We start from the raw sequence: 115,343 nt of genomic DNA, 5'->3' as shown, positions 1-115,343 counted from the left end.
TTGTTAAAGACTCTTTTTGCAACGCCGAACCCGATGAAAACATTGCAGAACAGACATCTTTTATATTAGAAGAAAACGGGCAAGATGCCCACACCACAAATACTAACTCCCCAAATACAGAAATTATTCCCGCACCTTTCATTCAAATTCCTTTGGGTGTCACCGAAGACCGACTCTTAGGTTCTGTCGATGTCGAACAATCAGTAAAATTTGGCAAAACCGTATTTCAACCGGGACTTTTAGCCCAAGCAAATCGAGGCGTACTTTACGTAGACGAAATCAACCTGCTCGATGACAACATTTCCAACCAATTGCTAACAGTATTAACCGAAGGTCGCAACCAAATAGAACGCGAAGGCATCAGCTTCCAACACCCCTGCAAACCTCTATTCATTGCCACCTACAATCCCGAAGAAGGGTCGCTCAGAGAACATTTGCTCGATCGCATCGCGATCGTACTTTCCGCCGACGCAGCACTCGAACTAGAAGAAAGAGTATACGCAGTAGAACAAGCCCTATCCTACTCCAGTTCCCCCCAAGAATTTCTCAACCAATACACCGAAGACACCGACAACCTCAAAACCCAAATCATCCTCGCCAGAGAATGGCTCAAAGATGTTACCATCAGCCGCGAACAAATTGCCTACTTAGTAGAAGAAGCCCTGCGCGGCGGAGTCCAAGGACACCGCGCCGAAATCTTCGCCTGTCGCGTCGCCAAAGCCGCCGCCGCCATCGAAGGACGCACAGAAGTTAACGCCGAAGATTTGCGCCGCGCCGTAGAACTCGTCATCGTACCCCGCGCCACCATCGTCCAAACTCCCCCAGACGAAAACCCACCGCCACCGCCACCGCCACCGCCACCCCAAGAACAATCGGAACAAGAACAAGAAGAAGAAGAGGAAGAAGAAGACAAAGAAGACCAACCTCCCGAAGAACAAGAAGAAACCAACATTCCCGAAGAATTTCTCTTTGACCCCGAAGGCGTAATTCTCGACCCCGACGTGCTGTTCTTCGCGCAGAACGCCAACCGCCAAGGCAAATCCGGCAGCAGAAGCACCATTTTCTCGGAAGATAGAGGTCGTTACGTCAAGCCAGTATTGCCCAAAGGCCCCGTCCGCCGCATCGCTGTAGATGCTACCCTCAGAGCCGCCGCACCCTACCAAAAAGCCCGCCGCGACAGGAATTATGACCAGGAACCCACCGCCGGCGAGAGTCCAAATCGAGAGAAGCGCGTATTTGTGGAACAGGGAGACATTCGGGCAAAGCGCTTGGCCAGAAAAGCAGGGGCTCTAGTGGTATTTGTCGTGGATGCTTCGGGTTCGATGGCCCTCAACCGGATGCAGTCCGCCAAAGGTGCTGTCATGCAGCTACTCACCGAAGCTTATCAAAGCCGCGACCAAGTGGCGCTGATTCCGTTTCGCGGAGAACAAGCAGAAGTATTGCTGCCGCCTACTCGCTCGATAGCCTTGGCCCGCAAGCGTTTGGAACGGCTGCCCTGCGGCGGTGGTTCGCCGCTGGCCCACGGTTTGACGCAGGCGGTGCGCGTGGGAGTCAATGCGCGGCAGTCGGGAGATATCGGTCAAGTGGCGATTGTCGCGATTACTGACGGGCGCGGTAATATTCCTTTGGCCCGTTCTTTGGGCGAACCGATTTTAGATGGAGAAAAGCCTGATATTAAGCAGGAATTGTTAGAAATTGCTGCCAAAATTCGCGGCCTGGGAATGCAGTTGCTGGTGATTGACACTGAGAGCAAATTCATTTCGACCGGCTTTGCGAAGGAGTTGGCCAAGACTTCTGGCGGGAAATACTATCATTTGCCGAAAGCTACTGAACAGTCGATCGCAGCTATGACTAAAAATGCTTTGAGGGATGCGATCGGCTAAAATCCTTAAACAGGGCTGGTTGAAAAAGTCTTTTCGTTAAGGCTAGAAGTCAGGAGTCAGGAGTCAGAAGTCAGAATTAAGCTGTCGGAGATTTAAATCCTATGTTCAGGGCGGGCTCTCCTGCCCAACCCCTACTCCCCACAAGAAGGGGATTTTTTTTGACATTCAATTTAAATGCAAAACAGCTTACTCTTGCACGAATACCTGAAAAGGCTATAGCGGTTCTCAAGCTTGGTGAGGTGGGTTCATTCCAATCCTGCCCATGCCCCATCCCTCCGCTTCGCTCCGCCCTGCGCGGGCCACGGAGCCCCATGCCCACTCCTAGCACCTCATATTACTGACTCCCAATCTAAAATCGTCCGACTCTCGCTCTCCGGCGAGTCACCGCCAGCGAACCCGCCACTAAACCCAACCCTACCACCGTCGAAGGTTCGGGAATTTTCACAGGCCCGGGTGCCCGGTTTACCTTTACCGGGTTCGGGCTCGGAGAAGTTGTACCTTGGGGGGGTTGACCAACCTGAGCCAGCAGCCAATATTCAGAACCCTGCGATGCAGCAGCGACAGAAACGTCTCCGACATTACCTGCAAAAGCAGCTTGGCCAACGGAAATCACCGCAGTAGCAGCCAAAAGAATTCCGGCTGCGGGTGACAATAATTTACGAGCAAAAAAGGTGAGCATTAGACATTACCTGTTGAGAATTTGGTCGGTACGAACTAAATTTATTCATTAATTTTCTTGAAATTCCCTGTCTGAGCTACCAGGTGCAACTAACCGAACCGATTTCAGGTTTGAGATTTTAAATTGTGGAGATTCTCTCTCCCTAGTTTCAACTCTTGCCGGCCATCAAAAACCTCAAATCAACTGTGCCCCCTCCCTTTAGCATAAAGCTTTCAATCGCAAATCGCAAATCTAAAATCCCAAATTTATTCACCTGTGCCATCTGCGATTCGATCGACCTTGACATCAACCTGTTAATTAAGTTAAAGAATATCTCTGTGGCGTCAGACAATCCTATTAGACTGTGCTAATTCCGGCGCGGCAGCCAGACTGCACACCATGTACGCAGTCGATTATAAACAATGGTTTCCTACTTGGGAGTGATTTCACCCCGGTTCTTTATCAAATCTTTAAACTCGGCTTGGTTTTGCAAACACAGGGTAAAGCTGTCAGAATAGAAATACAAGACTTGCGCGCCGCGTGAGAAACTGGCTTTTTCACCATAACTACAGGTTCAAACCCGCGTATTTTCGTGCATACCCGGTTTCTTTTGCCGCGCGCAAGTCCCAAAATATCAACTCTCAGCCAACATTAGGTAAATCCTCGTGAGTAACACCAGCAATTTCCGCGAAGCCGTGCGCGAGGCCAAAAACCACGCACTGGTAGGCCCCAACGTCATCTCCAACGCCCTCCCCTTCGTCGGTGGCGGACTTGTCTTAACCGCTGTCGGCACCTACGGCGGCCTCGGAGTCATTCGCAACTATCCGGGAATCTTTTTTCCCACATTCATCGCCGCGATCGTCCTAGAATTAGTTTTATTCTTTGTCGCTCGCGGTGTCGCCGAAAAAGGCAACAATAGTACCGCCTTACCCCTCCTGGCAACCTACAGCCTGCTTTCCGGCTACACCCTCAGTGGATTGGTGTTTACAGCCCTCAGATCCGAAGGTGTGGGCATCGGCGGCATCGGTTTTGCAGCCCTAGGCTGCGGCATTACCTTTATCGCCGCCCGCCAAATTGGTTCCAACTTGTCGGAAGAAGACGGCATGGCCATCACCAAAACCATCAGTTTAGGTGTGATTGCTTTGTTAGTCGTCGTTGGCGGTCAATTTCTACTCTCTCTATTTGGAGTCTACACCCCAACCTGGTTAGAAATTGGCATTTCCGGCATCGGCGTGTTTATCTTTGCTGGCGCTGCGATCGTCGATTTTTACATACTACCCCGCAGCTACCGCGACGACCAGTATTTGCCTGCAGCTTTGTCGATGTACTTGACCTACATCAACTTGTTCATCTTCATTCTGCGCCTGCTGATTGCTATCAACGGCCGCGATTAATCAACGCCAGTTTAGCTTAAAAACAACCGCAGCTCGATCGACATCCGGCTGCGGTTTTTGATTAAGATTTACAACCAAGAGAGCGATCGGTCGATTTGAGATTTTATAGTTGAGATTGATTCGACTAATTCTGTCGATCGCGATTTCAAAATTAATCACAACTCAATTTAATAACAGTTATGTACTTAAAATATGAAGATATCAGGATAGTCAGCGTAGAAATTACTTCCCGGTGCAATGCCGCTTGTCCCCAATGTCCCCGCACCGACAACCCGATTTTGCCGGGGGCGGAATTAAAGATGGAGGATATTGAGAGAATTTTCCCACAAGAGTTTTGCTCTCAGTTGGATTTGATCTATATGTGTGGCAACTACGGCGATGCTATGACTAGCAATACTACAATTGGGGCGATCGAATATTTGCATCGGATGGGAGTTCCTAAAATCTGCCTGTACACCAACGGTAGCGGGCGCAACCCCCACTGGTGGCAAGCCCTGGCGCAGGCGATGACAGGAGAAAACGATCGCGTAATTTTTAGCATCGACGGATTGGCTGATACTAACAGCATTTACCGCCAAAATACCAACTGGGACAGGATAATGCAATCTGTTAAAGCCTTTATCCAAGCGGGCGGAAAAGCTGTCTGGCACTACTTGATATTTGAACACAACCAGCACCAAGTAGAAGCAGCCAGGGATTTAGCCCAAGAATTAGGATTTGTCGAGTTTGTACCGAAAGCTACCTCTCGTTTTGTAGCAAAAGAAATTTATGACAAAGAGTCCGCAAATCAACAGCTTCAGCAGGGAAAAAACTCTCAGGTAGATGCTAAGAGCGATCGCCCCAACCAACCAGCAACAACTAATGCGTCAGCCCCTCAAAATCAAACACAGACGGCTGTTGGGCTGCACCGACAAGGGGAGGACTGTTTGAAACAAGGACAGCTCTCAGAGGCGATCGCAGCCTGCCAACAAGCCCTAAAAATTCAACCTAACTTTGCAGCAGCCTGTAAAACTTTAGGCAATGCTTTCCAAGCTATGGGGAAGATGCAAGCAGCAGCCGACTGCTATACAAACGCACTGAAAATTCAGCCTAATTTTCCCGAAGTTTATGCTAATGTCGGCAGTCTTTACGCTCAACAGCAACAGTGGCAGCCAGCTAGTGCTTATTACCAAAAGGCGATCGAGCTTAAACCCAATTTTGCCGGAGCTTATCGCAATTTAGCTAGAGTTTTGACGCAGTTGGGGCAACCAGAAAAAGCAAATTATGCTTGGTATCAAGCTATAGCTATCGAAACCTCTCAAGCACCAGCTCAAACTCAGCCTATCCCATCACAGCCAGCCAGCGAAGAACTCCAACCCCCATCATTGGAACAATATAAAAATCCACAGGGAGACCAATTTATCAAAGCTGTAGAAACATTTGGTAGCCTAAATAATTACTACCGCAATGTAGAAATTAGCTGCCAAACTCAAGCCACCAAAGAGATTTTTATTTCTTTTGAAGCGGAACTTTGGCCTTGCTGTTGGGTCAGCCATACTAAATACGCTGTTTATAACGACACTTACAGACCCCAAATGCTGGCTTTAATTGAAAAGTACGGCAATGGATTTAATTCTCTCAGAACTAAATCAGTGAAAGAGGCGATCGCCTGTGATTGGTTTCGCGAAGACCTCACAAAAAATTTTTCATGTTCCAAAAGGTTGGACGTATGCGCTCACGAATGCGGTAAAGCCTTCAATTCCACAGGTTCGCAGTATATTTAAGAAGTCATTAGTCATCAGTCATTAGTCATTAGTCATTAGTTACAAGAAAGAAGGAAGAATGCGGTGAAGCGATCGAATTTCATGTCACGATTCAGGCAGGTTATCGGGATCGATACCTTGCGATCGCAAATACTCAGCTAGGCGTTCGGCCCGCTGCTGTTGAACCTCAGCTCGCTGTCGTTCTACCCTCAACTCCTCGCGCATCTGCCCTGCCGCTGCATCCGGCAAGGGATAGACATTTCCTGACTCGTCGTACCAAACCAGAATTTCTTGCTCGATGCCCCCAATAACTTGCCCAGAGCGCCCTATGCCCAGTCTCACTTCTGGCATCCAATAGGGTTCGCCAATCTGCTGCCTGTATTGCCCGTCAATCAGCTTGTACACTTCAAACGGTTGATGCCGATCGCGCCGCCAAAATTCGGGGTTGTAAATAATGTAGTACAAAACCCCTAACCCGGCATAAATCGACATCTTATCGTCGTACTCCCCACCCGGTTTGTGAGACACCATTTCCAACGCTAAAATCGGCACAACCTCGTTTTCTTCCCAGACAGCATAGCTGCGGCGAGATTTGCCTCCTTTTCGGCGCTCCACCCCCAAACTGAGAAATCCGTCCGGGACGACAGGCACTTTGGGACTGATTCCTGTAGTGTGATACACCGCCATATCTACCCCAAAGTACCAATCCATGCGATCGGACCAAATACCGATCAAGACAAACAACAGTAGGTTCGGCAGCAAATTCTGGTCTTCGTTATCCACAGGGGTATCGTCCGAACAGGGCAGGTCTTCGGTGGACGGCAAGCTCAATTTAAGTTCTGGGGAAATCATGGCAGTTAACTTCCATCGAGATCGTTAACCTGATTTTAGATTATAGCAACTTTTTTTTGAATCTTGAATTTTTAATGCGGTAAAGTTTTTAATTCAACAGGTTCGCACTATATCTAATCAGGAAGAAGTCATAACATTTTGTTGAAAGAGCGCAATTTCAGCTAAACTCAAAAATACACCCCACAACTAGGAAAACTCACAGTGGAAGTTCTAGACATCAAGCACGATATCGAAACATTGTCCGATCGACTGGGTACCACCCAGGACTATCTTTGACATCCCCGCACTCACAGCCAAAATCCAAGACTTAGAGCAAATCTGTGCCCAACCAGCATTTTGGGACGACCAGGATAGAGCTCAAGAAACCCTCCAAGAACTCAACAACTTCAAATCTCATTTAGACCAATACCGCGGCTGGCAGACTAGCCTAGAAGACGCTAGAGCTATTTTAGAACTGCTGGAGTTAGAAGCCGACGAGTCTTTGTTCCAAGAAGCCTCATCGAGTCTTGCTCAATTAACCCGCGAACTCGACCTGTGGGAACTGCAACAATTACTATCGGGCCCCTACGACGAAGGCGGCGCAGTCTTGACAATTAACGCCGGGGCGGGCGGCACGGATGCTCAAGATTGGGCCGAAATGCTGCTGCGGATGTACACCCGCTGGGGGGAAAGTCAAGGTTACAAAGTACATTTAATGGAAATTTCCGAGGGAGAGGAAGCAGGTGTTAAATCAGCTTCTTTGGAAATTGTCGGCCGCTACGCTTACGGTTATATGCGATCGGAAAAAGGCACTCACCGTTTGGTCAGAATTTCGCCTTTTAACGCGAATGACAAGCGTCAAACCAGTTTTGCGGGCGTCGAAGTGATGCCGGTGCTCGATCGATCCGTACAATTGGATATCCCAGAAAAAGACTTAGAAATCACAACTTCCCGCGCAGGCGGCAAGGGCGGACAAAACGTTAACAAGGTAGAAACGGCCGTCCGCATCGTTCACCTTCCCACTGGTTTGGCCGTCCGCTGTACCGAAGAACGCAGTCAGTTGCAAAATAAGGAAAAAGCTTTGGCATTACTCAAGGCTAGGCTGTTGGTGATTGCTAAGGAACAGCGGGCTTCGGAAATTGCCGAGATTCGCGGCGACATGGTAGAGGCAGCTTGGGGCAACCAAATTCGCAACTACGTTTTTCACCCCTATCAAATGGTCAAGGATTTGCGGACTGGGGTGGAAACAACCGCCATCCTAGATGTGATGAATGGCGAATTAGAACCGTTCATTCAAGCTTATCTGCGGCAGGAAAATCAGGTGGTCAATAGTCAGTAGTCAGTTGTCAGTAGTCAATAGTCAGTAGTCAATAGTCAGTAGTCAGTAGTCAGTAGTCAGTAGTCAATAGTCAGTAGTCAATAGTCAGTAGTCAGTAGTCAGTAGTCAGTAGTCAGTAGTCAATAGTCAGTAGTCAGTAGTCAATAGTCAGTAGTCAATAGTCAGTAGTCAGAAGGAACAGGGAACAGGGAACAGGGAACAGGGAACAGGGAAAAATACTCTCCCCCTCTCTCCCCCTCTCCCCCTCTCCCCCTCTCTCTCCCTCTCTCCCCCTCTCTCCCCCTCTCTCCCCCTCTCCCCCTCTCTCCCCCTCTCCCCCTCTCCCCAACTATCTAGAAGCGCAACAACTTAGCAGCAGATTTGGTATAATTTTAAGGTTTTTGGCCGATCGCCCGACATCCAACAGATCGCGCAGCCAGAAACCTTGATATGATAAAACTTGATCTAACGAACCACAGGAGAAATAATGACCCAAGTTGTAATCGGCGAAAATGAAGGGATTGAGTCAGCCCTACGACGGTTTAAGCGACAAGTTTCCAAAGCGGGAATTTTCCCCGACATGAGAAAACACCGCCACTTTGAAACCCCCCTCGAAAAGCAGAAGCGCAAAGCTATTGCCAGACGCACTAAGAGACGCTTCCACCGCAACAACAAACCCTAGAAATAGCACTAAATTGATTCGGCAGATATAATGCCTTGCGATTCTAGTACCGCAGCGACTCGGAGAATCACCGCTTCGCTGTAGGGAGCATCGATAATTTGTACCCCCAAGGGCAAAGCGTCGGGCCGCTGTAGGGACACCCAAAGAACGGGCAAGCCTATAAATGATAGGGTTGGGTGAACAGTCCCAGATTAGGACACACTAATATTTCTTGTCCGGCGACGACCGTTTTCTCGACACCAATTTCAGGAGGCGCGATCGGGGTTGCGGGTGCGAGAATCATATTTGTATGTTGGAATATTTCGCAATTCGAGTTCGATACCACTGTCTGAATCTCTGCGCTTGCACGTACCAAGTGGCAGGGATCGGGGTTCCCGCTAAAAAATGATCGCGCGTGGCAGAATCGAAGTCTTGAGGGCGCGATCGCAAATTGTCCAAATGCAAGTTTCCCCCCTCGCAAGCGGTAATGATAAATGCCGCAGCCCTGGCGCGATCGGATTCCGGTATGGTGACAGTTGCAAGCCCCCCTATTTTTGGGGGGTTTGTTGTTTTTTCTGTGCTTATACCACAATTTAAAACATTTGTCAAGGCTTTAGCAACTATTTCTACAGCCTCCATTGCTTCCGGTTCGGCCCCTGTGGCGAAATACCCGTCAGCAACAGCAATTCGCAATCCTTCGATGCCTTGATTTAACTGCGGCGAACAAAGTTCTGGCGGGCGTTGAGTGCAAACTGGGTCGCGAGAATCAGGGCCTTGCAGGACATCGTACAGCAGCGCGATGTCTCCGATCGATCGCCCAAACGGCCCCACACAATCCAAACTACTCGAAAATAAACAAGCCCCAGCCCTCGACAAACGACCGTAAGTAGGCTTAAACCCAAAGACACCGCACAAAGCAGCCGGTACGCGGATGGAACCGTTAGTATCGGAACCGAGAGTGATGGGTACAAAACCGGCGGCGACTGCTGCTGCGGAACCGCCACTGGAACCGCCGGCGATGCGCGCAGTATCGCGGGGATTGCGAGTCGGCCCGTAGTGGCTGTTTTCGGTGACGAAACCGTAGGCGTACTCGTCCATGTTGAGCGTACCCACGAGCACGGCCCCGGCTTGTTTGAGTCTGGCGACCACAGCCGCGTCCTGGGTAGCCGGAGGATTGTCAGCGTTGATTTTTGACCCTGCTAGAGTAGTAATTCCGCCGATGTCGTACAGGTTTTTGACAGCGAAGGGAACGCCTGCTAAAGGGCCTGGGTTTTCGTTATTTGCGATCGAATTATCTATATTTTCGGCTGCTGCGAGTGCGCTTGAGGCGGTGATTGCAGTAAAGCAATTGAGGACGTTATCTCGATCGGCAATTCGTTCTAATGCCGCAGTCACAACCGCTGTCGCTGTAATTTTACCACTTTTAACCGCTGATGCTGTGGCGACTGCATCCGCTTGTGCTAAAAATTTACGTTCATCTGCGTTCATCTGCGGTTAAAAATCAGGGTTCAAACACTGGCGCAGCTTCGATTTCGTGGGGCAGGGGGAATTCAGTAACGAGTTGGGCGATCGCAGCTATTCTCTCGAAGTTTACCACAACACCGGGGCGGTGTTCCGGGTCTAAGGGTAAGTTTATCAGTTCGGCGGTGCGATCGACATATTCTTCTATATTTACCATATTTTATTTTTCCTGAGAAGTGTAGCGGTGTGCGATCGATTCTTGTATTGTAATCGCGATCGGCTTGTCAGTTATTATTGCTCAGTTTTTTGTATTCCTCGGATTGTCTGATATCATCTAAAGGAGATTTTGGCTCTAGTGGTTCATCAGGACAAAACTTTATAGATGTCTGAGTTTTTCCAGACTGAAAACTTGTATTAACTTCAATTTTAAGCTTTCCTTTTTGCCAACCTTTTGCACCAATCTTGAGAATTTTACAATCGATTCCTTCTTGAGGGGAACTCCAGTTTATATCCCCTGCACGAATTGTTGTTTCTTCATTAATCGACAGAGATTGCATCCAATAAGATATCGATTTATTGCGAGATTCCTTTTCTACTGCCTCGATATAATTTAGTATATAATCAAACTTCTTAACGACTAGCTCTTTAAACCTCCGCACCGTAAAAGTAGCTTTATCCAATAACAAAACATCATCATCGCCATCTAGTATCTCATAGCTTCTGTTGATTTCATTTTTTTCGTTCATTTTATTTCACCAAATTCTTCTGATTCCTATTTGATACCATTTCAAGCTATCTGAGTCAAGCTGGTAAAGAAATAAATTGACTATCGCACTTTTCCAACTCAAACACTGACAGTTTCCCGCAACTTATCAACGGCAACCTCCAACGGAGGCAAAGTAAAATCCTCAGCATCCATCAATTCCTTAACCTTCTCAAAAATCTCCACCTCCGCCTCTTCCTGATCCGTCAGCTTATCATAAAAATAAGGGTCAGTAAACCACTGCTCAAAAGCTATCATTAACAATCCATTGGGCGCAAGTTCAAACCGCCAATACTTAGAAATTCTGCTGTCAACCACTTCAAACATCGGCGCCGGATTATGGATGGGATAATAGCTATAATTATCATTGCAGATGTAGTACCAAATAGTCCCTTTCCATTCTCGGATAGCATAAACAACATATTCCTTGCCTATAGTTAGCGGTAACTCAACCTTTCTAGTGTAACCGCGTGGCGGATCTATATATTCTTCAGGAAGAAATTCACCTGTCTTAGCAATACAACGAATTTTCATAACTTGATTACCTACAGATTTTTAGGGGCTGTTTTGGGATACTGTCGCTTGAACTTAAACTCCACATTTTGAAGAGTCTGACTGTTCCGAAACCAATGAACTTGTACGGAAGCTCCATTAATTTAAAAAGCCTCAATGCTTGTCATTTTATCCCAGTATTCAGCATTTCCGCCATAAACAGCAATCAGTCTCGGCGCATCTCCCAATAATCTATCTGTACCGCAATGAATCACTATGCAATTACCAGCCTTAGCATCTTGCAGCAGCAGTTGTTCTACCAAATTTCTCGGAGTTTCATCGGGAATAGCACCTTGAGTCATAATTTAACAGTTTCTAATGTAATTTGTCAAATATCATAAAAACAAATTTTAGCTGATACTGTTTCCGCCAGCAACTTTCCCGAAATTACATACCGAACCCCCACACGCATCCTGATGGCATAGTATAAAAAAGCAGATTTTTCCACATTAATTTCGTAGATTTCCTCGGAAATTTATAAAAGTTTACTAGTATAAAATTTACTATGCTTAAACAAGATTTTAGTTCATACATTTCCGTTATTTTAAAATTATTAACCATCCTGTGAGCGATATCCAATATATTAGCATTTGCCAAAGTGTACCACGGATATTGCGCGCCGTGGCATCCCAAACTTGCGTCAAAGTCATGTTGCTACAACTCCTTAACCTGCCTCAGTGTCGGCGCTTAGAATCGGTGATATTACGACATTGTAAAGTGACATTAATCAAAAGATTAACCATAAAAAATATCGCAATATTTGCAAAATTTGTATCAAATTCAAAGCACAAAGATTATCCTAATAACTAAAGTTATGCTAATTTACAAACAGAGGAACAACTAAATTGCTTTGAATGTTAATTTCGCGTTAACTAAGTTCCGAGATGAGGGGCCACAGTCCAGCCTTGTATCAGATAAAATCGGTCGATTACCGTCACAAAAAAGGTTGGTAGTGCGGACGACCGTGCGCGACAAGAGAACGGACGGTCGTCCGCACTGCGAAACAATCAGAATTCCGGCAATATACCGGACACGATATCATCATCGATCGCAATATTACCATTTGGCGATCGCCCGCACCAAACAAACGACATTGGCGCATAACTCTGTTGTACTTTTATTCAAAAATAGCCTATTTACCTACTGGTTCCTAGTAAGTACGACCGTCATTTATTAAATCCAATATGTGAGTTTATTCAGACAATCTCAAACTCCAGATTGTAATGCTTCACAAAATCAAAACTGAAATGGTCAACCACATTAGTATCTCTCAACTCAAGATTGTAAAAATCCACAAAATCCGCCTCAACATAAGGCCCAGCGTGCCAAGTTCCCACCTCTAACTTAATAAAACAACTGCCAGGAATCCGAAAAGCAACAATATCCTCCAAACTCGGTTTATCGCTATTTCCAGGAGGCGCAACAGCCATCAACCAACTCTTCCCATCCAGAGAACCCAAACACTGAGTACATTCAACGTGCCGAGTAATTTTACCAAACTTGCGATCGTTCTCGTACAACCGCATAATGTAAAATTTAGGAATACCGTTTTGCAAACTTAATTGAGCATCCTCAGCATCAAAAGACTTACCATCAACACTCGCAAAAATAACTTGACCGTAACTCCGAAAATTTTCCGGTGTCACCCATTGCGCCAATAACCGCCTAGTCGAAATCGATACACTCATAAATCCCAACAGCCCCTCCCAGCATTCATCAAAAACATTCTAATACAGCAACCCTCTCTCTTCTCAGTGCCCTCAGCGTCCTCTGCGGTTAATAAAATAAAAAAAATCTAATTAGCTTTCTCGATCGTCTAAAATACCATTACAATAACGCATCAGCAGAATGCTCTCCCCTCTTCCTTAGCGCCCTTAGCGTCTTCGCGGTTCGTCAAAAAAAATATTAATTAAGTCCGATCACCCAAAACACCCTTACAATCAAACTCAGCACACTGCTGCAAAAAACGAGCCGGAATATCAGGGCGAGCACCCCAATGCAAATGCAAATAAGAAGCGTGCACCTGACAAACCCCCCAACCTTCAGCAACCGCCTCAACTTCCCCCCGCTTCCCATACCTCCAACTGTGATAAACTGGATTAGTCGGTTCAACAGTTAAATGCGATCGATGAAACTCATGACCCCAAACCGCATCAAAAGCATTTAACACCAAACTATCCCTCACCGCCACAGCCTCCCGGTATCCCAGCGTCAAACGCTTTCCCATCTCAGCAGCAGTTTTCAAAACACCCACCCCTTGCCAAGAATTGCCATCGAAGCCTACAATAGAATCGCACAAGTACATCAAACCGCCGCACTCCGCATAAGTCGGCATTCCCGAAAAAATCGCACTTCTGACAGCATCCCGAATTAAAACATTACCGCTCAATTTTTGAGCAAACACTTCGGGAAAACCACCACCAAAATATAACCCTTGCACATTGTCAGGAAAAACCGAGTCATCAAGCGGGCTCCAAAATACCAACTCCGCACCCAACTCTTCCAACAAATCAAGATTGTCCTGATAGTAAAAATTAAAAGCCCGATCGCGCGCAACTGCAATCCTCACCCCAAATTGTTTTCCCAAAGAGTTGACAACATCATCTTTTTGAGTTATAATTCCCGAAGGGAGACTGTGCCTACACGAAAGTTGCTCAGACCCCTCACCCCCACCATTTCGAGTCGCAGCCAACAAAGGTAAAAGTTGCTCCCAGTCAAAACTAACAGCAGCCAAATCAGCCAACTTATCGATCGCAGCATGAAGATTCGGCAACTCCTCAGCAGGAATCAGCCCCAAATGTCGATCGGGAATAGTAACAGCCTCATCCCTACGCAAAACGCCCAAAATAGGTAATTTGAGCGGTTTTAGAGCATCTTGAAGCAGTTCCAAATGTCGATCGCTCGCCACCCGATTCAGCACCAAACCAGCGAATTTAAGGTCAGGGTTAAAAGAACGAAAACCGTGGGCGATCGCAGCCACAGAACCAGAGAGCCTGCTGCAATCTATCACAAACAATACCGGCAAATTCAGCAAATGAGCAACATGAGCCGTAGAAGCAAAGGAAATAGAATAGTGTTGTTTTCCTTCTGGCTTCCTTAAATCCGTTAAATCATTTACATCATTTACATCTCGTACAATCGTTGCCGAACTTCTATCCGTTACATCCGTTACGAAATCCGTTGCCGAACTTTCTTCTTCTTTCTTCCGAGAAACCCCATCAAATAGCCCCATCACCCCTTCAACTAAGGCATAATCGACATCTTCAATATGACGAGAAAAACACTTTTTTACATAAGATTCAGACGTTAACACCGGGTCTAAATTTCGACAGGGGCGACCAGTAACAAAAGCATGAAACATCGGGTCAATGTAATCGGGTCCCACCTTAAAAGATTGAACATTCAAGCCGCGACGGATTAAATAAGCTAAAAGGGCGATCGTCACAGTCGTCTTTCCCGCCCCGCTGCGTTCGCCAGCAATTACTAAAGTCATAGTTCTAGATTAGTTACAAAAAATACTGAAAATAGATCGGTTATAAAGTTATGAGTATTGCTCTCGAACTTTTCAAATAATACATACATATTTAACGAACCGCGAAGACGCGAAGACCGCGAAGGAAGAATGAGAAGAAGAATATAGGTAATTTCGTTGCTTTTTAGAAGTAATTTATAGTTTTGAGTCAAAGAAAATTATTAATTCAAAACTCATAAATTCTAACTCATAACTCCTAAAAAAGTAGGGCAGACATTGCCTGCCCCACTGAATATTAACTCAATCCTTATTCCTTCTTCCTTATTCCGACGGACATCGAACTGACATCCGTTACATCCGTTACATCCGTTACACAATCCGTTGCCGAACTTCTCTTTACCGCTTAGCCAACTTCAGCATCCCGGCCGTCACTGCCAAACTTTCTTCGTAAAGCACATCTCGGCCCCAACTCTGCAAGTGCTGGCCCAGCAAATGTTCCGTCACTTGGTCAAACAGAGGACTCACCTGGTTAAACCGATCGGTTTGAGCGCCTCCCTTCGTTTCCATCCGCATACAGCCGCCCACTTCCGAACACAGAACCGTACCGCAGTCAGCCTTTTCGTTTGTAGAATTCAAACGCAGAGCAATCAAATCGCCCGCGACATCGCCCGAATCAGCAGTAGGAATAGCAGCTAATTCGGCTTCGATAACCCGTTCGTCCGGCCCCGCAAATTTAATTCGCTTGATGTGGTAATCGCCCTCTTCCTGTTTGAAAGCAACCGGACGCCACTGAAGCCGACTCGCCAGCCAGCCCAAATACATCAGCGCTTGAGTAGAATTGTCCTGTTCGTAATCGATCGTCACCCGATCGATTTCCCGAATCGCCGCGCGACGTTCCGGCGCGTCAAAAGCCTCAGCAGCCAACTCCTGCCACGCCGCCAGCCGACGCCAATTCAGATCCGCGATCGGAATTCCTTCCTCGATCAGACTTTGCATCAACAGCAATTCAGCTTCACACTCGGCAAAGCTGCTAGAGTCAACAATCACAGAACTGCTAATTGTCGCCAGCCGCTGGAACAAACCTCGATCGGCATCAGGATTCGCCTTCCACCACAGCAGCGTCGGCAAATCCGGGATCGTCAACGCCGTCACGATGCCGCTCACCCGTTCCAAAGCAGCTTCCGTACCCCGCAGCGTAATGTACTCGCAGCAGATCAGATTGCCAGTGGTGCGCTTGTGCACCGGACAGTAAGCAGCCACTTGAGCCTGCACGCCCGTATCTTCCCCCGCCGTCGGGCACAGAGCAATAATCCGGCAGGGATTGGCAGCTACAATCGCGTCAGCCACGCCCGAACCCCCGGAACCCAAACCACTCGATCCCATCTCCTCACCATTGGAATTTTTGCGAGCCACTTCTTCCCGCAAAGTTGCCAGCAATTCAGCGTTAGGTTTGCCAGTTCTCGGCAGCCCATAAGCTTTTTGAGCCGCCCTGATGCTAGATGCCGTCATGGGCCCAGTAATACCGTCCACTGGCCCGTCGTAAAACCCCAGATCCGCTAATAACCGCTGAGTTTCTTCCGGTTCGTAGACTACAAAAGTAAAAGTTGTTGCCCTACTAGCGATCGGAACATCGCCCTTCGACCCTGATTCTCTGTAACTTTCCCAAATTTGACTCAATTCTGCTTCTATTTGGTCGATCGACACATCTTTAGGACTTTGTAGCGAAACCAGAGGCGGAGCTTTCATCGGTGTCATCGTCATAAATCTTCTCTCCTTTGTTATTAGTTATTAGTCATTAGTCATTGGTCATTGGTTCTTAGTCATTGGTTCTTAGTCATTAGTTAGCCCTTCTTAGTTAGCCGTTCTTAGCTAATCACTAATACTAATGCTGACCTATAACTAATGACTAATGACTGCTGACTAATTACTCTTAAAGTCTGCGCCACTTGCGGCCATCTCTGTTAATTAGCAGTTCTGCTTCTGCAGGTTCCCAAGTACCCGCTTCGTATTTAGGAACCAAATCTTGGTCGTTGGACGATTCCCAAGCCATCAACGCCGGCGTTACCACCCGCCAAGCTTCTTCCACTTCATCAGAACGGGTAAACAAAGTTTGGTCGCCCAGCATACAATCAATTAACAGGCGATCGTAAGCATCCGAAGATGTCACCCCAAAGGAAGAACCGTAACTGAAATCCATATCCACCGTCCGCGTCCGCAAATCCGGTCCCGGCATTTTCGCCTCAAACCTCAGCGAAATTCCTTCATTCGGATGCACCCGCATCGTCAAAACGTTAGGAGTAGTTTGTTGGGCCGCAGACTGAAAAATTAACAGCGGCACTTCGCGGAACTGAATAGCAATTTCGCTAACTTTTTTCGGCAACCGCTTGCCGGTTCGCAGGTAAAAAGGCACTCCCTGCCAGCGCCAGTTGTCAATCATAAACTTCATCGCCACAAAAGTCGGCGTTGTCGAGTTGGCTGCAACCCCCGGTTCATCGTGATACCCCGGCACCTGTTTGCCCTTCATCCAACCTGCGGAATATTGACCCCGAATCGCTGAGAAGTCCAAATTATTCAAATCTGCCAAGCGAGTTGCTTGCAGAACTTTCATCTTTTCGGTGCGGATGCTGTCAGCGTCCAATGAATTCGGTGGTTCCATCGCCGTCAGACAGAAAATCTGCATCAAGTGGTTTTGCAGCATATCCCGCAACGCCCCAGAGGATTCGTAGTAACCTGCCCTGTCTTCTACGCCTACTGTTTCTGCAACTGTAATTTGTACGTGATCGACAAATTGCCGATTCCATAGCGGTTCAAAAATCGCGTTAGCAAACCGGAACACCATTAAATTCTGAACAGTTTCTTTACCCAAATAGTGGTCGATCCGGTAAACTTGCTGTTCTTGGCAAACCTTCTGCACGACTCGGTTGAGAGCTTTTGCCGAACTCAAGTCGCGGCCGAAGGGTTTTTCAATTACCAAGCGGTGTTTTACTGGATCGGTCAGCATTTGAGCCGCGCCCAGTTGCCTAATTGCTTCTGGGAAAAAGTTCGGGGAAACCGAGAGATAAAATATGTGATTGCCGCGAGTTCTCCTTTCTTCGTCGAGTTCCGCTAAGAAAGCTTTGAGTTTTTGATAGCTTTCGGGGTTGTCAATGTCACCCGGACAGTAGTACAAACCTTGAGCGAAATCTTGCCAAAATTCTTCATTGCCAATGCCGCCGCCAAATTCTTCAATGCCTTCGCGCATTTGCTCTCGGAAGTAATCGTGACTCCAAGGGCGGCGGGCTACTCCCACCACGGTAGTTTCCGGTGGCAAGCGTCGATCGCGCTTCATCTGATAAATTGCAGGTACCAGTTTGCGCTGGGTGAGATCCCCAGAAGCTCCGAAGATTACCAGAATTTGTGGTTCCGGCACCCGTTCTTTTCGCAAACCGACCCGCAGTGGATTTTCAAGTAGCGTTACCATTATTTATTTTCCTTGTTCTAGTGATGTTAACCCTGCCAAGACACCATGATAGTTTGCGGTCATTTCTGCTAGTTAGTGGGTGAGAGAGTTAATCGGTTCTTAATACTGCTAGAGGAGGCAGATGATTTTGCTCTCTAGGAACTCTGAGAGCCATTAATCTGAAAATCCCTAGAGAGGATTTAAGACTCAGCATTTAAGAACCCAAATAATTATCTATTCCGATTCCTAAATGCTTCTGCCTTTCAGGATACAGATATCTGCCTAAGCGACGGGTGACAACTTCTGGACTTTCTCTTGCAAGGAATCCATCAGGGATTGGAACGGGGTGACGAATTTATCAATCCCGTCGAGGAGCAAGTCTGCCATCACTTGGTCCAAGTTGATGTCGATGTCGGGATCTTTGAGACTTTCGATCAGGGTGTAAGCTTCTTCAACGTTGTTCTCAATCCGGGGTGCGACATCGCAGTGATCGAAACAAGCTTCAACGGTGTTCGGCGGCAAAGTGTTAACGGTGTCGGGGCCGATTAGTTCATCGACATACATGACATCGCTGTAGTTGGGGTTTTTGGTGCTGGTGGAAGCCCACAGCAATCGCTGCACTTTCGCTCCCTTGGCTGCTAAAGCTTGCCAGCGATCGCTCGCTACGATCTCTTTATACTTCTGGTAAGCTACCTTCGCATTGGCGATCGCAATTTTCCCCTTCACTGCTTCCAGTTTAGCTTTTGTGGAAATATCTGTGACATTTTTGAGTTTCTCGTCAATCTTGCCATCGACATTGATGTCGATCCGGCTCAAGAAGAAACTGGCAACAGAAGCAGTATTGCTAATATCCAAACCTTTAGCCGCCCGCGCTTCCAAACCGCGAATGTAAGCCCAGAAGGTTTCGACGTAGCTGTCAACCGAGAACAGCAAAGTCACGTTAACGTTAATGCCTTCGCTGATGACTCGTTCGACTGCGGGCAAACCTTCAGCGGTTCCCGGAATCTTAATCATCACGTTTTCTTTGCCGAGGGCTTGGTAATAGCGTATGGCTTCGCTAATCGTGCTTTCTGTGTCGTTGGCGATCGTCGGTGGCACTTCAATGCTAATGTAGCCGTCCAAACCCTTCGACTCTGCGTAAACTGGGGCGAAGATGTCGCAAGCGTTGCGGATATCTTCAAATACCAGAGATTCGTAAATCTCCATAACAGATTTGCCCGCCCGGATGCCCGCTTCGATATCCGCATCGTAAATCACATTACCCGCGATCGCTTTCTCAAAAATAGCCGGATTAGATGTAATCCCGCGCAGTCCCCGACTTTCAATCATCTTTTTGAGTTCGCCGGACTCGATCAGATCGCGAGTCAAATTGTCCATCCAGATACTTTGGCCAATTTCTTTGATTTCTAACAGGTGATTCGTTGGTGTTGCTGTCATTACTGTAACTCCTACAATTTGATAGCTGTTAATTGGGACTTGGAAATTGGAAATTGAAAATTGAAAATTGGTAATTGAAAATTGGCAATGGGGAATTGGTAATTGGGAGTCGAAAGTTATAAGTTAAAACCCTCTTCCTTCTTCCAGACATCCGTTACATCCCGTACATTGCTCGTTGCCGAACTTCCTTCACTCTTGGACAGTTCTAGGATTGCGCGATCGATCTTGAATAAAAGACTCGACCATCGCTACATTTTCTTTACTGCCGATAATCAAGGGCGATCGCTCGTGCAGTTTGGTCGGCACAACGTCTAAAATGTCTTGAATGCCCGTACTGGCGCGCCCGCCGGCTTGCTCCATCAAAAACGCCAAAGGAGCCGATTCGTAGAGCAAACGCAATTTGCCTTCCGGGTTTTTCACCGTTCCGGGGTACAAAAACACGCCTCCCTGGAACAAAATCCGGTGGAAATCTCCCACCAAAGCCCCACCGTAACGGGCGGTGTAGCCTTCGCTGCGGTGTACGTAGCGAATGTAGTCTCTCAAAGATTCCTCCCACTGCCAGAAGTTGCCTTCATTAACGCTGTAAATCGGGCCGCGATCGGGAACCTTAATGTTTTCGTTAGCTAGAATAAACTCGCCCAAACTGGGGTCGAGGGTAAAGGAATGAACACCCTGACCGATCGAATAAACCAGTATGGTACTGGGGCCGTAGAGTACGTAGCCTGCGCCGATTTGTTTGTGTCCGTGTTGCAGCAAGTCGGAGGCAGAACCATCTGCATCGTCCCCCTCTTGCTTGCGGATGCTGAATATTGAGCCGACATCGAGATTGATGTCAAGATTGGAAGAACCATCTATGGGGTCGTAGAGCAGACTGTAGCGTCCGATCGGACAGTTTTCAGGAATGTAATAGGGTTTTTCCATTTCCTCCGAAGCCAAGCGACAGACAAGTCCGCTTTGCTGGAATACCGAGATAAACACTTCATTAGCATAGACATCCATCTTTTTGACGGATTCTCCCTGCACGTTCACAGCCCCTGTAAACCCTAAAGCATCTGCCATTAACCCGGCTCTGCTAAGTCGGCGCGCGATCAGCTTAGCAGCCAACCCGATGCGATTCATCAAAGCGCTGAGATCCTGAGCATCTGCACTAAAGCTGTGGAGTTGCTGGAGTACGTGACGGGATAAAGTCGTGCAATCGCGGTCTAAGGCTTGTACCTGTTCGGTCTGGCCGAGACGGGTTTCCCCTGTTGGCGCGTTTACCATGATTTGGATGTTCTCCCTGTCTTGCGGCTGGTTAGTTGGGGATTTTCAGGTGCTTGCCGTTTGCCCCGCTAATCGGCTTTGAGGTCGATCGTCCCTATCTTCTATCTTAGGAAGGGTTTTGCTAAAGGGGATGGAACTTTAGGCTAACTTTAGATCCTCATTGGGCCATTCTCAACTTTTACTATCGGTTATTACGATTTTTTTTTTAACAATTAAGTTTTATTTTATACATTCATGTGAAAAAATATACTTCTGTGGCGGCTTTGGAGACAGGCGATGAAGAACTATGATAATTATCAAAAACTTCCTGTGTGGCAAGCATCCTGACTGCTTGTGAAACAGGCGGTTCACCTTGATGTTTATTAAATTTGTCAGGGTGTATCGGGAGTTACTTCAATCTCCCATGCGTTGTTTCATCATCTGCCCGTGCTACTGTAGCTCATGGGGTTAAGTAACCTTCGGAAAATTAATTACAGAAAGACTCTTTACGCTGTAGGGCTTTCAGGCGATATTACGTGTAATTAATTCGGAACTACTACTTAAAAACCGCACTCAGGCGATCTAAACCGGGATTTTCAACAAAAAATCTAGGCTAAAGGTAAAAGCAGTCGCAAGAAACCCAGTTTCTAACCTTGGTGCAAGATGTGAGATTTAGAAAAATTTCATTTCTGGGCAAAAAACCACCGTAATGATACTGATTTTCCTTAAAATATGAGCAAGATTAACTAAGGTGCAGGAATAACAAACTTTGCCATACGATACCGAGCCAATCATGAGATTTGAAGAAGCACTGCAACTGGTAGAAGCAATCCTACAAGCCAAAACAGGTAAACAACTGACTTCCTTAGAAAAAGAAATCCTCAAAGCTGCCTGGGACAACGAAACCTATCATAGCGTTGCCGAAAGCTTATATCTCACCATCGGTCATATTAAAGATTTAGCCTCCCTGTTATGGAAACACCTTTCAGACACCTGCGGGCAAAAAATTACCAAAAATAACTTTCGACGGGTAGTAAGAGCCCTTGGCGGCGCACCCAATTGCCATGAAGAAACAATAACAGAAAACGACACGGAGGAAAATTCCGACCCCAAAGGCAATATCTTAATTGTTGACGACTTGATCGAAAACCTGCATTTTTTAACAAAAGTATTGAACAAACAGGGTTATAAAGTTCGCAGCGTCACTAACGGTAAGATGGCATTAAGAACAATCCACCATAATACTCCCGATGTCATTTTACTCGATATTAAAATGCCAGAAATGGATGGATATGAAGTCTGTGAAGCTCTAAAAGCTGATGAAAATACCTCAGAAGTTCCGGTAATTTTTTTAAGTGCGCTAGATGAAGTTTTAGATAAAGTAAAAGCTTTTAAAGTAGGCGGAGTCGATTATATTACCAAACCCTTTCAAGCAGAAGAAGTCATCGCTCGGATTCAAACTCAACTAACTATCCAAAAACAAAAAAAACAGTTGAGGAAGCAAATCGAAGAACATCAAGAAACCGCAGAAATTCTCTACCAATCTCGCATTTTACTTGCAAATTTATTAAATACTTCCAAAGATGGAATTGCCGCTGTGCAAGCGGTGAGAGATCCGATAACCGAAGAAATTCACGATTTTCGGTGTTTGGTGGTCAACCCCGTCTTTGCCAAATTATTTGGTCAAAAGCGAGAAAACCTCATGGGTAAAACCATCCTGAAAAAAATGTTCAATCAACTTACTCCGACACTGTTTGATTCACTTGTAGAAGTAGTTGAGAGAGGAGAAGCGATCGAACAAGAATTTTATTGGGAAAAAGATGACTGTCAAATATTGTATTATTTGAGTACAGTAAAATTTGGAGATGGTTGTTCGATCACTGTCCGCGATATCACCATGTTTAAACTACTTGAATTTAAGGTAAAGATGAAAGCACATTTAGAATAATCTCATACCTCCGGTTTCTTTGAGAGACTGGGGTTATGTAATCATTCTTTTACAAAGCGTTGGATATCCAAAATCTTCTCAAACTCAAACTTATTAACCCAATTCCTAAGAATCTTGGTTCTACCGTATTGACCATACAAAATTAATGAGTACAATGCTAATTCAACAAACTTATTAGCTGAAAGTTGTGAAAAGTTATAAATGTATACCCCGAGCGTTTAATGAGTTTTAATTTGTTATTAATTCCTTCGACTACTCAAGAAAGTTGTTCTGGTTTCAAAATAGTTGCTAATCTCTCCAAACCACTTTTTTATAGTTTGAAAGCTTTTGGGAAAAGATTCCTGAGCTTCCACCAGCTAATCCACTAAACTCAAAGTTCCCATTGCCCAATTTTCCGAGCCTTCAAATACTTCTATCAGTTCCTCTTTGAGTTGAGGCATTCTTCCTAATTTTGGTAAAGTTTATCGAATTGTTGTCAATTGATCAACTTACTCTTTTTTGAGATATTTTTAATTTTTTAGTAACAATACTTCGGACAGTTTCATAGCCCACGCGATAGGTAGCTAGAAACCCGGTTTCTACGAGTTTTGAGTCACGATAAATTTACGCAGAAACCGGGTTTCTGAGGCCACGCATAGGTAGCTAGAAACCCGGTTTCTACGAGTTTTGAGTCACGATAAATTTATGCAGAAACCGGATTTCTGAGACTTTCATCATGTGCTCTTTGTCAATGCAGGTGCTTTGCCAAAACCCTCAACCGAGAGCCTCTTTCTCATAACGGGCTAGAAGATGCCAGAGAAAAATATCCGGGTCGTCATGATCTATCATCTCTTTAAACATGGAAACAAAAGGCTCATAGTCCAAAAACTGCATCTCCAAACTGAGTTGTTTTAATCCCGCTTCTTTAAAGATGCGATTTAACCGCAAGGGAGTGTAATAAATCTGGATACTTTGCCACTCAGCATCCCAAACTTTATTGCCGTAGACATCGATAAATCCCTCTGTAACACAGTGAGCGTGTTTGCGACTGAAATAGGCAATTTCTAAGAAGCATAAGGTAGTTGGAAAATATCCGTATATCTTGCCACCTGGCTTGAGAACTTTTCCAAATTCCCGAATCATCTCGCGGTTGGTTTTATCCTCACTGGAAACCACGGAATTTGCGAGTAGGACGTAATCAAATTTCTCGTTCCACTCCGGTTTTTGTTCGGTGATTCGCGTGGAGTCTATTTCCTCAAACACGATTTGCCGATCGTTGAGTCGGGAATCTCCATCTGCTGTTTTCCAGTCTGCTTGTGCTTTTTCAATGGCTGTTTTGGAAAAATCGGTACAGTAGATTTGTCCAATTTGGGGACAAAATTCTAGTAAGGTTTTCTGAAGATAAATTTCCGAGCCACAACCGGGAATTAGGACTTTGATATCAGGCGAGTTGGGAATATCATAGCCGGGAGAACGCTCTGGACGGATTAGGGTTTTGCAGATTTTGGGGTCTTGGGTGATGCTGAAAGAGGTGTTGGTATAATCTTCGTGGTTTTTATCCCAGATATCTTTCTCTTCTTCAAGAGATTTCGAGCCAAGGTTTTGAGAAGAGGGAATTAGCCATTTGTAATCATTTGTGCCGGTCATAATTTTTAACTCCAAAATATTCTGTACAGGTCAAATCTGTGTGTCAACCGCTAACAACCAAGCTGCCGTTTTCCAGCACGTACATGACATCCGCACGCAAGGCATGGGCCATGCGGTGAGTGATCAAAATCACCGTGCGTTCTTTGGTGATGCGCTCGATAGTGGCGAGGATTTCGGCTTCTGTGGCGGGGTCGAGGGCGGATGTGGCTTCATCCAGAATTAGAATGGCTGGATTTCTCACCAAGGCTTTAGCTAAAGCGATTCTTTGCCGTTGTCCCCCGGATAACTGTCCGCCCCTGTCACCAACAGGTGTGTCGTAGCCTTGGGGTAAGGACAAAATAAATTTGTGAATCTCGGCGGCTTTGGCTGCGGCTTCGACTTGTTCGTCAGTGGCTTCTAGATAGCCCATGCGGATGTTTTCCCGCACGGAGCAATTAAACAGAATTACATCCTGAGAAACCAGTCCAATTTGAGAACGGAGGGAGCGTACTGTTGCATGACGTAAATCAATTCCATCAAACAGAATGCGTCCTTTATCCGGGTCGTAAAATCGCGTCAGCAAGTTGACAATTGTACTTTTGCCTGCTCCACTTTCACCGACAAATACCGCGAAGTCTCCTTGGCGAATCTTCAGGGATAGATTTTTAACTCCACCTCTATCTTGGGAGTAGCTAAAAGTAACATTTTCAAAGTTAATATCACTGAAAAAGTGAGGTAAATCAATCGCACCCGGTGCATCCTGACTCGCCGGAGTTTCTGATAAGATATCGCTGATGCGTTGCAGCCCTGCTACTCCATCAATAAATGCAGGCAGTGACGAAGTTAAACCGAGGATATTGAGATTCAATCCTAGCATTAAAACTTGAAACGAGGCAAGAGTGCCTACGGAAATGATATTCTGGTATGTCATGACAGCACCGATACTTAAAACGATAAGCTGCGTCATGACAAAACCAATCATGGGGACTTTCTGCACTAAGTAGGAGAGAAAGGTTGCCCGGACATAAACCTGTTTTAAGTCATTCAAAGCGGTGGCAAAATCCTCAGTCATTTGGTTCTCCAGCCCGAATATCTTGACAACGGTTTGCGAGAGGATATTCTCTTCGACGACGCTGGCAATCTGTCCTTCTTTTTGCAGCAACTTATAGCCGACTTCGGTGGCAAGGCTGGCTATTTTTGCTGGGGCAATGGTGCAGATGGTTAAACCGATTAAACTGAGCAGGGCTAGTTGCCAGTTGAGGAAGAAGAGGAAAACCAGAGAAAACAGGAAGTTAGACAGTTCTAAAACAACGACTGTCAGCCCCATTGTAATTACACCATTTTCCACCTTTTGGACATCGGCGATGAGACAATTGACAATATCTCCGGCTGAACGCCGCCCAAAAAACTCCATTGAAAGGCTCTGGAGATGCTGGAATAGAGAGTGTCGGATATTGTTAGTTATCAAAATGCCCAAACGCGCTCCTAGGAAAATTCCTAGCAAACCGATGCAGGCATATAGAATTGCTCCGACAACTAGCAATGACAGGATTAGAACCAGAAGGCCATAGTTTTGGGGAACGATGGCGGCATCGATGATAAATTTTAAGCTGGCTCGGAAGACTGAATCGAATGCTGCGTCGAATATCAGGCAGGTAAAGAGTAAAATGAATTGCCATTTGTAGGAGGCAATGTATTTGTTGAGGGTTTTAAAGAACCAAATCAGTTCCATGAGTTATAGGAGTTTGTCTACAGGCACGATTTAGGCTTTTACTTTGGCAGTTTTAATTTGGATAACTTTCTTATTAAGTAGGGTGGGCATTGCCCACCCTACAGTTAGTTTCAGTCACACTCAATCAGCAATATGCAATAATTTGCCACTGATTAAATCGCTGAATCTATTGTGTGTCATTGAACTGTGCAAAATGACTCAAGAGCAGTAAGAGAAAAGCTTTGACTATTTTCGGGGATGTCTATTTAAGAGCGATCGCATTATTCCCCCCAAATTGCATACTGGTTAGTCGCCTTTGACATAAGAAAGATTCTGTTCGCTTGTTTCGTTGGTTTAATAGTCCATGTGTTATCTGGATTTAGGGTTGCTGTCATTTGATATACTCCTGGGCCGAACTCTACTTCCGGTGCGTTTGTCGTTTCTGAAATATCAAGTACCTGGCCCTCCGTAAATGTGCCTGCAAGAACGTAATATTTCGGATGGGGGGTAAAGTTCACTGTTATGTTGGGCTGCGCTTGGACAACAAAAGTTCCTGAGCCTGACATACCTATTCCTACTGTTGCTTGCTTGAGCGGTACATTGGCAGATTGTTTGACGTGGAGTATTCCTAATGGTGTCACTGTTTCTGGCGTAATTGGATTGAAGAAATAGGCTTGATTGTTTGGATCATAATCCAACAAAATTTGGTTTTTCTCTTGTAAACCAGCAACTGGTGATTGAGTTGCATCAAAAACCACTCCTGGTGCTAGTTCCCCCGTCTCCGACCAGCAAAAGTTGTAGCTTATTGTCCAGTTAAACTTGATGGTTGTTTTTGGATAAGCAAACTTTACAAACCATGCTAAAGGGAATACATTCTTGGCACCAATTTCTGGGTCATTCTGGAAAACAGCAATATTAGTAGGATTGCTGGAATTGTTGATAACTGTAAGAGTATACTGAACTCCATTTGTTTCATTTGTGGATACCAAGTTAACGTTGGTCTCTTTATTTTGATATTGAAGAGTTACTTGATGACGACAAACATTAAGAAGGGGTAATTGCTCAGGAATTACCGATGTGACCCATTGTTGATATGCCTCTTGCAAAGCCTGATTTGCAGCTTGATTTTGATCTTGAGCTATCGTAACAACCGTTGTGTTAAAGTTCCAACTTAGCGGCGATGTAGCTGGTCGTGCAAGAAATACCTTAAATGTATATGCGGGCATGATTGTCTCCATTTAAACTATATTTACACTATTAAGACGATTCCCAAAGTCAATTTCTGAATTTTTAGAGTTAGAGGCTATTTTTTCCTACCTCAATGCACCCTCAGCACAAGAACTATAATTTCCAGCCATTGCACCAGATTGTGTTATTGAATTAACGTCAGCAACAAAAGATGTAGGGTGAGCAGTGCCCACCCTACATCTATTTTTACTCATATTTAATCAGCTTACAAATGTAGTTTAACTGATTAAATATTATCCTATTAAAATAAAAATCGTCTCATAATTAGCCTCCTTTGAGATTAGTGTGATTTTGGTTGTTCGTCGAGACGAAATTTTATTTTTGTCTCTACACCTATAAGACGAATCCAGAGGTCAATTTCTGAATTTTTCGAGTTAGAGGCGGTTTTTTCCTAACTCAATGCACTCTGAGAGGTTCAGATCCCCGACTTCCCTAAGAAGTCAAGGATCTACGCTTTAGCCCGATCGCCCTTTCGCCTCTTACCTTTGAGCCGTTTCACAGCCTCCTCAACCTCCCCGCGAAAAGGGTAGAGCAACCGCCGACTCAGCGCACTTCGATACGCCTCCACTGCCTGCGTCACATCCCCCAAGCCCAACAACGCTCTCCCTTGCCAGTAACCAGCCATCGCCGGGTCAAACTCCATCAATTCCCGGGACTGACAAGCCTTTTCCAACCATTTGCGACTCGCCACCTCATCCCCCAGCAGCCGATAACTCTCCCCCAGCCACACCGCAGCAGATACAGATTGCAAATAACTCCCATCTTCTGGTAGCAACTGCCATCCTTGCGCCAAAGCCTCCACCGCTTCCCGGTGTTTCCCCGCCAGCGCCAACACCCGCCCGTGACTAAACCAAGCATCAGGTAACTGCGGTTCAAGTTGCGTCCCCCGCACAGAGGCACCACACCCTCGCTCAATCTCCTGAAAACTTTCCACCAACACCCGCCCCGCCGTCGTCCAAACACTCCAGCGTTCAGGAAAACGATCGAGCATCTCTTCTACTATTGATGTAAGGGTTACTTGACGGTTAGATCCCCCTAAATCCCCCTGATCGAGGGCGACTTTGAGACTGGTTCCCCCCTTTTTAAGAGGGGCGGAGGGGGGATCGAGAGGAACTGGGGGAGAGGCAGCAGGCAAAATCTCGCACAACGCCCGATAAATTTCACAATCCTGCGGATACAGACGATAAGCCTTCAGCATCGCCTCAGCCGCTTTCTGATATTCCCCCGTATGGAACAAGCACCGCCCATAGGAATACCAACCCCTAGGATGATTCGGGTGTTCCTCAGTAAACCGTTCCAACACCCCAACTCCATTAGCCGACTCCCCCCGGAAAACGTGATAATATGCCAGCAACTCGCGGGCATCCGCCGCATCAGGAGCCAGTTGCAGCACAGAACTAATTATCTGTTTAGTCTGCTTCCCCTCCTCACCCGATACCAATCTCATCCGGCAACGAGTATCCGCCAGTCGTTTGAGCGCTCGGAAATCACCCGGAGCCACCTCTAGCACTTTGCTCAACCTGCGCTGCGCTTGGCGCACATTCCCCACCGCCTGACTCGCGTCGTAGCTGTCAATCAGCGCTACAACATCATCCGGGTTGAGTGACAAAACCGTATCAAAGGCTCGCAAAGCTGCAACCGCATCCCCTCTCCCCATTTGCACCTGCCCCAACGCCAGCCAGTGAGCCGCATTATCTGGTTCTAGGGAAGCCGCCGACTCAAAAGCGAGTATCGCTGCCTGAGTGTCATTTCTACAGAGTGCGATCGATCCGCTGATATGCTGCCGAGTCGCCTCATTGCGTGCATTGGCCGAGGCACTTTCATAAACCGCTACTGCCTCAACCTCTTGTCCCATAAGCTGCAAGAGTTTCGCCAATTGCAACCGCACGCCGATCGATGGTGGTTGCTGCCGATCTATTACTTGGCGATATTCCTCAACCGCCTGCTCGATATGACCCATTTCATACAGCAGATTCGCCAATTCCAACCGCTTCTTCCACCCAGAGGGATACTGCTGCACGTACTCACTTAATGTTTTCAGCTTCTGCTCTTGTCGGGTTGGCTTGGAGTCTCCAACCAGGTAAGCATTCAACTCCACCCCAGAGGACTGAGCGATCGATACGACCCGGAATGTAGTGTTTCTAGACATATTGCTGTTACCTGATAATTAATTGTCTCGCCAATGTTCTCTGTCATCGGGGCGATCGAGTCGGATGCGATCGTTTCCTGAGATTGGGAACTCTCCACCACCAGCTTTTCCCTTTTGCCAACCTTGGAAAAATCTAACAGAGCATCATCCAACCCTGACAAATACCTGCTCAAACGCTTTTGCAGAATGTCTCGCGCCTGTTGGATACGCTTGTAAATGTTATCGAGAGAGATGGCGAGTTTTTGGGCTATATCTTGATAGGAAATCTGGTCGCAGTAACGCATAGTAAACGGAGCGCGCAGTCGATAAGGAAGAGAATTTATGGCCTCGCGCAGGTACTGTCCCAACTCATGATTTAGAAGTGCTAATTCAGGAGAGTCACAACCAGAAATAACCGCTGAGTTATCGATAGTCGCTATGTCCTCAATATTGTCTATTTGTATTGCTTTTCGGCGACGTTCTCGATGTATATCTATACAGAGATTATGGGTTAAGCGGGTGAGCCAAGCTCGGAGGTTAGTGATTTTTTCGGCATAGTCTGGTAATTTATCCCAAGCTTTGACCATTGCGCGACTGAGCGCTTCTTCCGCATCCATAGAATTACCGCCCATCCACTTGAGACAGCAACGGTAAAAATAATCTCGATTCTGCTCCCATAGCTGCCAGAACGTTTTCTCTATATCTTCAGAGCAACTACGAAAGCATGAGGTATTAACGAATTGAGAATTTGACATGACGATTTATCCCTGAAATTCAGCTTACTTTTGATTTTGGGTTTAACCTAAAGTAGTTTTTCTGCACCGGATTAATTATGTTGCTTGTTCGAGCCTTTGTAGGCTAGATAGGGAAGTGTTTTAAAGGTCAAGTATCGAGTTTTTTTGGGGAACTTTTTGTGTTTTTTGTGTAACTTTGCCGCCAAACAATCAGGCCAACAGCTTGACGTTATTCAAGCCCAAAGCTGAAACTTAATTAGTCACATTTGCACCCAAATTTGACTAATTAAGTTTTTATGTTATGCATTTAGATGCCCATCCTCTTAATTTTTCACAGGGCTGTATCAACCTTGACAGGGTTAGTTTTTGCAGGCAGCCGCAACAACTATATTATCTGTCCCACTAACAGTCTAATCGCACAATTCAGGTTCTAAAGTCGGAAAAGTCGGGTTCTAAAGTCGGAAAAATCGGGTTCTAAAGTCGGAAAAGTCGGGTTCTTCGGAATTCTCTGGACAAAATCCCAAATGTGTTATATGGGGCTAACCCGAAGAAACATAAGTTTGGATAGGTTTTACGAAGAAGAATAATGGTGCTTAATTACATTCCGGGCGTTGCTTAATCAGGGTATGAAAAAAATAAGTTGAAAATTCAGAAGTTTTGTGGATTCTGGTTTCTATGACTTGCATATTTAGCCTTTCATACCGTAAATCAGCAACGCCACATTCCGCACGCGCTTAGTGTCACAGCATAATTACCCAGAATAATCGATTTTTAAAGTGATAAATTATGCGTTTCAAATTTTTAATATCCGTTAATATACGGTATCAAACTATAATTTGTAGCTTAATGGCTCGATAAAAATAAGTAAATACCGATGGTGACAGTTGAGGGTGCGGAATGTGGGCTTAACCAGGGATATGTATTGCTGATTTGTTCTAGCATGAGGATTTATACTTAGGCTGCACACGATCGCATTGTATTGAGCTACTTGCAGTTTTGTTAAGACCTTGGACAAAAAAACAAAAAAAAGTGTGAAAGGTCGATCGCCCTTTCACACTACACAAAGTATGTATTTTGTCAAGCTAAATGTAGGACTAATTAACTAGAAATTATCGCGCCTTGGGTGTCGATCGCGATCGCCCTTACATCAGCCTTCACCCCAAATTCCATCCAAGCAGCCGCCATTTCCCTCACAACCGCAACAGCATTAGTAACATCCGTTAAAGCTAAAAGCGTTGGTCCGGCACCGCTAATTACCATTCCATAAGCCCCTGCCTTGAATGCAGCTTCTTGCACTGCTTCATATCCCTGAATCAGAGATTGCCGGTAAGGTTGGTGAATTTTGTCCTGGAGGGCGCAGCGCAGCCAGTTTTCATTGCCAGTTTCCAAAGCCCGCAACAGCAAACCGAGGTGTGCGGCATTGAAAATCGCATCAGCCCTGCTGTACTCGCTGGGCAAAACTTGTCGCGCCTCGGCTGTAGAAAGTTCAAAATCGGGAATCGCTACCACGGGCACAATATTAGGATGCCAGGGAATATCGCAAATTTCCCAGGAACCGCTTGGTGTATTGCTAGCAGCGAGGCGACAACCTCCTAATAAAGCGGGGACAACGTTGTCGGGATGGCCTTCAAGTTCGATCGCCAACTGCATCACTTCCACCTGACTCAAAGGCTTTCCGGCTAATTCATTTGCACCGACTAACCCGCCCACAATAGCTGTGGCGGAACTTCCCAAGCCTCTAGCCAGCGGCACTTGCATATTTATATGTATGGCTACGGGCGGCGGCGATTGTTGGAGGCGATCGTATAACTTGAGAAAAGCTTGATAAGCCAGATTGCTTTCGTCTGTCTTGACTTTGGCGGCTTCTTGGCCCGTAACTGTAATTTTTAGTTTCTCGGTTGCTGAGGGTTCGAGTCGGGAGAATTGGAAGCGGTTGTAGAGGCTTAAAGCAGCGCCGATGCAGTCGAATCCTGGGCCCAGGTTGGCGGTTGTGGCGGGTACGGTGACGGTGACGGTGGAAGTTTCGGGCATTTTTTGAATAGTTAATTGGGAGTGTTTAACCCCAGATGGACGCAGATGAACGCAGAGCGAAGGATATTATACTATGTTTTCAAAAGCCATTTATTCTTGCAGCATTTCAAGATGCTTGATAGCATCTTGATAATCGTTGGTATTGCCATCTTTTTGATAGAGTTCGGCTGCTTTATGATAATCGGCGATCGCCCCCGGTTTGTCTTCTAAGAACTCGCGGACTCTGGCGCGGTTGTAGTAAGCGTCGCCGTAGTTGGGGTTAATTTCAATTGCGCGATCGAAGTCGGCTTTGGCTGCTGGATAGTCTTTGAGGTTGCGGCCGTGAATGATGCCCAGTTTGTTGTAGGCTTGGACGTAGTTGGGATTGAGGCGAATGGCTGCGGTATAATCTGCGATCGCCCCTGGGATGTCTCCAGCTTCTGATTTGGCTAAACCACTGTTGAATAGGTCTTCGGCAGTATTTTGAACGATTAGTATTGGTGAGGGTTTTGTAGAAATGGCAGGAGATATGCCACCAAAAACTGTCACAAATCCCCAAAGGGCGATCGCCCTGTAAAAGTATTTCATAATTCTAAGCAAAAATCTGAGCGACAGAACAACTAAAACCGGGTAACAAAGGCGATGTCAATTCATCATTCCTCAACAGTGTAGCAACAAGCCTTAAACTTGCTTCTTCCCTGCGATAAACCTCAATTTGTTGCAACCGCCAATTCGCAATCCAGTATTCCTGTACTCCTCGTACCGAATAGAGTCTGAGTTTCAAATCTCTATCGCGTCTTTCATTGTCTGTACCGGGAGACAATACTTCAACAATTAACTCGGGTGCGGCGGTTAAATGTCCGGCTTCGTCTAGCAAGATATCCAAGCGTTCATTGCTGGCCCAAACTACATCGGGGATGACGTTATCGGCATCAGTGAAAATCAGACCTGGATTGATGGCGGCTCTTCCCAAACCAGTCGATCGCGACCAGGTTTTCAACTCTAGGTAAAAGTTACCACAAGCTTCTTGATGCCCCCAATGCGGTGCTCTAGTCACAAATAACTCTCCATCAATAAGTTCGTAACGATCGCCGTTATCGGGCAATAGTTCCAAATCAGCGGTAGTCCAGCGTACTTTATCAGATATTGTCTGGCTCATACAAGCACTCTATAATAGGTGGTACAAACATTATAAACCGGTTCGTAGTAAGGACTTCAGTCCTCTCTGCGACTTTTAGTCAATTAGGACTAAAGTCCTTACTACAAACTATGGGGTCGATCGCAATTAACCGCACATTACACTACTTAAGAACAGTTTTAGAAGCAATCCGAGTTTTCTTGCGATCGGCCTCACTCAAATCTTCACCAGACTGCAAGCGAGTAGCAGAAGTTTGCAGCACTGTGGCCGCACTTTTATCGCCCATTTGCAGAGCAGTTTTAGCCGCCGTTTGTAACATTGTGGCGGCACCGGCGCGATCGCCCTGTTGTAATCTAGTTTCGGCGAGTTGAGTTTGGCGGTACTTAGCCAAAGCTAAAATATGCTGCTGCACCATCGGGTTAAGTGCCGGTTGATAAACTTTTAGGACATTAGCAGAAACTGCAACGGGATCGGAAAGCAAACCTTCACCGACAGTCGGATCGTCGTAGCGAATTTGTAATTGCCCGATCGCCTGTTTGCCTTCAGGTAACTGTCCAATATAAATATTAGCCAAAACTACTCGCTCTACATCCTTCATTAAATCTCCCAGGCGGACCATAAAGCGATCGCCCTCTTGCTGTACCGGTAATTCGATCGTATCAGGAGCAACTTGGGCGATCGGTTTAAGTTCGGCTAACCGCACTTTTGGCATCAGGGAAAATAGCAAATAAGCATTAGTCAAACCTACACCTTGGATGCGAGTAAATAATTTTCCAAACTCATCAACCGCATCTTCGGGCCGCTGAATGTGAGCCAAAGCACCGCCGCCAGCATCAGCAATCTTTTCCAAAATATCCTGATTCCAGTTATCGCCAAAGCCCAGAGAATTTAAAGTCATATTGTACTCGGCGGCGAGTTTCGCCAGCTTCAAACAGCGACTGTCGTCGCCGTGTTCGTTTTCGCCGTCAGTAAGTAGAAATGCCTGAGATATAGCTTCTTTTTTGCCTTTCCCCAACTCTTCAATACCTAACTTAATGCCCTCATCAATTGCTGTACCGCCGGCCGGTCGCAACCTCTCAATTTGGCGTTTAATGCTAGCGGAGTCTTCCACAATTTGGTTGGGGACGAGGACTTTGGCTTTGTGATCGAAAGCCACCGCGCAAAAGCGATCCCCAGGCTTCAACCGGTCGAGCAACCGTCCGGCGGCTTGTTTGACGGTTTCCAACGGCCGTCCGCCCATCGACCCACTGTGGTCGAGAATCAGGCACAGATTTAAGGGTACGCTGGAGTCGATCGAGCTTGCCGTCGCAGACACTGAAATCGCTAGCTGGCGCTGGGTTGAGGGCGCGATCGCGTCAAGGTTGGGGTCGTTTAAGACCGGGAGCAAACTAACTTTCATGCGGGATACCTAAAGATTGCGTTACTATTTCTTTAAGAATAGCTCCATCAGTTCAGGCAACATTTCGGTTTATGAACACACCAATTAAAGCTGTGCAATCGCAATACTACGGGGAAGGCAACTCTCGGACGCCACCACCCGATTTGCCATCCCTGTTGCTGAAGGAGCGGATCGTTTATCTCGGTATGCCTCTGGTGCCTGCGGTAACAGAACTGATTATTGCTGAACTGTTGTTCTTGCAGTACGAAGACCCGGATAAGCCGATCAAAATCTATATCAACTCAACAGGCACTTCTGGTTACAGCGGGGAACCCGTCGGCTTTGAAACCGAAGCCTTCGCTATCTGCGACACGATCAGGTACATTAAGCCACCCGTGCACACTATTTGCCTCGGTTCGGCAATGGGCATGGCTGCGATGCTGCTAGCGGCCGGTACAAAGGGCTTTCGGGCTAGTTTGCCGCACGCTTCGATCGTGTTGCACCAACCCAAGGCTTACACGCGGGGTCAAGCCAGCGACATTCAAATTCGGGCGAAGGAAGTGCTGGCAAATAAGGCCACGATGCTCGATATTTTTGCAAGCTGTACTGGCCAACCGATCGAAAAGATTACTAAAGATATGGATAGGTTGCTGTACATGACGCCCCAGGAAGCTAAAGAATACGGTTTGATCGATCGCGTTCTAGAAAGTTCGGAAGAATTGGCTAAACCACTGCCGGCTGGAGTCATCTAATTTGGTTATTAGTTATTGGTTATTAGTTATTGGTTATTGGTTATTGGTTATTGGTTATTGGTTGTTATCACCAAAAACTCGAAAGTAACTAATAACAAGTAACTAATAACAAGTAACTAAGAACAAGTAACTAATAACAAATAATCCATTCCAAATCCCCGATTACCAATTACCAACTAAAAGGAGTTCCGAATTATGCCTATAGGTGTGCCAAAAGTCCCCTACAAAATGCCTGGTGGTTATGATACTCAGTGGATTAATATCTACGATCGTCTTTACCGGGAACGGATTATTTTCTTAGGTAAAGATATTGACGATGAAATTGCCAATCAAATCATCGCCGTGATGCTGTATCTGGATTCGGAAGATTCGGGTAAGGATATCATTTTGTACATCAATTCCCCCGGCGGGATGGTGTCGGCAGGCATGGCTATTTTTGATACCATGCAGCACATTAAATCGGACGTGGTGACGATTTGTGTGGGCTTGGCTGCTTCGATGGGTTCTTTCCTGCTGGCTGCGGGTACGAAGGGGAAACGGTTGGCTTTGCCTCACTCGCGGATTATGATTCACCAACCTTCTGGGGGCACGCGGGGACAAGCAACGGACATTCAGATTGAGGCGAAGGAGATTTTGCGCTTGCGCCACCAACTCAACGGTATTTATGCTAAAAATACCGGACAGCCGATCGAGAAAATCGAGAAAGACATGGATCGCGACTATTTCATGTCCGCTGAGGAAGCCAAGGAATACGGCTTGATTGACAGAGTAGTCGAAGATCGTCCGTAAGTTGTTTTTTCGATTCAGTAGTGCGGGGAAACCTCGCATTACGACCTAGTTGGCAGTAAAATATGGCAGAATCTTTACATTTAAGGATTCTGCCATATTTAATGGTATTATAAAACTTGATTCATGCTAAATGGATATTGCAGATTATTACCGACAGTTAGGACTCAGATCTGGTGCGAGTTTATCGCAAGTTAAGAGTTCTTATCGAAAGTTAGCCAGACAGTATCACCCGGATGTGAATCCGGGAAACGAACAGGCTAAGAATAAGTTTATTGCTATTACTGAGGCTTATAAGTTCCTGGTAAATATAGCCCCCGCCGATGTTGCGGAGTCAACAACTGCTAGTTCAACAGTAGCGCCTACTTCGACACCGCCCGCTGCAGCGGTGAAAGATCGATCGCAGACAGTTAAGGTGACTCGGAAACAGCAACCGACTCCAGATAGCCCGGATTTGTCGGCGGCGGAAGAAAAGTTAAAGCAAGATGCTTATTTTCAGTTGCAGCAGTTGCTGAAATATCAGAGGTTCCCCCGGGCGATCGCCCTGATTGAGGGTTTGGCGCAGCGGGTTCCTGAAGATCGGGAAGTGCGACAGTGGCAGGCGATCGCCTATCAGCGCTGGGGGCGGCATTTGATCGAGGAAAAGCAGGTTGATAAGGCGAGAATTTATTTGAAAAAAGCTGTAAAAACTGACCCTCACAATCGGGCTTTGTGGGCGGAAGTTGAGCGAGATTTTCGCAAGTTGGAACAGATTTATTGATTGGGGAATCGGGAACCGGGAATCGGGAATCGGGAATCGGGAATCGGGAATCGGGAATCGGGAATTATTACTTTGGTTCTGTGGAGGTCATCAAAAACTCTATATTTTTGAGTTTTTCTAAAATAACTTGGGTATTTTCTGGCCGGTTTTCGGGTAGCGGTTCCATCAATTCGTCGATCGAGTCTACAAAGGACTGGTCAACATCTACGGCCTGGTTTTTCCAGTTGATTTTACCAGTTTTTTGATTGACGGGAAAGTCGATCGGCTTTAAGCCTGTTAATAAATGTACAAAAGTACGCCCTAGGGCAAAAAAGTCCGATCGCACTTCTGGTTTTCCGGCAATTTGTTCGGGCGCGGAGTACCCAGCAGAACCGATGGGTGCGGTATCTGTGCCTGCTTCGGTGGCGCAGCCGAAGTCAATTAATCTCAATTTCCCATCGGGTTCTAGCATCAAGTTGGATGGCTTAATATCCCGATGTACGAGATGATATTTGTGGATTTTTTGCAAAATAGCGAGCAATTGTTGCAGCCAATTAACGGCGAGTGTTTGAGAAACCTGTTGGTTTTTAGTTAAGAATTCTGTCAAGTTTACTCCGCCGATTTTTTCCATCGCCAAACAACACAATTTCTGGGAATTGTTGCCGAGTTTAATTTGGAAATAACCGTCTGGTTCAACTTGGGGAACTCCGGCTTTTCCCCCCAGCCAAATTAACACTCGCGCTTCTTGCTGGAAGAAGCGAAGTAAATGGGGATTGTGGCTGTGTTTGAACACTTTAAAAATTTTGACTGTGCCCCATTCGTTTTCGCCGGTTCCCAAATCTTCGACTTCTAAGATGTCTGTGGGGCGGGCGGGATTGGGCGATCGCACTGGTTTAAGGATACGATAGCGATCGGCAATTAATAAAGCCGTGCCGCAAGCTTGACAGTTTTGAGCAGCAGCAGAGTTTTCGCGTTGTTCGCATTGAGGGTTGATGCAGTAAATCATCTGTCTTGATACGTCCAGGACTGACGGATTTAACGAATTGATTCAATTATGAGCATAAAACCCAGTAGTTTTGACCTTACTACTGAGTTTTTATTTGCCGCCCATTTGCAGAGAATACCACATTTAAGTCCAAGATTTAAGATTAATCGCACCGCGCTATACCGATTGAGCTACTCCCCAGCGTTTGGTTGGGGAGAAGGTAGAAGCATCTCCGTAGTTTTTTAAGTTGTAATGTTAGTTTCTGGAGCGGTGCTTGTTTCTTCTGAGGCAAAGCGGGCCGGCCAAATGCGATCGCAAAAAAACAAAGTTCCCGCCGTCATGCACAGCGGAATTGCCAACAGATTCAACAGCGGAATGCTCACCAAACCCAAACACACTAAACCAAAACTGCCACTAGCCGGCAAACTTGCCCAAATTATTTCTAACTTCTCCTGAAAAGGCCTGCGCCTTCTCTCCAAAGGTGCATCTAAAAAATCTAAACAGACAATAGTCGCGCCCAAAGCTACGCCGCCCAAAGTGCTAAGAATAGAGCCGAAGCCAGGGATAAAATTTAGCAACAGTAGGGGTATGCCGACGCTCAACAAAATTTGTATTTTTCGCAGTTCAAAGGCGATCGCCCTTTGAATATCCCCAAAAACACTAGCCAAATTCATTGGGGCTTCTGCGGGCAATTGACCGTTCCGCAACAGTTCCAATTGTTCGGAAAGTTTGCCGTACCAGGGCGAACCTAAAATCACGCCAAACTGCACTAACAAAAATCCGATGATTAGCAAAAGTCCTGACACTAGGAGTACGCGCAGCAGCCAGCCGAAAGCAACTGTCAACCCGCCCAAAAAGCTCAGCCAAGCTGGCAAATTCGCAATTAAATCATTAAATCGGAGGGATAAATCGGCTACTAAAACGTCTATGCCTGCCAAACTGGGAAATAGCAAGCTTAAATAAAGTCCGGTACCAATTAGAAAATTTAGTAAGACGGGAACTAATACATAACTCCACAGCTTGGGAGTTTGCCAAATCAGCGTGAAAGCTCGAAAAGGATAGGTGAAACCTGCCAGGAGTCGAATTGGTGCAGTAATGGCGCTGCGGGCGGGATTTGAATTGAGCTGTTTTGACATATTAGGGGTGAGAGCGTCATTTTCTATTATTATTGCCTATGAGGATTTATTGCAGGTTGCCCAAAAGTGAAGCTTTTTATTTACCATACCCCGGAACTTACGCCAGCGGACAAAATGCCGGCTTGCGCGATCGCAGTTGATGTGCTGCGGGCGACTACGACAATGGCGACGGCCCTGAATAATGGGGCGGAAGCTGTCCAAGTTTTCAGCGACTTAGATAAGCTGATGGCAGAGAGCGAAAAATGGCCTGCAGACAAGCGGATTCGGGCTGGAGAGCGTGGCGGAGGCAAAGTTGACGGTTTTGACATGGGGAATTCTCCGCTGGACTGCGCGCGAGAAAAGGTGAGTGGGAAGCGCATTTTTATCAGTACAACTAACGGTACTCGGGCTTTGCAACGAGTGCAAGCTGCTGCAACTGTGCTGACGGCGGCTTTGATTAACCGCAAATCTGTAGTGCAGTTTTTGTTAAGCAAAAAGCCGGAAAGTATTTGGATTGTGGGTTCTGGTTGGGAAGGGAGTTATTCGTTGGAGGATACGGTTTGTGCTGGGGCGATCGCCCAAAGCCTGCTATCAGAAAGCGGTATTCCGGCGATCGATTTTGCTGGTAACGATGAAGTATTTGCGGCGATCGCTCTTTATTGGCAGTGGCAAGATCGGCTGCACGAATTGTTGGAAAAAGCCAGTCACGGCCAGCGCCTGTTGCGTATGGGCGTGATTGAAGATTTAAAATATTGCGCGCAATTGGATACTTTAGATGTGCTTCCCATGCAGCGAGAACCGGGTGTTTTGGTGAAGTCTGATTTTAAAATTTCTTAGGCTAATTTCAGGTTTCCATCTTGGGAAAAAACTAGGAATTAATTTTTTTTGAGTGCAGTATTAGTAGGGTGTGCCCTTATAGAACCTTACTTGAAAAACGACGATAAAATAGGTTTGTAGTGCGGACTTCAGTCCGCTTTCATATTGCGGACTAAAGTCCGTAATACAAACCGGGACTTGCATTCCCAACGATCGAACAACGGAAATTATACTAAATCCGGGTTTGTCATCCCATTTTTGTTATTGTTCGCGAACAATGACAAAAATGGCTCGGATACGTGGATTTAGTATTAGTAGTTAGCGAACAAGATTGTTTTTATAGAAAGTTGAATTAAAGATATTCCGTAGCAACATATAGCGGTTTTCAAGCGTGGTAAAGTATGCCCTATGCCCGGTTTGGCCTATGCCCTAATGTATTGGAGGCAATTTAGAATTACCGAACCGCTGAATTAAACACTCGGCAATTCTGGCGGCGGCACCGGGTTCTCCCATGCGGCGCAAGCCATTTTCAGCGATTAACTGCAATCTGTCGGGATCGCGGAACAAAGACTGTACTGCGCCGGCAACTTCGGCGGGATGTTTGACTAAAATTAATGACGGGCCTAACAGGCGACTTTGGGCTTCTGCAAAGGCGGGGGTAAATTGCGGGCCGTTTCCGGGAATGGCGATCGCGGGTTTTCCTAAACCGACAAATTGTTCTGTAGCGGTTCCAGCCATTGCTATTGCTACATCGGCTTCATACAAACAATCGTTAAAACTTTGCTGAGTTAAAATCATCGTGGCGTTTCTCTGCACAAAGGTCAAGGGCAATAGCAAATTAGGAAATTCTTGCCGAATTTCTTGAGGGCTAGAAACGGGAGGCCGCAAAATACTTCCTTCTCGCCGCTGCGTTTTTATTTCGCCGTCTTGTCGCCAGCCGAAAAATTCTAATATAGGTCGCAAAGCTTCTAAGTTTAACTCGGGAGAAATGGCTCCGAAAAATAACAGTTTACGATCGGCAAACAAGGACAAAATTCCGCCTGCAGCCTCTACTATTAGCTGCCAATTAGCATAGGCTTCCGGCGCTCTAGAGCCGGGGAGTAAGGTGATGACGAGCGATCGCTCCTTTTCCCGAAACTCTGCATCAGGGCCGTAAAAACTGGCTGGGTTTTCCGGTTCGAGTCCGTCCATCATGGGATTGCCAAGATTGTAGGCGGAAATTCCCAGCTTTTCTAAAGTCTCGGCGGTTAGCGCATCCCGGACAAAAACGGCGCGACAGCGGTTTCTCGTCATCAACCAGCGCTCCCAAAGGAAATAAACCGATCGCGGCGACGAAATCCAAGCAAACAAGCCGGATTTGCGAGCCAGAGGCCCGTTCTCGTCCCGCAAATAATAGTCGGACTTGGCGGTACCGACAAAAGCATAGGGCGCGCCAGCGAGCCAAGCAAACAGCAGCGGTACGATATCGCCGCAGGCTAAGATCACCGCGTCTTGATTGCCAGACTGTGTTTGCGATCGCACCCAAGCGCGGATCGCTTTAAACTGAGCTACGGTCAACTGCAGCAGGCCGCCTTTGACATCCCGCAAAAATTCCCTTCCATCCATGTAGATAAATCCGCCCGAAGGCATCCGCTGCACCGGGCCGATGATGCGGGCGTTTTCTAGTTGAGCGAAAGCTTGCCCTTCGCCCACTAGCGGAAACACGGCTAATTCTGGGGGGTGCGGGTGCTGTTGCAGTTCCCGCAAGATGCGAAGGGCGATCGCGTCTTCTCCGTGGCCGTTACTGAGGCAAAGTAATTTCAATCCCAACTCTCTCAAAAACTCTACTGTCAACAAATAGCCTAAAACCCCTGCGACTTCAGTCTAGCGATGAAAGGCTACTTTACAGGTTATTTTACCAGAAAACTCTTATTTTAAATAGCATAAAATACCGTAAAAGTGACCCAGATCGGCGCGACTCAAAATTTATGTTGAGGACTTTCTTTCTCACTACAAACACATTTTATGTCAGGTAATTGAGCCGATACTATTAGATACCAAACCATGCTTAAATATCTTGATTGTTGATTTGACATCAAATCCTCTCTTCATCGAAATAGTAAATTAACAGTTAACAGTTAACAGTTAACTGTTAACATCATGTATGAGTGCAACCAGAATTGATTTAATTTGGCGCGGACATCATTTGCTTGGTAACGATTTAAATCCCCAAACCCGAAAAACCGACGAGCTACTGCCCCTCGATATACTGCTTTAAAATCCTCCGAATTTGTTTGAGCTGAAATCCCTTAGCAAGTTGGCGTAAGTTCGTGACAAACGGCACTAATCTTGGTTCCAGAATTTCCAGATTAGCCGTTTCCTGAAAAAAATCTTCAATGTCGCCCATAGCTGCGAGTTTCAAAAGTTTTGCTACCGACTCAGAAGCAGCAGATAACAGAGCAGAATAAACAGGAAAATTAGATACTGGTGACAAACTGGAAGTTTTGCGCTTTTTGTTTCCCGAAGATGCTTCGTAAATCCATTCTAGTCCCAAATGAACGCGCAACTGTTCCAAAAAGTGATTTGCTTCGATCGGCTTGGGAAGAAAATCATCGCACCGGGAGAGGATGAGCTCTTGCTGCACAGACTCGAAAACGCTAGCTGACATAGCGATTAATATCACATCTTTTAATTCCGGCAACTGCCGCAGTCTGCTTGCAGTTTCTAAGCCATCCATTACAGGCATCCGCAAGTCCATTAAAATCAGATCCGGGTGAAATTCAACTGCTTTGTAGAGGCATTCTTGAGCGTTCCCGGCCTCTGCAATTTCAAACCCCAAACGCCCCAGCAGCCTGCACAACAAATCGCGATTTAGTTGATTTTCTTCCAGAATTAGCACTTTCCGTTTGTTACCGACAAAACCGACAAGCCAGTGTTTGTCACGCAAAGGAGACACTTCTAAGTACCGTTTGGCTGCAGGCAATTCTACATCCAGCCAGAAAGTGCTGCCTTTTCCCAAAATGCTGTTGACGCGAATTTCGCTGCCCATCAGTTTCGCTAATTTCTGGCTGATTGAGAGCCCTAAACCCGTGCCTTCAACAAAGGTATTTCCTCCTACTTGGTGGAATGGCAAAAATATTTCTTCTAATTTATCTTGCTCTATTCCAGTCCCGGTATCCTCTATTTGAAAGCGAATTTTTAAAGCGTGTTGGGCTGCAATTGCATTATGGGCGAAACGCAGATAATTTTCTTTCAGTTCCGAACTCAAAATCGAGAAATCGTAATTTTCTTCTCTGCCTCTATTCCAAGCTTCTGTGCCGACATAGCCGACTTTTAAAGTTACTCCGCCGCTGTTAGTAAATTTTACGGCATTGCTGAGTAAGTTGATCAAAATTTGACGCAATCTTTTTCTGTCGATACTGACGCAGCTAGGCAGGGGAGATACTTGTTCGTAATTGAATAAAATTGCTTTTTGAGATGCTCGCATCTGAAACAGATCGGCAATATTTTTGGTAAAATTTAGAAAATTTAACTCTTCTGGGTAGAGTTTCATTTTTCTAGCTTCTATTTTGGAAAGGTCTAAAACATCGTCGATTAACATCAGCAAGTGTTCGCCGCACTGTTGAATGTTGGTGAGACTTTCTTGGTGATCTGAGCTTAAGTCTTTGTCGGTTTTGAGGATTTGAGCGTAACCTAAAACTCCGTTTAAAGGCGTGCGGAGTTCGTGGCTCATGTTAGCGAGAAATTCGCTTTTGGCGCGGTTGGCGGTTTCTGCGGCTAATGCTGCTTGTTGGAGGGCGGCTTCTGCTTGTTTGCGATCGGCAATTTCGGTTTGTGCTTGTTGAAATAGTGTCGATTGCTGGATCGCGATTGCCAATTGCACGCACAGTTGTCGCAGCGCTTCTATTTCTGAGGAATCCCAGGAACGGGGGCCGCTGCAATCCTGGGCGATCAGCAGTCCCCAAAGCTTATTTTCAGCGGTGGGTTGGCTATGGGAAATGCTTTCTCGTGCTTGTAAAATCGGTACTATTAAGTTAGCTTTTACTTCAAATCCTTCGAGAAATTTCATATGGCATTCTGTCAAATTTTCTCGGTAAATATCTTCCATCGATCTAATATAGCCTTGCTGATAAACCTCAACAAATCTCTCTTTAAAACAGCCGTCAATATTGTTAAAATTTTGCAGGGAAATTCTATTGTTTGCCACGGACTCCACAACGACACAACCGCTCCAGTCGGGATTAAAACGGTAAATAACTGTGCGGTCTGTTTGCAAAAATTGTCGCACTTGTTCGACAGCAGCGGTGAGAATTTCTTCTAAATTGAGGGAGGAGCGAATGCGATCGAGCATGGCAACTACCAGCCTTTCTCGCCTTAATTGTTGCAGCAGCGCCATCTCGGCTTTTTTGCGTTCAGTGATGTCGGTAATTACTCCCACTAACCCGATTAAATTGCCAGTTTCATCTTTAATACAGTCGGCGCGAAATAAAGTTGTCAGTGGTTCGTTGCTTTTAGTTTTGATTTTGACTTCGCCTTGCCAAGATTTGCCTTTACGGATCGTTTTAAACATCTCTAGCAACACTTGATTTTGGGAGTATATTGCTGTTGCTCCGCCTGCTGCGTTCAATTCTTCTGCTGTGTAGCCGTACCGCCGAACAAAGGCTTGATTGTGATAGATCGATCGCCCTCTCAAGTCAGCAATGCAGATCGCGTCGCTGGTGCTTTCTACGGCTTGAGTCACCCGCAGCAGGTTTAATTCGGCTTGTTTGCGATCGGTAATATCTGTAATAGTGCCGATATAGCCTTTAATGTCCTGCTGTTCTCCGATTTCTGCGATCGCCTGACCGATCGCCCAAACTACACGACCGTCTGGATGCTGAAAGCGGTATTCTGATTTAAAAGGAATTTTGTCAATAATTGCTCGATACCATTCATTTTTCACCCGTTCCGCATCATCGGGATGAATGGCATTCATCCAGCCAGTTTCTGCTGCCAATTCTGCGTTTAATCCCGTGATTTTGCTCCACCGCTGATTCACATAAAGGCAATTGCCAAACGCATCGCTGTGAAATATGCAAACTGGCGATGCTTCTGCCAAAGTTTGATAGCGGCGCTGGCTCGATCGCAGTGCAGATTCTACCTGTTTTCTATTAGTAATATCGCGAACAATCGAAATTATTTCGCCGCCTCCAAGCATTGTCAGCGACAATTCTTGAGGAAACTTAGTACCATCGTGGCGCTGACCAGTCGCTTCTATATTGCAGTACCCTTTTTCGATGAAACTCGGCATTACTTCACGTTCAAGATATTGAATTTCTGCGGGGCTGTAGAGCAGTTGCCAGGTCTTTCCGTGCAGTTCGCTAGCGCTAGTCAAGCCGTACATTTTCACATAAGCGTCGTTTGAATAAATACATTCTTTGCGATGGTTAAAAATAGCAATACCGTCATAAGCAGCGCCCATAGCTACTGCTTGCCGCTGAAGTTCCGACTCAGCTTGTTTGCGAGAAGTAATGTCGTGACCGACTGAGTAGATTAAACCTTCTTCGCTAAATGGCGATGCCGTCCACAGCAGGTATTTGTAAGCACCGTCTTTGCAGATATAGCGGTTTTCAAAGCAGATACTGGGCGTACCGGCGATTAGTTTGGCTCCTTCGGCTGCGGTGGCTTTTCGATCGTCGGGATGAACAAATTCTAGCATCGGCTTGGCAAAAAGTTCAGCATTGCTGTAGCCCAGTGCCGTTGACCAAGCAGGGTTTAAACGTTTAAAATAGCCGTCGAAACCGATAATGCAAAGCAAGTCTAAGGAAATCGTAAAAAAGCGATCGCGCTCTGCTTGTGCCTGCTTTAACTCAGTAATATCGATCACTAAACCGTCCCAGAGAATATCGCCTTCGCTCCTAGATTTGCTCTCATTATTGAGCCTTTCCGGTCTCGCGGCTCCTTGCAGCCACTTAACTTTTCCTGATGGCATAATCTGTCGCCACTGCTGCTGCCAAGGTTCCAGCGTAGCGGCTGAAACTGCTATAGATGTTTCTAAATCCAAGCGATCCTGTGGATGAAAACCGGAGAAAATTATTTCTGCATTTTGCTCTATTACTTCTGCCTCTAATTCGTACAGTTCGCGACTACCTGAAGAGACGTAGGGGAAAGACATTTCTCCAGTTACTGACCTTCGGAATTGATAAATTACTCCCGGCAGGTTGGCCACCAGTTTTTGAAATCTAAATTCGCTTTGCTCCAATGCTATTTGCTGCCTTCTGTATTCGGTAAAATCTCTAATTGTACCAACTATTACTTTACTGCCGTCTGCTTTTTTAAAAACGCTTTTTTTGGTAGAAATAATCCGTTCTTGGCCTGCGGTGTCTGTGAGATTTTCTTCATTTTCTAAACAAATTTCCCCAGTCAATACTTCTTCATCTTTGAGCCAAAAAACATCCGCTTCTGATTTGGGAAAAAAATCATAGTCTGATTTCCCGATCAGTTCTTGTCGCGATTTGCCGAGCAACTGACAAAAAGCATCATTTAATATAATCCAGCGGTGCTGCTGGTCTTTGACAAAAATTGGGTCTGGCGTAGCATTTATGGTATGGTTTAAAAATTCTTCTGACGCTTTCAATTTGGCTTCATAGCGGTAGCGATCGCTCACGTCCAACACTACTTTAATCATCCGGTCGATCGAGCCATCTCGGCCGCGGATGCAGCGCAGCGAAATTCGCGTGTGAACTAGGTCGCCGTCTTTTTTGAACCATCTTTTATCACAGATGTAACCGTCGCTCGTACCTGCTAAAATCTGAGATAATTGTTCTATGTTAGTGCTTAAATCATCTGGATGAGCCAACTCGATCCAGTTTTTTTGCAAAAGTTCTTCGCGCTCGTAGCCCAGCAAATTGCACAGCGCATCGTTAACTTCTATCCAATTGCAATTTTCACCCATTGCGGGGTCAAGAATTGGAGCGATAATAGCAATTCCGATCAAAGAATTTTCCACCACCGAGCGATATTTTTCTTCGCTTTTTCGTAAAGCATCTTGACTGTTCTGCCGTTCTATGGCGTAACGGAGCGATCGAATTAACAGTTCGCCATCGATTTTTCTTTTGACTAAATAATCCTGTACGCCCGCCGAAATTAACCGCAGGGCAAGCTCTTCGTCGTTTTGGGCCGTCAAAACTACGATCGGCACATTTACCCCGTACTCTTGCACCCGAGCCACCGTCTCGATTCCCAGACTGTCAGGCAGTGAAAGGTCTAATAAAATTATGTCAAAAGTTTCTTGACTCAATCGCTGCAGCGCTTCGCTGAGACGCTCTACTTTCGTCAGCAATATCTGCTGCCGGTCGCTCATTCCTGACAGCAAATCTTCAATAAGCTCAGCTTCCTGAGAGTTGTCTTCTACCAACAAAACTTTAAAGGAGGTAGGAGGCACAGCTAAGTTAAAAACTGCTTTCATAATATTTATTAATCAAAAATTTGTCAAGCTAACTTGGATTTGATCTTTTATTGCCAGGGCAGTTATTGAATTCCACCTACAGATACATTAGCAGTCAGTCGATTTGCGATTGGAGCATTGAAGATTTTAGATTTACTTGCAGCAGATGAATCCGCGAACTTGAACTTGAATCTCAATGTTGGGGCGTTCCACAACTTAAGTCGGGCGCTTGTATCTGTTTTTGGGCGGTGTGAGATTGTGCTGTAAGCGATCGCTACAAAAAACGTCTTGAAGACTTATAATCATATCACAAAATTACTCCGCTGTCAACGCAAAACATTTTTGATTTCAACCTAAAATTTAACTTATACCTTCTAGTTTCTGCCTTAAAATAGCGGATTCAATTAAGTTTAGCTTGCCTTCTAAGTTTCACATAAATACCTGCATCATGTCTCGATTAAGCAATAGTAAAATGAAAATTTGAACCTTGACTAGGTTCAGACTCCACCCAAATACATCCGCCGTGACGCTGCACAATCTTTTGACAAATTGCTAAACCAATACCTGTACCAGAATATTCTCTTTGAGTGTGCAAGCGCTGGAAAATTTGAAAGATGCGTTCTTGATGCTTCACAGCAATCCCAATTCCATTGTCCGAGACAGAAAATAACCAGTTTTCATCTTGTTGACTAGCAGTAATATGAACCACAGGCGGTGCATCGTGGCGATATTTAATCGCATTGCTAACTAAATTTTGAAAAAGCTGCACGAGCTGAGAAAAATCCCCCATTACCGTTGGTAATTCGCTGTAACTAACAACTGCTTGAGTGTCGCGAATCGCCCCTTGCAGGTTGGCGATTGCTTGCTGGAGTGCGCGATCGCAATCTGTCAGTTCAAAAGGTTTCTGACTCCGGCCAACTCGCGAATATTCCAGCAAATCGTCAATTAAAGTTTGCATTCTCGTGCAGCCCTGAACAATATTGCCGATAAACTTACTAGCTTGGTCATCGAGTTGGTCTTTGTAGCGCTTTTCTAAAAGTTGAGCGTAGCTAGCAATGGTTCCTAAAGGCGCTTGCAAGTCGTGAGAAGCCACATAAGCAAATTGTTCGAGTTCCGCATTTGAGCGCGCCAATTCTTGGTTAGATTTTAATAGAGCAGATTCGGCGCGCTGGCGGTTTGCAATCTCTTTTTGAAGCAACAAATTTTGCTCTTGTAGAGCTTTTTCAACGGCGAGGCGGTGGCTGATTTCTTCTTGTAAAATTTGATTTTTTTCGTAAATATTTTTTTCGACTTCCAAGCGGCTGCTGATTTCTTCTTGAAGCAGCACATTTTGTTGTATTAGCTGTTTTTGTAAATTCCGCAAGGTGAGATGACTTTCGATGCGTGCGAGCACTTCTTCAAACTGAAACGGCTTGCTGATGTAGTCAACTGCTCCCACAGCAAAAGCGTTTACTTTGTCGAATACTTCATCTTTAGCACTGATAAAAATTACGGGAATTTCCCGAGTTTTTTCTTCGGATTTCAGGTGCTGACAGACTTCGTAGCCGTTCATTTCCGGCATCATGATGTCGAGCAAAATCAAATCTGGAGGATTGGAATTGCAGGCTCTGAGAGCCATTTGCCCGTTAATCACGCAGCGGGGCGCGTACCCCCGATGAGTCAACATCGTAGACAACAGGCGCAGGTTTTCTGGCGTATCGTCTACTACTAAAATGTTTCCTAATTGTATCTCTTGTGGGTTATTATTCATTGATTATTTCCTCAGTATAAAGTTATTAGTTATTGGTTATTGGTCATTGGTTATTGGTCATTAGTTATTGGTTATTGGTCATTAGTTATTGGTTATTGGTTATTGGTTATTGGTCATTAGTTATTGGTCATTAGTTATTGGTTATTGGTTATTGGTCATTAGTTATTGGTTATTGGTTATTGGTTATTGGTGATATCGTGTCCGATGGATTGAAAACAATAAGATTGGATCGCACGCGCGATCCGTTTTTGTTGTGGTGAGCGATCAGGCATTAGTCATCAGGCATTAGTCATCAGGAAGAAGGAAGAAGGAAGGAAGGAAGAAGGAAGAAGGAAGAAGCAAAAAATAAAAAGAACAGGAAAGCAGGAAGAATTGAGTTTTTAGGAATATTTTCAGTAAGAAATTCCTCACCATCTTGGGGTAGATACACTTGATTTTTTGCTCAGACAAAACAAACGATTTTTTGGTAGAAATATTGGACAAATCAAACGAATAATTCGCTCATAAACCAGTTTTTTAGCCGTTTGCTTTGTGCAATTGCTGTGAGTCTTCGTTTACCCATCTTCAAATCTCCAGCAGCAGAGTCAAAGCGTTATTGTACCAAGTCAATCCTTTATTTAAAACCTTAAATCCAGCTACTTTGCACATAGATTCTAAAGCAGAAGCTGTAGGCAACCACCACCACGGTCCAAAGTCGTTGATGTCAAAAACTGCTTTCTCAATTACTCCAAGAATTGGTGTGCCGTAGGTGTATTGCTGCCAGTAAGCTGCTAATATAGAGCGTTCTGCTTCGCTCAAAGCGGGAATGAAGATTACCCCAGAAGCTGGAATTTCGTAGCGCCCCCGCTCGTTTTCTATAACTTCTTGGGTAATAGCTGAAGTTAAGATTAAATACTGCCCTGTTATTTGACGCAAGCTCATTAAAATTTGCAAAGGGTGGGGGTGATGGTACAAAACTCCTGCACAGTGGACTACACCGTAAGGTTCGCCAATTTCTGCGGGCTGAATCTGAGTTATATCTTGACTGATACAATTATAATTAGCAATATTTAAACTTGCCATACGATCGCGAAAATCTTGCCAAATTTCTTGTGATGCGGGGGTGACATCAATCATTGTTAGAGAAACTGCACCGTATTTGCTTGCTATAGATACTTTTTCGTTGACGGTTCCCCACAAGCCGCCGACTTCTGCAAAAGTCTGATTTTTGACGACTCGGGCAATGTAGCGATCGCGAATATCGTCAATTTCCAACTCTAATAATAAACTGCGATCGCCACTTTGATGTTTTTGATCCAATATTTGCGCTAATTTTGCAGATATTGCTGCATCTTCCGGCCGTATTTCTAATGCCATCAAGTACAAAACAATCGCTGCGTCAAGCCGATCGCCATCAACAAACTTTTGGGCGGTTTCGCAGTAAAATTCTGGAGAGTGCAGCGGTTGCAATTCGTGGTGATAGTAGCTGGTTGCGGAGTCTAAATTTGCTGGAGTTTTTTCGCTCAAAGCGGCGGCTAACTTGGCGTAAATTTTTGGGAGAGAAGGCTCGATTTGTAAGGCGCAAAGGTAAGCGGAAACAGCCTTATTCCAGTCGTGCATTTCAGTCAAAGCATCGCCTAGATTGTAATAAGACCAAGCAAAATTTGGGTTGAGTTCAATGGCACGCTCATAAGCGGTAGCGGCTGCTTTCCACTGCTGGGTTTTCAACAGCGCTTCTCCTAAATTGTGGTAAGTCCAAAAAAAATCTGGATTGAGTTCGATCGCCCGCTGGTAGGCGAAGGTTGCCGCCAACCAATCCTGGAGTTTAACTAAAGTCAAAGCTAAGTTATAATGAGACCAAAAAAAATCGGAATTAAGGGCGATCGCGCTTTCGTAGGCTGTGGCAGCTTCCGACCATTTTTCTAGTTGAAAAAGCGCCTCTCCCAACTTGTGAAAAAAGCCAGAACAATTCGGATCTAAGTCAACAGCCTGCTGGTAGGCTGCGGCGGATTCCGACCATTTTTCTAATTTGCCGCAAGCTTCGCCGATGCTGTAGTAAGACCAAGAAAAATCAGGGTTAATTTCAACAGCAGTGCGGTAGACAATTAAAGCTTCTTGCCATTGCTCTAGCTCTAGCAAAACTGCGCCTAAATTAAAATAACACCAAAATGAATTCGGATTCAATTCAATACTTTCGCGATAGGCTTTTTCGGCTTCGTTCCAGAGTTGTTTCTCTTGAAAAACTCTTCCGAGTTTGTAATGAAATTCCGAAATATCTGGTTGAATTTTAATAGCTTGACGGTAGCTTAAAATAGCTTCATCCCAATGTTTTAGCTCGGTGGCTGCTTCGGCTAATTGGCAGTAAGCTTCGCAAAAACTAGGGTTTAAATAAATGGTGCGACGATAACAAATTATGGCTTGTTGAATTTTATTTTGCTCTAATAAAACATTACCTAAATCTAGATATTCTGAGGCTGTTTCTATCGGTTCCACCATGAGTGCTTGATAGGAGCAGTCTGCTGCTTTTTCTGGTTGACCGAGTTGGGTAAATATGCGGCTCAAATTGCGGTAAAATCCTGCACAGTCGGGTTGCAGGGAGATAGCTTTTTGGTAAAAGGCGATCGCCTCTTGCCACTGTTGCAAACTAGCGCTGAGCGTGCCGAGGTTAGCAAAAGCTTCGGCAAAATCGGGTTTGTGGGCGATCGCAACTTTATACCAATACTTTGCGTCTTCTAGATTGCCCTGAGCTTGCAGCGCCTTCCCTAGGGTTTTGCAAGTCTCGGCAGAATCGGGGTGCGATGCGAGAATTTGGTGGCAAAGTGCGATCGCCTCCTCCAACTTCCCAAAAGCTAAATATATTTCTGCCTGTTGTTGCAAATCAAGCGCTGCTGTTTCTGAATTCACTTACCGCGTTCCTGTTGAGTAATAATGACCTGTATGATTGTAGAGCAAAACCTGTCTAATTTCCAGATTGTACACAGACATCTGCTTTACTGTAAATACCGGAGCGCCTGCTGGGCATTTGTGCGATCGAACTTTAAGTGAATTTGCACAAAAGTAGAAGAAAAACCAATTTAGATTACACTAAAATAGCAACCAGTTAAGTAAATCCACTTAATCAAACGCCAAATACGGATCGCGATCGATATTGTGATGTATTTTTCTTCCTGCTTGCCTCTTCCTGATGACCAATAACCAATAACTAATCACCAATGACTAATCACCAATGACTAATAAAGTTCGCGAGCGGGGACGTTCGCGCTAATGACCAATGACTAATGACCAATGACCAATGACTAATGACCAATGACTTTTTCCTTATACTTAAAAGCGAATCAAATAATGTCAACAGTTAATCAAACACCGCTAGTCAGCGTAATTATACCAGCATATAATGGCGATCGCTACATCGCGCAAGCCGTAGAAAGCGCGATCGGGCAAACTTTTACAAATTTGGAAATTATCGTTGTAGACGACGGTTCCACAGATGAGACACATCAGGTATTGCAGCCTTATCTGGACAAAATTCGCTATGTATATCAAGAAAATCGAGGAGTAGCAGCCGCCCGCAACCGAGGAATTCAGGAAGCAAAAGGCGAATTTATAGCATTTTTAGATCAAGATGACTTCTTTTTACCCGATAAATTAGCCGCACAAATAGCACTGTTTCGCTCCTCACCATCATTAGGAATTGTCAACAGTGGCTGGCGTTTAGTTAACGAGCAAGGCGACGCAATTTCCGACATCACACCTTGGCTGTATTTCCCCAAATTAAACTTAGAAACTTGGATAGTACAAATGCCCGTACTTCCCAGCGCCATGATGTTTTCGCGCCAGTGGCTGGAAATGGCCGGCGGGTTTAACTCAGAGTTTGATTCAGTAGACGATTCAGATTTAGTGCTGCGTTTAGCAGTGCTGGGTTGCGAAGCAGCTTGGCTCCCTCAAATCACAGTATCCTACCGCCAGCACGACAAAAATGTATCAATCAAAAAAGCCCTGAAACAAGCAAATCTTTTTATTACCTTAAAACAGCAATTTTTCGCCAACCCCGATTTACCGCAGCACATCCGCGAATTAGAAAATCCGGCTTTCTACGAAGCATTGACTTGGATGGCGTGGCAATTGTACTATAGTAACTATCCAGTTGAGGCGGTTGATTTTTTTCAAAAATCTCTCCGCTACAGTCCCTATCCCGCAAAAAAAACAGTCACAAATTGGCTCCAACGTCTGGCTTCTATTGCCCTAGTTTACCGACGTACAATCGACTTTGAAATATTAAGAAATTTATCGGACTGGAAAAAGTTAATGGCTAGCATACTTTCCTCAAAAACACCCAGAGTCAGCGTCATTATCCCGGCATACAACTGCGAACGCTACATTGTGAATGCCTTAGAAAGCGCGATCGATCAAACTTACCAAGACTGGGAAATCATAGTCGTAGACGACGGTTCTACAGACAACACTCGCCAAGTTTTAGATGCTTACCGCGATGTAATTCAGTACGTCTATCAGGAAAATCAAGGCGCAGCAATAGCTCGGAATCGCGCTTGCGAGATTGCCAAAGGCGAATTCTTAGCTTTTCTGGATGCTGACGACTTTTTTCTGCCAGAAAAACTTGCAAAACAAATTGCTTTTTTTGAAGCTGACCCTTCTTTAGGGATGGTACAAAACGGCTGGTTGATAGTTGATGAAGCCGGAAAAGATATCTACGCATCCCTGCCTTGGGAAGAATCGCCAAACTTAGATTTAGAAACCTTTGTTCTGTACAAAAGCGTGCGTCCCAGCGCGATGATGCTGCGGCGCGAGTGGTGGGAACGTCTGGGCGGTTTTGACCCTCGCTTTCCGCCAACCGAAGATTTAGATTTTGCTTTGCGTTTGACTTTAAAAGGCTGCAAATGTGCTTGGTTGAAAGAGGTATTAACCTGCTACCGCCAGCACGATAAAAATTTGATGTCCGGCGGGCAAAAAGTGATGAAAAGTATGGAAATTGTGATGGAGCAATTTTTCGTCAGACCCGATTTGCCCGATCGCATTCGCAAATTAAAAAAGGCAGAACGTTACAAATGTTTAGTGTGGATAGCGTGGCGGATGTATCGCGACGGATATTTGGCTGAAATGGTCGAGTGTCTGCAAAAATCTCTGTACTATACTCCTTTTACTGGCTCGGAAACTGTTTTCAAATGGTTGGAAACTTTTAGAGTTTCTTCGGAAGAATACAGCAATAGTTTTGATGCTTATGCCTTGACCAATTTACCAGAATGGCAAGACATAGTTGTAGAGGCTGTCAACAATACCTATCAATTTAAATCAGCGCCTAGTTCAAGTTCCCGTCAATTGGGAAGGCACGTACTCCTGTACGCAGAAGACCACGGAATCGGCGGTTTAGCGCAATTCAACCACTCGCTGCTTTGCAAATTAGCAGCCGACGGCTACCGAGTTACTAGCGTACAAACTAAAACTTCTAATCCTTTAATTACCGAACAGCAGCAGCTAGGTATCGAGCATATTTGGCTGGAGTTCGACACAATGAAGGAGTTTTTGCGAATTGCTTACAATTGTGCGGATGCTGAAAGAATTTATGCAGAAGCTCAACCGGATTTAATTATCTTTAGCGATGGCTGGCCGATCGCAAATTTTGCTGCAAAACAAGTGGCGATTAAGCAAAACATACCTTATGTAATTACTCTCGGTTATATCGATCGCACTTATCAACATTTCAACCGTGGCGATCAAGTTCCCTATTTCGATGCAGTCGCCTATCAGTACGATTTAGCCAAATCCGTCATCGCTGTTTCCCACGAAAATTTAAACTTGTTCAAGAGTTTGTTTAAAACACCTCTGGAACAGGGAAAAGTTATTTATTACGGCAGGCCGGACAGTTATTTTGAACCGCCCAATCTTTCCAACCGCCAACGCTTGCGCCGAGAACAAGGCATCCCCGAAGAAGCTGTGGTTTGTTTCACGGCGGCGAGACTGACTCCAATTAAAGGATATCAGTATCAATTGCAGGCGATCGCCCAACTGAAAAATCTACCAATTTGGCCGCAGCTATACTTTGTGTGGGCCGGCCCCGGTTCTACCACTCACGACAATATGGAGCCGGAATTGAGAGCAACTGTTAGCGAATTAGGAGTCACCGAACAAGTTAAATTCTTAGGGCAGCGGTGGGATATTGCCGATTGGTTGGACGCCAGCGACATCTTTATTTTATCTTCCGAATCCGAAGGAATGCCGCTAGCAATTATGGAAGCAATGGCGAAAGAACTGCCCGTAATTGCTACAGCAGTCAGCGGTATTCCCGAAGAGTTGGGAGACACCGGAAAGTTAATCGCCGATCCCAAAATTGACCCTAAACAGACAGCGCGAGAGTTAGCAGAAACGATAGAACTCTGGGCACAAAACCCCGAATTGCGGAGGCTTGCAGGACAAGCTTGCAAACTGCGGGCTGCAGAAATGTTCAAGGAAGAACGGATGCTTGGGGAATACGCAGAAGTTATCGCAGAAGTCTTATCTGCTAGCAGCAATCGAGATAAATTTGCGGTAGCCCCAAAAGTCCAAAAGCAGATTCAGCAAGTTGACAGTATGCTCAATTACTATTATCTAGTATGGCAGGCATGGCAAGCTTTCGATCGCGGAGATATGTCCGGGATGGCGGAGAAGTTGCAGTTATCATGGAAATGCACGCCGCTGTTTACAACGGAAACTATTTTGAGCTGGATCACGAATTTTGTGACACTATCTGCCGAAAAGGGCGTTAAACTTGATACTCGCTCGCTAGTTGATTCTGAAGCTTGGCAAGAATTGATAGCATCAATCCAGGGTTTTGAAGTTGCCTTGTCTGTTCGTTAAGACTTTGTGCGTTCCCATTTCTAAAAAATGGTTTGCAGTAAGGAATGCAAGTCCTTGTTAGTTGGTAGTAAGAACTTGCATTCTTTCTTGGCTTGTCGTAAAAAATGCAAGTCTTTCTTATCTAAAATCTTTTAGGAAGGACTAAAGTCCTCACTACAAACTTACTAAGGTTTGTCATTGCTTCCTGTTGTTCACTTCGCCAGCAAATACAATATGCAATTCACCTTCAAGTTCAAACCTATTAACAAGCTGCTGCCAATTTGCTTGGCTGTGGTAACTATGCTGTTAATCGCCTATTTTGGGCAGCAAAGAGCGATCGCCCAAATGCGATCGAACATCACAGTAGATTTTGGACAACCAGCCGTCGGTATAACGTCCATGAGCGGCATCTTGCACGGCATCGACCCCAGCAAGCCCCCAGACAACTTAATCAAACCCTTGCAGCCGAAGCTGTGGCGGGCGGGAAGACTCGACATTTACGATCGAGTAATTGCCAGCGGAGCCGAATTTCAACTATTAGTTAGCGACCTCTGGGGCTACGGCAGCAATCCTAATGGCTGGCCCTATCAAAACTACCCTGCGTGGGAAGCATTCATCCGACAGTTAGCCCAGCAAAATAAAGGCAAAAAAATTATTTGGGATGTATGGAATGAACCCGATTTAAAAAATCCATTTTGGAATGGTAGCAGAGAACAATTCTTTGAAACCTACAAAAGAGCTTACAAAATCTTGCGGGAAGAATTGGGGCCAACAGCCGTGATTGGCGGGCCGAGCATCAGCACTTACAACAAAGAATACCTCGCCGCCTTTTTGGATTACTGCAAAGCCAACAAACTAGAAGTAAATTTCCTAGCTTGGCACGAACTCAACGATACGATAATTTTATTTGTGGACGACCACGTAATCGATGCCAAACGCAATTTTCAACAAAGTCCTTTTTACAGGGAACTGAAATTGCAAAAAATTTACGTTAACGAAATTGTTGGGGAATTAGCTCAATATCAGCCGGGGGAAATTTTAGGTTATTTGTATAACTTGGAGTATGCAAAAGCTGATGGTGCTTGTAGGGCTTGTTGGGATACAACCGGAGTTCAAAAAGTTAGCAATTGCTTCAACAATACGCTGAGTGGGATGGTTACGCCTAATACTTTTGAGCCTAGGGCCGCTTGGTGGACATACAAAGCTTATGCTGACGGAGTGAATTCGCGGGTGCTGAGCCGATCGGATAACGATCGCCTTGTCGCTTTAGCCAGCAAGTCAACTCCTCAAGGTAAAGCACAGGTACTTTTAGGTTATTTCGATCGCAATTATTCCTCGGCCACAACCGTTACCTTGACGCTGGCAAATTTGCGGCAATTAGGTATTGAAAAGAATCAAAAGATTACTCTGAAATTAGAGAAAATTCCCAACAATCTAGAAGGCGCTGTGCCAAAACTTATTACTGTCAAAGAAGACACTGTTTCGGTTGGGGGAAATAACTTGAATTATGTTATTCCTAATTTCAAGGTTCATGAAGGTTATGTATTGACGGTTAGGTAATATGGCGGTTGAAACCGCCCGATAGTTCAACGAAAAGGTCGGCAGAGCCTCCAGATATGCGTTCCCAGGCAGAGCCGGGAACGAGTAGAATTCGGCGGTTTAAACCGCCGAATTATGTGGATTTGTCAAAGATTTTTGCACGGATTCCAGCCATTCTCTGACTGTTTGATTTTCCGATTGTGGGTCATAGTAACAGCCTAATTCATCGAGGATGAATGTTTCTAAGTCGGCTGGGGCGATCGGCATTTCTAGCAGTTTGCTGAGCTCTTGCGATGCGGCTTCAACACTTTCGCGCGGTTCGCTGCTCAGGTAGTTGTTCACTACATCGCTGGGAGTGTCAGCTTCTAGCGGCCAGTCTTGGTGAAAGTAGGAACTGAAAAATTGGGTTAAATTAGGAAATTGATTGATCATTCGGGATAAGCTGTGAGAATAAAGTATCCGGGAGGTAATTTGGCACTGCGCTGGAGGACGATTTTCAGGCGAGATGCTGAAGTTGCTTTCGATGCGCGGCGGCGCAAAGTAATGCCAATTATTCTGTTGGCGTTATAGTCGATCGTATAACGATTTCCTCGACTTTTAACCCAGGAGTCGATCGCACTTTGGTTTCTGTTCATTGCTTCGGCAATGGCCGCTTCGGCGACGGAACGGTCAGTAAAGGAAGATGCGGCAGAAATTCTCCTTTCGCTTGCGAGTCGCTGTGCTAGTTGTGCTTCTGTTTTGCCAACGTGTCTTTCTAAAGTATGTCCTCCCGCAGCTTCGTGAACATCCAATCCGCCGCCCGGTATGCTAGGCACAAAAGCTAGAGTGGTTTGTGGTATGCTGGAAATTTCCGACCCAATAACCGTGGCGTAAACATCAGGTATTGCCGATTGGAATAAGATTGTTATTGAGGCGATCGCGCCTATGATACCTAAAAACTGTTTGAGACGATCAAATTGAGTTCTCATTGCTGTTTCTTATGTTCATTTGCAGAGTTATATACTATTTTTTTTCTACTTCATATTTTACCATTAGTTAGTTAAGAATTGCGCGCAGCATTTTAATATACGGTGCGCGGTGCATCGCCCTAGAATTACTGCGATGGCGATTATTCATAAATTTAAGGTGAGCGGTACTTACCCTAGAATTATTGAGCATAGGGGATGATTTCTGCGCTTCACAAAGCTTCACTAACCGCGAAAAAATGTTAATAATTATTTAGAAAAAATACAAATAATTGATGATACATTAATTGATGAGCTTTCAAAAGGTGGAAAAATGCAAGTAGTTATCCTCGCTGGCGGCCTCGGTACTCGTCTCAGAGAAGAAACAGAATTTCGTCCAAAACCTTTAGTTGATGTCGGCGGGCGTCCGATTATTTGGCACATCATGAAAATCTATGCCCACTACGGCTTCCAAAACTTCATTGTGTGCTTGGGCTATCGCGGGAACATGATTAAGGAATATTTCCTCAATTATGAAGCCATGAACAATGACTTTACTGTCTGTCTGGGACGCAAAAATAGCATTACCTATCATGAGGAACATCGCGAACAAGATTTTAATGTAACGCTGGCTGACACTGGCGCAGAAAGCTTGACGGGAGGACGGGTGAAACGGATCGAAAAATATATCGATGACGAGAATTTCATGGTGACATATGGTGATGGAGTTGCTGATGTCAATATTGATAAATTGATGGAGTTTCACAAGTCTCACGGAAAGCTAGCAACTGTGACTACATTTCGCCCGATTTCTCGCTTTGGAATTTTGGATGTAGACAGCGACAGCCGCGTAGTAGAATTTACTGAAAAACCTCAAATAGACGGCTGGATTAGTGTTGGATATATTGTGTTTAACCGCCGGGTATTTGAGTATTTGGGTGGGGATGATTGTGTTTTAGAACAGGAGCCGATGCAGCGTTTGGCGGCAGAGGGACAGTTGATGGCTTACCGTCATGAGGGCTTTTTCTTTGCAATGGATACTTACCGAGAATACAAGTATTTAAACGAACTTTGGGATGAAGGGAAGGCTCCTTGGAAAGTGTGGGGATAAATTAGAGCAAAAGATCGGACGGCGTTTGAAACCAGGTTTACACACACGAAGCCTGCCTTTGCAGACTGAAAAAATAAAGTAATTTTAATCGTCTTGTCTTCAACCTACACCAGGTGGGTTTTGTTTGTATAAAGCTGGTTTTAACAGCCCATTTTTCAATAAAATTATCATAAAAAATGGATTTCACAAATATTCTAAACATCACAGAAAGTTATCTCAAAGAGTGTGTTGTACCCCGCGCCGAAGTTATCGACGGCGACTCGGAAGCGCTGAAAATAGCAGTTGCTGGGTTGGAAAGTCGATCGCTCTTAGCGTTGCGAGTTCCGCTAAAATGGGGCGGCGCGGACATTCCACCGGAGGGTTTTTACGAATATCAGGAATTGACGGCTCGATATTCCGGCGCTTTGGCTTTCCTGCAAACTCAGCACCACAGCGCAACTGCGATGATTGCCAGCAGCGACAATGAAATGCTAAAAAATATCTACTTGCGGGCGATCGCCCAAAAAGAGTTACGCTTAGGTGTTGGGTTTTCGCATTTAAGGCGATCCTCTTCGAGGGCTTCGCTAACGGGTAATCCGGCTGTCACCGCAACTCCCACAAAGGATGGCTATTTACTGTCGGGGAATATTCCTTGGATTACAGGTTTTGGCTTGTTTCAAAAGTTTATTGTGGCTGCGCTACTTCCAGACAATCGCGCGGTTTTTGGTGTGCTACCTTTTGCCAATATCGATCGTGAATATGGTAAAATAGCTGTCAGCGAAATCATGCAGTTAATCGCCATGAACTCGACTAATACTGTGACAGCAACTCTCGATAATTGGTTGCTGCATGAATCGGAAATAATTTCGGTTAAACCTGTCGGGTGGATAGCCGAAAACGACAGCAAAAATATCCTGAATTCTGTGCCGGCTACTTTTGGCTGTATTAGAGCGGGATTGGATGTAATTGCAACAGTGGCGACTGCTAAAGATTCGCCTGTGATGGCGACGACTTGCCAAAAATTGGAGCAAAAGCTCGATCGGCTAAAACAGAATTTCCGACAATCTCAACATAGCTCAAAAGCAGAACAATTAGCGCTCCGAGCCGCAGCCATTGACTTAGCGGTGCGTTGCGGGCACGCAGCAGTTGTAGTTTCCGGCGGTGCGGCTAACGGTACGCAGCACCCCGCCGGGAGAGTTTATCGAGAAGCTTTGGTGTATACTGTTTCCGGGCAAACCAAGGACGTGATGGAAGCTGCGCTCGATCGAATTGTCAGCTAGCTTTTAGTCCGCTAGAAGTGGACTTCGCTTGACAAGGAGCGGTTTCAACTGCCGATTCATTTGTGCTTGACAAGGAGCGCTTTCAACCGCCGAAATTCTTAATTTTTGCCGATGACAAACAACTTTAACTCAAACAATTTAAAAACGATCGCCTACAGAAACATTATCGACTTAACCCATGCAATTCATCCAAATATTCCCATCTGGCCCGGAGATCCGGCGATCGCATTTGAAACCGTATCTCAAATAGAAAAACACGGCTATTTCCTACGAAAATTTTCAATAGGAGAACACAGCGGCACTCACATCAACGCACCCAACAGCTTCGATCCAGCCGGCGCGAGTGTTGATAATTACGAGGCGCAGTCGCTAGTTTCGCCCGCAATTGCGATCGACATCCGCGAGGCAACTGTTGCCAATCCAGACTACACTTTAACTGTAAGTGATATATTAAATTGGGAACAACAGCACAAACTTATAGAACCGGGAAAGATCGTTTTATTGTATACTGGGTGGCAAGAAAAATGGGATAACAAGCAAGCATTTTTCAATCCCGATGCAGGCGGAATTTGCCACTTTCCCGGATTTGGCAAAGCAGCAACTCAATTTTTGCTGGAAGAACGCTCAGTCGCTGGAATAGGAACCGATACCCACGGAGTAGATCCAGGACAAGATGAAAGTTTTGCGGTTAACAAAATGGTATTGGGAAAGCAGCGAATAGTGCTGGAAAATCTAGCAAATCTCCACTTGTTACCTGCTACTGATATCACTTTGGTTATCGGAATATTACGTTTGTTGGGAGGCTCAGGCTCGCCCGTGTCAGTGTTAGCTTTTGTAGCTTAAACGCTTGCACATTTAAAGTGTTTGTTGGGGCTGGTCTGAAGCGCACCTCACTCATGGTTGGATTATTGTTTGATATAGAATGTTAGTGTTGATTAGCTTATTGCGGTAAAATTAAAGTGAGAGAAGTCGAGTAAAAATAATTAAGATTGATGACAGAACTGCCAAAGGATCTCAACGAGGCGATCGCCCAATCGCGCAGTGCAACAGCCGCCGCCCTCTCGGACGGCAAAAATCTCCTGCAAGTCGAATTAGTATTTCCCGAAATAGCACTGCAAGCACAGTCTATCGCCCAACAATTTCTCCCAGAATTTGAGGAAATTCACTCTGGAGTCAAAGTCTTTTTTCCCGATACCGGTGCGGCGGCCCTCGCCCGTCGCGACTGGGGAGAAACACTGTTTAAAGTGACTGATTTGGGTAGCAGCCGCACCCCTATTGAAGAGAAAATAGCACCGGAAGACGAACTGTTTTTGTTAGTGAATCCGGCGGCGGTAGAAGTGGCGCAAGTCGAAAAACTCTACTTAGCGACGGGGGGGCGTCCGGTAATTATACTCAACCCGCGACTCGAAGATGTTGCTACTATAGGGATAGGCTATGCAGCCCGCCAATTGCGCGATCGATTCCTCAACAAAATCGAATCCTCCTACTACATCAGGCCCCTAGACAATGCGGCTTTATTCCGCTGTTACCCGCAACCCTGGCAAGTTTGGCTGGAAACAAATGACGAATACGAACTAATTTCTGAAACCGCCCAAAAACCCGTCGGAGACGATTTAGAGCGGATTTTAAATAAAGCTTTGGGAACCGTCGATCCAAATTCCAACGCACCTGTTAAACCGCTAAAAAAGAAAAGTTTTTTGGCAGAACTTCAGACTTTTCTCAAAGCTTTGACTCAGTGAGATTTGTTAACGCTCGATCGTGGTATTGTAGGGTGCGTCAGCTAGGATTATTTTTGATTTATATAGATAGGTCTTGACTGACGCACCCTACAGAAGTGAGTTATTTTCGAGTCAATCGATCGACAAATAACTGTCGAGTAAATCTAAAATCTAAAATCTAAAACTCGTACTGAGCGAAGTCGAAGTATCTAAAATAGATTGACTCAGTAATAACAGTTGCAGAAACCCAATGAAAAGCTTGCCAGTTTTGCTATCTGTAGCAAGACAAACAGATATTAGGGAAAATTACTGAATCTCGATCGCAAGGACTATAATGGGTGAGACCCCTCCTCCCTAAAGAATGAAGGAAATAGCATCAAAATCAGATGGTATAAGCAAGTAATTGGGGTTTTGAGTCAGGGAAGCGGATAAACACAGTGGAGTACCGACGCATTGTTATCGGGGACGTACACGGGCATTACGACGGCTTAATGCTCTTGCTAGAGGCGCTTGCCCCGAGCTTGAAGGATCGCGTTTATTTTTTGGGAGATTTAATCGATCGCGGGCCCAAAAGCGCTCAGGTATTAGATTTTGTGCAGCACAGCCCCTACCAAACTCTGCTGGGAAACCACGAACAACTGATGCTGGAGGCTTTGTCGGGGCCGCAGGTGGATATGCGGGCGTGGCAATTTTGGATGTACAGTGGCGGGGAGGCGACAGTCGCCAGCTACAAAGAGACAGGGATGATGCCGTACAAACACTTAGATTGGCTGCGATCGCTCCCTACGTACATTGACTTAGGCGATATCTGGCTGGTACACGCGGGCGTGCATCCGGCTATGCCAATTAACGAACAGTCTAGCGAACAACTGTGCTGGATTCGCAAAGAATTTCACACGATATCGAAACCGTATTTTCCCAACAAATTAATTATTACCGGTCACACGATCACTTTTACCTTTGAGGGTGTGAGGCCTGGGGAATTAGTCAGGGGCCAAGGGTGGTTGGATATTGACACGGGTGCTTATCATCCCAAAAGCGGCTGGCTGACTGGATTTGACCTCAACTACCGCAGAGTTTATCAAGTAAATGTGTTTAACAATCAAGTCCGAATTGTGCCGTTTGACGAAGTTGTCCGACAATTGAAGCCACAGATTACATTCCCGAAAAGTCAGATTAACCCTGTTGTTCAGCAGCAGGGTTAAATTAAGTTGTAGGGTGCGTTAGTTTGAGTTCGATCGACAAAATCGAAATTCACTTGTTTCTAACGCACTCTACCAAATAGATTTGTTTTTTAACGAACCGCGAAGACGCAAAGATCGCTAAGTAAGAAAAGAAAAGAAAAGAAAAGAAAAGAAAAGAAAAGAAAAGAAAAGAAAAGAGAAGAGAAGAGTTCGCCTTTGACAATTAGAGAATTGCTAGGAAGATCGCAACAGTCGGTCAATTTCCAGCTTGTAAGCCGCATTATTCAAACCTTCACCGCTAGCCAGATCCGGATCGATCGCCCCATTGATGGCAGCAATCCGATCGCTCGTAGCCGGGTGAGTGCTCAAAATACTCGGTGGAGAAGACTGATTGAGCAACTTTTTCATAAAATCAACCATCCCAGATTGAGCGTAGCCCGCTCGCCCCATAGTTTCCAATCCCAACTGATCCGCCTCGTACTCAGCTTGGCGGCTGTGGGGGCGGCGCAAAGCCAACTCCACGCCAATCTGCACCGCCGCAGAGCGATCGAGCCCAGTCGCCGAAGCTACACCAGAGGCGATCGCCATTTGACGCATTTGTTTAATCGAGTGGCGAGCACTAATATGCCCGATTTCGTGGGCCATAACACTGGCTAATTCCGCTTCATTATCCGCCGCCGCCATCAAACCCTTATTCACATAAACAAAACCGCCCATAGTCGCAAAAGCATTAATATTGTCGTCATCAATCACCTGAAAAGTATAAGGAATATTAGGGCGAGTGCTTTGCTCTGCCAGCCGCTGACCGATGCGGTTGATATATGCTGTAGCAGCGCGATCGCGGTAAATTTTTACTTCTCCCCCCGCCAACTGCTGATTGATTTGTCCGCCAACAGTCACCTCCTGGCGATCGGACATATTCGACAATTGAATAACTTGAATCCCCCGAAAAATCAGTTCCGGCAAAGAAAACGCCTGTGTTGGTTCCGGGGAAATCACCCAGATACTCGCAGTCACAATCAGCGACAGAAACAGATAAATTCCCCGGCCACAAGTATGCCGGCAAGTCAACCAAAAACTTTTGAACATAATTGATAAGTGTTAAAGGAAGGAAGATGGAAGATGGAAGATGGAAGATGGAAGATGGAAGATGGAAGATGGAAGATGGAAGATGGAAGATGGAAGATGGCTATAACGGCTTCGCGAGCGGGTGAAAAGATGAAAGAAGGAGATAAGACGGCGGTTGAAAGCGGATCTACAACAACAAAGTCCCTCTCTAAGAGACTGCATAAAATAATGTAATTTCATCCGTCCGTTCTTCAACCGGCATCGGCAGGTTTTGTTTGACTTTCTGGCGGTTTCAACCGCCCGGTATTCTTTTTTTTTAGGAAAAATTCAAAAAGTCACTAAATCGGCAGACGAAATAGAACGCTGCTTAGTTGCTATTTTAACTTGTTGCCAAATTTTAACCACTCTCCCCATCTCCCCACTCTCGCCCCTCTTCCCCATCACCCCATCACCCCTCACCGACTCTGTAAGTCCTGCGGATTTTGGGCGATCGTTGTGGTAATATCTTTTGGCTTGTACAGATACTCCTGTCGCTGTCCGTTTATAGGCGATTTATGAAAATTTTAGATTCTCAAGGCCGGCTGTTCGGCAAACTCAGCATTCTAGACGTATGTGCCGCAATGATTGTGCTGCTAGTTGCAGTCGGCATCTTCTTTTTTCCGGGCACATCGGGCGGTTCCGTCGCCCAAGTCGGCGGCGCTAGTGTTAAATCTGTAGAGATTGATGCAATTGCGATCGGACTCAAAGGCACGAACTTCCCAGAGTTGTTCAAAGCTGGCGATAAAATCAACGTAGTTATCCGCAACCAGCCCGCTGGTCAGATTACGATCAAATCCGTCAAAACTATCACCAGAACCCTCGCAGTTCCCCAGCCCAACGGTACCCTCAAAGCTCTCCCCGATCCCCGAGAAGAAGAATCCTTCAGCAGAAATATGATGTTTACCCTAGAAGGAAAAGGTCAAATTACTGACAACGGCCCGGTTTTAGGAAATACGAAGGTTAAAATTGGCACTACCCTAGAACTTGAAGGCAAAAAATACATTTTCAATGCCAGCGTCATCGACGTGCGAGTCAAAGAATAGTCATTAGTCATTAGTCATTAGTCATTAGTCATTAGTCATTAGTCATTAGTCAGCAGTCATTGCTAATCGGGAAGGGGGAAGAGGGAATTCATATTCCTTCTTCCCTCTTCCTTCTTCCTTCTTCCTTCTTCCTTCTTCCTTCTTCCTTCTTCACCCTTGAGAAAGCACCCTTAAATATTGTCGAATTAAACCAACAGTCACAGCCGGAATTTCCAACTGCGGAGTCAAACCCACATTTTCCAGAGATTGAAAAACTTTGATTGCTTCGGGGTTGAGATTGGCCAATCGCTGGCCAATATCCGGGCTGGTAAACTGCGATTTTTCTCCCCAAATAATCGCAGTCGGCGTTGTTAGCTGAGTGATGTACAGCGACAAATCAAAGCACAAATCTCCCCGCACAAAAGACAGGGCGGCATATTCTGCATTTGGTTCTAAGGCAGATTCGAGGTAAGCATCGACAATTTCTTGGTAGACGCGGCGCGAATCGGCAAATTGGCGCTGTTCTAAGAAGTTGCGAATCCCGCCGTCTGTGGCGATGCCCGTACTGTAGAGCAAACGGTCTAAAATTGGCGTGTTGACTAGCTTAGCGAAGAAACTGCTGCCGTAATCCTGTCCGAAGTCCGACAAACCGCTTGGTGTTGTCAAAATAAGCGATTTGAACAGATCCGGGCGGGCGATCGCCGCTCGAATCGCGATCGCCCCTGTCAGCGAAGAAGCGATCGCATCCGTCGGACTGTCGCAAGTTTTTTCCAGAAATTCAATCAAAGTTGTGATATAGTCTTCGACTTGATAATTTCTCGGCGGATGTTCCGATCGCCCCCAACCGATTAAATCCGGTGCTAAAATTCGATATTCCGCTGCAAAAGCCGGATAAACTTTCGACCATTCGTAGGCACTAGACCCGCCCCCAAAACCGTGGAAAAATACCAAATTCGGTTTGTTTTCAGATGCCGGGGCAGACAATTCGAGCCAAGGCATTTTTTCAGCAGTGTAGTATACCATTCTGCCGAGAGAAGTAACTATCGATCGCTGACCGAAGCCGAGGGGCATAAGCATAAGTAAACCTCAATCGCTATTAGATTTTAGATTTTCCTCCGCAGCCGGGCCTCAATTTAAAAAAGTTGCAAAGCTAGCGGAGTTTTTGTAAAGATTAAGTATTGATTTCAATCTATTTTAGTACAAATCAAGCCTGAAACTACGGACAGCAACTAAGTTGTGCGATTTTGGGGACTTTTGCCCTGTAGTTATCTTCACCCTTGCTTGCCTACCGTCGATCGGAGATAATAGCAAAATGATGGGTAAGACCCCTCAAAAGCACCGAGTCGGTTCGCCAAGCTCGAAAGCAGGAGTATTCGATTTCGCTTTTAAACCGACCGCTGGTTTGCTGCCGTGAGCCAATCAAGAATAATTAATTACCATATTTTGCGGAGCAGTCGATTTTGAGGTTGAAAGTCCTTGTTAGAGGCGATCGGTTTTCGATTCCGGCGTTGCAGGTTTGGCAATTTCCCGCCTCGCCACTATCAATTCCCAAACACCAGAAACAACCAATTTCAGGGAGATTTACTAAAAATGCAACTGCTCAGGAAACGGGATCGCGAGGGTTTTATGGTTGACGCACAGAGTCTTCGATCGGACGGGTTTGCAGAATTTGATACAGCCTGTCGAAGCATGGATTTAAACGGCAAAAAGTCTTTAGTCGCCATTCCCGAACGATCGGGCGCTGGGCCAGACGTGCGATCGCGCGCCACGGTACCGGCGATCGTCCGCCTAGCTTTAGAAGATTTGAAATGCTTTGAAGTAGTAGAACACCAGTTTGCACATTGGGGGGTGACTTTTAGCAATGCTGTCGCCATCCAACCTTCAAACCCAGCATTTTTCACCAGTTTTGGGAGAACAGTGCTAATGGGAGCGCCAAAAAGCGGATTGATAGAAGTAACTTTCAAGCATCCTGTTCGCAGCGTGTCAGGACTTGTCACCAGTTCGCGGCGAACTGTTTTATCGGCTTGCGACATTGACGGACACCCAATTGTTCAGGATGAAATGCCTGCACCGAATCTGGTAGGCTCTAATTCTCCGATCGCCCCTAGCACACCCCTGCGTGTCAAAGCTCCGAATATTCATCGAATTACTTTTTATGCTTTTGACGGTCAGCTAATAGTCGATGACTTTATTTTTGGATTTTGAACTGGTGCTATAGGTATCATCCCAAGTCTGCAAACCTTCGAGAAGGGCATTGCGGACTAAAGCTTCCGGTTCTTGACTCAGCATCAGGCGAAAGCACTCGGCAGCACGGGTTAGGGCTATCCTGTTCCTTGGCTTGGCGGGCTGATTTTTGACATAACTCCGATGGCAAAACCCACCGTTATTTACCAAATCGGTCATTTGCCGCACTGCAATCAAACGCTTCACGGGGTCAGCATCGGTCAAATCTGCCAGGATGCGATCGACCGTGGCTTCATCTTTTGAGGCTCCCATACTCAGCGCTTGTCGCAGCAGCAGCCCTGCAATGGCGATCGTGCCAAAGTTTTGCAAAATCAGGCTCGCAGCCATCCAGGGGCTGCTTGAGTCCGCCCAAATCGCCAAACTCATGTAAGCGCCCAAGGTAGCAATGCCGCCGGTGCCCGCTGCTAAAATAAACCGACGGTTCGGGCTATCCCAAAATTGCTCGACTTGCGATCGCAGCCATTGCCACTCCCGCGACTCTCCTCGGTAAACCAGCATCATGGCTGCGATTCCGAACCCTGTCGAAAACAGTAACTGACTGTTCCACAACGCCCAAATTGCTGCCAGGGTGATAACTGTCAGCCAACCTTTCGATCGAGTCAAACGATCTAGCAACCACTTGACAAAGCCGATAGAACCCACAGGCGATCGGGCCCGATCGGTCTTGGCCTCAGCCCGGAAATATCTTGTTTGGGCAGTCTCTGGGAATCCTCTAGAGCGATCGTCCAGACTGAGTTCTCTCAAACCTCGCGCATCAGTGATATCCTCAGACAGGTCGAGGGGGGGGAGCTGACTGAGTTGCCAAGTGCGATCGGATATTTGCACTGGCGATCTATTCAGCTTGGTTGTAGTTTTTTTAACTTGATTCATAGTAACTTTTTTGATAAGTAACTTACATTTATCCCGGCGTTTTTAGCACGGATTCAAATGCTCGGAAAACAAGACTCTGACACTAGACTTGAGTTGCACTCAATAGCAGACAATATTGAACGATCTGCGTCGGTCGGTGTCGATCCGGTTGAAATCTGGCGTTAACCGATCGAATATTGATGCAATCTTGGTCTCCTTTATGATATCATCGGAAATTAAAACCCGTCGTGGTGAACACCTCAACTGCGCTGAATTCCCAGCCATCATTACAAAAAATCCAGCAATTGCAGATTGTTAAAAAAAGTACGAATACAGGTCAACAGCGAATATTTCTGACTCACTTTTGAGACAGTGCGGGCGATCGCACCGCGCCGCGGGCCGACAAGCAGTCTCCCAAAAAATACGCGACGCAAATTTAGCCTTTGGGGCCTGGGCCCGAGAAATCGTCGCTGTGCCCGGATGTCCAATCGGGCTGTGTTCGCAGGTTGAGCGTTTGGATCGACAGCCGCAGGTGAAACCCCAGAATTGCAACAGTCTTGTGGGAAAACCCATAGCAGGATCGTTCCTAAACTGCTAAGATTTTTGAATAAGAATCCGAAAAAATCAAGTCTGGTAAATTAGCCGTAATTCTAGTATGGGGCAGGAAGCGTCGCGCCCGATCGCCAACCAACCCCGATATCTCGATATTACGGTCGATCGACCGTAATAATGATAGCATCCAAGCCGCTTCCCCTGGTTCCAGCCCGTAAACCTGCAGCGCCAAAACCGACTGCAGCAGCTTGTACCGGCAAGGGCGGAAGCAGGAGAAATATAGACTGCAAGACCAGACTCAGGCCCAAGTTCTGCTTCAAATTGTGTCTGCAAGGGTTAGGCTAGTGAAGAAAAGAAAATAATAGTTGCGATCGAGACTTCATCAGTCTACGTTGTAATTTCTTATCCTGTCGTCAAGCTCAACAGTTTTAGATTCTCTGGCAAACGAAATGCTTGACACCGATCGTGCAAAACTCGACAGTCAAAGAACAGAGGTTTGACGGCAAAGCCCTTACCAATATGTAAACATTTTACCGATGGCTCGCCGGAGTAATCTTGCAGGAAAACCCATGTCTAGTATGCAAAACCAATTCACGGTTCACTTCTGGGGCGTTAGAGGTAGCATAGCCTCTCCCGGAGCCGAAACAGTACGTTACGGGGGCAACACACCCTGTATAGAAATGCGAGTGGGTGAGAGCCGCCTAATTTTTGATGGCGGTACTGGATTGCGGGTTTTGGGACAAACTCTCCTGTCGCAGATGCCCGTAGAAGCTCATATGTTTTTTACTCACTCCCACTGGGATCACATTCAAGGATTCCCATTTTTTGTCCCCGCTTTTCTTAAGGGTAATTGTTTTCACATCTATGGGGCAGTGGCTCCTAATAAGGCTACGATCCAGCAGCGGCTAAACGACCAGATGCTTCACCCCAATTTTCCCGTGCCTCTGCAAATTATGGGGGCCGACCTGAAATTTAACGATATAGAAGTGGGCAAACCGCTGGAAATCGGAGACATCAAGGTGGAAACTGCTTTGTTGAACCATCCGGGGGAAGCTATGGGCTACCGGGTGAACTGGCGGGGCTATGCGGCGGCTTACGTGACTGATACCGAACATTTTCCCGATCGTTTAGACGAAAATGTGCTGTATTTGGCTCGGGATGCTGAGGTGCTGATCTACGATGCTACTTATACTGATGAGGAGTATTATGCGGAAAAGTCTAGCAGGGTTGGCTGGGGACATTCGACTTGGCAGGAAGCGGTGAAGGTGGCAAAGGCTGCTAATGTCAAGAAGCTGGTGATTTTTCACCACGACCCGCTACACAATGACGAGTTTTTAGACAAGGTGGGAGAGCAGGTGGCTCAAAGGTTCCCGAACAGTTTGATGGCCCGGGAAGGTTTGTCGTTACAGTTGCTGCCTCCGGGTGAGATATCTGAAGAAGTCGGTGCAAGCGCCTAAAGTGCTTGTCTGAGGGATTTGAGATTGGCCTGCAAGTTCTGAAATCTTGAGGTCGGAAATTTCAAAGTTATGGCTGACCTTACTTACCTAAAGACGAGCTACGAGACTCTCGCAGCGCGAGAGTCAATTCTGGCGTTGCTGATTCACGGTATGAATCAACTTTTCTAGGGAGTTACAAAATTCACCATACTTGGCTTATAGCAATTGGGAGATCTTGAATTCATACCTATATTCAGCAACGCCTCAATTCTTTAATCTTTAATCTCAAATCTACGCTTCGATCGCACGCGGGCTAATTATGTCAAAATGTAAAGCGTGTTGCTAACTTCTTCCTGTACCGCTGCTCTGACTCCAACTGCCGTTGCCTTGGGAAACTTTGATGGTTTGCACCTAGGGCACCGACAAGTCGTGCAGCCAATTTTAAATCGATCGCCTAAATCAAATTCTGCGACTGTTTCTGTGTCGGCGCAATCCTCGCGCTCAAACCCTGGCCAAGATGCAAATTTGGAAAGCAAACCTCCGGCAAGCTGGGACAACGACTCAGCAGCACCGCCCGATACAGCCGACAGCGGCCTTAATTTCAATGGTTCGATCGCCCTCGGTCAGGCTGTGGGTAACAGCTTCTGTGGGATCGATTCTAATGGGGTCGATCGGCTTTACAGCACTGTAGTGACATTCGATCCGCACCCGCAAGAATTTTTTACAGGTAAACCCAGAAAACTGCTGACACCTCTGGCCCAAAAGGTAGAATTGCTCGCAGCAATGGGTGTTGAACAACTGGTACTGCTGCCGTTCGATCGAGAACTGGCGGCCTTGACTGCTGACGAGTTTGTCGAAAAAATTCTGGTGCGACAACTGCAAGCGAGTCGAATTAGCGTGGGGGTTGATTTTCGGTTCGGGCGGGGACGCGCGGGGACGGCTGTGGATTTGCAGTCGATCGCCTCTGGTTACGGTATTGATGTGACTCTGGTACCGCTGCATAATTGCGGTGAGGGCGATCGGATCAGCAGTTCTGCCATCCGAGAAGGTCTGGCATCCGGCGACCTCAGAAAAGCCAATCAGTTGCTGGGCAGACCCTACACTTTAGTCGGGACTGTGGTTGGAGGACAGCGACTCGGCAGGACGATCGGATTTCCTACTGCTAATATCGAACTGCCGCCGGAAAAATTTTTGCCACGTTTTGGCGTGTACGCGGTGCGAGTCTCGGTGAAGCATGGATGGGAAAAGATGAATGAGGAAAGTTCTTCCTATCAGCAGGAAAATCCCAAATCTCTAATTCCCGGCACAGCATCAAATTTATCTTTTGTCAATGGGGTGATGAATGTTGGCTGCCGCCCGACAGTAGACGGCCTACAACCCACTGTGGAAGTTCACCTGTTAGATTGGTCTGGGGATTTGTACGGTCAAACCTTGAGTGCGAGTTTGGTAGAGTTTTTGCGACCCGAACAAAAATTCGCTTCTCTGGAATCTCTCAAAACTCAAATTCAGGCAGATTGCGATATTGCTAGAAGCCTCTTAACTGCTAAAGTCTAATAATTATGTGATCTAGAACAGGCGATCGCTTTTAAAAATGGTGCAAGATGAGTCAGACTAAATTCTAGTTGTACAAATACGAAGTCCGCAAGGCAAAGACTCAAGATTTTGGCAATCTTGATATCTTTTCAACAATTAGCAATTAGCAATTCGCAATTAACAATTAGAAATCAGGGATATGAGACAACATATTGAGCGGCTCAAACAAAATCTAGGCAAAACTATTGTTGGCAAAGCCGATGCTATTCGCTTGGTGCTGGTAGCCGTGCTTTCGGGCGGGCACGCGCTGCTGGAAGACGTGCCTGGTGTAGGAAAAACTCTGCTGGCGAAGTCTTTGGCGCGATCGATCGATGGGAAGTTTCAGCGGATTCAGTGCACTCCCGATTTGTTACCGACTGATATCACTGGTACTAATATTTGGAATCCCCGCAGCGGAGAGTTTGAATTTTTGCCCGGGCCAGTTTTTGCTAATGTTTTGCTTGCTGATGAAATCAACCGGGCGACACCGCGAACTCAGTCTGCTTTGCTGGAAGTGATGGAAGAAAAGCAGGTGACAGTAGACGGAATTTCTCGGAGTGTTCCGGCACCGTTTTTTGTGATTGCTACTCAAAACCCGATCGAATATCAAGGCACTTTTCCGCTACCGGAAGCGCAGATGGATCGGTTTACTTTGTCTTTGACTTTGGGCTATCCCGAAGCGTTGGAAGAGTTGCAAATGTTGGAACGGCTGTCTGATACTTTTGCAGTTGAGGATTTGCAGCCTTGTATTTCTTTATCTGAGGTGCAGGAATTGCGCCGCTTGTGTGCTGCGGTGAAGGTAGAAGGCTCTTTGAAGCAGTATATTGTTGATTTGGTGCGATCGACCCGCGAGGATGAAGAGATTACTCTGGGAGTGAGTCCCCGGGGTGCGGTGGCTTTACACCGGGCCTCCCAGGCTTTGGCGTTTATTTCCGGGCGGGATTATGTTACCCCGGATGATGTGAAGGATTTGGCACCGCACGTACTTTCTCACCGGTTGATTCCGGCGGGCGGAAGGAGGGCTAAGGCGATTGTTGATAAGTTGTTGAAATCTGTTCCTATTCCTTAAAAAGTTACAAATCCTCGATCGGATCATCGATCGGAGACGGCGGTTGAAACCGATCCTATACAAACAATGTCCGCCGGACGCCGACTAAAGAGAAGACGGCGGTTAAAACCGCCTGGTCTTTTTATCTTATAATGATTGTTCAATAGATCCTTGAAACAGCGCTACTAATTTTTTGGCTTCTAAATCGACATTGTGTTGTTTAGCTACCCGTTCTGCTCCTGTTTTCCCCATTTCTTCTAGCTTTTCTAAAGGTGATTCCAATGCTGCGCGCATCGCCACCGCTAATGCTTCTACGGAACCGGGAGGAACTAACCAACCGCAAACACCGGGTTCTACGAGTTCCGGGATGCCAGCAACATAGGTGCTAATTACGGGCCGATTGAGAGCGAGGGCTTCCATAATTACGACGGGCAAACCTTCAGCAAAACTAGGCAATACCATTGCCCGTGAAGCTAAAATTTCTTGCTGAACTCGATCGCCACTGGCCCAGCCGGTAATTTCTATATGGTTTTGCAGATTTAGTTGTGCAATCTGCTGTTCAATTTCAGCTCGCAGCGGCCCGTCTCCAACAAATACCAATTTAAACTCCAAGCCTTGAACTGCTAGCTTGCTGGCGGCTTCTAGCAATAACAAATGACCTTTTTGTTCGCTGAGGCGGCCAATGCAAGCTAAGCGCGGTGCTGCGGGTATGGGGACGTAGGGTGCAGCTAAAAATGCAGCATCTACGCCGCAGTGTATGACGTGGATTTTTGACCAAAAAGTGCGATCGCACCATCGAAAAAGCTGACTTTTACCGAAGGAACTAACTGCTGCTACAAAGGTCGATCGTTTAATTTTTTCGTCTAAGGAAAGAAGAGTCGCTTTATCAAATTCTTCAGGGCCGTGAACGGTGAAACTGTAAGTCGGGCCGCCGAGCACGCGGCACAGCATGGCAACAGTTGTGGAATTTGTCCCGAAGTGAGCGTGAACGTGTTCTGTACCGGATTCTGCAAACCAATTTAAAAGAATGCAAGCTTCTGCTAAATAAGCTAGATGCAGCAAAATCCCCCGTTCCGAGTGCCAGCCAACTTGGAACATTAACCGCACAGCTTCGATGAATCGAATTGGTCTAGTTGCGGCAACGCGCAGCAAACCCCACGCTAACCCCTGTACACCAACTCCTAAGATTACTTTAGTCAATTCTTGCTCTAGTTTGTCGGCCTCATCAACGAGTTCTGATTCGCAGGATCGGATCGAAAAACGTGCGATTTTTATGCCGCATTTTTCCACTGCGAGTATTTCTCTGCGGACAAAGCTGTGGCTGACTTTGGGGTATTGGTTGACTAGATAGGCGATGTTCATGAACGGGGAGAAAATTTTATGGTAAAACTTAGATTAGTTTAGCCTTTGGCTGCATTCCCTGGGCAACAAATTTAGCTGATTTGTTGAGCTTATTTGAGCAGGGGCGGAGGGCGATCGCTTTTGGTGGGATGGGGGAAGTGACAGCGGGGCGATCGCTATTTCGGTCAGAGCAAATCAATCCACACATTTTACATTTTTAATACAATAGTCAGGACAGTTTTTAGGTAGTAGCCACAAACCCTTGATTTTCCCGCAAGCAGTTCGCTCGCCATGAAAGCCTTTTTTTAGGGCTCACAATCAAAAACTCTTTCAAGCGTTTTTATATGCAAAGCACTCCCAATCAGATTGAACAACTCCCAGATTGCCTGAATAATTGGTAATTATTCAACGTGCAATTCCATCTAATTTCCTATTGTCACCTAAATTTTCCCGAAAATCACCAGCCCGAAAAATAATCGCCCAAATCCCCAAAAAACCAGCAACTCTCGCAACTCTCACAACTCCCCGAACTCTCACCACCAAAGATTTTTATGAGGCGACTTGCTCTGCACCTACCCAAGATGACAACAAATAAGGTAAAGTAAACGGCACAAGAGTTTAGAACTCTCAAACTGCCGCAACTCGGCAAACCCGCCCCGACCAGCAAAACTGGCCAGTACGGGCGACTTTAACCGCTAACAGCTAACCCCTAACAACCGACAAAAATGCAAACCTACTACTACGTTTTAGCCAGCCAACGCTTTTTACTAGAAGAAGAAGCCCTTGATGAAGTGTTTAAAGAAAGAATTCGTAACTACAACGAACAAGAAAAACAAATAGACTTCTGGTTGGTCAAACAGCCAGCTTTTCTAGAAGCGCCGACAATGGCAGAAGTCAAAGCAAAATGCCCTCAACCCGCTGCAGCAATTATTTCCATCGATCCTGTTTTCATTACCTGGTTGAAACTCCGATTAGAATATGTACTGACAGGTGAGTTTCAAGCACCGTCAGCCAATATTCCCGATGCCCTCGCCTCGCTACAGACAGCATGAATCAACTAGCAAAAAAATCTACAGAGAAGCTAGGAAAATTAACGGGAAGATTGTACAATTTCTTTGTCTTTTTTCCCCTATTTTCTGCTACGACGATCGCTATTTTGACCTTGACAATTTTATCGAGTTCTGTTAAAGCTCAATCGAGCTGCCAACCGCCGCTGTCCGATGAATATCTACTGTTAATTGTCACCAGAACACCAGAACAGCAAGAAAAAGCCAAACGCTCTTTTCCCGGAAATACTGACAATACAGTTTGTCGGTACATCAACGATACGGTGACGCGAATTGGTGGCTTTCGCGACTCGCAAATTGCTAGCGATTGGGTTAAATATATCGAAGATGTTGTCGGATTACAAGCTTATGTAGTACGATCGCCCGCAGCGGCACTTCCTCAAAATTTGCCCGTATACAACCCTGAACCAGCAACAGGTTCTGAACCAATCGCCAATCCTCAAACTGGCAATATTGGGTTCAATCCCCAAGCCCTAGGCCCCGGTTATGCAGTGTTAGTGGATTACTTCAATCAACCGGAATTAGCCACCCAAGTCAAGCAAGCATTGGGCACGCAAGTAGGGTTGGCTTCCTACGGCCAGCGTCCTTTTTTATTCGTCGCTTATACCACGGATCAAAATGCCGCTACTGCTGCGGTAAAAGCATTGAGCGATCGAGGTTTTTGGCCGATGTTGGTAGACAGCCGCCGCGTTACGGTAATTAGTCCTGCTGTTAGGTGAAAGTTCATCTATCTCCATTATCATTCGGCGATTGAAATCGCTTCTTGTCAAACAAAGTCCGCTTTCGCGGACTAAGAAGTAATAGCAAATTTACTTAAGAATTAATTATTGTTGTTTGAGCTGTTGGGCATCGTTTCCTAGCTGACTTTCGGCCCGCTTTTTTGCTTCGATTGCGGCTCCGTAATCCGGTTTGTAGCGAATTGCTTTGTCATAGGAGGCGATCGCATCTTCGTATCTTTTTACCGCCACAAGTGCATTGCCACGGCTGTACCAGGCTTCCGAGTAGTCAGGCTTGACATAGACGGCTTCATTGTAAGAGACTAGCGCATCTTCGTACCGCTGCAAATTGTACTGAGCATTGCCTCTATTGTACCACGCTTGAGATTCTTTCGGGTTTAAATCTAAGGCTCTGCTGTAACACTGAATTGCTTGTTCGTACTTGCGTAGTTCGTGGTACGACCAACCTAAATTGTACCAGGCTTGATAATAATCAGGTTTTAATTTAACAGCTTTTTCGTAAGCTTCTACCGCTTCTTCATGTCGGCGCATTTTCAGCAAAGCGATGCCTTTACTGTACCAGCCTTGATAAAAATTGGGCTGAAACCGCACGGCTTTTTCGTAGGCTTCAAAAGCTTCTTGGTTTTTGTTTAATTCGAGAAAAACATTGCCTAAATTGTACCAAGCTTCAGAATTATCGAATTTAATTTCAACTGCTTTTTCATAGGATTCTACGGCTCGATCGTACTGTTTTAATTTTTGATAAGCTTGTCCCCGATTGTACCAAGCACCGTACAAATTGGGCTGAAACTGTACCGCTTTTTCGTAGGATGCGATCGCTTCTTCGTACCGCTGCGAATCTAACAGACTATCGCCTCTGCCTTCCCAGGCGGCGGCATAGTCGGGCTGGATTTTCAAAGCGTTATCAAAAGATGCGATCGCCTCTTGAGACTGTTGCAACTTATCCAAAGCATAACCGCGTCCCGTCCAAGCTTCTAAGTATTCCGGCTTTAATTCTATGGCTTGATCATAAGCTGCCTGTGATTCTTGGTATTTTTTTAATGTGTACAAAGTTTTTGCTTTTTCCTGCCAGACTTCCGCGTACTCTGGCCTGAGATTTATTGCTCGATCGTAAGCGGCAAGAGCTTCTTCAAATCGGCTTAAATTGTAAAGAGTATTGCCTCGGTTGTACAGGTCAGTTGCATTGGCAGAATTAAAAGTGTTTACACCATAAATAGATGCTATAATACTGATGCCAATCAAACTCGCGATCGACAATATTTTTAAATACAGTTTTTTTCGGGATTTTACAGTCTTATTCGCAGCAGCAACCGGAGGCAATACAGGAAATGTACCGCTGAAAGAATTTTTCAATTCTTTAATAGCTTGCAGCGTTTCGCCGGCACTAGAATAACGTTGCCGAAAATCGTACTTTACCATCTTATCTAAAATGTTTGCAAATTCAGGACTGACGGATGTTTTGTCCTGCCAAATAATTTCCTCTGTATCGGGGTTTTTTGGCATTTGGTGAGGATTTATGCCAGTGAGGAACTGAATTGCGATCGCACCTGCGGCATAGATATCGCTGCTGAGTTTGGGGTTGCCGTGAGCTTGTTCGCTGGGCATATAACCGGGAGTACCAATGCTGACACTTAAGCTATTTTTGGGCTGAGACGTGGTGATTTGAGTAGTAATTTCTTTGACGGCGCCGAAGTCAATTAAAACTAATTTTCCGTCTCTATCTCTGCGGAGGATATTGCGGGGATTGACATCGCGGTGAATCACATTTTGCTGGTGTACAAAATCTAAAATTTCTAGAAGTTCTTGCAATATACAAATAACTTGATCTTCCTGCATGACTCCCGCATTCCCATGAGAAGCGGGCGTAATTTCTTGACTTAAATCGTGACCTTCTATAAATTCTTGAACTAGGTAAAACTCTTGGTTCTCTTCAAAAAAAGCAAAAAGTCGGGGAATGCGATCGTGATTTCCCAATTTGTACAAAACTTGTGCTTCGGTATCGAATAAACGTCTGGCTACCTGTAGAGTTTGCGGATCAGTTGCTTGAGGTTTAAGCTGCTTGACGACGCAGAGGTGATTGCCTGGTAGCTGCTTATCTTCAGCTAAATAAGTTTGAGCAAATCCGCCGCCTCCCAAGTGACGGATAATACTGTAGCGATTGCCGAGTGTGATTCCAAGCATGAGATTTACCTAATATTCCTAGTCTTTTGGAGAATTAGCTTCCAACCAAGCTGTTAAATCTTCGGCATTAGAAAAATCTAACATGGCTTCTGCAAGATTCTCTAATTTGTCGATCGGCAATTGGCGAATGCGGCTTTCAATATCCGGGTTTATTTGACCTAAACGGCGACTTAGCAAACGCATAATTAACCCTACTTGTCCTTCTTGTCTGCCTTCTTGTCTGCCTTCTTCCCTGCCTTCTTCCCGACCTAAAGCCACTGAACCCTCTTGATCTTGAGCAAAAAACTCTTGCTGTTGTAATATGTTAAATTCCTCCTGTGTCAAACTAACTTGATTGGCAATTTCAAAGGCTTTCTGAATTTCCGGGACTGTGACCATTGTTTGAGGTACTTCATCCAAAGTGCCAGTAGTTTTGATAAAGTAAATCCACTTGTCCGTAAGAGTTTCCAGTCGATCCAATTCTTTCTTAAATTTTGGCAACTCTACAAATACTAACTCAATGTCATTTTGTAGATAATCAGACAAGCGATTTCTTTCTTTGAAGACAAAATGCGAAATCACATCTTGCTCGCCGCGAAACATTTCAAAATCAGTGATAGTCAAAGCAATCACAGGTCGCAATTGCTTGTATAGTTCTCCTCTTGTTAATTGGAGTGCATAGGTTTTTGCTGCATTGTACAAAACTCGCTTGCCAAATGCCTGTACCTTCAAAACTTGCATTTCAATAATCACAAATGTGCCGTCATTAAGTAGCGCTTTGACATCTAAGTAACTATTTTTAGCTCCGGCTACTTGAGGGCCAAGATAAGGATCGAGGATTTCTAAGCTTTTAATGATCGATTCTTCTTCATAGAGTATGGCATTTAAGAAACTAATCAAAATCTCTGTACTTTGGCTGGAGCCAAATATTTTCTTGAATGCAAAATCTATTTTGGGATTGATAAATCTCATGTTATTTTTCTCCTTAGAGATTTGGAATTAACACGGCTGCAAACCTTACTGTGACAGTCTGTTTGGTATGTTTCTTGTTCCCTCCCCTTACTAAGGGGAGGGTTAGGGCGGGTGCTAGATTTTTGCTAGTGAGATGCTCCCACTATAACTTAACTTCAAACTGCTTTCAAAATCTCGTCATCGACTGAAAAATCTATCTCAGCTTTGTCCCGCCCCGAAACTACATAATCATTCTGAAAAGAATCTTTTAATCCAGAAACTAAGTCAAATTCCGGCTGCCAGTTAAGATCGGTGACAGCTTTATTAACTGAAGCGAAAAAGTGCTGTAATCTCATCGGAAAAGCTTTCTTTTTGCCGAAGTCAAATTGTTTCGGATCGTAGTGTACAATCTTAATAGCATCAGGAGATTTGCCTGCCGCTTGAATGCAGGCGCGGGCTAAACCGTCAAAGGTGACAAATCGATCGCCCGAAACGTTGTAAATTTGCCCGATCGCCCTAGAGTTGCCCAAAACCGCCGCCATTGCTTTAGCCAAATCCTGACAGTGCCCCAACTGCGTGAAGTGCATTCCGTTACCGGGAATCGGAATCGGGCGATCGCGCGCAATGCGATCGAAAAACCAAGCCTCCAAATCGTTATAATTTTGAGGCCCATAAATGTAAGTCGGACGGATCGAAGTCCAAGGCAAACCGGACTCGGCCAAGTAATTTTCCGTTTCGCACTTACCCAAATGCCGGCTTTTGGGATCGGTAGCATCCCCTTCCACGTGAGGCATTTGATCAGACTTCAAATAAACCCCCGCAGAGCTCATGTAAACAAAGTGCTGCACCCGCCCTTTAAATATCTCAGCTAAAGGCTTTGTATCGCTCAGTTCCCGACCGTTGTTGTCAAAAACAGCGTCAAACTCCTCTGTAGATAACTTGTCTTTAAGTTGGTCAAGATTTGTGCGATCGCCCAAAATCTGTTGCACGCCCGCAACCGGCACAGGCTTATTGCCCCGGTTAAACAACACCACCTCATGCCCTTGTGCTGCTAAAATTTTAGTAAGATAAACCCCAATAAACCGAGTACCGCCCATCATCAAAATTCGCATTATTTCCGATGCTCCTTACAGTTAGTTCAAATATTTTACAATAAAATCAGTATCTTGCTTTACTAACAGTTCGCGATCGCATCAAAGCCAAAGAAACCCGGTTTTTCAACCGAAGATCCGGGCCGCCACCTCTATATTTTCCCGAAAAATCCGGTTGCTGCGCCTGCGACTAACTCCGATGGTGCGATCCCCCGAAATAAACATACTTTGAAACCCCCTAAAAAAGCCCTATGCAAATTCCCCGGCTGCACCCAGAAACCATCGAAGAAGTCAAACAAAGAGCCGACATAGTAGACGTTATTTCCGGTCGCGTCATCCTGCGGAAACGCGGCAAAGAATTCGTCGGATTATGTCCCTTTCACGACGAAAAATCTCCCAGTTTTACCGTCAACCAAGCCAAACAAATGTACTATTGTTTCGGCTGTGGCGCAGGAGGAAATGCCTTTAAATTTCTCATGGAATTAGAGAAAAGATCCTTCAGCGAAGTCGTATTAGAACTTGCTAAAAATTATCAAGTACCAGTCAAAACAGTCGAACCAGAACACCGACAAGAATTGCAGCGCCAAATTTCCCTGCGCGAACAACTCTATGAAATCTCAGCACTAACAGCCAACTTTTACGAACACGCCTTGCGACAAACCCAAGGAGAAGAACCTTTAGCATATCTCAAATCCGATCGCCAACTCAGTGAAGAAACTATCCAACAATTTCAACTAGGTTATGCGCCCCAAGGTTGGGAAGCACTTTACAGTTATTTAGTAGAACAAAAAAACTATCCAGCGCAATTAGTAGAACAAGCTGGATTAATTGTACCGCGCAAATCAGGCGGTAGCGGCTATTACGATCGCTTCCGCAACCGCATCATGATTCCCATTCGCGACACCCAAGGCAGAGTCATCGGTTTCGGCGGCAGAGCTCTGGGCGACGAACAACCAAAATACCTCAATTCTCCCGAAACAGAACTTTTCGACAAAGGCAAAACCTTATATGCTCTAGATACAGCCAAAACAGCCATTAGCAAAGCCGATCGCGCGATCGTCGTAGAAGGGTACTTTGATGCGATCGCACTGCACGCAGCAGGCATCTCCAACGCCGTAGCATCCCTCGGCACCGCCCTGAGTTTAAACCAAGTGCGGCAGTTATTGCGGTACACAGACTCCAAACAAATTATCCTCAACTTCGACGCAGACAAAGCAGGAAATCAAGCAGCAGCGCGCGCCATTGGAGAAATAGAAAAACTCGCCTATCAAGGAGAAGTACAACTGCGAGTGCTCAACATTCCCGACGGCAAAGATGCCGACGAATACCTCAAAACATACTCCCCGCAACAGTATCGAGAATTGCTTGAAAATGCACCATTATGGCTCGACTGGCAACTACAACAAATGCTAGTAGATCGAGACTTGAAACAAGCAGATACTTACCAGCAAATTACCTCAAAAATTATCAAATTACTAACCAATATTACCGACGACAATCAGCTAACGCATTATTTACAAAAAGGCGCGGAAATCCTCAGTAAAGGAGATTCTCGACTCACCAAAATGCTAACCGAAAACTTACTCAATCAAGTAGTAAGCGATTGGGCAAAGCGGCAAAATCAAGACGAATCTTTGACAATGCCTCTATTGATTAGAAACAAGCTGAGGCCGAACAAACAATATAAAAAGCAGCGCGCCACCGACCAAAACCAAAGCTCAAAACCAGGCTTTTCAGCAGCAGCCCGCAGTCTGTTAGAAGAAGCAGAAGCGCAATTATTGCAGATTTATTTGCACTGTCCCGAATACCGCCAAGAAGTCAGAGAAGCAATAGAAGCTAGAGACGTGCAGTTTAGTCTTTCTCACCACAGATTTTTGTGGCATCAGATTGTGAATACAGAAATATTGCACAAAGCTTATTTACAAATAGCGCCGTCTGAGTTAGTTTTGAAATTGCAAGATATTTTGATAGAATATCCCACTCAACTCGATCAAATCTCCCATTTATTTCACTTAAACGAGTTTTCCGAAAAAAATGTTTATCGCGCACCTTTAGTAATTAGATCGACCATAGCTTGTATCGAGCAAATTATCAGCATCAAGCGGCGGAAAATTGCACTAGATATGTGGAAAAAAACCGATGCTGCTATCGAATATTATCAACAACTCTGCGCCGAACAAGAATGGATAGAAGAATTAGAGAGGCTGCGTCAAGTTAATTTTTACGATTTAACCTCCGTACCTTGGGCTTGAGGTGAAGGACTAAAGTTCTGACTTCAGTCCTTTCTACCACAAACTTTTAGTAATCGCAAAACAGAGTTTCGCGAGTATCTCTACCCGTTACTGAATTAGTACCTTTTGCAACTTCACAAAGTTTTTTGATCGTATCGTCTCGCAGCAGTGTCTCAGTAAAATCAGCACCGTCAATAATCGCTCCTTCCAGTCTGGTATTGTAAGCAAAAGCACCCTCAAGGATAGCATTTGTTAAATTTGCGTTCATCATGCGAGCCAAATCCAAAGTTGCACCGCTAAAATTAGCACCTTCTAAATTTGCATCTTCCAGATTGGCGGCAAAAAAGCTCACGCCGCGCAAATCTGCGTTGGTAAAATTGCTGTTGCGAAGATTGGCTTTATTAAAACTGTCGTTAGTCAAAACTTGTCCAGCAAAATCAGCGCCAATGAGGATTTCTTTGTCACGATCCAAGGCGAAAGCAGGTGCGGGCGCGATCGCGATCGCCCCAGCAGCAATTACTGCTAAAATAACAAAACTCAGCAAGAAAGTATAAATATGTTGGCGAATTGTAGAAGTCATACAAGTTAAAGCGAATGGGCAGCGATGACAGTTCACAATTGAATTCTAGCAGAAAGCGCGCGCCTGCTGACCCCAATTCTTCCCAATCCCCCAACTATCGGGATCTGGGCACATTGGGAGAAAACTTAGTCGCCGAGTGGCTGCTGCAGCAAGGTTGGGAAATTTTGCACCGACAGTATCACTGTCGTTGGGGAGAGATTGACATCATCGCCCTTGGAAGAGATGAAGCCAGCTATCAAAACCGAGGCATTCCCCATCACCAATTCCCAACATTAGCATTTGTCGAGGTCAAAACTCGCCGCCGGGGAAATTGGGATCTCGGTGGAATGCTGGCTGTTAGTGCTGCAAAACAAGCCAAACTTTGGCAAACCGCCGAAATATTTTTAAGCACTCGTCCAGATTTAGCAAATAATTCTTGTCGCTTTGATGTCGCCCTCGTCAGGTGCGAACCTTCAGGGCAAAATATTAAGCAAAAATTACCACTATTAACCGCAGCAAATTCTAAATCCGCCCTTACAGGAAACTACCGGCTCACCCTACAAGAATACATTCGAGCGGCTTTTAGTAACTAGAAATATCCTTAAAAATTACATTACAATTGAAAATTAGCTTGTTACCATGCTCTGCCTGGTAACACAGATTCAGAGGCTATGCCTCTTTTTACCTCACCACTTATAGGACTGTAGGATATGTTTAAGTTATTCAATTTTAGTCACTTAAAAATTACCACTGAAAATTAAAAATTCAGGGCTGTTGGTAATTTTAAATTATTAACTTATCTCTATTTTCACGCATCTCGATTTCGATCTTTGATGGACATGGAAACAGGGTTAAATCTTTTCCCCATCTCCCCATCTCCTCCCCCCGGCTGTCTCGTCACGGTTATATCGATCGGCACAGAAGTCTAGGCGAGAGTCTCCGGGCAATATCCCAGACCCTTGACAAATTGCTGGCGAAACGCTTCAATTTCTTTACGGTCGGGGCTGCCGTGACAAACCACCGCCACCTGGTAGCGGCGCATCACGCCTAGTGGCGACTGTCCTGTTTCCAAACTCCACAGTGCCATTTGCAACCGAATTTCTGGATCGTAAGGAATCCCGAGTTCGTTCATAAAAGCCCGAAAATCCCCGTGCATTTGGGGAGTTAGATATTGGCTCATTTTTACCTTCACCACCCAGCCGTCAATTTGGTGAATAACAGTGATAAATTGCAAGGGAAGATGACTAGCCGCGCGCAGGTAATCCACCACTCTCAGAGTGAGGCTAGTATTGGCGATGTAGTAGAGGTATTCCATAACTATCCTTCGAGCAAAGCTGATGCTACACCTCTATCCTCGCGGGCTTTACCCGCGACCACAAGGGGAAAAGCACCCGACTTTGGATGGGGGTTTTTACCCAATTTGTTACCCAGTTGACAGATCGATCGTACAGGAATTTACCCGATGACAGAGATTGACTGGTCTTTGGACGGCTACGACTACGAACTTCCGCCCGAGTACATTGCCCAAAATCCCGCAGTACCGAGGGATAGTTCTCGCTTGCTGGCTGTAGATTCTCCCAGCAGCCACCAACACCGGATTTTCCGGGATTTGCCCGACTTGTTGGAACCGGGAGACTTGCTGGTACTCAATAACACCCGCGTGTTGCCGGCAAGGCTCTACGGGCACAAACCCAACGGCCCGGCTGTGGAGATATTGTTGATGGAAGAACGGCAGCACAACTGCTGGCTGGCTTTGGTTAAACCGGGGAAACGCTTAAAGTTGGGAGCAAAAATTGAGTTCGATCCGCATTGTAATGACTCCGCAGCAGCAGGCCCTTGTTGTTGCCTTCCCCACGGGGATGACCTCGCGAGGCGATTGACTGCGACAGTTATAGAGAGGGACGAGGCAACCGGGGGACGGCTGTTGGAGTTTGACATCCCCACAGATGCGACTCTGGCGAAGTTTTTTGACGAATACGGCTACGTACCCCTGCCGCCCTACATCGACAACTCCCAAGCTGCGCCGGAACAGTATCAGACTGTGTATGCCGATCGGCCGGGGGCAGTGGCAGCCCCCACAGCCGGCTTGCACTTCACCGAAGAATTGTTTGGCCGCTTGCAGCAGCGGGGCATCGAAAAAACTTTTGTTACCCTCCACGTCGGGGTAGGGACATTTCGCCCGGTGGAGGTGGAAGACGTGACGACTCACCAAATGCACAACGAATGGGTGGAAGTATCCGCCGCTACTGTGGAGAAAATCCGCGAAACTAAAGCTAGAGGCGGGCGGATTTTTGCCGTAGGTACAACAGCAGTGCGAGCTTTAGAGGGAGCGGTTGCCGCGAGCGGCGATTTTTCGTTGCAGCCTTTTTGCGGCCCGACAAGTCTGTTTATTTATCCGGGCTACAAGTGGCGGGTTGTAGACGGGATAATTACTAATTTTCACTTGCCGCGCTCTACTTTGATGATGATGGTAAGCGCGATGATTGGAAGGCCTCGGCTGTTGGATTTGTACCTAAGAGCGATCGAGCATCGGTACCGCTTTTATTCCTTTGGCGATGCCATGCTGATCTTACCGGCTGCAAAGAAGGATTAACTGATATCTGACCGAAGAAATGAGTCTCAAGCCCCGTCCTTCTAGGACGGCTTGTGCTTTCGATGTGAGTCGTCTAAACAACCCGCCCAACTTTGCAGTCTATATTGCTTAGTCTTAAGCAAGAAACCGAGCCTGAAGCAGATGTAAGGCAATGGCAGAGTCAAACCTTGAATGCACTGATACACGAATTAAATTGCCACAGAAGTTGATTTGAGTCGGCATGGGGCATCGGCACGACTCTAACCGGGGAGCTTATGTCAGACTACTGCGGTAGCACATCGCTGTGAACCGTCAAAAATCACCACTCCTTCAAGATGGTGAGTATGTCAAACCATTCTCAACTTTTCCTTGAGGGGCGGGCCATCCGCGGCTGCCCCACAACCCAATTTATGTGTTGTGGGACAGCCATCGGGCCTGTTAACCGAGAATGATGCAAAATATCAGAAATGCCAGTTGTTAATTTTTAGTCGCTTTACTCTTCCTCCTCCTCTTCATTGCCGGGATACACGAAGCTGTTGGAACGTCCAGTCAGAACCGATTTGCCTAGGGACAGAGCTTTCTGAGCTGCCACAGTAGCTTTGCGCTTCCATGTGGCCTTACGCATATTCTTTTTGGATTTGGAGGTTTTCTTCTTAGGGACTGCCATGACGCTAAATACTTTGAGATTGTATAGACAAACAAACATTCTAGCCGATTTTGCCTTGCTCGCTTGCTCGACTCTGTAACAACAAATGTTTCATTAGTAGGGTGCGTCAGCCGCTAGCTTCTCCAACAACACGCCAAATCCCCCGGCTGGCGCACTCGCAGCGGCCAAATTCCCGTAGGGTGGGTCAGCCGTTAGCTTCTCTAACAACACGCCAAATCCCCCTGCTGACGCACCCTACATTTAAATCTCCGCTTGTTTGCTGCTTAGAGTTCGTGAAAGTGGTAGAGCACGACGCCAGTTACTGGGTCGTTCTCAATGCTGACATAACCGGTTTTGAGCATGGCGGTGAAAGCTTCTTCCACTTCGACAAAAGTAGCGCCGGTTGCCATCACGCCTTGGGTAACAGATAATCTGCCGTTCCTGCTATAAGCAGCCCTCAGCAGTTTAATCCCTAACTGTTCGGAGGTTTGCTTGGTGTATGTCGAGGCGATCGCCCCGCTGGTGGAAGATAGCGGTATACCTTGGGGAGATACGCCGAGTTTGCCCCTGAGACTGGCATTGTGTTCGTCCACCATGTTCGGTAGCAGCAACAAGTCAAACAATTGCCCGAACCCAAACAAGCCAAAGGTACACAGCCACAGCAAACCCGTGCCAATCTTGCCGTTGTAGAGACGGTGGAGTCCGAAGGGGCCGAAAAAACAAGCAGCCCATAACAGGTAACTAACACCTAAATTGCTCATTTTATGACCGTCCTGTCTGGTTATTCTAATAATTGGAGTCCCTTTATACATTTTGTACTTTCTATCTGGTGTTTGAACAGTTTGACACCAGCAGATATTTGTGCATTGTCCGAAGTTATGGGTTATTTACTACCAATTCCCCATGCTCCATGCCCCATGCTCCATGCCCCATGCTCCATGCCCATAAGTAATTGTGCGTAGCAATTCTTAACGCCAACAACATATTTTCGGGGTCGAGAACTTGGTACACTGGAGGGCGTGGAAATTACACCAGCTTTGAGTTGGATTCCACGCGGTTCGGGCTACCGGTGCTGGCCAAACTAACCGAGAGCGATCGACCTCACCCGCCCGACACCCGAAACAAGCAAGTTGTTATAAGCAAAAAATCCAATAAACATATGGTAGATTCTCTCAAAAAACCCGCTTTTGCTCAACAGCAAGAAGGGAAAACCCCAGCCAAAGAAACTATTCTCACGCCGAGATTTTACACAACAGACTTTGACGAGATGGCCAAAATGGACATCTCGGTAAATGAAGCCGAACTCGAAGCAATTATCAAAGAGTTCCGCGTTGACTACAACAAAACCCACTTCGTGCGGGATGCCGAGTTCGATCAATCTTGGGAACACATCGACGGCGAAAAGCGCAAGTTGTTCATTGAATTCCTCGAACGCTCTTGCACCGCTGAGTTTTCTGGCTTCTTGCTCTACAAAGAATTAGCACGCAAGCTCAAAGACAAAAATCCGGTACTCGCCGAAGGTTTCTTGCTGATGTCCCGCGATGAAGCGCGGCACGCCGGATTCTTGAATAAAGCGCTGTCGGACTTTGGTTTGTCCCTAGATTTGGGTTTCTTGACAAAGAGCCGCAGTTACACATTCTTTAAGCCGAAGTTTATTTTCTACGCCACTTACTTATCCGAAAAAATCGGTTATTGGCGCTACATCACGATTTACCAGCACTTGAAAGCGCATCCTGAAGACCAGATTTATCCAATTTTCCGATTCTTTGAAAATTGGTGCCAGGATGAAAACCGCCACGGAGATTTCTTCGATGCGGTGATGAGAGCTCAGCCTCAAATGTTGAACGATTGGCGCGCTAAGCTGTGGTGCCGTTTCTTCTTGCTGTCGGTATTCGCGACAATGTATCTCAATGATATCCAGCGCGGTGGTTTTTATCGATCGCTCGGTCTAGATGCTCGCGAATACGACATCGAAGTGATCAAAAAAACCAACGAAACAGCAGGCCGTGTATTCCCCGTCATGCTAGACGTGAACAATCCTGAGTTTTACGAACGGTTGGATGTTTGTCTCCAAAACAATCAGCAGTTGACCGCAATTGTTGCTTCTGAAACTCCAAAATTCTTGCAATTCTTCCAAAAATTACCTCTGTATTTGTCGAACGGCTGGCAGTTGTTGAAGCTGTATTTGATGAAGACGATCGAATCGCCTTCTGTTCAAGGTGCAGTGCGTTAAGTTTTGATTTTTCATCCTCTATTACGGCGGTTCTGCAGGAAGCGGAGCCGCTTTTTTTTGGTATGATGTGAAATTAGTTTAAATGGGCGATCGCATTTCAAATTCAATTCAGAAACTTGATGAAGCAGTTAATTGTGAGATGAAAAGTGAGTAATACGAGTACCGCAAGACGCACCTATTTTGAACTAGAAGATATTCAAAGGCAATGAAGAGAATGGCAGTAGAAACGTAAAAAAATATTTTTAGCAACTTGGTAATTTTTACGCTATTCTCAATTCTTAACTCAGTATTTTAAAATTAAGGTTCTCAAATCTACGATATTCCGGTGCACTTTATGAAACTCCACAAAAAACAATTCAACAGATCTACTTGGATTTTTTACTTAGGAATGTTCGCCGTATTCCTCATGTCCTTAACTCTCCGATTTTGGCAATTAGAGCGATTTAACACTCTAGTATTTGACGAGGTTTATTACGCCAAATTTGCCAACGATTATCTCACCCGAACTTCTTTTTTCAACGCTCACCCGCCCCTGAGCCAGTATATAATTGCGATCGGAATTGCGATCGGCACTCACCTACCCTTCGGAAAAACCGCCGTCAACGGCCTAACAGGCTCAATGCTTTCCCCTTGGGATTACCGCTGGCTAAATGCTCTCACAGGTTCCTTTATTCCCCTAGTTGTCGGAGCCCTCGGCTATCAGCTCCTTCGCCGCCGCACCTTTGCTTTTCTTGCTGCTTTATTTGTCGCCTGCGATGGTTTATTTTTAGTTGAATCTCGCTACGCACTCAATAACATTTATCTAGTTTTATTCGGAATACTTGGTCAATTATTTCTGCTCAAAACCGTAGAAGCTGAAGGCAAAAAGCGCTTGCTTTGGCTAGTATTAGCTGGGATAGGATTCGGTGCATCTGCCGCTGTCAAATGGAACGGATTGTGGTTCTTGTTTGGGGCTTATCTCATTTTGATCTGCGCTTGGGCCGTGCGTTTAATTCAGGGAAACAGAGGAAATGAAGAACCAATTCGCGATATAAATTCCGCTCTGCTTCCGCCCGAAAGTCCAGTACAAAAATTGACTGAGCTAACTTTTGTGGAAGTATGCTGGAGTCTAGCTGTAATTCCTATTTTAGTTTACAGCATCTGCTGGATTCCTCACCTGCATCTCAATCCAACTCCCAATTTCTGGCAGATGCAAACGGAAATTTTAACTTATCACGAACGCATTAAAAGTGGCCCTAGCGTGCATCCTTACTGTTCGACGTGGTACAGTTGGCCTTTGATGCTCCGCCCCATAGTTTACTTCTACAAAACTGCTAGCAACAATGCACAACCAGATCCGGTTTTGCCACCTTTACCCAGCGGTGCAACTGAGACGATTTTTGACGTTCACGCGATGGGAAATCCTTTCCTTTGGTGGTTTTCCACTTTAGCTTTAATATTAGTAGCAGGAGTTTTAATTCACCGGATTGTGGTGTGGTTCCAAACGCGCCAAGTGGCTTCTGTTGACAGCCTCGAACAGCAGCCGATTTTGTTTCCGCCGACTGCCCAAATGTGGATGGTGTTATATTTGATAGTTAATTGGGCTGCTAATTTGCTGCCTTGGATGAAGGTGAGTCGCTGCGTATTTTTGTATCATTATATGGGCTGTTCTGTGTTTGGAGCCTTAACACTTGCTTGGTGGGTTGACAGGTGGCTGCACAGCCCTCAAACTCGACTCCGAGGGATGGGGGTAACAATTGTTTTTCTGGTTTTGGCTGCTTTTATTTTCTGGATGCCTATCTATTTGGGACTGCCTTTGTCGCAAATGGAATGGAAAATTAGAATGTGGCTGCCGTCTTGGGTTTAATAGGATTTACCCACAGATTCTACTTTGTAGGGTGCGCAGTGCGCACCTTACGATTTTCATAGAGTAGATTACTTAGCGATGAGATAAGATAGCATTATTTTTGATACAGTGCTCGATAAACTGGTTCGCCTCGTTTTTGAGTAGCAATTTCTCTTTCCGTAGCAACGGGTAGGGGATTTTCTGCTAGCCATTCCCCGCCATTTTGACGCTGAAAACTGGGATGAGATGAAAAGCGATCGCACATTTCGACTTCTACTTCCTCAATATCCGATTGAATAAACACTTCACCGCCAACAGCCAGATAAGTAGCCAACTCGCTGACTAATTCCTGCTGTACTACCCGCCGTTTGTGGTGCTTTTTCTTGAACCACGGATCGGGAAATTGAATGCTGACTCGCTGCAAAATACCAGCGGGTAAAGTTTCTAAAATTGGCTTCAGGGAACTATTCGCATTGCAAAATAAATAGTGCAAATTTGTCAAGCCTTTTTCATCGCGCCACAGATTCGCCTCATCTACCAGAGGTTCCCGAATTTCTAATCCGAGAAAATTCCAATCTGTTTGGATTTGCGCCATATGCCACAAAAACCTTCCTCTACCGCAGCCGATATCTAGATGCAGCGGTAAATTTAAGTCCGCATAGATTTTAGTCCAGTCCGGCGCAGTGGCGGATGTTCGATATCTCATGGATAGGGGATTTACGTGTTCCCGAACTCTAACTCTTCCCAATTTTGATGTCTCCTGAATGTAGTTTTTAACCGTTGATGAAGGCAGATAAATATTGATTTTTGCGATCTTGTCTAATACTTTTTAATTAATGAGCGATTAAAAATTGCAGAGGGACTATTTTTAATTGCTCATTATTGCATTAGGCTTCTGGTTCAATCCCTACTGCTCTTAATTGTGCGGCTAGTCTTTCCGATCGCTGCCTTTTCCTTTCTACCATCTCTGCTCCCCACAATAGCATCTCTCCGCTTTCATCCCACCAGCGCAACCAATATCCGGTTCTTTCGGCTTTTGTCCCGTACCAAGCGCCCAGAAATAACCCAACTCCTGCAATCCAATAACGATTGTTTGTATCCGGCTGCTGTACTTCATATCTTCCCGATGAATTCAGCCGATACACTTCTAACAATCCTGCCGCAGGTTCAAAAATAGCATAGATTGGTACTCGAAGTATTTGCTCGTAAAAAAACCATTTTCCGGGGGGTAAAGTTGGTTTACTTGAATATTCGTCGTAGTGATTAGCTGATAAAAACTCTAGGACGATATCGGGTATTTCTCCTTCTAAGTTTGGGGTGTAACTGCGACGAATTCCTGGAGCCACCAACGGCTGGACGTTGCGGGCATAAAACCAATCTGGGGCTTTGATAACTAGCTTGCCGTTTAATGTAGCGCAAACACCCATATTTGAGGCAATTAAGATATGTTCTAAAATTAATCCCGCGATTTCTAGGATTTCGCGCAAGGCTGCGGCGAGTAGCGGTTGGTCGATATTTCCCACAGGTTCCTCGTCTAAAATGAAATCGTCTGGCAATTTTTCCCAGGTAATTTTTAAGTCGGCTGTACTGACTGTCACGGTATTTTACCTCTTGCTAAGACTGCATGAGCGCGGTTTGCAATACTTCTTTATGAAAGAGCGATCGCCCTACAATAAATTTTATCCTTTCTGGCGATAGTGCGTCGCCGCTGGCGTAGTGTTCGATCCAGATTTTGCTGATTAAATAGGGATCTTCTGGCAATTCTGATAATACATATCCCGGCATTTCTAACTCATCCATCAATTGAGTTACTTTGGGATCGTAGCTGAGGGCAAAACAGCGGCATTCTTCCGATGCTGCCATAATTAAACTGTGGTAGCGCATCCCGATCGCCATTTCGACTCCCCGGAATAGTCCTTTCAATTTTCTCGGATCGTCTAAACTAAGTATCTCACTTCGTTTCGGCAGAGCTTCGTGCAAATGCTTGGCAATTTCTAAGTCGCGAGATGCTTGAAAAGGTAGCAGTAAAATTAAGGTTCTAGTTGCTTTTTGAAAGTCAACTAAAGCTTTAGTTAATATTGACAAACGGGCGGGAGTTAATGTAGGATGGGAACGCAAACAAACTGCAACTCTGGGCGCTGGTAAATTCCACAAACCGGATACGGGGGAATTTTCTAAAGCCCACACGGGATCGGGCGCTAAAGTAAAGGGAATTTGCCAGTCAGCAAGTAAAGTAGCTGAGCCTTTATCCCGCACGCTGACGGCGGTGCATCCAGCAAAACACCGCTGAGATAATTTGCGGGTAATCTCTCGATTTAAAGGCCCAATTCCCTGGGCCCAGGCAACAGTTTTTAAGCCCATTTGTTGCGCTAGTCCCATTAAACCCCCATAATAGAAAGGGCTGAAAATGCTGGTAGCGTCTTGGATCAAACTGCCGCCTCCCCAGATTAGCGCGTCGGAGGTGCGGAGTGCTTCGAGAACTTGAAACGCATTCATCCGATCGCGCGCAGCTACCCCGTACCGCTGATTTGTCTCGACAGGATTGCCAGACAGGACGATCGGCGTCACGCCATCTGGTAACATTTGCAGTAGCGATGCCAACAGCGCCTCGTCGCCACCGTTGCCTTTACCGTAATAGCCGCACAAAATTGCTCGCATTTCTACTCTTGATTTATAATGGGGAATCTAAGTATTACAATATCTAATTTTTGCGGTCGATCCGTAAAATATTTTAACAGTTAACAGTCAACAGTCAACAGTTAACAGTTAACAGTCAACAGTCAACAGTTAACAATCTTAAACAAATAAATACATATTTTATCTTCCCCGTTCTCTGTTATTTTAGAATACAAAAAATGCACGTTTTGTCAATTCCCACCTGGATTATTCACATCTCTAGCGTCGTCGAGTGGATTGCGGCCATCTGGTTAATTTGGACTTACGGCGAAGTCACTCAAAACCGAGCTTGGTGGGCCCTTTCCGCCGGAATGCTGCCCGCCCTAGTCAGCGCCATGTGTGCTTGCACTTGGCACTATTTTGACAACTCCCCAGCCCTAGAATGGATCGTTACCCTGCAAGCAGCGATGACTCTGATCGGCAATTTTACTCTGTGGGCGGCGGCTTGGTGGATTTGGCGATCGGCTCAACCAGCACAGAAAATTCAAGATTAAAAGAGGTATCAAGTCAATGAAAAATAGCACTTTTTGGGCAACATTTACAACAATTTCCATCGTGTTAGCAGGCGGATTATTGCAGGAGAGCAAAGCCAGCAATAATTTCCAGGAAGTCGCCCAACAGCCTAACTGTAAAAGTCCTCAAACCACGCTAGACATGAATATGTGTTCTAGTCAAGAGTTCAAAGCAGCAGACACCAAGCTCAATCAATTATATCAGCAACTTCGGCCTAAACTCAACAGCAAACAGCAGCAAAGATTGACGGTTGCACAGCGTAGTTGGCTCAAGTTTCGCGATGAAACTTGCAGCTATGAAGCCGGACACTTTGAAGGCGGTACTTTGGCGGCTCCTGTATACATTTCTTGCAGAGCAAAAGTTACACAGCAGCGCGTTAAAGATTTAGAAGATTATTTGAAACAAGCAAATTTGTAAGCAAATCTACCGAATTAGCTATTAAATTACCGACTTCTTCTGTGAGATGTTGCACCTGTGGTAAAAATCGGTTTTTCGATCTAAAATATAGCATTCAAACCTATATATTCCGTTCAAAAAACCAGTTTTTGTACGTTGCCGATGCTGTAAAATAAAAAATCAATTTATCTTTCTCAACGGCAATAGTGTACAATCGAAAGTCTAAAAACTAAAAGCTAAAATCTCAAATCGCCATGTCCTTCGTTGGTTTGCACATTCACAGCGATTACAGCCTCCTAGATGGCGCTTCTCAGCTACAGCAGCTCGCCGAACGGGCGGTGGAATTAGGGATGCCCGCGATCGCCCTTACGGACCACGGAGTGATGTACGGCGCGATCGAACTCATCAAAGTTTGCCGAAATAAAAACATCAAGCCCATAATTGGCAACGAAATGTACGTCGTCAACGGCGACATAGAAGTCAAAGTTAGAGGTAGAAGAAAATACCATCAAGTTGTCTTAGCCAAAAATACCCAAGGCTATAAAAACCTCGTCAAACTCACCACAATTTCCCACTTAAAGGGAATGCCAGAACGAGGTATTTTTGCCCGCCCCTGCATCAACAAAGACCTACTCAAACAATACTCCGAAGGTTTAATTGTCACCAGTGCTTGTTTGGGTGGCGAAGTTCCCCAGATGATTCTACAAAACAAGCTAGATACAGCGCGCGAAGTTGCCAAATGGTATAAAGAAGTATTTGGGGATGACTACTATATAGAAATTCAAGACCACGGTTCCCAAGAAGACCGGATGGTAAATGTGGAAATCGTCAAAATTGCCCGCGAATTCAATATAAAAATAATCGCCACTAACGATTCTCACTATATTTCTTGTAACGACGTAGAAGCCCACGATGCTTTGCTGTGCATCAACACCAACAAACTGATTGAAGAAGACAAGCGGATGCGCTACAGCGGTACAGAATATCTTAAGTCCGCTGACGAGATGGCGCAACTGTTTCGAGACCATTTGGACGACGAAACCATCAAAGAGGCGATCGAAACTACCCTAGAAGTAGCAAACAAAGTATCAAGATACGAGCTAACAGGAGAAGCTCGGATTCCCACAATTCCAATTCCCCCAGAACATACCGCCGATACCTATGTAGAAGAAATATCTTGGCTAGGACTATTAGAACGCCTCAAAAGCCGCACCAAAAACGAAATCCCCCCAGTCTACAAACAAAGACTAGAATATGAGCTAAAAATGATTCAGCAGATGGGTTTCTCTGAATATTTTTTAGTAGTTTGGGACTACATGAAATATGCTAGAGATAACAATATTCCCGTCGGGCCAGGACGTGGTTCTGCGGCAGGTTCTTTAGTTGCTTACGTCCTCAACATTACCAACATAGACCCCGTACACCACGGATTGCTGTTCGAGAGATTTCTCAATCCCGAACGTAAATCTATGCCAGATATCGATAGCGATTTTTGCATAGAAAGACGCGACGATATGATTAAATATGTTACGGAAAAATATGGCACAGACCGCGTAGCACAAATTATTACTTTCAACAGAATGACATCAAAAGCTGTCTTGAAAGATGTTGCTAGAGTGCTAGGAATTCCCTACAAAAAAGCCGACGAAATGGCAAAAATGATTCCCGTGTCGCGGGGGAAACCGGAAAAACTCAAAGTGATGATTTCCGAGGGAACACCGGCACAGGATTTTAAAGACAACTACGAAAATACAATTTGCATAAATGCAGAAACTGGCACCGAAGTTCCAGTGCGTCAGTGGATTGACATGGCAATTCGCATTGAAGGAACTAACAAAACCTATGGCGTTCACGCGGCCGGTGTGGTCATTTCTTCCCAACCCCTTGATGAAATTGTACCATTGCAAAAAAATGACAATGGTGCTGTGATTACCCAATATTTCATGGAAGACTTGGAATTTTTGGGGTTGCTGAAGATGGATTTTCTGGGACTTAAAAATTTAACAACTCTCCAAAAAACAGTCGAGTATGTTAAGCAAACGCAAGATATAATTATCGATGCCGAAGCCTTACCTTCTGATATTGAACGCAGAGCTCAAGAGACATTTACTAGGAACAACAAGTTACCAGGTGATGTAGCAAAAACTTATCAACTCTTAGAAAAAGGGGATTTGGAAGGTATTTTTCAGCTAGAATCTTCTGGGATGCTGGATGTAGTAAAAAAAATTAAACCTTCCTGTCTGGATGATATTTCTTCTATTCTGGCGCTTTATCGTCCCGGCCCGCTGGATGCTGGTTTGATTCCACAATTTATCGATCGCAAACACGGTAGAGAGGTGGTTAAATATGACCATCCGTTGTTAGAACCAATTTTAAAAGAAACCTATGGAACGCTTTGTTTTCAAGAGCAAATTATGCGGATGGCTCAAGATTTGGCGGGCTATTCTTTAGGTCAAGCTGACTTGCTGCGCCGCGCAATGGGCAAGAAGAAGGCTGATGAAATGCAGAAGCAAAAGGAAACATTTATTGATGGGGCAACTAAAAATGGTGTCACTCAAAGAGTTGCCGAAGAGTTGTTCGGACAAATGCTACAATTCGCCGAATATTGTTTTAATAAATCCCATTCAATGGCCTATGCCTATATCACTTACCAAACTGCTTATTTAAAGGCAAATTTTCCTGTAGAATACATGGCTGCACTGCTGACTGCTAACAGAGGCGATCAGGAGAAGGTACAGAGATATATTGCTAATTGTCTCAAGCTGAAGATTGACGTTGAGCCCCCTGATATTAATGGCTCTGAACTTACTTTTACGCCGCTTCCTACAGAGATGACAAAGGCCGAAAGACATAAAATTTTGTTTGGAATTTCGGCGGTTAAAAATGTGGGTGAGGGGGCTATTGAAAATATTTTGGAGGCGCGCCAAGAAGGGGGTAAGTTTAAGTCGCTGCCGGATTTGTGCGATCGCGTAAATCTACATTCTGTCAACCGCCGTGCCCTAGAAGCCTTGATTCAGTGTGGTGCTTTTGACAAAATCGATCCCAACCGCCAGCAATTGGTAAACGACCTCGAAGGGGTGATGAAATGGGCTCAAGACCGCAAGAAAGATCGAGAAAGTGGTCAAGGTAATCTGTTTGACTTGTTGGGTGGGAATAGCTTTGGGAACTCGGCGAATAAATTTGAGTCTGCACCAAAATCAAAGACTGTCAAAAATTTTGATACACAGGAAAAATTGCGTTTAGAAAAAGAATTACTGGGTTTTTATGTATCAGAACATCCCCTCAAGTTTCTGCTTGAATCTAATCAAGATCCAGATGTTGTGACTCTGGCACAGTTGGCGGAGAAAAAAGGGAAAGTTTCGGTTATTGTCATGATCAGCGCTATCAAACTTGTAGTGACAAAAAAGGGCGATGCGATGGCAATTTTGCAATTAGAAGATTTGACTAATCAAATCAAAGCTGTGGTATTTCCCAAGGCTTACGAACAACTGAAACCTTACATTGTAGATAATGCGATTTTGCTAATTGGTGGAAAAATAGAGAAAGACGGCGAAGAAATTCAGATAATTGTAGACACTGCAAAGCCTGTAGAAAATTCACAAGTTGCAGAGGAAATCGAGGTAGCCCAACCGGAAATACAAAATTCTTGGGCGAGGGAATCGGAAACACAAAGTTCTTGGGCGGCGCAACCGGAAAGACAAAATTATTTGGCGACGGAACCGGTTAACTTTGCCCGATCGACAAAACCAGTGCAAGTTATAGAAATGGTGATTGTCAAGCTTACACCGCCGCAGGTGCAAGATACGAAAAATCTCAATTCCCTGAAAGCTATTTTGCAAGAACTTTCCGATCGCCGAGAGGATGCTAGGGCTTCTGTGGGCGGAATTGTTGTGGGTAAATATTGCTGTCAACCGCTTCGCATCAACCCTAAGTTGTGGGTACAAGATGGCGATGGTGCTGTTAGCCGCCTCAAGTCTGCGGGATTTGATGCTTGGGTTTTTCCTCTCGACAATCGCGGGGATGCTGCGGTGTTTCGAGAAGTGCGATCGCAACTTAACATACATTCTTGGGCCAGTCGTTTACTTGACGCGGATGCCGATCGCATTTCCCAGTATCTCAACTATCTCGCCCAACTAAACAAACGCCCGCCAAACTAACACCTCGTCGCCATCCCCACCGGTGACTAAAGTTTGACCGTCAGGACTAAAAGCCACCGGATTGCACCCAACCAAACTGCACAAACATACGCCTGTTTGCAAGTTCCACAGTTTAACCGTACCATCTCGGCTGCCGCTAGCGACAATAGAGCGATCGGGACTAATCGCCACCGAAATAACCGCGTCAGAATGCCCGTTCAAAGTATTAATCAATTCCCCTGTATCGACATTCCACAATTTTAGCGTAGCGTCCGCACTACCGCTGACAATCGTCTTGCCATCTTGACTAAAGGCGATCGCATAAACCCAATCCGAATGACCCACAAAAGTCCGTACACTCTCCGCAATACCTACACGCCAAATCTTAATAGTGTTGTCCGCACTACCGCTCGCCAGAATCATACTTTGAGGGCGGAAACTCACAGATAAAACCTTGTCAGAATGTCCCGAAAGTTTTTGTACCAAGGCTCCGTTGTGCTGGTTCCACAGTTTAATACTCTTGTCGCCGCTAGCACTCGCAATTGCCCCTCCATCACAGCTAAAAGCCACCGAATACACGGAGCCGTACCGGTGACTGTAGGGCGAACCGTAATCGCTGTAAAACTCGCGAATCATCGCCTTTTTATCCAGCTTCCACTCAATAACTTTTCTGTCAAAACTACCGCTAACCAGCATTCTCCCGTCGGGGCTGATAGCCACAGCATCAACCGTTGCAGAATGGCCGAAAAAAGTATGAATCAATTCACCTGTGTGCAGGTTCCACAGCTTAATTGTTTTATCGTCGCTGGCGCTAGCAATAATATTGCCTTGAGGATTAATTACAACAGCATTAACCGAGCCTGAATGACCGTGAAGAATGCAGGCGCAGCGCCAGTTACGAGACAATAATTTATGGTTGCTAGGGGCAGCAGTTGCAACGTGAATCTTGTGGAGCGGCGCGACAGAGACGGCGGTTGATCTCTTTTGCTGCAAGTTAGTTACTGCCGAATTGATAGCTATTTTGGGTCGATAATTATAAGCGATTTGAGAGCGGGGATATTGCCCGAAATGTACTAAGTCTTGCAGCACTTCAGCAGCGGATTGATATCGCTCTCTGACTGAATCTTTGAGCAATTTGTTTAAAATACTTGTTAATTTTTTGCTGACTTTTATGCCTTTTTGCGCTAAGTGCGATCGCCAAATCCATCTGCATTCCAAAGCATCAAACAAATCATTCAGCACCGCCCCAGTCAGCAGGTGAATGCACGTAACGCCCAAACTGTAAAGGTCGCTCGCCGGATAAGCCTTGCCGCTGCGAATTTGTTCGATCGGCGCATAGCCAGCAGTTCCAGTTATCGTACCAGTTTTCGCCTCAGAAATGACGCTAATCTGCTTAGCCACCCCAAAATCTACCAGCACAAACTGACCGCCCCTCGCCGCACCCTGTACAGCGGCAGATTCAGGCATAATTATCCCTTTTTTGCCTTTCGCGACAGTCGAGTTGCAATATCGGGCAGCCCTGAGATTTTGGGGATTTCTCCGCAGAATATTTTCCGGCTTAATATCCCGATGAATCACCTGCTGCTCGTGAACAAACTGCAAAACAGGCAACAAATTAATCAACAATTCCCAAATCTGTTCCTCACTAAAAGCTCCCCGCTGCTGCAACTCCTGAAACAAATTATTTCCCTCAATTAACTCTTCCACAAGATACAGATGTGTTCCTTGTTCAAGAGAAGCCAACAAACTTGGAATTTGTGGGTGTTCTCCGAGTTCGTACAGCCGCTGAGCTTCTTGTTTAAACAGTGCAGTTGCCTTTTCTAATTCTGCCTTTTCTTGAACCTGCGGAAAAAATTGTTTGATGGCGCAGCGAGTTTTTAACCTATCTTCATCGACAGCTAAAAAAGTTCTGCCAAATGTTCCTTCACCGATAGGTTGAAGGGCACGGTAACGCTCTTTCAGCAGCAATTTTGAGCCGCACGCCAGACAAAACTTGCTTGAGTCAGGATTTTGCGGCTTCTGGCAATGGGGATTGAGGCAATAGCTCATCTTTTTTCCTGCCTGGAGAGTCCCACCACGGCTAAACTTAGCAAATATGGTAGTCTGTTTCAACTCACGCCGCGAGATTAAAGTCGATCGTACCTGATAAATCGGGTTGATCGACCCAAAATCTAGCATCTCAGATTGAGTCAGTGAGTAGAAGTGCTTGAGGTGAGTTTTTATATATTCTAATACTTTCCTAAAATTTTGCAGGGCAAACCGATCGCCAACGCGAGCATTTGTGTTTTGCATTTGAGCGAGCACCTCAATAGCTCGCGTATTGTACAACTCGCTCTGAGAGACAGCACTATAGCCTTTTTGACTCTTGATGAGGTACAGGTTGAGATTTTAGATTCTTCGACTTCGCAACCGAACAAGTTTTAGATTTTAGATTGAGGAATTGAGGAATTGAGAGAGTGATAAGTGCTATAGAAGTTTCCCCAAAGAATGCAGCGGCAGAATAACTTCCTAACCCTTAATTCATCAGCCCTTTGCAATTTTTCAATCTCAAACTTGTCCCATCGCGAAGTCGAAGTATCTAAAATGGTATTAACCGCAACTATTTTCTCCCTCTACAATAGACTCTTGCTTTTCGCTCTCATTCTGTGAAGATGCTTTTGCTTTAATCACCGCTTCCCGAAAGCCTAAAACCAGTAAAATATTGGCAAGTGTCAAGAATAATTCCGCAGAACCGTGCAGCCAATCGACATTTGCTAGCGACTCGTTGTAGGCAACTTTTGCATAAATTGCGGCGGGAATAGTCACAGCCACAAACACCAGAGTCCCGTAAAACCCTATCAAAGCTAAGCGAGGTGTTTTTCCCGATCGAGTCAAAAACCAGAGAAATCCCAAGTAGGGAAATAGAGACAGTACAAATAAAGTTTCTTTGGAAATCATTAGTAATTGTTCGTTCAGTTGACAATTGATAGTTTATATTATGTACGGTCGATCGATCGCAATCAACCGGACATGATATGACAGATGAGGGCGACCTCTACCTGGAAGGCATAGAATGGTCGCAATCAATAGTCTTCTTTGAATTTCTCCCTAAAAGGGAGAGGCTTTAAACCAATTCTTTTTGGTAATGAACCAGAGACTACGATCGAATTGAAAATTATTCACAATAAGTTTTAATTTTTAAGTTTTCATATTTAAATTTACCAGCCAAAAAACACACACACTGCTGCATACGACCGTCGTGAATCTTCCCAAATTTTAGAGTAAAATTCCCGATCCGGTGATTCGCGGCGCTGCAAGTAAATCTCTCATTCTTCAATTCTTTAATTTCAAATATACTGACATATCGACCCGTTGCTCTAGAACTGCTACAGACTCACCCAAGCTCATAGCTGAAAACCAAAGTTGCAGCAGGTCGTCAGTATTCAAAACCCTTCACCTACGCGAAGACAAAACCCGTAACTCTTCCCCTAACACCGTTTTTAGAATAACACATCTTCAATTCTTCCAATCTTTTAATTGTCCCTCTACCCACTACCCAGCAATTAAAAGCCGATACATATCCAAACTTTTTGCTCTGCTAGGAATCAAGCAAAGATAGTTCAAAACTTCTAAATCCAAGCTTGGTTTTCTATCTGCTGCAATAATTTCCTTGAGCTTAGCATCAAAATCAAAACTCGGGCCGCAATCCCAAACTTTTAGTTCCAAGTGTCCGTCAAACACGGTAATTTCTAGTTGAACGGGAGTTTCTACTGGCAGATTTTTGTGAGCGTGGCGAACTGCATTAATAAAACCTTCAGCTAAAGCTAACTGAAGCTGGAACCAAACTTCATTGGGTAGCGATAAATCTTTTAATTGCTCGAACCAATCCATAACTATAGTTAAAGCATTGACCTCTGTGTTGACTTGCAGGCTCATGTGTTGAACAGAAGTTTCATAAAGCTCTGCTTCCTGGTCTGTTTCATTCTGCCAATCCCATCTATTTAATAAATTCATTAATCCATCTAAAGCTTTAGAATTTTTTTTATTTGGCTCTTTGTTGCGACCTTCTACTTCGTAACTTTTGCTGAGTGACAAACAATTTTGACCGTCGAGAGTCCGGGTGTAGCTTAACTCGTCTGCAATCTGCCACATCAGTTTGATGCCTCTGCCACTTTCTGCCAGTTCGTCTATGTTGTTCAACATTTATTTTCCCTGTGTAAAAGTATTAATTTTTAGCGATGTTCTGACCGATCGAGCCAAGTTGTTGTATTTTATACTTGCTGGCTCGGTATTATTTCGCGCTCACACCAGAATGCTATCTTTTTTATAGAACGTAAGGCATCAGCAATATGTCTTAAGAGTCTAAGCCAATTGGCTTATTTATCGATCGCCTGTACGGACAAAGTTCGCCCCCCTGAGCAAAATCTTGCTGCCGCGAGTACCAATATTTATGCAATACCCCCCGCCAGCTATTTATCCCAGCCGTCGCCAGCTCAAAAATGCAAGGCATTCAGCGCCCGCACAGCTACGCTCCTTTGGAAGTTGCAAGGGAGTGTAGCTGTGCGCGAGCTCATCCTAAAAGCCTAAGTAATATCCGCAAGTGCGATCGCGCCGACCAATCTTACACCCTCAGCACACTAAACTAGGACTGGCACCAACAACCCGGCTTCTGTGAGAAATATTGGGTTTGACAGCGCCAAATCAACCGATAAACCCTATTTTTAGCCCGCGCGTCATTCTAGCAGACGACTCGGCGCGCGATCTCCAAGACTTACCAGACTTGGGCCAAGTCTGTTATGTTCGAGAGAGAAAGAGATGAGCTGTTGTGCATCCTAATTGTGTATGGTGATTGAGGGGGAAAGGGGCTATAACGGCTTGCTTCGGCTCCCTTCGGCTTAGCGAGCGGGTAAAGACGGGGAGAAGGGGAGAGGGGGAGAAGATTTTTGATCGATCGTCGAAATATACAATTTAAATGCACAACAGCTTAGAAGGTGAAAGAGGGAAAAAGAAAAAGGATTTTACAACGTTTGATTGGGAATTGAAATATACAATTTAAATGCGCTACACCTTATGACCAAAATCAAACTGACAATTCTAGCAGCTATATTACTACTTCCATTTTGTGCAGCCGTTCCCTTACAAGCTCAAAATCTGTCTTTAGTCAAGCGGCTGCTAGCAACCAGAGGATGTCCCGGATGCGACTTATTTGGCGCTTCCTTGAGCCGTGCAGATTTGTTCGGCGCTTCCTTGAGCCGCGCCACTCTCAGCAGGGCTGACTTAGTTGATGCCGACTTAACTGCGGCTGATTTAATTGAAGCTAATTTAAACAACGCCAACATGAGAAATGCCTTTTTGGCCTACGCCGACCTCAGCAAAGCCGACATGAGCAGGGCCGACATTAGGGAAGCAAACTTAGAAAATGCCAACCTCAGCGAGAGTTCTCTTCAAGAAGCATCCCTCAAGCTGGCTAACTTAAAATGCAGTAATTTGAGCGCCGCTAAACTAAGTCGAACCGATCTGAGAAATGCCGATTTAACTGGTGCGAATCTCAGCGGTGCAGACCTCCAAGAAGCTGATTTAAGCGGTGCAAATCTCAGCGGTGCAGACCTCAGAGCGGCCGATTTGACCGATGCGAGATTGAACAAAACTAATCTCACAGATGCCAATCTTTGCGGCGCAAAGATGCCGAACCGAAAAACCTCTCGGCGAGGCTGCGAAATTAACAAACAACAACCGATTATTACAAACAATTACTGTAATTACTGCTATCCAATCAAGGATTGGTGGCTGAATGTTTTAAGGTTGAATTAAGCGGTAGAATCTCTAGATATTCCTTTTTCCTGATTGGCGATCGCGCTTGAAAACCTAACAACCGGGTTTCTTGCTATATTTCTCGTTACCAAACCCAAAAATCTAAAAAATCAGGTTTCTCACCCCAATGCGCCGCTAACTATTACCAACTCAACTGGTGCGCCGTGCATACCCTACAATAACTAGAATCACTGTTAGCGCCAACAGCTTTTATCTATTTTGGAATATCCCAAAATTGGCTTAATCTTTGCAGATATTCTGCGCCGCCGATTTCTGCAACATTATTGTGACCTCCACCAGGAACCATGTAAAGCTGTTTGGGTTCGGGTGCTGCATCAAACAGTTTTTTGCTCATTTGGGATGGAACTACACTGTCAGCATTCCCGTGAATAAATAGCACCGGCATTTGCAGGCGATCGACTTTTGATAGAGAATCAAACCGCTGAGTCAGCAAAAAATCGATCGGAAACATCCAAAACAGCCGTTGTCGGAAATCTACCATTTCCCGCACCGAAGTAAAAGAACCCTCCACAATTAACCCCGCCACCTCCGGGTGGCGCACTGCCAGATCGATCGCAATTGCCCCTCCCAAAGAATGCCCGTAGATATAAATTTGATTCGGGTGAATCCCGCGCTGTTTCACCAAATAATCCCAAGCAAATTCAGCATCCTCATACACCCCAGATTCGCTCGGAAAATCGCCCTGGCTTTTTCCATAACCGCGATAATCGATCGCAAATACCGACACACCCAACTGATGAAATCGATTAGCGTGTTCGACAGTTGATCCTAAAGTTGAACCGTTACCGTGCAGGTACAAAACTACCCCCCCTAACCCCCCCTTGTTGGGGGGAACCGGAACGGCTTCTCGGCGGCTAAGGGGGGTTTCCGATGGGTTAACCCGAGCGGCTTCTCTTACTTCCCCCGGAACCTTGCGGGAGTTTTCCGAGGCAGGAATCCACCACCCGTGCACGGTTTCCACCGCGCCTGTTTTAGTAGGAATTGGCAGCAAAACATCTTGATATTTCAACTGCCAATCATCGGGCGTAGTTTCGATCGCCCGCGCCGGAACAAAGATAAACTTACCTTGCGTGGCCCATAGAAACAGACAAACAGCAGAATAAGCGATCGCCAAAACTGTCCCAAAAGTTATTAGCGATTTAGACAATAGCAATACCAGAAAATTGTTCATAGAAAATAGGGCACGCTGGAAATTAGAGATCGGTCAACAGCTAAGGGCGAATGACTAATTCAAACAATTAGCCAAGATCGATTACTAACTTCCACCGTCCAGTTCCGCCAAGTTTGAAAAATTAATCCAAGTCAGGGCGGTGCAAGTGCCAATTCGTAGACTGTTCGTAAGCATGAGCTACTTGAAACAACCTAGATTCTTGCAAAACATTACCAATCAGTTGTATGCCCACCGGCAGTCCTTTATCATCAAATCCGCAGGGCAAACTCAAAGCTGGCAAACCAGCCAGATTCACCGGAATAGTCATCAAATCTGACAAATACATACTCAGCGGATCGTTGAATTTTTCTCCAGCCTTAAAGGCCGTAGTCGGAGCAGTGGGACAGACCAAAACATCAACTTGAGAAAAAGCTTTTTCAAAGTCTTCTTTAATCAAAGTCCGAACTTTTTGAGCTTTGAGATAATAGGCGTCGTAATATCCAGCCGACAGCACGTAAGTGCCGATCGCAATCCGGCGTTTAACTTCCGCACCGAACCCTTGAGAGCGAGTTTTGGCATACATATCCAAAAGATTGTCGGCATCGGGCGATCGGAAACCGTATTTTACTCCATCATATCGCGCCAAATTTGCCGAAGCTTCCGAGGGAGCAATAATGTAGTAAGTGGGCAAACCGTAGCGGAAGCGGGGACAAGAAATGACTTGAATTTCTGCGCCCAATTGTTGAAATTGCTCGATCGCCTTAGTAACAGCGTCTTTAACCCCAGAGTCCAGCCCTACACCAAAAGTTTCTTTAATTACACCAATTCTAATCTGACCCTTCGGTCGCAAACTGGGTCTTAAAGCTTGAGCGTAGTCAGGAATTGGGACATTAAGACTCGTGGAATCTCTCGGATCGTAACCGGCGACGGCCCCCAACAAAATCGCCGCATCCTCAACAGTCCGACCAAAGGGCCCGATTTGATCCAGAGAAGAAGCATAGGCCACCAAACCGTAACGAGAAACCAACCCATAGGTCGGTTTCAGCCCCACCAAGCCACAAAAAGCAGCAGGTTGGCGGATCGAACCCCCAGTATCCGAACCCAAGCTCGCGACGCATTCTCCGGCGGCTACCGCTGCGGCAGAACCGCCAGAAGACCCTCCGGGTACGCGCTCCAAGTCCCAAGGATTCGCGGTAACTTGATAGGCAGAAGTTTCAGTCGAGCTCCCCATTGCAAACTCGTCCATATTCGCCTTACCCACAATCACCGCACCGGCGGCTTTGAGTTTGGAGACGACGGTTGCATCGTAGGGAGGCACAAAATTCTCCAAAATCCGAGAGGCGCAGGTTGTGGGAACGCCATCGGTACACATATTGTCTTTAACGGCGATCGGGATGCCGGCCAAGGGCCCAATTTCCTCACCGGCGGCGATTTGGGCATCCACTTTGTGGGCCTGGGCCATTGCGCTGTCTGCCGTCACGCACAGAAAGCTTTTCAACTTCGGCTCTAGCTGGGTAATTCGGTCTAATGTTTCTTGAGTAATTTCCACAGCAGAGCGTTCTTTATTGACCAGTTGTCGGTGCAACTCGCGGATGGATGCCATGCTCGTACCTTTATCATTTCTACTTTCGGCCACTTAGTCAATATAGCTGGCAATTGCACTCGCTTACAGCCTCTTCCTTATCTGCGTCTACCTGCGTGCATCTGCAGTCAAAAACAGCCACCTAATTTGCCACCACGATCCCCAGGAAAAAAAATTCATCCGGAATTGTCCCCAAAACCAGAGATATATGCTAAGAAGTTCCCGATGCCCCGTTGGAGGAATGCCACCTAAAGCTCACCTAGAATCTCACCTGACGGCAGAGGAACTCAAACTTCGCTACCGGCAGGCACAAAACACCACAGAGTCCCGCCGCTGGCACTTGCTGCTCTTAGTTTCCCGAAATTGGACTATCAAAGAAGCAGCCCAAGTCGTAGGTCTCAACTACGACTACGCCAAAGAAATTGTCCAGCGCTACAACCGAGAAGGGCCCACCTCTGTGAGAAACCGCAGCGGAGACCGCAAGCCCCCTCCTGCAAAATCCTTGCTGAGTCCAGAACAGCAAGAAGAACTGCGACAAGCGCTGCAAGGCCCTGCCCCCGATGGCGGAGACTGGACAGGGCCTAAAGTAGCTCTCTGGATTGCCGAAAAGATTGGTATCGATCGTGTCTGGCCCCAACGCGGCTGGGATTACCTCAAGCGGTTGGGTGTTGACTGGCGGCGGCGCAAAAAGTAGATTGTTCGCAATATTTTAGAGGGAGTCGATCGCACTCAATGGCGATCGACTCCCTTTATTTTTGCATTGGCCCGCGCAGGGCATTGGCCCGCGCAGGGCATTGGCCCGCGCAGGGCATTGGCCCGCGCAGGTCATTAGTTATTGGTCAAAAGAACAGGTGCGTCGCTCGATCGATTGTTGCTCTTTGTTGAGGATTGTCGATGTATCCGCACCCTACCGCTAAAATCCCAAATCTAAAATCTAAAATCTAAAATCTAAAATCTAAAATCGTTTGACTCTTGTAACAATAGCTGCTTAGATTGAATTTGGTTGTGTTGAGGATGTCGAATATATGCGAGGAATCGGGCGTTTTTTGTCGATCGCAAACAAGATGGCTGCAGTAGTCGCTGGCATCGGACTGGTTCAGGTGTTAACCATCGCCAGTTCATTCTCTCAATCATCTAACCCGCGTTCCCTAGACGAACTCTACAAAATTCGCGATCGGCTCGTCACCGAATTAGAACAACCAGCCTCTCCCTCCCCAGAACCAACCCTGCTTTCCGGCTTAATTCCCCTCGGAGGCAATCCCCAAGAAAAACTGATACAACAGTTGCAAGCAGTAGATGTTCAAATATTAGTAGAACAGAGAGCTAACGACAATTTGCAGCAAGCAGTCCGCTTAGCCAACCGAGCCGTAGAAACTGGAAAACAGCCAAATCAGTCGCTCGAATCTTCGCAACAAACTCAATTTTTGTGGCACCAGGCGCTCAACAACTTGCAGGAAGTTCCCCAAAATTCCTTTTTAGCTCCTTTCAAAACATCAAAAACTCAAGAATACCGGGAAAACTTCACAGCAGCCACCTCTCAAGTGCGGCAAGCAAAATCAGATTTTTTGGCTGAGGTGGCTCGCGAAAGCGGTTTGTCAGAGAAGGCTTCGATCGGCATTTGCCACCTGTCTAGAGAGTGCGTGAACCTGCGGGGCGATGTGCCTCCTGCCAGCCCGGCCAGCTTAATTAAACTGCCGATTGCTGTCGCCCTGATGCAAAAAGTCGAACAAGAAAAAATCAGTCTAAACCAGGAAGTATTCGTCAATCGGGGTAATTTTACCGAAGACTCAGCGACGAAGATTGTGTCCGCTAAAAATTACCCGTTGAAGACACTGTTAGAAGAAATGATCGATCGCAGCAGCAATACTGCCACCAATCAACTGATCGATTATGTAGGTTCCGATTATATCAATCAATTCTTAGAAAATCGCGGCTACCAAGTAACCCGCGTCAACTTCAAATTAATGGGCGAAAAAATTATGCCCTCCAATCCCGGTTCTGGCCCCAACCGCTTGACTGCTAACGAACTAACCGAAATGATGGTGCAAATTTACAACGGCGAAACACCCGGTGCTAAACTGTTAGTAGAAACTCTCAACCGCCAGTACGATCGCGCTTTGGGATTTGCCGCCCTGCAAGGAACTAAAGTTCAGTGGTTGGGCGAAAAAACTGGCGAAAATTCCCTGGTGCTAGGCACAACTTTAGCGATGAACATTGACGGCGAAGCCTACGTGATGACTGTGATAGACAGTCGCAGCAGCGGCGATTTACAAATCCGCAACTCTATTTCTAAGATTGCCGATTATATTAGTAAAAATCCCAGTTTTTAACCAATCTGGAGCTAGGTTCACCAAAATACAAATTTGGTTCAAGCATCAATCCTCGACGCTGCTAAAAGCTCATCCCACAAATCCTGCTTTTGATTGCTATAGCAACCGCCAAGACGATGAGAAGTTCCTTCTTCCTTCTTCCCTCGGACTGATGACGTTGGACGGAAAGCTCCGGGGGGACAGCAAAACATGACTAATGACTGATGACTAATGACTAATGACTGATGACTGATGACTGTTGACTTCTTCCTTCTCTTAAAAATGCCGCATCAAAAGCTCAGTGTTTCTGTCAAAGGCGAAGGATTTCCTATTCTTTGCTTGCACGGACATCCCGGTTCCGGCAATTGTATGTCAGTGTTTACAGAACACCTCTCAAAGCGCTTTCGGACGATCGCCCCAGACTTGCGCGGCTACGGCAACAGCCGCACCTCCAATCCCTTTGAAATGACCGACCACCTCCTCGATTTAGAAGCACTTTTAGACCGATTGGGAGTCGATCGGTGTTTGGTTGTCGGATGGTCTTTGGGAGGGATTTTAGCCCTGGAATTAGCTATGAAATATCCCCAGCGAGTCACGGGTTTGATTGTGCTGGCATCCGCAGCCAAACCGCGAGGGAGTCACCCTCCGATCTCTTGGCAAGATAACCTTTACACTGGTTTAGCCGGAATCATCAATTGGGTGATTCCCGGTTGGCAGTGGAATATTGATACTTTTGGCAGGCGATCGCTCTTTCGCTACTTGATCCAGCAGCATACAGCCACGCCTTACCGCTACTTGGCACGGGCAGGTACTCCCGCCTATCTCCAGACTTCCGGCGCGGCTACAAAGGCTTTAAATACCGCTCTCAGAGCCGGATACGATCGACTGCAGCATCTCGGCGACATTCAATGTCCCTGCTTGGTGCTGGCTGCTGAGGGCGATCGACACATCACCTCCGCATCCAGTTTAGAAACAGCCCGCCACCTCCGCGATTGTCAGTGGGAGTGTTATCGGAATACAGCCCATTTGTTTCCTTGGGAAATTCCCGATCGGGTAATCGCAGACATCGATCGCTGGATTGAGAGTAACCCCCAAGCAGTTAGCTAAAGTTATGAACTTATATCATGTCCAGTCGATTACCATCACAAAAACACTGCTAACCAATTTTATCGCTGTCAATCGACATGACATCAATTCCGGTTGCACTCATACATGATGTTAACTGTTAACAGTCAACAGTCAACAGTCAACAGTCAACGCCTGAATTTACTATTCTGATGAAGAGAGGATTTGATCTGACACGATATTATGTCTATCGTTTGCGTTTGCATCCGAATTAAAAAGTGCGATCGCCGAATCGTACTGTGGTATGATTCCGATGTTACCGGAACTTAATTTACAACTGGCGCACTCAAAATTTCCCTGCTTCTACTGACTGATCAAAGCAGGTAACAACCCTCCATCACCAAACTTTCCCAAATCATCTGCAACAGTCAAATTAATAGGTTTGCAGCGTTGAATCGAAACACCAACACCTTCTGCACCTTCATTTTCTATGTCTTCTACATAACCTGCTTTTGCAGCTTCCGCCTCTCCATCGGTCAAGAAGGGGCCAAAATAGTAAATGCACCGCGGCGTTGAAGTTTTAACTTCAACCCACCAAGCCAATCCGAAAACATTGAGCAAGCTAATCAAGAATTCTTTCATCTGCTTTTTTAATTTATTTGACGGTGTTTTCACGGTGCTGCGGGCAACACCTGCGCTTTTGTTATTTACTCGGCTGTGCCACTCCTACTAAAAACTCATTTAAACCTATTTAAAGCCGATATCTAAATAGATTTGCACGTAGGGGAAAGGCCCCTTCTACTTTCGCCGGAACAACTAACGAAAGCCGATCTGCTATCCTTACTTGTTCAGGGAATGCAGCCCCAAAATGAGGGGCTGCATTCACCTATTATTTTATCGCCTTAACTGCCGATCGACTGGGAACAACAAAAGTGGGTTGTAATCAGATTTATCTGTTGTTTATTCAGCTTGAATTCTAATTCAATTCCCGACATGGTGTTTTCCCAGATGACATTGTACCGGCATTGTCCTAGTAATGTGTAAGTAGCTACAGAGACCGATCGCCCGGATTGAGCTGCTTACATCAATTACTCTGTTGTACACTTTTTTTCAACGACCTTCAAGATCCGTGTACGTGAAACTTTTTGGGCCCCCGCTGGCGGTAAATTTCGTATAAAGCCATCCCCGTTGCTACCGACACATTCAGGCTAGGAGTCTTTCCCCTTAAAGGAATTGAAACTAATCCGTCGCAGCCGCGCTGTATCAAAAGGCTCAAACCATCAGCTTCACCGCCCACAACTAAAACAGTCGGCCCGGAGAACTTGATTGTCTCTACCGAGTCACCAACCCCTGCTGCAGTGCCGTAAATCCAGAATCCAGCCTCTTTCAATTCTTCCAGCGCCCGGTTAAGATTGACAACCCTCGCCACTGGCAGGTTTTCCAATGCCCCTGCTGCGACTTTTCTCACTGCCGAGGTAATCCCGACGGCCCGCCGCTGCGGAATCACAATGCCCTGAGTTCCTAACGCTTCTGCGGTGCGAACGATCGCCCCTAAATTGTGGGGATCGTTAAGTCCTTCTGCTACCACAATCACTGGATCTTGGCAAGCGGCCTTAGCATTGGCGATCAGGTCAGTCAAATCCAAGTATTCGTAAGCTGACACTTGGGCGGCTACACCTTGATGGTTTGCCTTCCGCGTGATGTAGTCGAGGCGCAAATCATCAACTTCATCGATGATGCTGCCGTTGGCCTTGGCTTCGGTTAGCAAGCTGTGAAAGCGCGGATCGTAGCGCAGGTGCGGGACAACCCAGATCCGGTTGAGCACTTGGTTGCTTTCTAAAGCCGCTTGCACTGCATGGCGGCCGTAAATCATGTCGTCTGTGTTTGCGTCTGGTTGCACGACGGTATTTGAGGCAGTGTCCACAGGGCGAGTGTCTGTCTCTTTGTCTCTGTCTCTGAAATGATAGCCCCGGAATTCCCGCGGGCTGCTATCTCCGTCTCTGTTTTTGTCTTTGTCTCTGTCTTTGTAAAAATTGCCCCGGGAATCCTGCGGGCTGCTGTCTCTGTTTTTGTCTCTGTCTCTGTCTCGGAAATTGTTGCGGGCTGGCTGCGGGCTGCTGTCTCTGTCTCTGTCTCGGAAATTGTTGCGGGCTGGCTGCGGGCTGCTGTCTCTGTCTCTGTCTCGGAAATTGTTGCGGGCTGGCTGCGGGCTGCTGTCTCTGTCTCGGAAATTATTGCGGGCTGGCTGCGGGCTGCTGTCTCTGTCTCGGAAATTATTGCGGGCTGGCTGCGGGCTGCTGTATCCGTCTCTCTCTCCGTCTCTGTCTCTGTCCCTGTCTCTGTAAAAATTGCCGCGGGATTCCTGCGGGCTGCTGTCTGCGTCTCTGTCTTTGAACTGTCGGCGCGCGGAGGGTTGGCCGTCGCCATCGACATTCCGTTTGAAAATTGCTCGCACGGGCATTTCTCGGGATTGGGGAGAGAAAGTCGATCGCTTTTGAGGCGCTTCTACTCCGCGAGTGTCGGGAGAGGGCTTGCGTTCAAAGCGGGGAGAGGAGGATTGCGAGTCTTGACGGCGGCCTTCGCTTCTGAATGGCTTGCTGTCGGAATTCGATCGCGAGGAGTTTGGTTTGGTAAATTTTCTCATGGGTTTATGATTGCAGTTAGAGCGATTTGAGATTTGAGATTTTGGCTTGAGAAACCAATCTTAGGAATTTGGGATTTGAGATTGGCAGGTTTGGGATCAAAGATTTTTCTGGTGAAAGTTGCTAGTTGATAAGCTTGATCTGCATACATAAATTTCGATCGATCTGTTAAGCGCAGATTGCAAGCGGATACACACAGAGGGACGCAGATAATTCATTGGAGTCTGGGATGCACAGTGCAACTGAAGTCTAATCACTCCATCGGTAGCGACAGTTTTTAGGTGGTAGTCACAAAACGCAAGTCCTAAGCCGATTCGTGACCTCAGACACCCGGTTTCTTCCGATATTTATTGTCAAGCGCCACTAAATTTTCTCGACAACCGGGTTTCTAGCCCCCGCTCGATCGTAATCCCTGAAACTGTCGCTACGTATCGATCGCCGGTCGATCCTGTTTGCGCCATCGATTTTTGGGCTTTTTTAGGTAGGTTTGCGGTGGAATTAATGATTAATCCGCTGTCCTTCGCAACTATTAACTGCTAGATACTTTCAGTTTCTAGCTCTAAAAGTCCCAAAATTTCCGTCAATCTTTCGGAATCGGTGAGGTACAAATATCCGACCAAAGTTTCTAAGCTGCTGGCTTGTTGGTAAATCTCTGGATCGGCTCGCTTGGAACGGCCGGATACGGCATTGCGCCCGCGCTTGACAATTGCTAATTCTGTACTGTTCAAATAAGGAGAGATCGATCGCAAGTGACGCGCTTGAGTTTCGGCTCGTACTTGTCCCACCACCAATTCGTGATAAGCTTGCAATCTTTTCGGCGGTACTAAGTACGAGCTCCTAATGTAGAGTTCGTATACTGCATCTCCCAAATATGCCCAGGCGGAGGGCGATATCCTTTCTATTTCTGCTGGTGTCGCCCTCTCCGCATACTGTCGATTTAAACTGATATCAGTCAGGCTCAATTTGAGTCCATCATCTGCGGTAGGCGACATACTTTTTTAAATAAAACTTCCGCACAGCTTGGTTGTTCTAGTCCTTTGACATTTTTGTCTTCGATCACGCTAGGCAATTATAGCTTTCACAGGATTGCGAGCATCTCGATCGCGAAAAAGCTCTCTAATTTGCCGATCGCGATCGCACCGACTCAAAAACACTTTTTACACTTATCGCAACGCTCCCCTTCTTATACCATTTTTCTGTCTGTTTGCCACACATATTTTGCTGTTCCTCCACCGGATCTCAAAGTATCAGGGGAATTTGCAGCTTGCGCGTGTCGCAGCTTCTCGGAAAATTAGTATTTTTTTGCCCGTAAAACTATAAAAATTTGCTATCCAGCGTTGAGAACCGGATAGCTAATTAAATCCACCTTTGCATCAAGTATCCTTGACGTTTTTTACCGCATCATCAACCGTTGGCTGCAAAGACAAAAATTTCTCTAAGCGAACCAGTTTAACAGTCTGAGTTACACGGGGATTTGAGACAATTTGCAATGTTCCTTCCAAGGTTTGGGCTTTCTTGACAAGTTGTACAAGTGCGCCCAAGCCGGAACTGTCCACAAAGTCTATTTTAGACAAGTCCAAAATTACGTGTTTTGGGCCATCGTCTATACATTTGCTTATTACCTTCCGAAAAGTGGCCTCAGAAAAAGCGTCGAGCAGGCCAGTCAGGCGAAATAACTGATAGTTATTCTTGACTTCGCGAGTGCCTCTGAGGCTAACGGTCAGGGTCAATGGCTCAGAAATGACACCCTCCTAGCTAAATATGACTAAAAGTCGAGGCTTCATTATAGGAGTTTTTTGGTTTTTTGTCTACAGTTTTTTGGTCGTCAGCGATCGGTCAGGAGTCGTTAGTCATTAGTCAGAGGCTCTCTACACCAAGAGCCTTTGAGAGACGAGCAATTGCAAAAATAGCTATGACGGGCGAGGAGGATCGTCCCACAAAAATGATTTTTTCTTGTGGGGAGTAGGGTGCGCCGTCCCGCCTGCTGGAAAATTCGCTCAAAACAACTGAGGCAATTCCAGCCCGATGACTGCGGACTGATGACCAATAACCGAAAGCGAGGGGGACAGCACTAATGACCAATGACTAATGACTAATGACTAATGACTAATGACTAATGACTAATGACTAATGACTAATGACTAATGACTAATGACT

General features: G+C 45.8%; 92 protein-coding genes and 1 pseudogene (1 of these 93 running past the window's edge). 37 read left to right on the top strand and 56 right to left on the bottom strand.

Features of this window, described 5'->3' with window-relative positions; all coding sequences use genetic code 11:
- Window positions 1–1,883, top strand: the 3' portion of a protein-coding gene (bchD, locus tag QT998_RS02895) for a magnesium chelatase ATPase subunit D (RefSeq protein WP_333118811.1). The gene continues 196 nt to the left of window position 1, outside the view; the window shows 1,883 of its 2,079 coding nt (coding positions 197–2,079); its start codon lies off the left edge, out of view; its stop codon occupies window positions 1,881–1,883.
- A gap of 349 nt (window positions 1,884–2,232) precedes the next feature.
- Here bchD and QT998_RS02890 read toward each other — a convergent pair whose 3' ends face one another.
- Window positions 2,233–2,562 carry a PEP-CTERM sorting domain-containing protein gene (locus QT998_RS02890; RefSeq protein ID WP_194071188.1) on the bottom strand — a complete coding sequence of 110 codons (330 nt, stop codon included), beginning with the start codon at window positions 2,560–2,562 and terminating at the stop codon, window positions 2,233–2,235.
- A 644-nt stretch (window positions 2,563–3,206) separates the two neighbouring features.
- On the opposite strand from QT998_RS02890, the gene QT998_RS02885 reads away from it, so the two are divergent.
- Window positions 3,207–3,935, top strand: a complete 729-nt coding sequence (locus QT998_RS02885) for a Bax inhibitor-1/YccA family protein (protein WP_194071187.1) — start codon at window positions 3,207–3,209, stop codon at window positions 3,933–3,935.
- On the opposite strand, the gene QT998_RS02880 is transcribed toward QT998_RS02885, so the two are convergent.
- The gene (locus QT998_RS02880) at window positions 3,936–4,094 is read right to left on the bottom strand and encodes a hypothetical protein (protein WP_333118814.1); all 159 of its coding nucleotides are present in this window, start codon (window positions 4,092–4,094) and stop codon (window positions 3,936–3,938) included.
- A 20-nt stretch (window positions 4,095–4,114) separates the two neighbouring features.
- Here QT998_RS02880 and QT998_RS02875 point away from each other — a divergent pair, with 20 nt between their 5' ends.
- Window positions 4,115–5,698 carry a tetratricopeptide repeat protein gene (locus QT998_RS02875; protein WP_333118816.1) on the top strand — a complete coding sequence of 528 codons (1,584 nt, stop codon included), beginning with the start codon at window positions 4,115–4,117 and terminating at the stop codon, window positions 5,696–5,698.
- A gap of 84 nt (window positions 5,699–5,782) precedes the next feature.
- Here QT998_RS02875 and QT998_RS02870 read toward each other — a convergent pair whose 3' ends face one another.
- Window positions 5,783–6,529: a Uma2 family endonuclease gene (locus tag QT998_RS02870; protein WP_194012878.1), complete on the bottom strand. Its 747-nt coding sequence runs from the start codon at window positions 6,527–6,529 to the stop codon at window positions 5,783–5,785.
- Window positions 6,530–6,730: 201 nt separating this feature from the next.
- Here QT998_RS02870 and prfB point away from each other — a divergent pair.
- Together prfB and rpsU are read left to right on the top strand one after the other, a co-directional pair.
- Window positions 6,731–7,847, top strand: a protein-coding gene (prfB, locus tag QT998_RS02865) for a peptide chain release factor 2 (protein WP_194071185.1) whose coding sequence is annotated in 2 segments (ribosomal slippage) — window positions 6,731–6,802 and window positions 6,804–7,847 — 1,116 coding nt in all. Because the reading frame shifts where the segments join, the coding sequence is not laid out codon by codon here.
- A 466-nt stretch (window positions 7,848–8,313) separates the two neighbouring features.
- Window positions 8,314–8,508: a 30S ribosomal protein S21 gene (rpsU, locus tag QT998_RS02860; RefSeq protein ID WP_006632476.1), complete on the top strand. Its 195-nt coding sequence runs from the start codon at window positions 8,314–8,316 to the stop codon at window positions 8,506–8,508.
- 8 nt (window positions 8,509–8,516) lie between these two features.
- On the opposite strand, the pseudogene QT998_RS02855 reads toward rpsU, so the two are convergent.
- The 11 genes and pseudogenes from QT998_RS02855 to fbp form a co-directional block, all read right to left on the bottom strand.
- A pseudogene (locus QT998_RS02855) lies at window positions 8,517–9,975 on the bottom strand (AtzE family amidohydrolase).
- A gap of 13 nt (window positions 9,976–9,988) precedes the next feature.
- A complete protein-coding gene (locus QT998_RS02850) occupies window positions 9,989–10,165 on the bottom strand; it encodes a DUF4089 domain-containing protein (protein WP_333117559.1) in 177 nt (58 codons plus the stop codon).
- A gap of 67 nt (window positions 10,166–10,232) precedes the next feature.
- Window positions 10,233–10,694: a KGK domain-containing protein gene (locus QT998_RS02845; RefSeq protein WP_333117561.1), complete on the bottom strand. Its 462-nt coding sequence runs from the start codon at window positions 10,692–10,694 to the stop codon at window positions 10,233–10,235.
- Between the two features lie 98 nt (window positions 10,695–10,792).
- Window positions 10,793–11,245, bottom strand: a complete 453-nt coding sequence (locus QT998_RS02840) for a hypothetical protein (protein WP_333117563.1) — start codon at window positions 11,243–11,245, stop codon at window positions 10,793–10,795.
- A 122-nt stretch (window positions 11,246–11,367) separates the two neighbouring features.
- Window positions 11,368–11,565 carry a hypothetical protein gene (locus tag QT998_RS02835; protein ID WP_333117565.1) on the bottom strand — a complete coding sequence of 66 codons (198 nt, stop codon included), beginning with the start codon at window positions 11,563–11,565 and terminating at the stop codon, window positions 11,368–11,370.
- A gap of 894 nt (window positions 11,566–12,459) precedes the next feature.
- On the bottom strand, window positions 12,460–12,951 hold the full coding sequence (locus tag QT998_RS02830; RefSeq protein WP_194065341.1) for an ureidoglycolate lyase: 492 nt from the start codon (window positions 12,949–12,951) through the stop codon (window positions 12,460–12,462).
- Window positions 12,952–13,172: 221 nt separating this feature from the next.
- Complete coding sequence (locus QT998_RS02825; protein WP_333117566.1) at window positions 13,173–14,756, bottom strand: cobyrinate a,c-diamide synthase; 1,584 nt, start codon at window positions 14,754–14,756, stop codon at window positions 13,173–13,175.
- Between the two features lie 375 nt (window positions 14,757–15,131).
- Complete coding sequence (opcA, locus tag QT998_RS02820; RefSeq protein ID WP_333117568.1) at window positions 15,132–16,496, bottom strand: glucose-6-phosphate dehydrogenase assembly protein OpcA; 1,365 nt, start codon at window positions 16,494–16,496, stop codon at window positions 15,132–15,134.
- A gap of 169 nt (window positions 16,497–16,665) precedes the next feature.
- On the bottom strand, window positions 16,666–18,195 hold the full coding sequence (gene zwf, locus QT998_RS02815; RefSeq protein ID WP_333090439.1) for a glucose-6-phosphate dehydrogenase: 1,530 nt from the start codon (window positions 18,193–18,195) through the stop codon (window positions 16,666–16,668).
- 261 nt (window positions 18,196–18,456) lie between these two features.
- Complete coding sequence (gene tal, locus QT998_RS02810; protein ID WP_333117570.1) at window positions 18,457–19,611, bottom strand: transaldolase; 1,155 nt, start codon at window positions 19,609–19,611, stop codon at window positions 18,457–18,459.
- Window positions 19,612–19,800: 189 nt separating this feature from the next.
- Complete coding sequence (gene fbp, locus QT998_RS02805; protein ID WP_333117572.1) at window positions 19,801–20,874, bottom strand: class 1 fructose-bisphosphatase; 1,074 nt, start codon at window positions 20,872–20,874, stop codon at window positions 19,801–19,803.
- Between the two features lie 748 nt (window positions 20,875–21,622).
- Between fbp and QT998_RS02800 the strand changes: the two genes are divergently transcribed.
- A complete protein-coding gene (locus QT998_RS02800) occupies window positions 21,623–22,801 on the top strand; it encodes a response regulator (RefSeq protein WP_333090443.1) in 1,179 nt (392 codons plus the stop codon).
- A gap of 157 nt (window positions 22,802–22,958) precedes the next feature.
- Here QT998_RS02800 and QT998_RS27370 read toward each other — a convergent pair whose 3' ends face one another.
- The 10 genes from QT998_RS27370 to QT998_RS02755 all read right to left on the bottom strand — a co-directional run bounded on the left by QT998_RS27370 (window position 22,959) and on the right by QT998_RS02755 (window position 34,774).
- Window positions 22,959–23,045, bottom strand: a complete 87-nt coding sequence (locus QT998_RS27370; RefSeq protein WP_442921937.1) for a hypothetical protein — start codon at window positions 23,043–23,045, stop codon at window positions 22,959–22,961.
- Window positions 23,046–23,554: 509 nt separating this feature from the next.
- On the bottom strand, window positions 23,555–24,427 hold the full coding sequence (locus QT998_RS02795; protein WP_333117574.1) for a class I SAM-dependent methyltransferase: 873 nt from the start codon (window positions 24,425–24,427) through the stop codon (window positions 23,555–23,557).
- A gap of 43 nt (window positions 24,428–24,470) precedes the next feature.
- Complete coding sequence (locus QT998_RS02790; protein ID WP_333117575.1) at window positions 24,471–26,138, bottom strand: ABC transporter ATP-binding protein; 1,668 nt, start codon at window positions 26,136–26,138, stop codon at window positions 24,471–24,473.
- 260 nt (window positions 26,139–26,398) lie between these two features.
- On the bottom strand, window positions 26,399–27,343 hold the full coding sequence (locus tag QT998_RS02785) for a hypothetical protein (protein ID WP_333090447.1): 945 nt from the start codon (window positions 27,341–27,343) through the stop codon (window positions 26,399–26,401).
- 470 nt (window positions 27,344–27,813) lie between these two features.
- Window positions 27,814–29,514, bottom strand: a complete 1,701-nt coding sequence (locus tag QT998_RS02780) for a tetratricopeptide repeat protein (RefSeq protein ID WP_333117576.1) — start codon at window positions 29,512–29,514, stop codon at window positions 27,814–27,816.
- On the bottom strand, window positions 29,454–30,248 hold the full coding sequence (locus QT998_RS02775; RefSeq protein WP_333090450.1) for an RNA polymerase sigma factor: 795 nt from the start codon (window positions 30,246–30,248) through the stop codon (window positions 29,454–29,456). Before QT998_RS02775 ends, QT998_RS02780 begins: the two co-directional genes overlap by 61 nt.
- A 1,077-nt stretch (window positions 30,249–31,325) precedes the next feature.
- Window positions 31,326–32,258: a homoserine kinase gene (gene thrB, locus QT998_RS02770; RefSeq protein ID WP_333117578.1), complete on the bottom strand. Its 933-nt coding sequence runs from the start codon at window positions 32,256–32,258 to the stop codon at window positions 31,326–31,328.
- A gap of 90 nt (window positions 32,259–32,348) precedes the next feature.
- On the bottom strand, window positions 32,349–32,825 hold the full coding sequence (locus tag QT998_RS02765) for a tetratricopeptide repeat protein (protein ID WP_333117580.1): 477 nt from the start codon (window positions 32,823–32,825) through the stop codon (window positions 32,349–32,351).
- Window positions 32,826–32,829: 4 nt separating this feature from the next.
- A complete protein-coding gene (locus QT998_RS02760; RefSeq protein ID WP_333090455.1) occupies window positions 32,830–33,396 on the bottom strand; it encodes a Uma2 family endonuclease in 567 nt (188 codons plus the stop codon).
- A gap of 142 nt (window positions 33,397–33,538) precedes the next feature.
- The gene (locus tag QT998_RS02755) at window positions 33,539–34,774 is read right to left on the bottom strand and encodes a vWA domain-containing protein (protein WP_333117581.1); all 1,236 of its coding nucleotides are present in this window, start codon (window positions 34,772–34,774) and stop codon (window positions 33,539–33,541) included.
- A gap of 71 nt (window positions 34,775–34,845) precedes the next feature.
- Here QT998_RS02755 and QT998_RS02750 point away from each other — a divergent pair, with 71 nt between their 5' ends.
- From QT998_RS02750 to QT998_RS02740, 3 genes are all read left to right on the top strand, one after another.
- Window positions 34,846–35,505, top strand: coding sequence for an ATP-dependent Clp protease proteolytic subunit (locus QT998_RS02750; protein ID WP_333090456.1), 660 nt, complete (start codon window positions 34,846–34,848; stop codon window positions 35,503–35,505).
- Window positions 35,506–35,700: 195 nt separating this feature from the next.
- Window positions 35,701–36,294, top strand: coding sequence for an ATP-dependent Clp protease proteolytic subunit (locus QT998_RS02745; RefSeq protein ID WP_194069733.1), 594 nt, complete (start codon window positions 35,701–35,703; stop codon window positions 36,292–36,294).
- A gap of 130 nt (window positions 36,295–36,424) precedes the next feature.
- Window positions 36,425–37,051 carry a J domain-containing protein gene (locus tag QT998_RS02740; protein ID WP_333090458.1) on the top strand — a complete coding sequence of 209 codons (627 nt, stop codon included), beginning with the start codon at window positions 36,425–36,427 and terminating at the stop codon, window positions 37,049–37,051.
- A gap of 67 nt (window positions 37,052–37,118) precedes the next feature.
- Here QT998_RS02740 and QT998_RS02735 read toward each other — a convergent pair whose 3' ends face one another.
- A complete protein-coding gene (locus QT998_RS02735; RefSeq protein ID WP_333117584.1) occupies window positions 37,119–38,036 on the bottom strand; it encodes a serine/threonine protein kinase in 918 nt (305 codons plus the stop codon).
- A 221-nt stretch (window positions 38,037–38,257) separates the two neighbouring features.
- Window positions 38,258–39,151: an EI24 domain-containing protein gene (locus QT998_RS02730; protein ID WP_333117586.1), complete on the bottom strand. Its 894-nt coding sequence runs from the start codon at window positions 39,149–39,151 to the stop codon at window positions 38,258–38,260.
- Window positions 39,152–39,217: 66 nt separating this feature from the next.
- On the opposite strand from QT998_RS02730, the gene QT998_RS02725 reads away from it, so the two are divergent.
- A complete protein-coding gene (locus tag QT998_RS02725; RefSeq protein WP_194069476.1) occupies window positions 39,218–39,967 on the top strand; it encodes a 2-phosphosulfolactate phosphatase family protein in 750 nt (249 codons plus the stop codon).
- Between the two features lie 408 nt (window positions 39,968–40,375).
- Here the strand turns inward: QT998_RS02725 and QT998_RS02720 are convergent, their stop codons facing one another.
- The 4 genes from QT998_RS02720 to QT998_RS02705 all read right to left on the bottom strand — a co-directional run bounded on the left by QT998_RS02720 (window position 40,376) and on the right by QT998_RS02705 (window position 51,984).
- Window positions 40,376–41,749 (bottom strand): lipid-A-disaccharide synthase-related protein, encoded by a 1,374-nt coding sequence (locus QT998_RS02720; protein ID WP_194069475.1) that lies wholly within the window; start codon window positions 41,747–41,749, stop codon window positions 40,376–40,378.
- A 427-nt stretch (window positions 41,750–42,176) separates the two neighbouring features.
- On the bottom strand, window positions 42,177–47,372 hold the full coding sequence (locus QT998_RS02715; protein WP_333117588.1) for a PAS domain S-box protein: 5,196 nt from the start codon (window positions 47,370–47,372) through the stop codon (window positions 42,177–42,179).
- A gap of 436 nt (window positions 47,373–47,808) precedes the next feature.
- Entirely contained in the window at window positions 47,809–49,101 is a 1,293-nt protein-coding gene (locus QT998_RS02710) for a response regulator (RefSeq protein WP_194069471.1), read from the bottom strand.
- Between the two features lie 564 nt (window positions 49,102–49,665).
- A complete protein-coding gene (locus tag QT998_RS02705) occupies window positions 49,666–51,984 on the bottom strand; it encodes a tetratricopeptide repeat protein (protein ID WP_333117590.1) in 2,319 nt (772 codons plus the stop codon).
- A gap of 438 nt (window positions 51,985–52,422) precedes the next feature.
- Between QT998_RS02705 and QT998_RS02700 the strand changes: the two genes are divergently transcribed.
- Together QT998_RS02700 and QT998_RS02695 are read left to right on the top strand one after the other, a co-directional pair.
- A complete protein-coding gene (locus QT998_RS02700) occupies window positions 52,423–55,929 on the top strand; it encodes a glycosyltransferase (protein ID WP_333117592.1) in 3,507 nt (1,168 codons plus the stop codon).
- A gap of 213 nt (window positions 55,930–56,142) precedes the next feature.
- Window positions 56,143–57,468: a GH39 family glycosyl hydrolase gene (locus QT998_RS02695; protein WP_333117594.1), complete on the top strand. Its 1,326-nt coding sequence runs from the start codon at window positions 56,143–56,145 to the stop codon at window positions 57,466–57,468.
- 99 nt (window positions 57,469–57,567) lie between these two features.
- Here QT998_RS02695 and QT998_RS02690 read toward each other — a convergent pair whose 3' ends face one another.
- Window positions 57,568–57,879: a contact-dependent growth inhibition system immunity protein gene (locus QT998_RS02690; RefSeq protein WP_333090469.1), complete on the bottom strand. Its 312-nt coding sequence runs from the start codon at window positions 57,877–57,879 to the stop codon at window positions 57,568–57,570.
- A complete protein-coding gene (locus tag QT998_RS02685) occupies window positions 57,876–58,415 on the bottom strand; it encodes an RNase A-like domain-containing protein (RefSeq protein WP_333090470.1) in 540 nt (179 codons plus the stop codon). Before QT998_RS02685 ends, QT998_RS02690 begins: the two co-directional genes overlap by 4 nt.
- 310 nt (window positions 58,416–58,725) lie before the next feature.
- On the opposite strand from QT998_RS02685, the gene rfbF reads away from it, so the two are divergent.
- The 5 genes from rfbF (at window position 58,726) to QT998_RS02660 (ending at window position 63,684) form a co-directional block, all read left to right on the top strand.
- Entirely contained in the window at window positions 58,726–59,502 is a 777-nt protein-coding gene (rfbF, locus tag QT998_RS02680) for a glucose-1-phosphate cytidylyltransferase (RefSeq protein WP_333117596.1), read from the top strand.
- Between the two features lie 176 nt (window positions 59,503–59,678).
- The gene (locus QT998_RS02675) at window positions 59,679–60,761 is read left to right on the top strand and encodes an acyl-CoA dehydrogenase family protein (RefSeq protein WP_333117597.1); all 1,083 of its coding nucleotides are present in this window, start codon (window positions 59,679–59,681) and stop codon (window positions 60,759–60,761) included.
- Window positions 60,762–60,872: 111 nt separating this feature from the next.
- Window positions 60,873–61,604, top strand: coding sequence for a cyclase family protein (locus tag QT998_RS02670; protein WP_333117599.1), 732 nt, complete (start codon window positions 60,873–60,875; stop codon window positions 61,602–61,604).
- A gap of 149 nt (window positions 61,605–61,753) precedes the next feature.
- Complete coding sequence (locus QT998_RS02665) at window positions 61,754–62,500, top strand: DUF1995 family protein (RefSeq protein ID WP_333090475.1); 747 nt, start codon at window positions 61,754–61,756, stop codon at window positions 62,498–62,500.
- A 416-nt stretch (window positions 62,501–62,916) separates the two neighbouring features.
- A complete protein-coding gene (locus QT998_RS02660; RefSeq protein ID WP_194069461.1) occupies window positions 62,917–63,684 on the top strand; it encodes a metallophosphoesterase family protein in 768 nt (255 codons plus the stop codon).
- Window positions 63,685–63,897: 213 nt separating this feature from the next.
- Here QT998_RS02660 and QT998_RS02655 read toward each other — a convergent pair whose 3' ends face one another.
- The gene (locus QT998_RS02655; RefSeq protein ID WP_333117601.1) at window positions 63,898–64,752 is read right to left on the bottom strand and encodes a M48 family metallopeptidase; all 855 of its coding nucleotides are present in this window, start codon (window positions 64,750–64,752) and stop codon (window positions 63,898–63,900) included.
- 33 nt (window positions 64,753–64,785) lie between these two features.
- Here QT998_RS02655 and QT998_RS02650 point away from each other — a divergent pair, with 33 nt between their 5' ends.
- Together QT998_RS02650 and QT998_RS02645 are read left to right on the top strand one after the other, a co-directional pair.
- Window positions 64,786–64,965 (top strand): hypothetical protein, encoded by a 180-nt coding sequence (locus QT998_RS02650; RefSeq protein WP_333117603.1) that lies wholly within the window; start codon window positions 64,786–64,788, stop codon window positions 64,963–64,965.
- Between the two features lie 320 nt (window positions 64,966–65,285).
- Complete coding sequence (locus QT998_RS02645) at window positions 65,286–65,813, top strand: DUF4330 domain-containing protein (protein WP_194011245.1); 528 nt, start codon at window positions 65,286–65,288, stop codon at window positions 65,811–65,813.
- A 150-nt stretch (window positions 65,814–65,963) separates the two neighbouring features.
- On the opposite strand, the gene QT998_RS02640 is transcribed toward QT998_RS02645, so the two are convergent.
- Complete coding sequence (locus QT998_RS02640; RefSeq protein WP_333117604.1) at window positions 65,964–66,869, bottom strand: alpha/beta fold hydrolase; 906 nt, start codon at window positions 66,867–66,869, stop codon at window positions 65,964–65,966.
- 513 nt (window positions 66,870–67,382) lie between these two features.
- Between QT998_RS02640 and QT998_RS02635 the strand changes: the two genes are divergently transcribed.
- Entirely contained in the window at window positions 67,383–67,997 is a 615-nt protein-coding gene (locus QT998_RS02635) for a hypothetical protein (protein WP_333090483.1), read from the top strand.
- Here the strand turns inward: QT998_RS02635 and QT998_RS02630 are convergent.
- Window positions 67,965–68,906 (bottom strand): hypothetical protein, encoded by a 942-nt coding sequence (locus QT998_RS02630; RefSeq protein ID WP_333117606.1) that lies wholly within the window; start codon window positions 68,904–68,906, stop codon window positions 67,965–67,967. The two genes, QT998_RS02635 and QT998_RS02630, sit on opposite strands and share 33 nt — an antisense overlap.
- 1,100 nt (window positions 68,907–70,006) lie before the next feature.
- Here QT998_RS02630 and QT998_RS02625 point away from each other — a divergent pair.
- The 3 genes from QT998_RS02625 to QT998_RS02615 all read left to right on the top strand — a co-directional run bounded on the left by QT998_RS02625 (window position 70,007) and on the right by QT998_RS02615 (window position 73,514).
- Complete coding sequence (locus QT998_RS02625) at window positions 70,007–70,894, top strand: MBL fold metallo-hydrolase (RefSeq protein WP_333090488.1); 888 nt, start codon at window positions 70,007–70,009, stop codon at window positions 70,892–70,894.
- Window positions 70,895–71,209: 315 nt separating this feature from the next.
- Window positions 71,210–72,427 (top strand): bifunctional riboflavin kinase/FAD synthetase, encoded by a 1,218-nt coding sequence (locus QT998_RS02620; protein ID WP_333117607.1) that lies wholly within the window; start codon window positions 71,210–71,212, stop codon window positions 72,425–72,427.
- Window positions 72,428–72,605: 178 nt separating this feature from the next.
- Complete coding sequence (locus QT998_RS02615) at window positions 72,606–73,514, top strand: AAA family ATPase (RefSeq protein WP_333090492.1); 909 nt, start codon at window positions 72,606–72,608, stop codon at window positions 73,512–73,514.
- A gap of 126 nt (window positions 73,515–73,640) precedes the next feature.
- Here the strand turns inward: QT998_RS02615 and QT998_RS02610 are convergent, their stop codons facing one another.
- Window positions 73,641–74,855: a glycosyltransferase gene (locus tag QT998_RS02610; RefSeq protein WP_333090494.1), complete on the bottom strand. Its 1,215-nt coding sequence runs from the start codon at window positions 74,853–74,855 to the stop codon at window positions 73,641–73,643.
- 28 nt (window positions 74,856–74,883) lie between these two features.
- Window positions 74,884–75,042 carry a hypothetical protein gene (locus QT998_RS02605; RefSeq protein WP_333117609.1) on the bottom strand — a complete coding sequence of 53 codons (159 nt, stop codon included), beginning with the start codon at window positions 75,040–75,042 and terminating at the stop codon, window positions 74,884–74,886.
- Between the two features lie 517 nt (window positions 75,043–75,559).
- On the opposite strand from QT998_RS02605, the gene QT998_RS02600 reads away from it, so the two are divergent.
- Window positions 75,560–75,886: an MgPME-cyclase complex family protein gene (locus tag QT998_RS02600; RefSeq protein ID WP_333090496.1), complete on the top strand. Its 327-nt coding sequence runs from the start codon at window positions 75,560–75,562 to the stop codon at window positions 75,884–75,886.
- On the top strand, window positions 75,883–76,620 hold the full coding sequence (locus tag QT998_RS02595; RefSeq protein WP_333117612.1) for a hypothetical protein: 738 nt from the start codon (window positions 75,883–75,885) through the stop codon (window positions 76,618–76,620). The genes QT998_RS02600 and QT998_RS02595 overlap by 4 nt, the downstream gene beginning before the upstream one ends.
- Before the next feature lie 105 nt (window positions 76,621–76,725).
- Here QT998_RS02595 and QT998_RS02590 read toward each other — a convergent pair whose 3' ends face one another.
- The 3 genes from QT998_RS02590 to QT998_RS02580 all read right to left on the bottom strand — a co-directional run bounded on the left by QT998_RS02590 (window position 76,726) and on the right by QT998_RS02580 (window position 80,861).
- Window positions 76,726–78,819, bottom strand: a complete 2,094-nt coding sequence (locus QT998_RS02590) for a tetratricopeptide repeat protein (RefSeq protein WP_333117614.1) — start codon at window positions 78,817–78,819, stop codon at window positions 76,726–76,728.
- A gap of 18 nt (window positions 78,820–78,837) precedes the next feature.
- Entirely contained in the window at window positions 78,838–79,770 is a 933-nt protein-coding gene (locus tag QT998_RS02585; protein WP_333117615.1) for an Rpn family recombination-promoting nuclease/putative transposase, read from the bottom strand.
- Window positions 79,771–79,925: 155 nt separating this feature from the next.
- Window positions 79,926–80,861: an NAD-dependent epimerase/dehydratase family protein gene (locus tag QT998_RS02580; protein ID WP_333117620.1), complete on the bottom strand. Its 936-nt coding sequence runs from the start codon at window positions 80,859–80,861 to the stop codon at window positions 79,926–79,928.
- Window positions 80,862–81,091: 230 nt separating this feature from the next.
- Here QT998_RS02580 and dnaG point away from each other — a divergent pair, with 230 nt between their 5' ends.
- Window positions 81,092–83,092: a DNA primase gene (dnaG, locus tag QT998_RS02575; protein WP_194066857.1), complete on the top strand. Its 2,001-nt coding sequence runs from the start codon at window positions 81,092–81,094 to the stop codon at window positions 83,090–83,092.
- Window positions 83,093–83,138: 46 nt separating this feature from the next.
- Here dnaG and QT998_RS02570 read toward each other — a convergent pair whose 3' ends face one another.
- Window positions 83,139–83,651 carry a pentapeptide repeat-containing protein gene (locus QT998_RS02570; protein ID WP_194066856.1) on the bottom strand — a complete coding sequence of 171 codons (513 nt, stop codon included), beginning with the start codon at window positions 83,649–83,651 and terminating at the stop codon, window positions 83,139–83,141.
- 38 nt (window positions 83,652–83,689) lie between these two features.
- Between QT998_RS02570 and QT998_RS02565 the strand changes: the two genes are divergently transcribed.
- Window positions 83,690–84,223, top strand: coding sequence for a YraN family protein (locus QT998_RS02565; protein ID WP_442921932.1), 534 nt, complete (start codon window positions 83,690–83,692; stop codon window positions 84,221–84,223).
- A 332-nt stretch (window positions 84,224–84,555) separates the two neighbouring features.
- Here the strand turns inward: QT998_RS02565 and QT998_RS02560 are convergent, their stop codons facing one another.
- Window positions 84,556–84,945, bottom strand: a complete 390-nt coding sequence (locus QT998_RS02560) for a hypothetical protein (protein WP_194012871.1) — start codon at window positions 84,943–84,945, stop codon at window positions 84,556–84,558.
- Between the two features lie 147 nt (window positions 84,946–85,092).
- Between QT998_RS02560 and queA the strand changes: the two genes are divergently transcribed.
- Complete coding sequence (queA, locus tag QT998_RS02555; RefSeq protein WP_333117623.1) at window positions 85,093–86,223, top strand: tRNA preQ1(34) S-adenosylmethionine ribosyltransferase-isomerase QueA; 1,131 nt, start codon at window positions 85,093–85,095, stop codon at window positions 86,221–86,223.
- A gap of 472 nt (window positions 86,224–86,695) precedes the next feature.
- Here queA and rpmF read toward each other — a convergent pair whose 3' ends face one another.
- Window positions 86,696–86,869 carry a 50S ribosomal protein L32 gene (gene rpmF, locus QT998_RS02550; protein WP_194011875.1) on the bottom strand — a complete coding sequence of 58 codons (174 nt, stop codon included), beginning with the start codon at window positions 86,867–86,869 and terminating at the stop codon, window positions 86,696–86,698.
- 263 nt (window positions 86,870–87,132) lie between these two features.
- The gene (locus tag QT998_RS02545; RefSeq protein WP_333090509.1) at window positions 87,133–87,609 is read right to left on the bottom strand and encodes a TM2 domain-containing protein; all 477 of its coding nucleotides are present in this window, start codon (window positions 87,607–87,609) and stop codon (window positions 87,133–87,135) included.
- Between the two features lie 398 nt (window positions 87,610–88,007).
- Here QT998_RS02545 and acsF point away from each other — a divergent pair, with 398 nt between their 5' ends.
- Window positions 88,008–89,081, top strand: a complete 1,074-nt coding sequence (acsF, locus tag QT998_RS02540; protein ID WP_333090510.1) for a magnesium-protoporphyrin IX monomethyl ester (oxidative) cyclase — start codon at window positions 88,008–88,010, stop codon at window positions 89,079–89,081.
- Between the two features lie 334 nt (window positions 89,082–89,415).
- Window positions 89,416–90,927 (top strand): dolichyl-phosphate-mannose--protein mannosyltransferase, encoded by a 1,512-nt coding sequence (locus tag QT998_RS02535; protein ID WP_333090512.1) that lies wholly within the window; start codon window positions 89,416–89,418, stop codon window positions 90,925–90,927.
- 94 nt (window positions 90,928–91,021) lie between these two features.
- On the opposite strand, the gene trmB is transcribed toward QT998_RS02535, so the two are convergent.
- From trmB to csaB, 3 genes are all read right to left on the bottom strand, one after another.
- Complete coding sequence (trmB, locus tag QT998_RS02530) at window positions 91,022–91,654, bottom strand: tRNA (guanosine(46)-N7)-methyltransferase TrmB (protein WP_333090513.1); 633 nt, start codon at window positions 91,652–91,654, stop codon at window positions 91,022–91,024.
- 139 nt (window positions 91,655–91,793) lie between these two features.
- On the bottom strand, window positions 91,794–92,504 hold the full coding sequence (locus tag QT998_RS02525) for a Uma2 family endonuclease (RefSeq protein ID WP_333117625.1): 711 nt from the start codon (window positions 92,502–92,504) through the stop codon (window positions 91,794–91,796).
- 16 nt (window positions 92,505–92,520) lie between these two features.
- Window positions 92,521–93,564 carry a polysaccharide pyruvyl transferase CsaB gene (gene csaB / locus QT998_RS02520; RefSeq protein WP_333117627.1) on the bottom strand — a complete coding sequence of 348 codons (1,044 nt, stop codon included), beginning with the start codon at window positions 93,562–93,564 and terminating at the stop codon, window positions 92,521–92,523.
- A gap of 197 nt (window positions 93,565–93,761) precedes the next feature.
- Here csaB and QT998_RS02515 point away from each other — a divergent pair, with 197 nt between their 5' ends.
- The 3 genes from QT998_RS02515 to QT998_RS02505 all read left to right on the top strand — a co-directional run bounded on the left by QT998_RS02515 (window position 93,762) and on the right by QT998_RS02505 (window position 98,648).
- Window positions 93,762–94,076, top strand: coding sequence for a DUF2499 domain-containing protein (locus QT998_RS02515; protein ID WP_333090516.1), 315 nt, complete (start codon window positions 93,762–93,764; stop codon window positions 94,074–94,076).
- A 16-nt stretch (window positions 94,077–94,092) separates the two neighbouring features.
- Window positions 94,093–94,512, top strand: a complete 420-nt coding sequence (locus tag QT998_RS02510; RefSeq protein WP_333090517.1) for a lysozyme inhibitor LprI family protein — start codon at window positions 94,093–94,095, stop codon at window positions 94,510–94,512.
- Between the two features lie 233 nt (window positions 94,513–94,745).
- Complete coding sequence (locus QT998_RS02505; protein ID WP_333090518.1) at window positions 94,746–98,648, top strand: DNA polymerase III subunit alpha; 3,903 nt, start codon at window positions 94,746–94,748, stop codon at window positions 98,646–98,648.
- On the opposite strand, the gene QT998_RS02500 is transcribed toward QT998_RS02505, so the two are convergent.
- The 3 genes from QT998_RS02500 to QT998_RS02490 form a co-directional block, all read right to left on the bottom strand.
- On the bottom strand, window positions 98,625–100,919 hold the full coding sequence (locus tag QT998_RS02500) for a WD40 repeat domain-containing serine/threonine-protein kinase (protein WP_333117629.1): 2,295 nt from the start codon (window positions 100,917–100,919) through the stop codon (window positions 98,625–98,627). The genes QT998_RS02505 and QT998_RS02500 overlap by 24 nt on opposite strands.
- Window positions 100,920–101,216: 297 nt before the next feature.
- On the bottom strand, window positions 101,217–101,564 hold the full coding sequence (locus QT998_RS02495) for a DUF3593 domain-containing protein (protein WP_194011872.1): 348 nt from the start codon (window positions 101,562–101,564) through the stop codon (window positions 101,217–101,219).
- A gap of 594 nt (window positions 101,565–102,158) precedes the next feature.
- Window positions 102,159–102,809, bottom strand: a complete 651-nt coding sequence (locus QT998_RS02490) for an ATP-binding protein (protein ID WP_333090522.1) — start codon at window positions 102,807–102,809, stop codon at window positions 102,159–102,161.
- Between the two features lie 867 nt (window positions 102,810–103,676).
- Here QT998_RS02490 and QT998_RS02485 point away from each other — a divergent pair.
- Window positions 103,677–104,417: a pentapeptide repeat-containing protein gene (locus tag QT998_RS02485; RefSeq protein WP_333090523.1), complete on the top strand. Its 741-nt coding sequence runs from the start codon at window positions 103,677–103,679 to the stop codon at window positions 104,415–104,417.
- Between the two features lie 214 nt (window positions 104,418–104,631).
- Here QT998_RS02485 and QT998_RS02480 read toward each other — a convergent pair whose 3' ends face one another.
- Both QT998_RS02480 and gatA read right to left on the bottom strand, forming a co-directional pair.
- Window positions 104,632–105,609, bottom strand: coding sequence for an alpha/beta hydrolase (locus QT998_RS02480; protein ID WP_333117631.1), 978 nt, complete (start codon window positions 105,607–105,609; stop codon window positions 104,632–104,634).
- A 121-nt stretch (window positions 105,610–105,730) separates the two neighbouring features.
- Window positions 105,731–107,191, bottom strand: coding sequence for an Asp-tRNA(Asn)/Glu-tRNA(Gln) amidotransferase subunit GatA (gene gatA / locus QT998_RS02475; protein ID WP_333117632.1), 1,461 nt, complete (start codon window positions 107,189–107,191; stop codon window positions 105,731–105,733).
- A 220-nt stretch (window positions 107,192–107,411) separates the two neighbouring features.
- Between gatA and QT998_RS02470 the strand changes: the two genes are divergently transcribed.
- The 3 genes from QT998_RS02470 to QT998_RS02460 all read left to right on the top strand — a co-directional run bounded on the left by QT998_RS02470 (window position 107,412) and on the right by QT998_RS02460 (window position 110,586).
- Entirely contained in the window at window positions 107,412–107,864 is a 453-nt protein-coding gene (locus tag QT998_RS02470; RefSeq protein ID WP_194010600.1) for a helix-turn-helix domain-containing protein, read from the top strand.
- Between the two features lie 370 nt (window positions 107,865–108,234).
- Window positions 108,235–109,500: a serine hydrolase gene (locus QT998_RS02465; protein WP_333117641.1), complete on the top strand. Its 1,266-nt coding sequence runs from the start codon at window positions 108,235–108,237 to the stop codon at window positions 109,498–109,500.
- A gap of 261 nt (window positions 109,501–109,761) precedes the next feature.
- Window positions 109,762–110,586: an alpha/beta fold hydrolase gene (locus tag QT998_RS02460; RefSeq protein ID WP_333090533.1), complete on the top strand. Its 825-nt coding sequence runs from the start codon at window positions 109,762–109,764 to the stop codon at window positions 110,584–110,586.
- A gap of 321 nt (window positions 110,587–110,907) precedes the next feature.
- Here the strand turns inward: QT998_RS02460 and QT998_RS02455 are convergent, their stop codons facing one another.
- The 4 genes from QT998_RS02455 to QT998_RS02440 all read right to left on the bottom strand — a co-directional run bounded on the left by QT998_RS02455 (window position 110,908) and on the right by QT998_RS02440 (window position 114,916).
- Window positions 110,908–111,186, bottom strand: coding sequence for a DUF1816 domain-containing protein (locus QT998_RS02455; protein WP_194066835.1), 279 nt, complete (start codon window positions 111,184–111,186; stop codon window positions 110,908–110,910).
- A gap of 478 nt (window positions 111,187–111,664) precedes the next feature.
- Complete coding sequence (gene rlmB, locus QT998_RS02450) at window positions 111,665–113,188, bottom strand: 23S rRNA (guanosine(2251)-2'-O)-methyltransferase RlmB (protein WP_333217910.1); 1,524 nt, start codon at window positions 113,186–113,188, stop codon at window positions 111,665–111,667.
- A gap of 534 nt (window positions 113,189–113,722) precedes the next feature.
- A complete protein-coding gene (locus QT998_RS02445) occupies window positions 113,723–114,178 on the bottom strand; it encodes a Mini-ribonuclease 3 (protein ID WP_194010595.1) in 456 nt (151 codons plus the stop codon).
- A gap of 381 nt (window positions 114,179–114,559) precedes the next feature.
- Complete coding sequence (locus QT998_RS02440; protein WP_194010594.1) at window positions 114,560–114,916, bottom strand: STAS domain-containing protein; 357 nt, start codon at window positions 114,914–114,916, stop codon at window positions 114,560–114,562.
- Window positions 114,917–115,343: the final 427 nt, after the last annotated feature.

This window comes from Microcoleus sp. S1D4, assembly GCF_036700765.1.
Taxonomy (GTDB): Bacteria; Cyanobacteriota; Cyanobacteriia; order Cyanobacteriales; family Microcoleaceae; genus Microcoleus.
This window is presented reverse-complemented; position numbering and strand designations above follow the sequence as displayed.

Bases quoted from the DNA above. Each gene is read 5' to 3' on its own strand.
- QT998_RS02890 (WP_194071188.1), bottom strand. From the start codon at position 2,562: ATGCTCACCTTTTTTGCTCGTAAATTATTGTCACCCGCAGCCGGAATT.
- QT998_RS02875 (WP_333118816.1), top strand. From the start codon at position 4,115: ATGTACTTAAAATATGAAGATATCAGGATAGTCAGCGTAGAAATTACT.
- QT998_RS02870 (WP_194012878.1), bottom strand. From the start codon at position 6,529: ATGATTTCCCCAGAACTTAAATTGAGCTTGCCGTCCACCGAAGACCTG.
- rpsU (WP_006632476.1), top strand. From the start codon at position 8,314: ATGACCCAAGTTGTAATCGGCGAAAATGAAGGGATTGAGTCAGCCCTA.
- QT998_RS02850 (WP_333117559.1), bottom strand. From the start codon at position 10,165: ATGGTAAATATAGAAGAATATGTCGATCGCACCGCCGAACTGATAAAC.
- QT998_RS02845 (WP_333117561.1), bottom strand. From the start codon at position 10,694: ATGAACGAAAAAAATGAAATCAACAGAAGCTATGAGATACTAGATGGC.
- QT998_RS02840 (WP_333117563.1), bottom strand. From the start codon at position 11,245: ATGAAAATTCGTTGTATTGCTAAGACAGGTGAATTTCTTCCTGAAGAA.
- QT998_RS02835 (WP_333117565.1), bottom strand. From the start codon at position 11,565: ATGACTCAAGGTGCTATTCCCGATGAAACTCCGAGAAATTTGGTAGAA.
- QT998_RS02830 (WP_194065341.1), bottom strand. From the start codon at position 12,951: ATGAGTGTATCGATTTCGACTAGGCGGTTATTGGCGCAATGGGTGACA.
- QT998_RS02825 (WP_333117566.1), bottom strand. From the start codon at position 14,756: ATGACTTTAGTAATTGCTGGCGAACGCAGCGGGGCGGGAAAGACGACT.
- opcA (WP_333117568.1), bottom strand. From the start codon at position 16,496: ATGACGATGACACCGATGAAAGCTCCGCCTCTGGTTTCGCTACAAAGT.
- zwf (WP_333090439.1), bottom strand. From the start codon at position 18,195: ATGGTAACGCTACTTGAAAATCCACTGCGGGTCGGTTTGCGAAAAGAA.
- tal (WP_333117570.1), bottom strand. From the start codon at position 19,611: ATGACAGCAACACCAACGAATCACCTGTTAGAAATCAAAGAAATTGGC.
- fbp (WP_333117572.1), bottom strand. From the start codon at position 20,874: ATGGTAAACGCGCCAACAGGGGAAACCCGTCTCGGCCAGACCGAACAG.
- QT998_RS02795 (WP_333117574.1), bottom strand. From the start codon at position 24,427: ATGACCGGCACAAATGATTACAAATGGCTAATTCCCTCTTCTCAAAAC.
- QT998_RS02790 (WP_333117575.1), bottom strand. From the start codon at position 26,138: ATGGAACTGATTTGGTTCTTTAAAACCCTCAACAAATACATTGCCTCC.
- QT998_RS02785 (WP_333090447.1), bottom strand. From the start codon at position 27,343: ATGCCCGCATATACATTTAAGGTATTTCTTGCACGACCAGCTACATCG.
- QT998_RS02780 (WP_333117576.1), bottom strand. From the start codon at position 29,514: ATGTCTAGAAACACTACATTCCGGGTCGTATCGATCGCTCAGTCCTCT.
- QT998_RS02775 (WP_333090450.1), bottom strand. From the start codon at position 30,248: ATGTCAAATTCTCAATTCGTTAATACCTCATGCTTTCGTAGTTGCTCT.
- thrB (WP_333117578.1), bottom strand. From the start codon at position 32,258: ATGCCCGAAACTTCCACCGTCACCGTCACCGTACCCGCCACAACCGCC.
- QT998_RS02765 (WP_333117580.1), bottom strand. From the start codon at position 32,825: ATGAAATACTTTTACAGGGCGATCGCCCTTTGGGGATTTGTGACAGTT.
- QT998_RS02760 (WP_333090455.1), bottom strand. From the start codon at position 33,396: ATGAGCCAGACAATATCTGATAAAGTACGCTGGACTACCGCTGATTTG.
- QT998_RS02755 (WP_333117581.1), bottom strand. From the start codon at position 34,774: ATGAAAGTTAGTTTGCTCCCGGTCTTAAACGACCCCAACCTTGACGCG.
- QT998_RS02750 (WP_333090456.1), top strand. From the start codon at position 34,846: ATGAACACACCAATTAAAGCTGTGCAATCGCAATACTACGGGGAAGGC.
- QT998_RS02745 (WP_194069733.1), top strand. From the start codon at position 35,701: ATGCCTATAGGTGTGCCAAAAGTCCCCTACAAAATGCCTGGTGGTTAT.
- QT998_RS02740 (WP_333090458.1), top strand. From the start codon at position 36,425: ATGGATATTGCAGATTATTACCGACAGTTAGGACTCAGATCTGGTGCG.
- QT998_RS02735 (WP_333117584.1), bottom strand. From the start codon at position 38,036: ATGATTTACTGCATCAACCCTCAATGCGAACAACGCGAAAACTCTGCT.
- QT998_RS02730 (WP_333117586.1), bottom strand. From the start codon at position 39,151: ATGTCAAAACAGCTCAATTCAAATCCCGCCCGCAGCGCCATTACTGCA.
- QT998_RS02715 (WP_333117588.1), bottom strand. From the start codon at position 47,372: ATGAAAGCAGTTTTTAACTTAGCTGTGCCTCCTACCTCCTTTAAAGTT.
- QT998_RS02710 (WP_194069471.1), bottom strand. From the start codon at position 49,101: ATGAATAATAACCCACAAGAGATACAATTAGGAAACATTTTAGTAGTA.
- QT998_RS02700 (WP_333117592.1), top strand. From the start codon at position 52,423: ATGTCAACAGTTAATCAAACACCGCTAGTCAGCGTAATTATACCAGCA.
- QT998_RS02695 (WP_333117594.1), top strand. From the start codon at position 56,143: ATGCAATTCACCTTCAAGTTCAAACCTATTAACAAGCTGCTGCCAATT.
- QT998_RS02690 (WP_333090469.1), bottom strand. From the start codon at position 57,879: ATGATCAATCAATTTCCTAATTTAACCCAATTTTTCAGTTCCTACTTT.
- QT998_RS02685 (WP_333090470.1), bottom strand. From the start codon at position 58,415: ATGAGAACTCAATTTGATCGTCTCAAACAGTTTTTAGGTATCATAGGC.
- rfbF (WP_333117596.1), top strand. From the start codon at position 58,726: ATGCAAGTAGTTATCCTCGCTGGCGGCCTCGGTACTCGTCTCAGAGAA.
- QT998_RS02675 (WP_333117597.1), top strand. From the start codon at position 59,679: ATGGATTTCACAAATATTCTAAACATCACAGAAAGTTATCTCAAAGAG.
- QT998_RS02670 (WP_333117599.1), top strand. From the start codon at position 60,873: ATGACAAACAACTTTAACTCAAACAATTTAAAAACGATCGCCTACAGA.
- QT998_RS02665 (WP_333090475.1), top strand. From the start codon at position 61,754: ATGACAGAACTGCCAAAGGATCTCAACGAGGCGATCGCCCAATCGCGC.
- QT998_RS02655 (WP_333117601.1), bottom strand. From the start codon at position 64,752: ATGTTCAAAAGTTTTTGGTTGACTTGCCGGCATACTTGTGGCCGGGGA.
- QT998_RS02650 (WP_333117603.1), top strand. From the start codon at position 64,786: ATGGAAGATGGAAGATGGAAGATGGAAGATGGAAGATGGAAGATGGAA.
- QT998_RS02645 (WP_194011245.1), top strand. From the start codon at position 65,286: ATGAAAATTTTAGATTCTCAAGGCCGGCTGTTCGGCAAACTCAGCATT.
- QT998_RS02640 (WP_333117604.1), bottom strand. From the start codon at position 66,869: ATGCTTATGCCCCTCGGCTTCGGTCAGCGATCGATAGTTACTTCTCTC.
- QT998_RS02635 (WP_333090483.1), top strand. From the start codon at position 67,383: ATGCAACTGCTCAGGAAACGGGATCGCGAGGGTTTTATGGTTGACGCA.
- QT998_RS02630 (WP_333117606.1), bottom strand. From the start codon at position 68,906: ATGAATCAAGTTAAAAAAACTACAACCAAGCTGAATAGATCGCCAGTG.
- QT998_RS02625 (WP_333090488.1), top strand. From the start codon at position 70,007: ATGTCTAGTATGCAAAACCAATTCACGGTTCACTTCTGGGGCGTTAGA.
- QT998_RS02615 (WP_333090492.1), top strand. From the start codon at position 72,606: ATGAGACAACATATTGAGCGGCTCAAACAAAATCTAGGCAAAACTATT.
- QT998_RS02610 (WP_333090494.1), bottom strand. From the start codon at position 74,855: ATGAACATCGCCTATCTAGTCAACCAATACCCCAAAGTCAGCCACAGC.
- QT998_RS02605 (WP_333117609.1), bottom strand. From the start codon at position 75,042: ATGTGTGGATTGATTTGCTCTGACCGAAATAGCGATCGCCCCGCTGTC.
- QT998_RS02600 (WP_333090496.1), top strand. From the start codon at position 75,560: ATGCAAACCTACTACTACGTTTTAGCCAGCCAACGCTTTTTACTAGAA.
- QT998_RS02595 (WP_333117612.1), top strand. From the start codon at position 75,883: ATGAATCAACTAGCAAAAAAATCTACAGAGAAGCTAGGAAAATTAACG.
- QT998_RS02590 (WP_333117614.1), bottom strand. From the start codon at position 78,819: ATGCTTGGAATCACACTCGGCAATCGCTACAGTATTATCCGTCACTTG.
- QT998_RS02585 (WP_333117615.1), bottom strand. From the start codon at position 79,770: ATGAGATTTATCAATCCCAAAATAGATTTTGCATTCAAGAAAATATTT.
- QT998_RS02580 (WP_333117620.1), bottom strand. From the start codon at position 80,861: ATGCGAATTTTGATGATGGGCGGTACTCGGTTTATTGGGGTTTATCTT.
- dnaG (WP_194066857.1), top strand. From the start codon at position 81,092: ATGCAAATTCCCCGGCTGCACCCAGAAACCATCGAAGAAGTCAAACAA.
- QT998_RS02570 (WP_194066856.1), bottom strand. From the start codon at position 83,651: ATGACTTCTACAATTCGCCAACATATTTATACTTTCTTGCTGAGTTTT.
- QT998_RS02560 (WP_194012871.1), bottom strand. From the start codon at position 84,945: ATGGAATACCTCTACTACATCGCCAATACTAGCCTCACTCTGAGAGTG.
- queA (WP_333117623.1), top strand. From the start codon at position 85,093: ATGACAGAGATTGACTGGTCTTTGGACGGCTACGACTACGAACTTCCG.
- rpmF (WP_194011875.1), bottom strand. From the start codon at position 86,869: ATGGCAGTCCCTAAGAAGAAAACCTCCAAATCCAAAAAGAATATGCGT.
- QT998_RS02545 (WP_333090509.1), bottom strand. From the start codon at position 87,609: ATGAGCAATTTAGGTGTTAGTTACCTGTTATGGGCTGCTTGTTTTTTC.
- acsF (WP_333090510.1), top strand. From the start codon at position 88,008: ATGGTAGATTCTCTCAAAAAACCCGCTTTTGCTCAACAGCAAGAAGGG.
- QT998_RS02535 (WP_333090512.1), top strand. From the start codon at position 89,416: ATGAAACTCCACAAAAAACAATTCAACAGATCTACTTGGATTTTTTAC.
- csaB (WP_333117627.1), bottom strand. From the start codon at position 93,564: ATGCGAGCAATTTTGTGCGGCTATTACGGTAAAGGCAACGGTGGCGAC.
- QT998_RS02515 (WP_333090516.1), top strand. From the start codon at position 93,762: ATGCACGTTTTGTCAATTCCCACCTGGATTATTCACATCTCTAGCGTC.
- QT998_RS02510 (WP_333090517.1), top strand. From the start codon at position 94,093: ATGAAAAATAGCACTTTTTGGGCAACATTTACAACAATTTCCATCGTG.
- QT998_RS02505 (WP_333090518.1), top strand. From the start codon at position 94,746: ATGTCCTTCGTTGGTTTGCACATTCACAGCGATTACAGCCTCCTAGAT.
- QT998_RS02500 (WP_333117629.1), bottom strand. From the start codon at position 100,919: ATGCAAAACACAAATGCTCGCGTTGGCGATCGGTTTGCCCTGCAAAAT.
- QT998_RS02495 (WP_194011872.1), bottom strand. From the start codon at position 101,564: ATGATTTCCAAAGAAACTTTATTTGTACTGTCTCTATTTCCCTACTTG.
- QT998_RS02490 (WP_333090522.1), bottom strand. From the start codon at position 102,809: ATGTTGAACAACATAGACGAACTGGCAGAAAGTGGCAGAGGCATCAAA.
- QT998_RS02485 (WP_333090523.1), top strand. From the start codon at position 103,677: ATGACCAAAATCAAACTGACAATTCTAGCAGCTATATTACTACTTCCA.
- QT998_RS02480 (WP_333117631.1), bottom strand. From the start codon at position 105,609: ATGAACAATTTTCTGGTATTGCTATTGTCTAAATCGCTAATAACTTTT.
- gatA (WP_333117632.1), bottom strand. From the start codon at position 107,191: ATGGCATCCATCCGCGAGTTGCACCGACAACTGGTCAATAAAGAACGC.
- QT998_RS02470 (WP_194010600.1), top strand. From the start codon at position 107,412: ATGCCACCTAAAGCTCACCTAGAATCTCACCTGACGGCAGAGGAACTC.
- QT998_RS02465 (WP_333117641.1), top strand. From the start codon at position 108,235: ATGGCTGCAGTAGTCGCTGGCATCGGACTGGTTCAGGTGTTAACCATC.
- QT998_RS02460 (WP_333090533.1), top strand. From the start codon at position 109,762: ATGCCGCATCAAAAGCTCAGTGTTTCTGTCAAAGGCGAAGGATTTCCT.
- QT998_RS02455 (WP_194066835.1), bottom strand. From the start codon at position 111,186: ATGAAAGAATTCTTGATTAGCTTGCTCAATGTTTTCGGATTGGCTTGG.
- rlmB (WP_333217910.1), bottom strand. From the start codon at position 113,188: ATGAGAAAATTTACCAAACCAAACTCCTCGCGATCGAATTCCGACAGC.
- QT998_RS02445 (WP_194010595.1), bottom strand. From the start codon at position 114,178: ATGTCGCCTACCGCAGATGATGGACTCAAATTGAGCCTGACTGATATC.